General features: G+C 68.8%; 97 protein-coding genes, 3 tRNA genes and 1 pseudogene (2 of these 101 cut by a window edge). 67 read left to right on the forward strand and 34 right to left on the reverse strand.

Annotated features, from left to right (window positions below; genetic code table 11):
* Positions 1-2,732: the 3' portion of a carboxypeptidase-like regulatory domain-containing protein gene (locus JYJ93_RS35250; protein WP_206798912.1), read on the forward strand. The gene continues 508 nt to the left of window position 1, outside the view; 2,732 of the gene's 3,240 nt are visible here — the last part of the coding sequence; its start codon lies off the left edge, out of view; the stop codon is at positions 2,730-2,732.
* A gap of 3 nt (positions 2,733-2,735) precedes the next feature.
* On the forward strand, positions 2,736-5,720 hold the full coding sequence (locus JYJ93_RS35255) for a carboxypeptidase-like regulatory domain-containing protein (protein ID WP_206798914.1): 2,985 nt from the start codon (positions 2,736-2,738) through the stop codon (positions 5,718-5,720).
* Between the two features lie 62 nt (positions 5,721-5,782).
* On the opposite strand, the gene JYJ93_RS35260 is transcribed toward JYJ93_RS35255, so the two are convergent.
* The 6 genes from JYJ93_RS35260 to JYJ93_RS35285 all read right to left on the reverse strand — a co-directional run bounded on the left by JYJ93_RS35260 (position 5,783) and on the right by JYJ93_RS35285 (position 18,891).
* The gene (locus JYJ93_RS35260; protein WP_206798916.1) at positions 5,783-7,609 is read right to left on the reverse strand and encodes a hypothetical protein; all 1,827 of its coding nucleotides are present in this window, start codon (positions 7,607-7,609) and stop codon (positions 5,783-5,785) included.
* An 18-nt stretch (positions 7,610-7,627) separates the two neighbouring features.
* Complete coding sequence (locus JYJ93_RS35265; protein WP_206798924.1) at positions 7,628-11,848, reverse strand: M4 family metallopeptidase; 4,221 nt, start codon at positions 11,846-11,848, stop codon at positions 7,628-7,630.
* A 236-nt stretch (positions 11,849-12,084) separates the two neighbouring features.
* Complete coding sequence (locus JYJ93_RS35270) at positions 12,085-13,254, reverse strand: lytic polysaccharide monooxygenase (protein ID WP_206798925.1); 1,170 nt, start codon at positions 13,252-13,254, stop codon at positions 12,085-12,087.
* A 62-nt stretch (positions 13,255-13,316) separates the two neighbouring features.
* The gene (locus JYJ93_RS35275; RefSeq protein WP_206798928.1) at positions 13,317-14,744 is read right to left on the reverse strand and encodes a DUF1552 domain-containing protein; all 1,428 of its coding nucleotides are present in this window, start codon (positions 14,742-14,744) and stop codon (positions 13,317-13,319) included.
* Positions 14,741-16,384, reverse strand: coding sequence for a DUF1592 domain-containing protein (locus tag JYJ93_RS35280; protein ID WP_242544048.1), 1,644 nt, complete (start codon positions 16,382-16,384; stop codon positions 14,741-14,743). The genes JYJ93_RS35275 and JYJ93_RS35280 overlap by 4 nt, the downstream gene beginning before the upstream one ends.
* A gap of 170 nt (positions 16,385-16,554) precedes the next feature.
* Complete coding sequence (locus tag JYJ93_RS35285; protein ID WP_206798934.1) at positions 16,555-18,891, reverse strand: UvrD-helicase domain-containing protein; 2,337 nt, start codon at positions 18,889-18,891, stop codon at positions 16,555-16,557.
* 129 nt (positions 18,892-19,020) lie between these two features.
* Between JYJ93_RS35285 and JYJ93_RS35290 the strand changes: the two genes are divergently transcribed.
* The 4 genes from JYJ93_RS35290 (at position 19,021) to JYJ93_RS35305 (ending at position 22,240) form a co-directional block, all read left to right on the forward strand.
* Positions 19,021-19,491, forward strand: coding sequence for a PaaI family thioesterase (locus JYJ93_RS35290; RefSeq protein WP_206798935.1), 471 nt, complete (start codon positions 19,021-19,023; stop codon positions 19,489-19,491).
* Positions 19,492-19,647: 156 nt separating this feature from the next.
* On the forward strand, positions 19,648-20,259 hold the full coding sequence (locus tag JYJ93_RS35295) for a sigma-70 family RNA polymerase sigma factor (protein ID WP_206798937.1): 612 nt from the start codon (positions 19,648-19,650) through the stop codon (positions 20,257-20,259).
* Complete coding sequence (locus JYJ93_RS35300; RefSeq protein WP_242544049.1) at positions 20,256-20,801, forward strand: zf-HC2 domain-containing protein; 546 nt, start codon at positions 20,256-20,258, stop codon at positions 20,799-20,801. The genes JYJ93_RS35295 and JYJ93_RS35300 overlap by 4 nt, the downstream gene beginning before the upstream one ends.
* Positions 20,802-20,812: 11 nt before the next feature.
* Positions 20,813-22,240, forward strand: coding sequence for an AraC family transcriptional regulator (locus JYJ93_RS35305; RefSeq protein ID WP_206798939.1), 1,428 nt, complete (start codon positions 20,813-20,815; stop codon positions 22,238-22,240).
* Between the two features lie 56 nt (positions 22,241-22,296).
* Here the strand turns inward: JYJ93_RS35305 and JYJ93_RS35310 are convergent, their stop codons facing one another.
* Positions 22,297-23,487 (reverse strand): zf-HC2 domain-containing protein, encoded by a 1,191-nt coding sequence (locus tag JYJ93_RS35310; RefSeq protein ID WP_206798941.1) that lies wholly within the window; start codon positions 23,485-23,487, stop codon positions 22,297-22,299.
* 46 nt (positions 23,488-23,533) lie between these two features.
* The gene (locus tag JYJ93_RS35315; RefSeq protein ID WP_206798943.1) at positions 23,534-24,205 is read right to left on the reverse strand and encodes an RNA polymerase sigma factor; all 672 of its coding nucleotides are present in this window, start codon (positions 24,203-24,205) and stop codon (positions 23,534-23,536) included.
* Between the two features lie 486 nt (positions 24,206-24,691).
* Between JYJ93_RS35315 and JYJ93_RS35320 the strand changes: the two genes are divergently transcribed.
* The 3 genes from JYJ93_RS35320 (at position 24,692) to JYJ93_RS35330 (ending at position 28,032) form a co-directional block, all read left to right on the forward strand.
* A complete protein-coding gene (locus JYJ93_RS35320) occupies positions 24,692-26,452 on the forward strand; it encodes a VWA domain-containing protein (RefSeq protein WP_206798944.1) in 1,761 nt (586 codons plus the stop codon).
* A gap of 16 nt (positions 26,453-26,468) precedes the next feature.
* Entirely contained in the window at positions 26,469-27,539 is a 1,071-nt protein-coding gene (locus JYJ93_RS35325) for a hypothetical protein (protein WP_206798945.1), read from the forward strand.
* A 64-nt stretch (positions 27,540-27,603) separates the two neighbouring features.
* Positions 27,604-28,032 (forward strand): hypothetical protein, encoded by a 429-nt coding sequence (locus JYJ93_RS35330; protein ID WP_206798950.1) that lies wholly within the window; start codon positions 27,604-27,606, stop codon positions 28,030-28,032.
* 10 nt (positions 28,033-28,042) lie between these two features.
* On the opposite strand, the gene JYJ93_RS35335 is transcribed toward JYJ93_RS35330, so the two are convergent.
* From JYJ93_RS35335 to nfi, 6 genes are all read right to left on the reverse strand, one after another.
* Positions 28,043-29,212: a metallophosphoesterase gene (locus JYJ93_RS35335; protein ID WP_206798952.1), complete on the reverse strand. Its 1,170-nt coding sequence runs from the start codon at positions 29,210-29,212 to the stop codon at positions 28,043-28,045.
* 12 nt (positions 29,213-29,224) lie between these two features.
* Positions 29,225-29,482: an acyl-CoA-binding protein gene (locus JYJ93_RS35340; protein WP_206798954.1), complete on the reverse strand. Its 258-nt coding sequence runs from the start codon at positions 29,480-29,482 to the stop codon at positions 29,225-29,227.
* A 45-nt stretch (positions 29,483-29,527) separates the two neighbouring features.
* Positions 29,528-30,043, reverse strand: a complete 516-nt coding sequence (locus JYJ93_RS35345) for a DUF2267 domain-containing protein (RefSeq protein WP_206798955.1) — start codon at positions 30,041-30,043, stop codon at positions 29,528-29,530.
* Between the two features lie 102 nt (positions 30,044-30,145).
* Entirely contained in the window at positions 30,146-32,494 is a 2,349-nt protein-coding gene (locus JYJ93_RS35350) for a GMC family oxidoreductase N-terminal domain-containing protein (protein WP_206798957.1), read from the reverse strand.
* 267 nt (positions 32,495-32,761) lie between these two features.
* The gene (locus JYJ93_RS35355; protein WP_206798959.1) at positions 32,762-32,977 is read right to left on the reverse strand and encodes a DUF2905 domain-containing protein; all 216 of its coding nucleotides are present in this window, start codon (positions 32,975-32,977) and stop codon (positions 32,762-32,764) included.
* On the reverse strand, positions 32,974-33,690 hold the full coding sequence (gene nfi, locus JYJ93_RS35360; protein ID WP_206798961.1) for a deoxyribonuclease V: 717 nt from the start codon (positions 33,688-33,690) through the stop codon (positions 32,974-32,976). Before nfi ends, JYJ93_RS35355 begins: the two co-directional genes overlap by 4 nt.
* A 162-nt stretch (positions 33,691-33,852) precedes the next feature.
* On the opposite strand from nfi, the gene JYJ93_RS35365 reads away from it, so the two are divergent.
* Together JYJ93_RS35365 and JYJ93_RS35370 are read left to right on the forward strand one after the other, a co-directional pair.
* Complete coding sequence (locus tag JYJ93_RS35365; protein ID WP_206798963.1) at positions 33,853-34,101, forward strand: hypothetical protein; 249 nt, start codon at positions 33,853-33,855, stop codon at positions 34,099-34,101.
* A gap of 11 nt (positions 34,102-34,112) precedes the next feature.
* Complete coding sequence (locus JYJ93_RS35370; RefSeq protein WP_206798971.1) at positions 34,113-34,697, forward strand: ThiF family adenylyltransferase; 585 nt, start codon at positions 34,113-34,115, stop codon at positions 34,695-34,697.
* A 10-nt stretch (positions 34,698-34,707) separates the two neighbouring features.
* Here JYJ93_RS35370 and JYJ93_RS35375 read toward each other — a convergent pair whose 3' ends face one another.
* Positions 34,708-35,859, reverse strand: coding sequence for a hypothetical protein (locus tag JYJ93_RS35375; protein ID WP_206798972.1), 1,152 nt, complete (start codon positions 35,857-35,859; stop codon positions 34,708-34,710).
* 64 nt (positions 35,860-35,923) lie between these two features.
* A complete protein-coding gene (locus JYJ93_RS35380; protein ID WP_206798973.1) occupies positions 35,924-37,015 on the reverse strand; it encodes a hypothetical protein in 1,092 nt (363 codons plus the stop codon).
* A gap of 366 nt (positions 37,016-37,381) precedes the next feature.
* Here JYJ93_RS35380 and JYJ93_RS35385 point away from each other — a divergent pair.
* From JYJ93_RS35385 to JYJ93_RS35400, 4 genes are all read left to right on the forward strand, one after another.
* Positions 37,382-37,457 (forward strand) — tRNA-Pro (locus JYJ93_RS35385).
* Positions 37,458-37,484: 27 nt separating this feature from the next.
* Positions 37,485-37,559: transfer RNA gene (locus tag JYJ93_RS35390), tRNA-Leu, on the forward strand.
* 408 nt (positions 37,560-37,967) lie between these two features.
* On the forward strand, positions 37,968-38,978 hold the full coding sequence (locus JYJ93_RS35395) for a peptidoglycan recognition family protein (RefSeq protein ID WP_206798974.1): 1,011 nt from the start codon (positions 37,968-37,970) through the stop codon (positions 38,976-38,978).
* 9 nt (positions 38,979-38,987) lie between these two features.
* Entirely contained in the window at positions 38,988-39,659 is a 672-nt protein-coding gene (locus JYJ93_RS35400; protein ID WP_206798975.1) for a hypothetical protein, read from the forward strand.
* A 56-nt stretch (positions 39,660-39,715) separates the two neighbouring features.
* Here JYJ93_RS35400 and JYJ93_RS35405 read toward each other — a convergent pair whose 3' ends face one another.
* The 7 genes from JYJ93_RS35405 to JYJ93_RS35435 all read right to left on the reverse strand — a co-directional run bounded on the left by JYJ93_RS35405 (position 39,716) and on the right by JYJ93_RS35435 (position 45,723).
* Complete coding sequence (locus tag JYJ93_RS35405) at positions 39,716-40,072, reverse strand: hypothetical protein (RefSeq protein WP_206798976.1); 357 nt, start codon at positions 40,070-40,072, stop codon at positions 39,716-39,718.
* A gap of 170 nt (positions 40,073-40,242) precedes the next feature.
* Positions 40,243-40,926, reverse strand: coding sequence for an SdpI family protein (locus JYJ93_RS35410; protein ID WP_206798977.1), 684 nt, complete (start codon positions 40,924-40,926; stop codon positions 40,243-40,245).
* The gene (locus tag JYJ93_RS35415) at positions 40,923-41,213 is read right to left on the reverse strand and encodes an autorepressor SdpR family transcription factor (protein ID WP_277989492.1); all 291 of its coding nucleotides are present in this window, start codon (positions 41,211-41,213) and stop codon (positions 40,923-40,925) included. Before JYJ93_RS35415 ends, JYJ93_RS35410 begins: the two co-directional genes overlap by 4 nt.
* A 109-nt stretch (positions 41,214-41,322) precedes the next feature.
* Positions 41,323-42,531, reverse strand: a complete 1,209-nt coding sequence (locus JYJ93_RS35420) for an RICIN domain-containing protein (protein WP_206798979.1) — start codon at positions 42,529-42,531, stop codon at positions 41,323-41,325.
* A gap of 75 nt (positions 42,532-42,606) precedes the next feature.
* Entirely contained in the window at positions 42,607-43,443 is an 837-nt protein-coding gene (locus JYJ93_RS35425) for a lipase family protein (RefSeq protein ID WP_206798981.1), read from the reverse strand.
* Between the two features lie 83 nt (positions 43,444-43,526).
* A complete protein-coding gene (locus JYJ93_RS35430; protein WP_206798983.1) occupies positions 43,527-44,555 on the reverse strand; it encodes a hypothetical protein in 1,029 nt (342 codons plus the stop codon).
* A gap of 76 nt (positions 44,556-44,631) precedes the next feature.
* Entirely contained in the window at positions 44,632-45,723 is a 1,092-nt protein-coding gene (locus JYJ93_RS35435) for a vWA domain-containing protein (RefSeq protein WP_206798985.1), read from the reverse strand.
* A 188-nt stretch (positions 45,724-45,911) separates the two neighbouring features.
* Here JYJ93_RS35435 and JYJ93_RS35440 point away from each other — a divergent pair, with 188 nt between their 5' ends.
* From JYJ93_RS35440 to JYJ93_RS35485, 10 genes are all read left to right on the forward strand, one after another.
* Positions 45,912-47,150: a styrene monooxygenase/indole monooxygenase family protein gene (locus JYJ93_RS35440; protein ID WP_206798987.1), complete on the forward strand. Its 1,239-nt coding sequence runs from the start codon at positions 45,912-45,914 to the stop codon at positions 47,148-47,150.
* Positions 47,151-47,240: 90 nt separating this feature from the next.
* Entirely contained in the window at positions 47,241-49,238 is a 1,998-nt protein-coding gene (locus JYJ93_RS35445; RefSeq protein WP_206798988.1) for an AHH domain-containing protein, read from the forward strand.
* On the forward strand, positions 49,235-49,885 hold the full coding sequence (locus tag JYJ93_RS35450) for a hypothetical protein (protein ID WP_206798989.1): 651 nt from the start codon (positions 49,235-49,237) through the stop codon (positions 49,883-49,885). The genes JYJ93_RS35445 and JYJ93_RS35450 overlap by 4 nt, the downstream gene beginning before the upstream one ends.
* A 76-nt stretch (positions 49,886-49,961) precedes the next feature.
* Positions 49,962-50,378 (forward strand): hypothetical protein, encoded by a 417-nt coding sequence (locus JYJ93_RS35455; RefSeq protein ID WP_206798990.1) that lies wholly within the window; start codon positions 49,962-49,964, stop codon positions 50,376-50,378.
* Positions 50,375-51,154 (forward strand): hypothetical protein, encoded by a 780-nt coding sequence (locus JYJ93_RS35460; RefSeq protein ID WP_206798993.1) that lies wholly within the window; start codon positions 50,375-50,377, stop codon positions 51,152-51,154. Before JYJ93_RS35455 ends, JYJ93_RS35460 begins: the two co-directional genes overlap by 4 nt.
* Positions 51,155-51,222: 68 nt before the next feature.
* Positions 51,223-51,852: a hypothetical protein gene (locus JYJ93_RS35465; RefSeq protein ID WP_206798994.1), complete on the forward strand. Its 630-nt coding sequence runs from the start codon at positions 51,223-51,225 to the stop codon at positions 51,850-51,852.
* A 58-nt stretch (positions 51,853-51,910) separates the two neighbouring features.
* A complete protein-coding gene (locus tag JYJ93_RS35470) occupies positions 51,911-52,537 on the forward strand; it encodes an HAD family hydrolase (RefSeq protein ID WP_206798996.1) in 627 nt (208 codons plus the stop codon).
* Positions 52,538-52,754: 217 nt separating this feature from the next.
* A tRNA-Met gene (locus JYJ93_RS35475) sits at positions 52,755-52,829 on the forward strand.
* Between the two features lie 212 nt (positions 52,830-53,041).
* Positions 53,042-53,293, forward strand: a complete 252-nt coding sequence (locus tag JYJ93_RS35480; protein ID WP_242544051.1) for an SH3 domain-containing protein — start codon at positions 53,042-53,044, stop codon at positions 53,291-53,293.
* 18 nt (positions 53,294-53,311) lie between these two features.
* Positions 53,312-53,791: a hypothetical protein gene (locus JYJ93_RS35485; protein WP_242544052.1), complete on the forward strand. Its 480-nt coding sequence runs from the start codon at positions 53,312-53,314 to the stop codon at positions 53,789-53,791.
* A 34-nt stretch (positions 53,792-53,825) separates the two neighbouring features.
* Here JYJ93_RS35485 and JYJ93_RS35490 read toward each other — a convergent pair whose 3' ends face one another.
* Positions 53,826-54,227, reverse strand: a complete 402-nt coding sequence (locus JYJ93_RS35490; protein ID WP_206798997.1) for a hypothetical protein — start codon at positions 54,225-54,227, stop codon at positions 53,826-53,828.
* 45 nt (positions 54,228-54,272) lie between these two features.
* Positions 54,273-55,712 carry a DUF2079 domain-containing protein gene (locus tag JYJ93_RS35495; protein ID WP_206798998.1) on the reverse strand — a complete coding sequence of 480 codons (1,440 nt, stop codon included), beginning with the start codon at positions 55,710-55,712 and terminating at the stop codon, positions 54,273-54,275.
* A 121-nt stretch (positions 55,713-55,833) separates the two neighbouring features.
* Between JYJ93_RS35495 and JYJ93_RS35500 the strand changes: the two genes are divergently transcribed.
* The 3 genes from JYJ93_RS35500 (at position 55,834) to JYJ93_RS35510 (ending at position 57,738) form a co-directional block, all read left to right on the forward strand.
* Positions 55,834-56,493, forward strand: a complete 660-nt coding sequence (locus JYJ93_RS35500) for a MarR family winged helix-turn-helix transcriptional regulator (protein WP_206798999.1) — start codon at positions 55,834-55,836, stop codon at positions 56,491-56,493.
* A 94-nt stretch (positions 56,494-56,587) separates the two neighbouring features.
* Complete coding sequence (locus JYJ93_RS35505) at positions 56,588-57,175, forward strand: protoglobin domain-containing protein (protein WP_206799000.1); 588 nt, start codon at positions 56,588-56,590, stop codon at positions 57,173-57,175.
* On the forward strand, positions 57,175-57,738 hold the full coding sequence (locus JYJ93_RS35510; RefSeq protein ID WP_206799001.1) for a redoxin family protein: 564 nt from the start codon (positions 57,175-57,177) through the stop codon (positions 57,736-57,738). Before JYJ93_RS35505 ends, JYJ93_RS35510 begins: the two co-directional genes overlap by 1 nt.
* A 26-nt stretch (positions 57,739-57,764) precedes the next feature.
* Here the strand turns inward: JYJ93_RS35510 and rnhA are convergent, their stop codons facing one another.
* The gene (rnhA, locus tag JYJ93_RS35515; protein ID WP_206799003.1) at positions 57,765-58,232 is read right to left on the reverse strand and encodes a ribonuclease HI; all 468 of its coding nucleotides are present in this window, start codon (positions 58,230-58,232) and stop codon (positions 57,765-57,767) included.
* A gap of 101 nt (positions 58,233-58,333) precedes the next feature.
* On the opposite strand from rnhA, the gene JYJ93_RS35520 reads away from it, so the two are divergent.
* The 8 genes from JYJ93_RS35520 to JYJ93_RS35555 all read left to right on the forward strand — a co-directional run bounded on the left by JYJ93_RS35520 (position 58,334) and on the right by JYJ93_RS35555 (position 67,935).
* Positions 58,334-59,233: an aspartyl/asparaginyl beta-hydroxylase domain-containing protein gene (locus JYJ93_RS35520; RefSeq protein WP_206799004.1), complete on the forward strand. Its 900-nt coding sequence runs from the start codon at positions 58,334-58,336 to the stop codon at positions 59,231-59,233.
* Between the two features lie 113 nt (positions 59,234-59,346).
* A complete protein-coding gene (locus tag JYJ93_RS35525; RefSeq protein ID WP_206799005.1) occupies positions 59,347-60,018 on the forward strand; it encodes a DUF72 domain-containing protein in 672 nt (223 codons plus the stop codon).
* A 134-nt stretch (positions 60,019-60,152) separates the two neighbouring features.
* Positions 60,153-61,208: a Gfo/Idh/MocA family oxidoreductase gene (locus tag JYJ93_RS35530; protein WP_269013022.1), complete on the forward strand. Its 1,056-nt coding sequence runs from the start codon at positions 60,153-60,155 to the stop codon at positions 61,206-61,208.
* Positions 61,209-61,360: 152 nt separating this feature from the next.
* Entirely contained in the window at positions 61,361-62,197 is an 837-nt protein-coding gene (locus tag JYJ93_RS35535; RefSeq protein WP_206799007.1) for a hypothetical protein, read from the forward strand.
* A 100-nt stretch (positions 62,198-62,297) separates the two neighbouring features.
* A complete protein-coding gene (locus tag JYJ93_RS35540; protein WP_206799008.1) occupies positions 62,298-62,693 on the forward strand; it encodes a DoxX family protein in 396 nt (131 codons plus the stop codon).
* Between the two features lie 169 nt (positions 62,694-62,862).
* Complete coding sequence (locus tag JYJ93_RS35545; RefSeq protein WP_206799009.1) at positions 62,863-63,804, forward strand: DUF808 domain-containing protein; 942 nt, start codon at positions 62,863-62,865, stop codon at positions 63,802-63,804.
* A 131-nt stretch (positions 63,805-63,935) separates the two neighbouring features.
* Complete coding sequence (locus JYJ93_RS35550; RefSeq protein ID WP_206799013.1) at positions 63,936-66,005, forward strand: PQQ-dependent sugar dehydrogenase; 2,070 nt, start codon at positions 63,936-63,938, stop codon at positions 66,003-66,005.
* Positions 66,006-66,210: 205 nt separating this feature from the next.
* Positions 66,211-67,935 (forward strand): DUF4394 domain-containing protein, encoded by a 1,725-nt coding sequence (locus JYJ93_RS35555; RefSeq protein ID WP_242544053.1) that lies wholly within the window; start codon positions 66,211-66,213, stop codon positions 67,933-67,935.
* Positions 67,936-68,016: 81 nt separating this feature from the next.
* Here the strand turns inward: JYJ93_RS35555 and ppk2 are convergent, their stop codons facing one another.
* Positions 68,017-68,790 (reverse strand): polyphosphate kinase 2, encoded by a 774-nt coding sequence (gene ppk2 / locus JYJ93_RS35560; RefSeq protein WP_242544054.1) that lies wholly within the window; start codon positions 68,788-68,790, stop codon positions 68,017-68,019.
* Positions 68,791-69,029: 239 nt separating this feature from the next.
* On the opposite strand from ppk2, the gene JYJ93_RS35565 reads away from it, so the two are divergent.
* The 16 genes from JYJ93_RS35565 to JYJ93_RS35640 all read left to right on the forward strand — a co-directional run bounded on the left by JYJ93_RS35565 (position 69,030) and on the right by JYJ93_RS35640 (position 87,141).
* Positions 69,030-70,646 (forward strand): efflux transporter outer membrane subunit, encoded by a 1,617-nt coding sequence (locus tag JYJ93_RS35565; protein ID WP_206799019.1) that lies wholly within the window; start codon positions 69,030-69,032, stop codon positions 70,644-70,646.
* A gap of 10 nt (positions 70,647-70,656) precedes the next feature.
* Positions 70,657-71,667, forward strand: a complete 1,011-nt coding sequence (locus tag JYJ93_RS35570; RefSeq protein ID WP_206799024.1) for an HlyD family efflux transporter periplasmic adaptor subunit — start codon at positions 70,657-70,659, stop codon at positions 71,665-71,667.
* Between the two features lie 25 nt (positions 71,668-71,692).
* Positions 71,693-74,491, forward strand: coding sequence for a ribosome-associated ATPase/putative transporter RbbA (gene rbbA / locus JYJ93_RS35575; protein ID WP_242544055.1), 2,799 nt, complete (start codon positions 71,693-71,695; stop codon positions 74,489-74,491).
* A 2-nt stretch (positions 74,492-74,493) separates the two neighbouring features.
* On the forward strand, positions 74,494-75,618 hold the full coding sequence (locus tag JYJ93_RS35580) for an ABC transporter permease (protein ID WP_206799025.1): 1,125 nt from the start codon (positions 74,494-74,496) through the stop codon (positions 75,616-75,618).
* Positions 75,619-75,679: 61 nt separating this feature from the next.
* A complete protein-coding gene (locus tag JYJ93_RS35585; RefSeq protein WP_206799029.1) occupies positions 75,680-76,453 on the forward strand; it encodes a hypothetical protein in 774 nt (257 codons plus the stop codon).
* Between the two features lie 114 nt (positions 76,454-76,567).
* Entirely contained in the window at positions 76,568-78,022 is a 1,455-nt protein-coding gene (locus JYJ93_RS35590; protein ID WP_206799031.1) for an ELWxxDGT repeat protein, read from the forward strand.
* Between the two features lie 30 nt (positions 78,023-78,052).
* On the forward strand, positions 78,053-78,967 hold the full coding sequence (locus JYJ93_RS35595; RefSeq protein WP_206799033.1) for a class I SAM-dependent methyltransferase: 915 nt from the start codon (positions 78,053-78,055) through the stop codon (positions 78,965-78,967).
* A complete protein-coding gene (locus tag JYJ93_RS35600; protein ID WP_206799034.1) occupies positions 78,964-79,488 on the forward strand; it encodes a hypothetical protein in 525 nt (174 codons plus the stop codon). The genes JYJ93_RS35595 and JYJ93_RS35600 overlap by 4 nt, the downstream gene beginning before the upstream one ends.
* 95 nt (positions 79,489-79,583) lie before the next feature.
* Entirely contained in the window at positions 79,584-80,378 is a 795-nt protein-coding gene (locus tag JYJ93_RS35605; protein WP_206799036.1) for a hypothetical protein, read from the forward strand.
* 163 nt (positions 80,379-80,541) lie between these two features.
* Positions 80,542-80,763 (forward strand): hypothetical protein, encoded by a 222-nt coding sequence (locus JYJ93_RS35610; protein WP_206799038.1) that lies wholly within the window; start codon positions 80,542-80,544, stop codon positions 80,761-80,763.
* A gap of 45 nt (positions 80,764-80,808) precedes the next feature.
* Entirely contained in the window at positions 80,809-81,030 is a 222-nt protein-coding gene (locus tag JYJ93_RS35615; RefSeq protein ID WP_206799039.1) for a hypothetical protein, read from the forward strand.
* 57 nt (positions 81,031-81,087) lie between these two features.
* Positions 81,088-81,306, forward strand: coding sequence for a hypothetical protein (locus tag JYJ93_RS35620; protein ID WP_206799040.1), 219 nt, complete (start codon positions 81,088-81,090; stop codon positions 81,304-81,306).
* 51 nt (positions 81,307-81,357) lie between these two features.
* Positions 81,358-84,342 (forward strand): DUF1611 domain-containing protein, encoded by a 2,985-nt coding sequence (locus tag JYJ93_RS35625; RefSeq protein WP_206799041.1) that lies wholly within the window; start codon positions 81,358-81,360, stop codon positions 84,340-84,342.
* Positions 84,343-84,359: 17 nt separating this feature from the next.
* Positions 84,360-86,144, forward strand: a complete 1,785-nt coding sequence (locus tag JYJ93_RS35630; RefSeq protein ID WP_206799043.1) for an ATP-binding cassette domain-containing protein — start codon at positions 84,360-84,362, stop codon at positions 86,142-86,144.
* Between the two features lie 26 nt (positions 86,145-86,170).
* The gene (locus JYJ93_RS35635) at positions 86,171-86,446 is read left to right on the forward strand and encodes a hypothetical protein (RefSeq protein ID WP_206799044.1); all 276 of its coding nucleotides are present in this window, start codon (positions 86,171-86,173) and stop codon (positions 86,444-86,446) included.
* A complete protein-coding gene (locus JYJ93_RS35640) occupies positions 86,443-87,141 on the forward strand; it encodes a S8/S53 family peptidase (protein WP_206799045.1) in 699 nt (232 codons plus the stop codon). The genes JYJ93_RS35635 and JYJ93_RS35640 overlap by 4 nt, the downstream gene beginning before the upstream one ends.
* Before the next feature lie 6 nt (positions 87,142-87,147).
* Here JYJ93_RS35640 and JYJ93_RS35645 read toward each other — a convergent pair whose 3' ends face one another.
* The gene (locus tag JYJ93_RS35645; RefSeq protein WP_206799046.1) at positions 87,148-89,748 is read right to left on the reverse strand and encodes a carboxypeptidase regulatory-like domain-containing protein; all 2,601 of its coding nucleotides are present in this window, start codon (positions 89,746-89,748) and stop codon (positions 87,148-87,150) included.
* A 190-nt stretch (positions 89,749-89,938) separates the two neighbouring features.
* Between JYJ93_RS35645 and JYJ93_RS35650 the strand changes: the two genes are divergently transcribed.
* From JYJ93_RS35650 to JYJ93_RS35665, 4 genes are all read left to right on the forward strand, one after another.
* Positions 89,939-92,107 (forward strand): molybdopterin cofactor-binding domain-containing protein, encoded by a 2,169-nt coding sequence (locus JYJ93_RS35650; protein ID WP_206799048.1) that lies wholly within the window; start codon positions 89,939-89,941, stop codon positions 92,105-92,107.
* A gap of 2 nt (positions 92,108-92,109) precedes the next feature.
* On the forward strand, positions 92,110-92,595 hold the full coding sequence (locus JYJ93_RS35655; protein ID WP_206799049.1) for a (2Fe-2S)-binding protein: 486 nt from the start codon (positions 92,110-92,112) through the stop codon (positions 92,593-92,595).
* 120 nt (positions 92,596-92,715) lie between these two features.
* Positions 92,716-93,093 carry a hypothetical protein gene (locus JYJ93_RS35660; protein ID WP_206799050.1) on the forward strand — a complete coding sequence of 126 codons (378 nt, stop codon included), beginning with the start codon at positions 92,716-92,718 and terminating at the stop codon, positions 93,091-93,093.
* 24 nt (positions 93,094-93,117) lie between these two features.
* Complete coding sequence (locus JYJ93_RS35665) at positions 93,118-94,365, forward strand: hypothetical protein (RefSeq protein WP_206799051.1); 1,248 nt, start codon at positions 93,118-93,120, stop codon at positions 94,363-94,365.
* A gap of 12 nt (positions 94,366-94,377) precedes the next feature.
* Here JYJ93_RS35665 and JYJ93_RS35670 read toward each other — a convergent pair whose 3' ends face one another.
* Both JYJ93_RS35670 and JYJ93_RS35675 read right to left on the reverse strand, forming a co-directional pair.
* Positions 94,378-96,633: a hypothetical protein gene (locus JYJ93_RS35670; RefSeq protein WP_206799052.1), complete on the reverse strand. Its 2,256-nt coding sequence runs from the start codon at positions 96,631-96,633 to the stop codon at positions 94,378-94,380.
* Positions 96,630-97,349, reverse strand: a complete 720-nt coding sequence (locus tag JYJ93_RS35675; protein ID WP_242544056.1) for a DUF3142 domain-containing protein — start codon at positions 97,347-97,349, stop codon at positions 96,630-96,632. The genes JYJ93_RS35670 and JYJ93_RS35675 overlap by 4 nt, the downstream gene beginning before the upstream one ends.
* 294 nt (positions 97,350-97,643) lie before the next feature.
* Here JYJ93_RS35675 and JYJ93_RS35680 point away from each other — a divergent pair, with 294 nt between their 5' ends.
* Both JYJ93_RS35680 and JYJ93_RS35685 read left to right on the forward strand, forming a co-directional pair.
* A complete protein-coding gene (locus JYJ93_RS35680) occupies positions 97,644-100,958 on the forward strand; it encodes an Hsp70 family protein (RefSeq protein ID WP_206799053.1) in 3,315 nt (1,104 codons plus the stop codon).
* Between the two features lie 5 nt (positions 100,959-100,963).
* On the forward strand, positions 100,964-102,727 hold the full coding sequence (locus JYJ93_RS35685; RefSeq protein ID WP_206799054.1) for a nuclease domain-containing protein: 1,764 nt from the start codon (positions 100,964-100,966) through the stop codon (positions 102,725-102,727).
* 159 nt (positions 102,728-102,886) lie between these two features.
* On the opposite strand, the gene JYJ93_RS35690 is transcribed toward JYJ93_RS35685, so the two are convergent.
* Entirely contained in the window at positions 102,887-103,531 is a 645-nt protein-coding gene (locus tag JYJ93_RS35690) for a TetR/AcrR family transcriptional regulator (protein WP_206799055.1), read from the reverse strand.
* 95 nt (positions 103,532-103,626) lie between these two features.
* Between JYJ93_RS35690 and JYJ93_RS35695 the strand changes: the two genes are divergently transcribed.
* The 7 genes and pseudogenes from JYJ93_RS35695 (at position 103,627) to queD (ending at position 107,208) form a co-directional block, all read left to right on the forward strand.
* The gene (locus tag JYJ93_RS35695) at positions 103,627-104,442 is read left to right on the forward strand and encodes an alpha/beta hydrolase (RefSeq protein ID WP_206799056.1); all 816 of its coding nucleotides are present in this window, start codon (positions 103,627-103,629) and stop codon (positions 104,440-104,442) included.
* Positions 104,443-104,494: 52 nt separating this feature from the next.
* Positions 104,495-104,803, forward strand: a pseudogene (locus tag JYJ93_RS40390) (PHB depolymerase family esterase); the annotation flags it as partial.
* Between the two features lie 83 nt (positions 104,804-104,886).
* Positions 104,887-105,228 (forward strand): hypothetical protein, encoded by a 342-nt coding sequence (locus JYJ93_RS40395; protein ID WP_242544967.1) that lies wholly within the window; start codon positions 104,887-104,889, stop codon positions 105,226-105,228.
* Positions 105,229-105,347: 119 nt separating this feature from the next.
* Positions 105,348-105,935 carry a hypothetical protein gene (locus tag JYJ93_RS35705; RefSeq protein ID WP_206799058.1) on the forward strand — a complete coding sequence of 196 codons (588 nt, stop codon included), beginning with the start codon at positions 105,348-105,350 and terminating at the stop codon, positions 105,933-105,935.
* A gap of 94 nt (positions 105,936-106,029) precedes the next feature.
* Positions 106,030-106,347 (forward strand): metalloregulator ArsR/SmtB family transcription factor, encoded by a 318-nt coding sequence (locus JYJ93_RS35710; protein WP_120566657.1) that lies wholly within the window; start codon positions 106,030-106,032, stop codon positions 106,345-106,347.
* Positions 106,344-106,748, forward strand: coding sequence for an SRPBCC domain-containing protein (locus JYJ93_RS35715; protein WP_206799059.1), 405 nt, complete (start codon positions 106,344-106,346; stop codon positions 106,746-106,748). Before JYJ93_RS35710 ends, JYJ93_RS35715 begins: the two co-directional genes overlap by 4 nt.
* A 61-nt stretch (positions 106,749-106,809) precedes the next feature.
* Positions 106,810-107,208: a 6-carboxytetrahydropterin synthase QueD gene (gene queD, locus JYJ93_RS35720; RefSeq protein WP_206799061.1), complete on the forward strand. Its 399-nt coding sequence runs from the start codon at positions 106,810-106,812 to the stop codon at positions 107,206-107,208.
* 3 nt (positions 107,209-107,211) lie between these two features.
* On the opposite strand, the gene JYJ93_RS35725 is transcribed toward queD, so the two are convergent.
* From JYJ93_RS35725 to JYJ93_RS35735, 3 genes are read right to left on the reverse strand one after another with little or no spacing between them, the layout of a single operon-like run.
* Positions 107,212-107,913, reverse strand: a complete 702-nt coding sequence (locus JYJ93_RS35725; RefSeq protein ID WP_206799063.1) for an SDR family oxidoreductase — start codon at positions 107,911-107,913, stop codon at positions 107,212-107,214.
* On the reverse strand, positions 107,906-108,406 hold the full coding sequence (locus JYJ93_RS35730; RefSeq protein ID WP_206799065.1) for a 6-carboxytetrahydropterin synthase: 501 nt from the start codon (positions 108,404-108,406) through the stop codon (positions 107,906-107,908). The genes JYJ93_RS35725 and JYJ93_RS35730 overlap by 8 nt, the downstream gene beginning before the upstream one ends.
* Before the next feature lie 39 nt (positions 108,407-108,445).
* A complete protein-coding gene (locus JYJ93_RS35735) occupies positions 108,446-110,062 on the reverse strand; it encodes an NADP-dependent glyceraldehyde-3-phosphate dehydrogenase (protein WP_206799067.1) in 1,617 nt (538 codons plus the stop codon).
* 185 nt (positions 110,063-110,247) lie between these two features.
* Between JYJ93_RS35735 and JYJ93_RS35740 the strand changes: the two genes are divergently transcribed.
* Together JYJ93_RS35740 and JYJ93_RS35745 are read left to right on the forward strand one after the other, a co-directional pair.
* Complete coding sequence (locus JYJ93_RS35740; RefSeq protein WP_242544882.1) at positions 110,248-112,338, forward strand: von Willebrand factor type A domain-containing protein; 2,091 nt, start codon at positions 110,248-110,250, stop codon at positions 112,336-112,338.
* Between the two features lie 11 nt (positions 112,339-112,349).
* Positions 112,350-113,669, forward strand: the 5' portion of a protein-coding gene (locus JYJ93_RS35745; protein WP_206799069.1) for a HAMP domain-containing sensor histidine kinase. 525 nt of this gene lie beyond the right edge of the window; 1,320 of the gene's 1,845 nt are visible here — the first part of the coding sequence; it begins with the start codon at positions 112,350-112,352; its stop codon lies beyond the right edge, outside the window.

A 113,669-nucleotide genomic window follows, 5' to 3' on the forward strand; every position in this document is an offset into this window, starting at 1 on the left:
TGACAACGGACCAGCAGGACGTGGTCCTCGTGCTCGAAGAGGGGTCCTTCTTCGAAGGCGTCGTCCTGGACGGGCCAACGGGAACCGAGCCCATCGCGGGTGCCCGCGTCACCGTCTTCTCCCACGAACACACGCGCTTCTTCCCCGCGACCAGCGGCGCGAATGGGCGCTACCGCATCGGGCCCGTGCCTCCGGCCGACTACGGCATCCTCGTCACGGCCTCCGGCCGCGGCCCCGACCTGCGCATGAACGCGGATCCGCTGGAGGAGGACACCTTCATCCTCGACCGCCCCGCGAAGTACGCGGGCACGGTCGTGACGGAGCAGGGAGCGCCCGCAACCGGCGTCTCCGTCCTGCTGGACACGCCTGGCGCCGCGCCCGAGTCGCGCACGGCCCTCACGGACGCGCAGGGTCGCTTCTCCTTCCCCTCCTTCGAGGACCTGCCCGGCCAGCTCTTCGCGGAGACGGCGGCGCATGACGGTCTGGCCCACCTCAGGACAGCGCCCCGCGAGGACATCGTCCTCACGCTCGGGCCCGGCATGGTCCTCCAGGGCACCGTCAGCGATGAGCGCGGAAGGCCGATTCCCGGCGCTCGGGTCATGGCGGATCTCCACGATGCGAACACACCGTCCCCGCGCGGGCAGACCGTCACGGATGCACGCGGCCACTACCGGCTGGGCCCGCTCTTCCGGCTGCCGCATTTCGTGGCGGTTCGCGCCGCGCACTACGTCGACGTGGAGCCAGAGCACCAGGAACTCGGCGACGTCCAGGAGACGCTCGACTTCATGCTGCCGAGCGCCGTCTCCGTGGAGGGCGTCGTGGTGGATGAGGCAGGCCAACCGCTCGCGGGCCGCGAAGTCCGGCTCCATCCCGAGCCGGAGTCGGATCCCGACCAGGACGTCGTCCTGGACCACACGCCAACGGACGAAGCCGGACGCTTCGTCCTGGACGCGGCGGAGGCGGGCACCGTGTGGCTGGACGTCGACGACGCGGCCTTCGTTCCTCAGCGCTTCGCCGTGGAGCTTCCGTCACGGGACACGCGGCTGGTGCTGCGCCGGGGCGTCAGCGTCTCCGTCAGCGTCCTGAGCGCATTGGGCGTACCGGTCCGTAACGCCCAGGTGAAGCTGTGGAAGCGCGACGCGCGTGGCGAATCCGACCATGGCGGGGTCACCAACGCGCACGGACACCTCACGCTCCAGGGCGTGGCCCCCGGAGCCTACGTGGCGGAGGCGACGGTCAAGGAACGGGCCGTGGACGTGCAGGCCTCCCAACCGCTGGAGGTCCAGGCGGGAGCGGCGGCGTCCGCCACGCTGCGGCTGGAGGAAGGCCGGACCTTGAGAGGCGTCGTCGTGAGCCCCCGGGGCCTTCCGCTGCCCGGGGTCGCCGTCCGCGCGGAGCTCCTGGACGCGGATCGGCCCCGCTACCGCGGCGAGCCCTCCCACATGGGCGTGCCCCCCGATGGCGTCCGCACGGATGCCGAAGGCCGCTTCACCCTGCGCTCGCTGAGCGCGGCCCGCTACGTGCTCAACGTGAGACATCCGGGGCACGTCATCGACACCGCCCTGTCCCAGGGCACCACGCCTGGCGAGGACAAGACGGTGGTGGTGCGAGGCGACACGGAACAGGTCCGGCTGGTGCTGCGACGCATTCCACACGTGCGGGGCCAGGTCGTGGCGGAAGCCGGCACGACGCTGGAGGGGTTCGAGGTGAACGGAACCCGGTACACGAAGCCGGACGGCCGCTTCGACCAACCCCTGTACGAAGCCACCGGCCCGCAGCGGTTCGTGGTGCGCGCCAGGGGCTTCGCCACGGTGGATCGCACCGTCACGCCGGACGGGGAGAACGACGTGGACGTGGGCACGCTCACGCTGACGCGAGGGCGGACGGTGCGGGTGCGCCTGCGCGACGCCGCGACGGGCGAGCCCTTCAACGGACGCGTGCGCGGTGACTCCGGGCAATGGGCGACCATCGCCACCGGCTATCGGATCCATGGAGAAGGCGTCGCGGACGGACCGCCCTACCTGCCCGCCACCGGGGTGGTGCCACACACAGACGGCTCGTTGCTGCTGGAGCACCTGCCCACCACCGCGTTCACGCTCGAAGTGGACACCCAGCTCCATCTGCCGACGCGAGTGACGGTGGGCGAAGCGGAAGACAGCCTCACGCTCTCACTCGACTCCGGTGCGCGCGTGACGAGCCACATCCGAGACGCGCGAGGACAACCCGTCGCGGCCCGGCTCACCTTCACGCGCTCGGACGGCCTGACGCTTCAACGCCATCCCAGCGCCGGAGACTTCACCGTCCGGACCCTTCCTCCAGGGCTCTACACGGTGAATGCCTGGATGGAGGAGGGGCCTCGCGACACCGTCTTCCCTGCCCGCACCGTGCGGATTCCGCCCAGCGGCGACGTCACCCTCACCTTCGACGCCCTGGGCACTGGAGCCACCGTCACGCTGCGGCTGCCGGAAGACGTCGGCACGGCGTTCCTGCTGCCCGGCCAGCCACCCGCGCCCGACAGCGCCGGGGCCTTCGAACACCTGAGCCTCCAGCAACACCCCGGCGAGGAATGGACCCGCACGTCCGTCACGTTCCGCCGCGTCCCCTCGGGCCACTACACCGTCATCGCGGCCAACCGGGACAAGGACCGCATCCATCGCGAGGAACTGGACGTGCCCGCTGAAGGCACGCTGTCCCGCGACGTGAAGCCGGTGTGGAGGCCTCTGGCGCGCTGACGCATGACGCAGGGTCCCGCTATCCTGCGGCGCATGGGCAATGGCGCACCTGGGGGACTCAAGCCTTGGCTGGGCGGAGGTGCGCTGGTTCTCATCGCGCTCCTCGCCTTCCTCTCGAGGAACACCGAGGCGCCTTCGTCCGCGAAGGACACGCCCGTGCCCACGGCGGCGTCCGCGCAGAAGCCGGCGGTCCGGGCGACACGGATGACCACGGCACCGCGACCCGCGGGCACCGCGCGCATCACGGGCCGCGTGCTGGGAACCTCCGGCCCGGCCGCGGGGGTTCGTGTCTCCGCCTCCCGCGTGGAGCCGGGGGTCACGCTGTCGGAGCGCCCGTGCCCCTCCCCCACCGGCCAGGCCGACCTCAAGAGCGGCGCGTGCAGCTTCGACGCCGAGCGCATGCAGTGGGAGTCCGTGGAGGCCCGTGACGGTGAAGCCCCTGTGTTCGCGGAGGCGGCCACGGACGCGGAGGGCCGCTTCGTGCTGGAGGGATTGCCCGAGGGTCCCGTCACGCTCTGGGCCCTGGGCGACACGGGCGCGGTGTCGCAGGGGGGCGTGGCGGTGGGCTCGAACGACGTGACGCTGACGCTGGAGCAGGGCATCCTCTTCGAGGGGACCGTCACGGACACGGACCGCAAGACGCCCATCCAGGATGCGCGGGTGACGATTGTCTCCCGCTGGCACACGCGGTTCTTCGACGCGGTCACCGACGCCGAGGGCCGCTTCATCGTGGGGCCCCTCCCCCAAGGTGACTACGCCGCCTTCGCCACCGCGGTGGACCGGTCCCCGTGGTTCCAGCCGAAGCTCGACGGGTACACGGACATGTCGACCGTGGTACTCGCGCGCGCTCTCTCGCTGACGGGACAGGTCCTCTCCTCGGAGGGCGCACCGGTGCCGGGCATCCTTGTGCACCTTGAAGGTGACACCGCGACGGCATCCACCCAGCGCACCACGACTGACGGCGAGGGACGCTTCCGCTTCACCGCGCCCGCCGTCCTCCATCAGCTCACCGCGGAGTCCGGAGGCGCGTTCGCCACGCTGGATGTGACACCGCCCCTGGAGCACGTGGAGCTGCGGCTCCAACCCGGCGTGTTCGTCACGGGCACGGTGCGCGACGACGCAGGCCACCCCATCCCGAACGCACGCGTGGAGACCTACCGCGAGGACGGTGGCCCTCTCGCCGCCGAGGCGACCACCGTGACGGACGCAGGGGGCCGCTACCAGTTGGGCCCCACGCGGCCCGGGCCGCATACCTTCCGGATCCTCGCGCCCCATCACCTGGACGTGGAGGAGCATGCGCAGAAGCTCCAGCAGGGCATGGCGCCCCTGGACTTCACGCTCCGGCGCGCGCAGAGCGTGGAGGGCCGCGTCGTCGACACGTCAGGCGCTCCAGTCGAGGGCATCCTCCTGTCGCTTTCGGGCAACTTCGGCGACGGCGACGACATCGACGCAGGTGGCGCCCGGCGCTCGGATGCGACCGGGCACTTCGTCCTGGACGTGAAGCGCGCGGGGACGGGTGAGCTGTCCGTGGAGGATCCGTCCTTCCAGCGTCAAACCCTCGCGGTGCGCATCCCCTCGCGGGACGTCGTCGTGGTGCTGGACCGGGGCGCCTCCGTGTCCGGCACCGTCACCGATCCACAAGGGCTGCCGCTGCGGGGAGCCACCGTGACGCTGGGGACGGAGGCGCGGGAGGACGCGCCATACGAAGAGCCGCGTCAGACCTTGACGGACGAACAGGGGCGCTTCCATCTGCAAGGGATTGCCCCGGGCACGTACCTCCTGGAGGCCGTTGTCCAGGGAGACCTGATGGACGCCTCCGTGTCGCAATCCATCACGTTCCAGGCGCGTGAACACCGGGACGTGTCCCTGCGCATGGAAGCGGGCCGTGAGCGCTCCGGCATCGCGGTGGATGGGACGGGCCAGCCGCTCGCGGACGTGGTGATCACCGCGAGCAGCTCCGGCGATGCGGTGTGGCAATACCACCGGAGTGAAGATGAGGGTCCTGTTGGCTTCCGCACGGGCCCGGACGGACGCTTCACGTTGCGAGGACTCGTGGCCTCCCGCTACGCCGTGTGGGCCGACCTGCCGGGCTACACCTTCCGCCCTGGGCGCTCGCAGGGGGGAGAGCCCCGCGCGGATCGCGGCGGCCTCTGGGTGGACTCCAGCGAGGCGCCCCTCCAACTCGTGCTGGAGCGAAACGGGCGCCTCCGAGGCCGCGTCGTGGCACCGGGAGGCCAGGCCGTCACCTCGTTCCAGGTGAAGGGCGCGGACCTCCACGACTCCGCCCAGCCCGCCGAGTGGCCGGACGGGGCGTTCGACCTTCCCTTCGGCATGGCGGGCCCGGCGACCCTGACCGTGGAAGCAGATGGCTTCATGCCGCTGGAGCGCGCCGTGACGCTGACGGAAGGCGTGGACCTGGACCTGGGCGTGCTGACGCTCGACCCTGGCTGGACGCTGCGGCTCGCGGTCCACGACGCGGAGACCGGCGAAGCCCTGTCCCAGTTGGAGTCCTTCCGGGCGACCCTCACCCAGCCAGGGGACTCCGACATCGCCCGCGCGATGTCACGTCCCCGGAACGTCCCCCTTCGCGACGGCGTCTACACCCTGTCGCGGCTGCCGCCCCCGCCTTTCACCCTGGAGCTCCGGAGCCGGAACACGCGTCCCTTCGAACTGGAGGTGACAGCCCGCGTGGACACGCTCACCGTGGCCCTGGACCGCGCCGCGACGGTGCGGCTCCTGGCCCGGGACACGAACGGCGTGCCCCTGCCCGCGCTCGTCTCGCTGAAGGAGCTGGGCGCCCATCCCATGCCCCGCTACCGGGACTTCGCCCCGGGGGGCACCCTCGTCCTCCGAGGCGTCGAACCCGGCGAGTACCTGCTGGATGCACGCGCGGCCGACCCGGACGAAGGGCCCCGCTTCACGCCCCGGAAGGTGCTGATTCCGCCCCGGGGCGAGGTGACCTTCACCGTGGAGGCCACCCCGCCGTGAAGCAATGAAAACGGCGGCCTCCCCTGGGGAAGGCCGCCGCTCTCACTGCTTCGGGCTCCGGACTACTGAGCGGTGGTGATGGTGCCCACCGCCACGTCGACGGTCTGCAGCGAGCCGGAAGCCGGCAGCGCGTGCGCCTTGAGGACGGTCAGCGGCACCACGGAGCCGGCCGGCGTCTCGGCGGTGGCCTTCACGGTCAGCGCCACGGACAGCAGCGCGCCGTTGTACGCGTGCGCCGGAGCGCCCTTCTGGTACACGCCCACGCTCAGCGTGCCGCCCTTCACGGCGGACTTGAGCAACCGGGGCGCGGCGCCGAGGTCGTAGCCACCATTGGCCACGTACTCGGAGCCGTCCACGGTGGACCAGGACGCGGTGGCCGCATCCAGCCCCAGCGTCAGGTCCGCGCCACGGCCAGACTGGCCCGTGGGGCCCATCAGGTCCAGCACCAGCGTGTTGCCCGAGGACAGGCTGGCATTGCGAACCAGGCGCCAGCCCGTCCCCGCGGGGTCCACGTACTTCACCGTGCCGGCGACGGGCACGGTGATGACGGCGGAGTCCTTCTGAGACGGATTCGCCACGCTGGTGGCCGTCACGGTGTACGTGCCCGGCTTGTTCGGCGCGGTGTAGACACCGGCGCTGGTGACGCTGCCGTTGGCCGAACCGCCCTCCACGGCCCAGTTCACCGCGACCACGGAGCTGCCCGTGACCTCGGCCGAGAGGTTGACGGAGCCCCCCTGGTCCACGGTGGCCGTCTTCGGAGAGACCGTCACCGTCACCGCCGGAAGGACGACGCCGCTCACGGAGAGGGTGGCCGAGTCGGACTTCGTCGGATCCGCCACGCTGGTGGCCGTCACAGTGAACGTGCCATCGCGGCGCGGCGCGCGGTACACGCCCGTGCTGCTCACGGTGCCGTTTTCGTCACCGCCCACCACGGACCACTGCACCGCCAGGTTGTTGGTACCGGTGACCTGCGCGGACAGGGTGAATGCGGCATCCTGCGCCACCGTGCCCGTCTTCGGAGAGACGGACACCACCACCTCCGCGACGACGACCGGCTCCACCGTGATGGAGGCGGAGGCCTTCTTCGCCGGATCCGCCACGCTGGTGGCCGTCACGGTGAACGTGCCCGTCTTCTTGGGCGCGCGGTACACGCCCGTGCTGCTGACGTAGCCGTTCGCGTCGCCGCCCTCCACGGCCCACTGCACCGCCAGGTTGTTGGTGCCGGTGACATTGGCCGTCAGCTGGACGGTGCCATCCCAGGTGGTGTTGCCCGACGAGGGGCTCACCGTCACCTTCACCTCCGCGACGACGACGGGCTCCACCGTGATGGTGGCGGAGGCCTTCTTCGTCGGGTCCGCCACGCTGGTGGCCGTCACGGTGAACGTGCCCGCCTTGTTCGGCGCCGTGTACCGGCCCGTGCTGCTGACGGTGCCGTTCTCGTCACCGCCCTCCACGGACCACTGCACGGCGGTGATGGAGGAACCGGAGACCTCGGCCGTGAGGTCGGTGACCGTCCCCTGCCCGATGGTCACCGACTCCGGCGTCACCTTCACGATGACCGTCGGAGTCTCGCCGACCTCGGCGGGCTCCACCTTGACGGTGGCCGTGTCCTTCTTAGAGGTGTCCACCGCGTTGGTGGCCACCACGGTGTACGTGCCGGCCTCGTCCGGCGCGGTGTAGGTGCCCGAGCTGCTGATGGTGCCATGGGAGTCGCCTCCCTCCACCGACCAGAGCACGCGCGCCTGCTTCGCGTCCTTCACCGAGGCGCTGAAGGTCGTCTTCTCACCCGCCTTCACCGTGACGGTCTTCGGAGTCACCGTCACCGGCCCCGAGTCGGGGTCGGTGCAGGCCGCCAGCGCTCCAATCAGGAGCGGAACAATGAGCTTCATCCACGTTTTCATGGGGGATTACCGTCCGAACTGGCTGACGAAGAGGGTGATGTCGCTGTCGTTCACAGAGCCGGCGCCGTCGAGGTTCGTCACCTCGGAGCCGTTGGTGCCGTAGTCCTGCGCGAGCAGGCCCATGTCCTCTCCGTCCACGACGTTGTCGCCATTGATGTCGCCCGTGAAGACCTGAACGGTCGCCACGGCCTTCGCCGTCGGGACCACGACGCTCGCCGCAGACACGTGGCACAGGCCACGGGCCACCGGCGCGGTGTAGACGCCGTCCGCGCCAACGGTGCCGCAGACGCGGCCCTCCGCCACGGACCAGGTCACCTCCGTGTTCACCACGTTCGCCACGTTCGCCTGCAGGGCGACGGAGCTCCCCACCGGCACCACGTGCAGCGCCTCCGCGAGCTCCACCGTGACGGGCAGGAGCGTGAAGGGGGTGGTCGCCTTGGAAGAGTTGCCGTAGGCGTCGTACGCCACCGCCTCGAGGATGTGCTCCCCCGGCGCCAGCGGAATCGGGAACAGCGGCAGCGTGTACGGCGCGGACGAGACCCGGCCCTTCAGGGCGCCGTCCACGTAGAACTCCACGTACGCGACGCCCGTGTCATCGGTGGCCTCGGCCCGCATCGCGTAGGTCTCGAACAGGCCCTCCACGCTGGCGGTGATGTGCGGCGCGCCCTGGTCCTGGATGGTGGAGTTGTGCACCTCGAAGGTCACCACGCGCTCCGTCGTGTTGCCCGCCTTGTCCGTGGCCACCGCCTTGAACTGGTGCGGGCCGTTGGACAGGCTCTTCGTGTCGAACGCCTTCGCGTAGACGCCCTGGACGTCCGTGAACGTGCTCACCGGAGCGTCGTCCACCAGGAACGCGAGCGTGGACGTCCAGACGTTGTCGCTCACGGAGGCCTTGAGCTGCACCGTCCCGTAGCTGCCCTCGACCGCCGCGGAGAGCACGGGGCTCTCCAGGTCCGCCTGGGTGGACGTGACCAGGGTGACGTCATCCACGAAGAACTGGGTGACTCCGCCCGTCACCTGCGGGGCCTCCGTCTGGTCCGCGTCGAAGAACAACTGCACCGTCTGGCCCTTGTACGCGGTCAGGTCGAAGCGGTGCAGGCGGTACTCCCTGTTCGTGTCATCCAGGTTGGAGAGCGTCTTCAGCGTCGCCAGCTCGGTGCCGGCGGAGTCCCGCAGCTTCGCGCTGATGGTGTGGTGGACCGTGGCGTCGGTGAACGCACCGTTGTAGAGGCGCATCCAGAAGCTGTAGATGGCCGAGGTCGCGGTCGCCGGGATGGCCACGGACTGACGGACCGAGTGCCGCGCCGGACCCGCGTTCGTATAGAAGACGTACATGCGGCTGCCGGTGTGCGCGAAGGACGCGCTGCTGAGGATGCCCGTCGAGCCCGACTGCGTCGTCGCGCTCGTCCAGCTCGTGGAGGTCTCGAAGCTGGGGTTGAGCACGCGCTGGGTGGACGTGGTGTCCACGTAGAACGCCACCGCGGGAGAGTCCCCCACGTTGCCGTCCACGTCCGTGGCCCGGGCGACGAGCGTGTGCGCGCCGGCCGTCAGCGTGGAGAGGTTGACGACCCGGGTGAACGACTTGACCGAGCTGCCCAGGGACACGCCGTCGACGAAGAACTCCACCGTGTTGACGAAGCCGTTGTCGGACACCTCCGCGGAGTAGCCCACGCGCGTGCCGGAGAAGACCACGCTGGCCTTCACCTGGGGCGCCTCGGCGTCCGCCGCGCGGATGACGCGCAGCGAGAAGTCATCCACCTGGAAGTTGGTGGCGAGCGAGGCGTTCTCGCTGCCCTCCAGGAAGATTCGCACCGTCTGGCCCGCGTAGGCCGTCAGGTCCACGCTCTGCTGCACATAGCCCAGCGTCGCATCCAGGTTGGACCACGTCGCCACCGTCCCCAGCACCGTGCCCGAGGTGTCGCGCACCTGCAGCGTCAGCGTGTCGCGCACGGCGGTGGTCGTCGTCTCGGAGGTGGTGATGTTGAGGAAGAAGGTCAGCGCGGCCCGGGTGACGCCAGCGGGAAGGGTGACGTCCTGCCACAGCCGGTCGACGTGCGTCGTGCCATAGCCGTTGAGCCATGCGAAGCCCTGGCCGTTGCGCGGGCCGGAGGAGACCGGGAAGTTGATGTTCGACGGGTCATCCGTCCAGCCCAGCGTGTCCTGCTCGAAGCCCGGGTTGACCAGGAGCTGCTCGAAGCTGTTGGAGACGGTGAAGCTCACCGGAGCGGACGCGGCGGAGTTGCCGGCCGCGTCGAAGGCGACCGCCACCAGCGCGTGCGTGCCGTTGGTCAGCGAGGTGGACACCAGCGGGAACTGGAACGGCTGGGCGAAGACGTTCCCCACCAGGGCGCCGTCCACGTAGAACTCCACGCGGGTCACGCCGACGTTGTCCTCGGCCTGCGCCTTCAGCAGCAGCTCGGACGCGCCGCCGGAGACGCTCGCGGCGACGGTGGGGGCCATGCGGTCGTCGTACGTCCCGGCGGTGTAGCCCACGTTGATGGCCGCGAAGGCGTTCTGCACCGCGCGGTACTCGTTGGACTGGGAGCCGAAGAGGTCCGCCGCGGCCTGGAGGCTGCTGGTGCGGGCCGACAGGTAGTTGGACGACGGGAACAGGTAGACGGTGAGCGCGCGGTACCAGATGGCCGCCGCCTTGTCGTTGCCGATGCCCCTCATGCCCGCGGGCAGGTAGGTGCTGGAGTAGTCGGTGCTGACCGCCAGCGGCTGCACGCCCTGGGACAGGAAGAAGAAGGCGCGGTTCATCGGGCCGCTGCTGTAGTGCACGTCGATGTTGGCGAGGCCGGGGAACCAGGCGTCCACGCTCACGCCGTCCAGCGACGGGCGGTACATGATGCGCAGCGGGAACGCGCTGAGCTGCTCGCCCATGAGCCAGTTGCCGCCGGTGTCACCAATGGTGCTGCCGCGGCCGTTGGCCACCCAGAACTCCGTCAGGGCGCCGAAGATGTCCGAGCTGGCCTCGTTGAGGCCGCCGGACTCGCCCTCGTAGATGAGGCCGGCCGAGTGCGAGGTGACGCCGTGGGACATCTCGTGGCCCGTCACGTCGAGCACGCCCAGGGACCTGAAGCCGCCAGCGGCCGGGAACGAGCCGTCGCCGTAGCTCATGCAGAAGCAGCCGTCGCTCCAGAAGGCGTTGTTGTAGAGGTTGCTGGCGTGCACCCGGTTGTAGGTGGGCGAGCCGACGCCGTCGATGCCGTCCCGGCCGAGGACCTTCTTGTAGAAGTCCCAGGTCGCCAGCAGGCCGAAGTGCGCGTCGACGGCGGCCGTCTGCCCGTTGGTGCTCAGGGTGTTGTTGGCGCCGACGATGTAGTTCTGCCCGTCGCCCCAGACGTTGTCGGCGTCCGTGTAGAGGGTCAGCGTGGGGATGACGCCGTTCTGCACGGCGGCGTGGTTGACGTCGTAGGTCCGGATGCCCTCGCCGCCGGCGCGCGTGACGTCGCGCAGCTCGAAGAGGCCCTGGGCGTTCTGGAAGACGTCCAGCGTGACGTCACCGCTGTACTGCGAGTGCCCGAGGCCCTTCGCGGCGGTCGTCTGGAGCGAGTTCCACTGACTCAGCACCTCGCCCGAGTTCGCGTCGACGATGAAGTCCGTGTGCTTGACGCCGTCCTTCGCGTTCTCCAGCTCGGTGTGCACGTGGTACGCGAGCCGGTAGGCGACGACCTGCGTGTCGAAGTCCGCCGCGTTCTGCTCCGCGAGCGGCTTGCCGGGGTAGCGGTTCACGAGCCGCGTCTGGGGGTAGACGATGAGCTTGCTGCTCGGCGTGACGGCGTACTCGCCCTGGGGCGCCAGTTCCTGGGTGGCCTTCGTCACCGCGGACTTCGCGTCCAGCGTGGGCGCCACGTCCAGGCGGATGTTCTTGCGCAGGCCGTCCGTGGTGATGCGGAGGTCCCCCGCGGACACCCCCTGGTGGGTGATGGCCACGGCGCCCCACACGGGGACGCCCTGGTAGGTCTGTTCAAAGCGCGCGTGCGTCTGTCCAAAGGAGTCCGTGCTGGAGCTGGACAGTTGGAAGTCGTCCCGCGAACCCAGCCCGAGCTTGAGGCTTTGCGCCTTGAGGCCTGCCAGGGATTGCGCCACCCGCGCTGGCTCCCGGACCTGGAGCTGCATCAGCGTGGATGGGGCAACAGGGGTGAGCTTCTCAGCCGCGAGGGATGAACTCGCCGACACGAGGCCGGCGAGGAGCAGAGGCCACTGAGGCCACGGCTTGGGCATGGAATTGACTCCACTGCATTCAGGGGAACTCCCGCCGGCAGCACCCATGGGGGCGTGCTGCCGCCGGAAGGATCACGCTCATGGCGGAGGGTCTGAAAAGACTCAGACCTTTACCCCCGGGCTTTCCATGTTCAGCGTAATTGTCCACCAGTATACAGCGTCCAGATCCCAAGGAAATGGGGGGGACCCCTGATGCCGTGAAGCGGCCACGGCAAACACCGCGAGTTACGCCGAATTCACCGTGAGACCTGGTTGGCGCGCTCCCACGCGTCCTGCCACGCGATGCCCGTGCCCGGCGCGTAGTACGACGCCACGCCCTTGCACCAGCCGGAGTACGGGAAGGGCTTGCAGCGGTAGACGAGCCCGTCCGTGCCCTCCACCAGGGTGCCCGCCGTGTAGCTGTCGATGCCCGCCGGGTACTTGTACTGCGCCGTCCCGCCGCCGGTGGACGGCTTCTCGATGTCCACCTGGAACGAGTAGCCCGTCTCCTTCGCGTACACGCGGTTACCCAGCGCGTCCTGCACCGGCGTCACGGTGCCCGTCGTCTGGAGCACACCCACCCGCACGCGGCTGGAGCCCGCGTTCACCTGCTGCGCCAGCCGGTACATCCAGGTGGCCGCGGGCGTGGCCGCATCCAGCGTCAGCGGATACGACTCGGCGTCACGGCCCGCGCTGTCGAAGAGGCGGAACGTCACCTTGCTGGATTTGGGTAGGTCCTCGCGCGCCTGCACCTGGCCCAATTCCTTCCAAGACGCCGGCGGGGGCGGCGTGTTGCTGAACTTCACGTCGGTGCAGGCGTAGAAGGCCTCCGGGCTGTCCGCGCGCTGCCAGATGGCGTAGATGACGTGCGCCCCCGTCCGGCTCGCCGGGAACGGGCAGTTGAGCCGGTAGCGGTTGTTCACCGCGGACACGTTGGTGACGTTGCAGAACGGCGTCGACTCCAGGTCCGACCACTTCAGGGGCAGCGCCGGGTTGTAGCCCTCCTTCGTCACGAAGAGCTGGAAGTAGCCCGTGGCGTGCACCGCGGTGGCGTGGAAGACGAACTCGAAGCGGCCGTTGCTGTCCGGGGTGATGAGCGTGGACGGCCAGTCCGTGCGCGCCAGGTCCAACCCCTTGTGACTCTCATTGGCGGCGCTGCACAGCTTGCCGTCCGGGATGATCTCGCGGTGACGCCCGTTGGCGGCGCCCTGCCGGACGCCGTTCCAGTCATACAGCGCCTGCGTCCCACCGGCCTGCACCGCGGCCTGGCACGCGGCGGACCTGGGGCTCTCCGGCCCTTCCTTGAAACATCCATAGACGCGGCTCAACGGCACTTCCATGGAGCCGTGTGCCGCCGCCGGACCGGCGGACAGCAGGGAGACAAAAGCGAGCGACGCGGTGAAGGCCTTGCGGATTGCTGGGAACATCCCTTCCTCCTCTGTTCGAAAACAAAGGAGGAAAGGCGCGGGCAAATCGGGTCAACGGCCGCTCAGGCCAGCAGCTCCGTCAGCAGGCCCTTGGGCAGCGAGGGGTCACCGAAGTCGTCCAGCGGCCCGCCGGCCGCGTTCTTCAGGCCCACCGCGGCGCCAATCGTGTTGAGCATCTTGTTGAGGTTGGGGCTGGTGTTGCCGCCCGCCGCCGTCACCGCGACGCCCTGCTTGAGGTAGCCGTTGCAGCTGCCCGCCAGGATGAACGGGATGTGGCGCGCCGAGTGCGCCGGCCCGTTGCCCAGGTCGTTGAACCAGACGGACACGCCCTGGTCGACCAGCTTCTTGCCGTCCGGCAGGGTGTACGCCGCCAGCTGATCCAACAGGTAGTTGAAGGTCTGCGCGAACTGCGCGTCCACGCGCGAGTGCAGCACGTCCGACCCGGCGATGATGCCGCCCGAAGCGTCGTGCGAGGACCGGCGGTGGGAGATGTAGTGGAAGTTCTCCATCAACTGCCCCGTCGTGGGGTCGCGGTAGCGCGTGGCGCTGTCGTTGCCGTTGCCCACCTGGATGGCCACCGAGCGCGTGGTGCCGCATGCCACCGCCAGCACCGCGATGTCCATGTGCAGCCGCACCGTGGCCAGCACCTCGTCGCCGTCCGTGCTGTTGTAGCCGGGCGCCTGCTGCTGGAGCCGCAGCTCCTCGTCCGCGCGGGCGCGGCAGCTGAGCGCCACTTCCAGGTCGCGCACGTTGGACAGGTGCAGGTCCAGGCGCTGCCGGTCCGTGCTGCTCAGCTCCGGCCGCGACTGGAGCGCCTTCAGCTGACCGGACACCAGGTCGTTGAGGCTCTTCTGGCGCACCAGCAGCTGCTCGCGCGCCTCCGGAGAGAGGCCGCCGGGGCCGCCCACCATGGTCTGGTAGGCCACCCACGGGTCGTGCAGCGCGGCCCGGCGCGAGGCGCTGCCCCGGTGGGAGATGCAGGGGCCGCCCAGCCACCCGCCGGCCTGCCCCGCGTAGAGGTAGAGCGAGTCGCGCTTCTGCGGGTTCAGCTCGCGGCCGATGCGGTGGTCCAGCGACTCGCCGGACGCCTCGGAGTCGCCGCCCGCGCCCTCCACGGCGGGGCCGCGCGCGGTGAGGCACTGCAGCGCCCCACGGGCGTGGCCGTCCCCGTAGTTGTAGTCCTTCATGTTGACGTTGCGCACCACCAGCAGGCGCGCGCGGTGGTCCGCCAGCTCCACCAGCGACTTGCCCGCGAGCGTCGTGGTGGAGAGGTTGCCCAGGGGCTCCGGCCAGAAGCGCTCCGGCTCGTTGCCCAGCTCGGAGGTGCTCTGCGCGGCGGCCACCCCATCCGCCTGGCGCAGGAAGATGGCGAAGGGCAGCGCGTTCGCATCCGCCGCCTGGGCCTTGCGGGGCATCAGCCCCTCCAGCACCGGCAGCCCCAGCATGACGCCACCCAGGCCCTGCAACACGCGTCGACGGCTCAGTTTCACGGCAGCTCCTCCGGGTGGCGCGTCACGAAGCCCACGCCCGTCACGACCTCGACGACCAGGTCCACGATGGGCAGCTGACCGGACTGCGACAGCTTGCCCAGCCGCGCCACCAGCGCGTCGTCCTCCGCCACCGCGGGGCGTCCGCTCAGGAACTCAATCCAGTGGCGCGCGTAGCACTCATGCACCGCCTGCGTGGTCGCGAGCGCGTCCGCCAGGTCCAGCGCGTCCTTCACCGACACCTTCTGTCCGCCAATGCCCGGCGTCGACGAGGCATCCACCGGGTGCCCGTTGTCCGTCGTGCGGTAGCCGCCCACGGCGTCGAAGTTCTCGAAGGGGAAGCCCAGCGGGTTGATGAGCGTCGCGTGGCAGGACGCGCACACCGTGCCGGGCGCCTCCGTGTGCGACGTCACCACCTCGCGGTTGGTGCGGCCGTTGGGCGCGGGCAGCGCGGGGATGTTGGCCGGCGGCGCGCCAATCTTCTGGCACAGCAGGTGCTCCGACAGGAACACGCCGCGGTGGATGGGGTCCGGGTCGATGGAGGTCGCGTGCGACGCGAGGAAGCCCACCTGCGTGAGCACGCCCCGGCGCTGCGCCCCATCCAGCGACACCGGCACGAAGTCCGCGGTGAAGTTGCCGGTGAGGCCGTAGATGCGCGCCAGCTCGTCGTTGACGAAGGTGTCGCGCGACGTGAGCAGGTCCGCGAAGCGCCCCTTGCGCCCGAAGACGACGTCCTGGACGAAGAGCGTGTTCTCCTTCGCCGCGGACTCCGCCAGCTTCGTCGTGACGTTGGGGAAGCGCGTGGTGTTGGGCCGGATGCTCGCGTAGCGGGGCACGTCGAAGACGGCCTGGTGGTAGGCGTCCACCACGCCGCGCGCCCGGGGGTCCGCCATCATCCGGCGCGCCTCGGCGGCCACGCCCTCGCGCTTCGCGAGCAGGCCCTCGCGAGCAGCGGCGAACAGCGCGTCGTCCGGCATGGAGTTCCAGAGCGCGTAGCTCAAGCGGGACGCCACCTCGAACGCGTCCAGCGGCACCTTGCCGTCCGCCGCCTGCGTGCTGCGCTCCACGCGGTAGAGGAACAGGGGCGACTGGAGGAAGCCCTCCAGCACCAGCCGCAGGCCGCCCTGGAACGCGGCCATCGTCGGGTACGCCTTGGGGCCCTCGCGGTACAGCTTGAGGTACGACTCCACCTCGTCCGCGGTCAGCGGGCGGCGCAGGGCGCGCAGGCCGAAGGACTCCACGAACGCCTTCGCGCGCGCTTCGTCCGTGGTGCTCCCCGCCGGCAGCAGCCTGCCCAGCTTCGTCGCGTCCGTGGCCACCTGCCCGGCCAGGTCCGCCGCCGCGCGCTGGTAGGCGCCCCACAGCGCCTCGTCCACCGACAGCGCGCGGGCGTCGTTGTCGAAGAGGAAGCCGCTCTGGGACGGGTCCGCGCGGAACGACTGCGCCAGCGCCGTGGGCGCCGCGTCCAGCTTGAGCAGGTCCTTCACGGTGCTCAGCCACTGCGCGTGCGTCAGCCGGGCGACGCGAGCCGAACGAGCCGGCTGCTCGACACCGGCAGGGGGGTTGTTCGTCCCGCCAGGGCCAGGATTGCGCGGATTCGCCGCGTCAGAAATCTGGCCTTCGCAGGCAGTCAGGAAACTCAAGGTTCCCGCGAGCAGCGCGGAAGTCCACCGTCGTTGACGTAGCGCCATGGGGGGAAGCGCCTCCGTTCGTTGGAGGTCATCCCACTGGGGATACGTCAGGAAGTCAATCCGTACACCGGCCGGTCAGGCAGCGCTTCACACGAATACTGGAAACCGCCGCCGGGACCGGATCAGCCGGGAATAAGGAAGCGCGCGATGACGCGCTTGAGGCCCACGTTGCCGCCGAACTCCACGGTGACCTTGGCGTTGGGGCCAGACCCTTCCGCGGCGACGATTCGGCCGGAGCCGAACTGTTCGTGGCGCACGCGCATGCCGCGCACGTCTCCGCCCACGCCGTCCATGTCGGACGAGGCCTGCGAATAGCTGCGGTCCACGCGCGGGCCCGTCTCGTCGTCGTCCCAGTTGCGGCGGCGCTGCGGCATGGCGGCGGCGCGCGGCGGGGGCGGCAGGTCGTTCTCCTTGAAGCCGAACAACGCCTGCGGCACGTCCGCGAGGAAGCGGCTGGGCGGGTTGTACTTGAGCTCGCCGAAGAGGGAGCGGCACTGCGCCAGGCTCACGAAGAGCCGCTTGCGCGCGCGGGTGAAGCCCACGTAGCAGAGCCGGCGTTCCTCGGCCATCTCCTCGCCGCCGTCCGGGTCGTCGCTCTTGAGCGCGCGCGAGTGCGGGAAGACGCCCTCCTCCAGGCCGGTGAGGAACACGGCGTCGAACTCCAGGCCCTTGGCCGCGTGCAGCGTCATCAGCGCCACGCGGCCCTCGCTGACCTCCGCGTCCGCTTCGCCCACCAGGCTGATCTGCTCCAGGAAGGCCTGCAGCGGCGGGATGTCCGCGGTGAGCGGCGCGGAGTCCACGCCCTCGGGCGCCTCCTCCTCGCGATCCTCGGCCGCCTGCGCGGAGGCCACCATGTCGGACGCGCGCTTCAGGTCGAACTCCTGCGCCGCGCCCAGGAGCTCCTTCAGGTTCTCCGCCCGGGTGAGCGCCTCGTCGCTGCCCTCCGCGACGAGCGTCTCCACGAGCTTCGTCTCCTTGAGCATCTGGTCCACCGCGCCCGCCGCGTCCTTCGCCGTGAGGGAGAAGGCGTGCAGCGACTGGAGCAACTGGTGGAAGCCGCCCAGCCGCTTCTGCGCGGTGGCGTTGAGGCTGGGGATGCGGTGGCGCTCGCCCAGGGCCTCGAAGAGGCTCAGGCCCTGCTCGTTCGCGAAGTCCGTCAGCCGCTCCTCGGTGGTGTCACCGATGCCGCGCGCCGGCACGTTGAGCACGCGCAGCAGGTCCGCGTCCGAGCGCGGGTTCACCATCAGCCGCAGGTACGCGGACGCGTCGCGCACCTCCGCGCGGTCGTAGAAGCTGCGTCCGCTCACCAGCGTGTACGGCACGCGCGCCAGGCGCAGCGCCTCTTCCAGCACGCGGCTCTGCGCGTTGGTCCGGTAGAACACCGCCATGCTGGAGAACTTGATGAAGCCCTCGCGCTGGACGGCCAGGATGCGCCGGGCCACCTCCTGCGCCTCCGCGCGCTCGTCGCGGTGCAGGAGCAGCTCCAGGTTCTCCCCCTTGGGCCGCTCGCTCCAGAGCTTCTTCGCCATGCGGCGCGGGTTCTTGGAGATGACCTCGTGCGCGGCGGTGAGGATGTTCTGGTCGGAGCGGTAGTTCTGCTCCAGCTTCACCACCTTCGCGCCCGGGTACTGCTTGGGGAACTGGAGGATGTTGTCCACGTCCGCGCCGCGCCAGCGGTAGATGGACTGGTCGTCGTCGCCCACCACCACCAGGTTCGCGGACGGCGGCGGCGCGAGCTGGCGCAGCAGCGCGTACTGCACGGGGTTGGTGTCCTGGAACTCGTCCACCAGCACGTGCGTGAAGCGCGTGCGGTAGCGCTCCAGCACGTCCGGCCGGTCGCGGAACAACTTCACGAGCAGGAGCAGCAGGTCCCCGAAGTCCACCGCGTTCGCCGCGCGCAGGAGCTTCTGGTAGCCGGCGTACACGCGCTTGATGACCTGCCCGCGCATGTCCTCCGCCTCCACGCGCATGTCCTCCGGCAGCCGCGCGGCGTTCTTCTCCTGGTCGATGCGGTGCAAAATCTCCCGGGGAGCGATTGCGAAATCCACGTTGATGTCGCGCAGGGCGCGCTTCACCAGGTTGAGCTGGTCGCCGTCGTCGTAGATGACGAAGGACCGCGTCAGGCCCGCGGCCTCCGCCTCGCGGCGGAGAATCATGGCCGCGGACGAGTGGAACGTGCTCACCACCAGGTCGTTGGCCTGCGCGCCCAGCAATTGGCTGAGGCGCTCGCGCATCTCGCGCGCGGCCTTGTTGGTGAAGGTGACGGCCAGGATGCGCCACGGGAAGACGCGGCGCACCTTCACCAGGTGGGCCACACGGCGGGTGATGACGCGCGTCTTGCCGCTGCCGGCGCCTGACAGCACGAGCAGGGGGCCGTCGCCGTGGAGCACGGCTTCCGCCTGGGGCGGATTGAGGTCTTCGAGGAGGGCGGTTTCGTGGGCGTTCACGGAGGGTTCCACCAGGGGGAAGAACCCCGTCTTCTAACGTCTTTCGCGCGAGGGTGCCGGGTCTTCCGCCAGGCCTGTCGCCCGCCGGGCCGTCCGCCCTCGGGACGGGCAGGAGCGTGCGATATAAAAGGCCCACCTCCCATGTCCGACACCCCGTCCCGCCCCACCCAGGCCCAGCTCGACCGCTACGCGGAGCTGTTCACCCAGAGCCTCACCCTGCGCCACTTCGGCGCCCGGATGTCCTTCCCCGAAGGACGCAAGGTGGTGGTGGAGCTCCCGGAGGTGCAGCCGCACCACCGGGGCGGCCTGGGCGGCTCCGCCGTCAACGGCGGCGTGCTCTCCGCCCTCTTCGACATCGCCATCGGCTGCACGCCCGCGCTCCGGGACACCACCCGCCGCTGCGCCACCGTCCAGCTGTCCATGAGCTTCGAGCGCCCCGTCACCGGAGACCGCTTCCACGTGGAGGCCGTCATCGACAACGGCGGGGCGTCCACCGTCTTCGCCTCCGCGAAAATCATCGATGCCGAGGGCCGGGTGTGCGCCCGCTGCCAGGGCGTCGTGCGCGTCTCCGCCCAGCCGTGGGCCTCCGGCGAGAGCCCCGCCACCAACTGACATTCCCCCACCCCGGCCCCCCCCTTGCCCATTTCCGTCGATATGTCCGGCCAGGAGGCGCGTTTCCCGGGAAGCCCGGGGCAAGAACGGCCTCCGGGGGACGAGCGCGGCTCGCAACGGGAAGACGGCATGGATGCAGCCGTACAAGGCTTGGGGATGACGACCCTCCAGTCGCGGCAGGACACAGAGAGGGCCGCGCGGCCGGCGGCGCCGGACGAGGAGGCCTTGTCCCGGCGCGCGCTCTCCGGGGAGCGGGCCGCGTGGGACACGCTCATCGCCCGGCACCAGCGCCGGGTGGTGGTGTCGCTGCTCGCGCGGGGCATCCGGGTGGACCGGGCCCAGGAATTGACGCAGGAGACGTGGGCGCGCCTCATCCAGCAGCAGCAGCGGGGACTGCTCACGGAATTGCGGCTGCCGGCGCTCGCGCTCGCGCAGGCGGCGTTCCTCGCGGCGGATGACGCCCGGCGCGCGCGGCGCGAGTCGGTGGACGGCACGGTGGACGACCTGCCGGAGCGCCAGCAGCCGGTGGACCCCGCGCAGTCCGCGGAGAAGCGCCTGGTGTCGGAGGAGCAGCTCGCCCGGGCCCGGGACGCGCTGGAGCAGGTGTCTCCGGGCGCGCGCAACGTCTTCCTCCTGGCCTGTGACGGCCAGGGGCTTCCCCATGCCGAGGTCGCCTCCCGCGTCGGGCTGTCCGTCCAGCGCGTGCGACAGATTTTGTGCGAGGTCCGCAAGAAGCTGCGCACCGCGCTCGAAGAGGAACAACCATGAGCCTGCCCACGCCCCACCTCACCCGCGACCGCACGGAGCAGTACCTGCTGGGCGCGCTGCCGCCCGAAGCCTGCGCGCAGCTGGAGGCCCACACGCTCACGTGCGAGCCGTGCGCGAGGCTGCTCCAGGAGGAGGCCCTGCTGGAGGAGCAGCTGTACGAAGTCGCCGCCGCCACGCCGCGCGACCCGGTCGTGGTGCGCCCCGCGCGCTGGCACCGCCCGGCCGCCGTCGCCGCGGCGCTGGTCGCGGTGGCGGCCTCCGTGTTCCTGCTGCTGCGGCCCGGAGGGGAAGCGGTCTCCCCGTCCGTGACGCCCGTGGAGGCGCCGGTCGTCGCGGCGCGGGACACGCAAGTGGAGGAAGAGGCGCCCCGGGACATCGTGGTCGCGTGCCCGGACCTGGCCACGCAGGAGCACTGCCTCAGGTCCGCGAGCGCGCGCGGGCTGCTCGTGTATCACCCCGGTGGACAGGGCGAGGTCCCCCGCTACGACGCGTCCAGCGGGCTGAACGTGGTGGCGCTGAACTCGCGGCCGGCCGCCCTGTGAGGACATCCGTGATGGCGTTCCGAACCCGCATCCCCAGCCTGCTCTTCGCGCTCTGGGCGCCCCTCGCGGCGGCCCGGACACCGCCCGTCGCGACGGCGCTCACGTCCACCGTGACGACCGCGTCCGAGACGGCGCCGAAGGCGAGCCAGACACCCTCGGCCGCGACGGCCATGCCCGGAGCCTCCGCGCCAAAGCAGGGCCCGGCGACCTCCACCACCGCTCCCGCGTCAGGGTCCGGCGCGGAGGTGGCTTCCGTCACGACCGCCGCGTCCACACCGCGGCCGGACGCGGCGGCTCCGGGCGCCTCCGGAGGCATGCCCGCCGCGCCGGACGCCACGCGGACGAAGCTGCCGCAGGGCTGGTACGTCACGGAGAGCGCGCCCCAGCACTACGAGGCGGGCGTGGACGAGTCCTCCCCGTGCGAGGGCACGCGCAGCGCCTACCTGCGCTCGCGCACGCAGGCCACGGACAGCTTCGGCACCTTCATGCAGGCCTTCAGCGCGCAGGACTTCCGGGGCAAGCGCCTGCGCTTCTCCGCGAGCGTGCGCCACCAGGACGTGAAGGGCTGGGCGGGGCTGTGGATGCGCGTGGAGGGCGCGGACCCCAAACAACCGCTCGCCTTCGACAACATGCAGTCACGCGCGCTGGTGGGCACCCACGGCTGCAAGCGCTACGACGTGGTGCTGGACGTTCCGAAGGAGGCCACCACCATCATGGCGGGCCTCATCATGAGCGGCGCCGGCAAGGCGTGGCTCGGCGGCGTGCGCTTCGAGGCGGTGGACACGTCGGTGAAGACGACGGACCTGCTCACCAGCCCGCAGCCCCTGCCCTCCGGTCCCCAGGGCCTGGAGGAGATTCCCGCCTCATCCCCCGTCTGGAGCGGCGGCGAGCGGCTGGGCCGCGTGGGCTCCTACTGGTTCGACGCCCTGACCGTGCAGACGGAGAACCCGCTCAAGAAGGGCAAGGGTCAGCAGTGGCAGGGCACCGTGGGCGACGAGCTCTTCGAGCACGGCATCGAGGTGAACGGCACCTACCGCAACTACCCGCTGCGGGTGCGGGTGCACGCGGGCGGACCCACCACCCGCATCCAGGGCACCTGGGGCACCGGCCCCGTGGACATCCGCCTCAGCCCGGACGTCCTGTACATGCGCTGGGGCGTCTTCGAGCGGAAGCTGCTGCGCGACCGGGAGGCCGACGCGGAGCAGGGCTGCAACGTCTACCGCCAGATGGAGGGCGTGCACGAGATGGACCGCATCGACGTGTGCGGCGTCGCGCTCGCCACCCGGCCGCCGCTCACGCAGTTGGTGGTGTCCTTCCTCGCCAACACCTTCCGCCGCGACCCGTCGCCCTTCACGCCGCCGGTGCCGGCCCCTCCGGTGCGCTCCTGGCAGCCGGACAACTCCGCCGGAAGCAACCGCCCCGCCACGAAGGCCCGCTAAAAGGCAGGGTGGCTGCGGGAAGGAAGGGCCCTTGCCCCTCCTTCCCCTCGGGACGCCTAGAACGCGAAGTCGCGCTCCAGCGTCTCCTGGCCTGCCTGCACCGTGAGGTGGGCCGCGTGCGCGCCGGTGGCCAGCGCCGTGGATAGGTCGAAGGACAGCCCCTCCGGCCCCTGCGTCGGCTTGAGCGACGGACGCCCGGGCGACAGGAACACGGCGGCCGTCACGGCGCGCGTGCCCAGGGGCTGCACCAGCAGCCGCACCCGCTGACGCTCGCGCACCAGCACCACGCGGAAGTCGCGCCGCTCCTCCAGCACCTCGCGGTGCTCCGGCAGGCGGGCCGCGCTGGGGCGCCGGGCCACGTCCGCGCGGGAGTCACGCGCCGAGCGCGAGACCTGCGCGCCCTCCTCTTCCAACTCCAGCGCCTCGTCGATGGCGGCGTCGCCCTCGTCCAGCGCCAGCACGGCCTGGGCGCACTCGCCGCAGCTGGCCGTGTGGGCCTCCACGCGCTCGCGCTCCTCGCGGCTCATCTCGCCGGAGTCCAGCCGCCACAGCTCGTCGTCGGTGAGGTGGCGGCGCGGGGGGGTGTCCACCACCGCCGTGTCCGCGCGGTCCGCGCGGCAGCTGGCACAGTCCTTCAGGTGCTCCGGGTCCTTCATGGGGCGGCCCGTCCAGGACGCCACCAGGTCATCACAGCCAGCCCGCGCGGAGAACCACCAGGCGCCGGGGCGCTCCACGGGGTCCAGCAGGTCGCGCTCGGCGCGGCGCTCGGTGTTGAGCGGGATGAACCAGCGCGCCCGGGAGCGCAGCGCGGAGTCCAGGTGGCCCAGCGCCCCGAGAAAGCGCTCGCGAGCAGCGGCCGCGTCCCCGTCCAGCGGGCCCTTCAACATCTCCCAGGTGACGAGCGCGCGGGCGGCGGAGGCGGCCCGATCCCGGGCGGCCAGTCCTTCCAGCGCGGACGCGCGCCACAGCTCCGCTTCCTCACCCTCCTCGCCCAGCGCCACCTCCATCGACTCCTCGGCGGCACGCAGGAGCAACGGCTGGAGCGCCTGCGGTTTCTGCTGGGCAAGCCAGGCTTCCACTCCGGGGCGGTCCAGGCCCTTCAAGGCCTCTTCCACCCCGTCGGTGCCGAGCCGGTCCGAGCGCCGCAGCACATCCCCCACCACCTCCAACAGCTCCCCCACCGCGAGGGGGCCCGCGCCCAGGCGCGCGTACCGGGCCTGGTAGCGGGACAGCGCGTCGCCCTTCATCGCGACATCCCGGGCGAGGCGGAAGCCATCAGACTCCCGCGAGGCGTCACGACGGCTCCTCCGGCAGTCCGTCCCGCTGCAACTCCAGCAGGTACAGGCGCAGGTATGCCTGGGCGCGGCTGACGCGCTTGTACGAGTTCACCACGCTGATGTTCAAACGGCGTGCGCATTCCTCGTGATCCTCCACGTCCTCGTGGTGATACAGCTCCCATGCGGATGCCTCCTTTGGATGCTCCTGCTGGAGCCTGGCGTAGGCGGCCCAGTACAACTCCTGCGCCTCGGCGCGCTCCTCGCGACGCCGTGCGCCCTCCACCGCCCGGGCCACCTCGGACGGGGTCTCTTCCATGACGTCGTCGGGCGACACCGGCGCGGGCGCCAGTTCCTCCCGGTGCCGCCGGTAGAAGTCGATGGCGACGTGCTTGACGATGCGCAGGAAGAACGTCTTGGGAGACGCGCTCCTGCCCGGCATCTGCTCGGACACGCCCCGGAACTGATCCAGGCCCCGGTCGAGGAACTTCCCCACCGCGTCCTGGAAGAGCTCGTCGGCGTCCGCCGGAGAGCCCCGTCCGTAGCTGCCCTGAATCCTGCCGATGACGTAACGGGCCGGGCGCGCCCATCGCGCGCACAAGGCCCCCAACGGAGTCCCGACGGCCTCGCCCGAGGCGCGCCGCCGGGTCACCTCCGCGAACAATTCCTCATCCGTGAGCTGCTCGTACACCGGAAGACCCTGGAGGCTGTCCCGGGAGGTCCTCGTCCCGGGAGGTTGGGTTACGGGGATGTGGCGCGGCAAATTAACACGTTGCATCCGCGAACAGCCTCCGACTGGTTACAGGGCCCTGGACGCCCGCGCCCAGCATTTCCTGACGCGCTTTCTTCAAGGGCCGCGCATGACGCGGTGGGTCTTCTCCAAAGAGGGGCGCGCCGGCCCGTAAGGCCCCGGAAAAAGGCCCTGAATTGGCGCCGTCAGGATTGCGGCCGGCCTGGCGTCCAGGGGCGCATCGCTTTCGAGCGCCCGGCCGAAGAGGCCCTACACGCCGTGGTTCGACTCCACCCCTCCGCTCGCAAGGCGGGGGGCCCGCCGGCGGTCCGGCACTGAACTCTGGATTCAGCCTTCCGGCTTCCTCACTCGGGCGCTCACTTTTTCCCTCCCCACTCCAGGCAGCCCTCCCGGGCATGCCTCTGTCCCGAAAGGGGGACGACCGCCATGACCGCTCGCACCCAGACGACCCTTCCGGAGACGCAGCGAGGACCCGCCGAGCGGCTGCTCGACGTGATGCTCGGTGGCTCCGCCCACCTGTGGCACCACCGGCCCGGCCTGGACGTGAACGGCACCTGGGTGGCCGCCGCCAACGCGGACGCCAAGGCGCGTGCTCACGGCCGCAAGGTGGCGCCGGGCCTGTTCGTGCCCGCCGCGGTGAAGCTGTACGGCCAGTTGCTGGAGCTCTACCGCCTCAACCCGATGCTGATGGCGCACTTCGCGTCGTACGCGCTGACGCAGACGGACTGGCGCGACCTGAAGGTAGCCACCTGCGCGCTGATGCTGGTGCAGGAGCACGCGGGCCAGCCCGTGCGTGACGGCCAGGGCACCATCGCCTTCCACGACGACGACTACCGCGCCATTGGCGAGGCCATGGTGCTGCACTACGTGCGCCGCTCCACGCGGATGCTCACGCCCAAGGCCGTGCTGCGCGTGGCGGAGCTGCTGGAGACGCCGGAGATCGCGCGCCTCAACCGCGCCGCGGGCTTCGGAGACCCGGCGTCGCGCAAGCCGCCGCTGGGCCGCTGGAAGCGCGTGGCCCAGAAGTGGCTGGCCGCGCGCGAGGCGAACCTGCCCATGCTCCAGGGCCTGGTGAAGGCGGGCTACAAGGAGACGCTGAAGAAGCTGGCGCGCAAGGCCGGCTACAAGCCCCAGTCGCAGGGCTTCTTCGAGGTGCTCGGCTGGAAGCAGAAGCAGGCGGACGGCGGCCACCGGCAGGTGGGGTTGCAGGGGCTCACGCTGGTGAAGCGCGAGCGCTTCGACGGCCTCTCCGAGGCGGAGATCTGCGAGTGGATTGAACTGGAGCGGCTCTCCTACAAGGAGGTCGTGGGCCGGCTGCCGAAGGACGTGGGCCTCACGCCCGCCATCCTGGCCACGCTGCTGCCGTCGTTGTCGGACCGCGACCTGCGGCTGATGACGCCCACGCTGGAGGAGCTGGGCCTGTTGCAGGAGCCGTCCGTGAAGGCGCGCTGGGAGCGGGCGGTGGCGAGCGCCACGGATCAACGCTCGCTGAACATCGCGAAGAACGTCCGGAGCGAGCACGTGCGCCGCAAGCTGGAGGAGGCGAGCGACAACGCGGTGAAGAAGGCGGTGGCGGAGGCGACGGCGGAGACGGACGTGCGGGTGATGTTCCTCATCGACAAGTCGGGGTCCATGGAGGGCGCCATCGAGCAGTCCAAGGAGGCGCTGTCGCGCATCCTCGCGGGCTTCCCGATGGACAAGCTGCACGTGGCGGCGTTCGACACCATGGGCACGGTGCTCCAGCCCAAGGCGGCGAACCGCACGGCGGTGCAGCACATGCTGTCCGGACTGAAGGCGTCCGGCGGCACGGTGCACGCGGCCGGCGTCCACGCGCTGCACCGCTCCGGGGTGCGCATCCCGGCGGAGGCGAAGCTGGTGGTGATGGTGGTGGGTGACGAGGCGGGCGAGGCAGGCGACCAGTTCGCCCGGGCCTTCCACGCGTGTGGCTACAGCGTGGCGGCCATGGCGCTGCTGGTGAGCGTGGCGGGGGCGCGCGGCAACACGGTGCGCTCGGGGGCGAAGCAGCTGGGCGTGCCCTTCAGTGAAGTGAGCGTGGGGCAGTTCGCGGACCCCTACCAGGTGCCGCGCGTGCTCCAGGCGCTGATGGACGCTCCGCGCGAGGCGGGGGCCAGCCAGTCCGGCTGGGTGGACCGGGTGATGAGCACGCCGCTGTTGAAGGTGGCGTGAAGAAGGAGGCAGGGGCGTGGACTACCGGAAGCTGCTCGGGAAGGTGGAGTCGGCGGTGCTGCCGTATTTCGGCGGCGGGACCGTGGACGCGCCTTCACGCCGCCTGCGCGTCACCTGGCCCGTCGCCCCGGGCTGGTGGCGTTTCGAGGTGAAGGGCCGCGAGGCCACCGCTCGAGAGCCGGCGTCTCCGGAAGGCATGGAGGCGCTGCCGCGCGTGCGGGGCCATGTCTGGGGGGCGCGGCTGGTGCGCGAGGGCGCGGTGGCGGAGCCGCTGGCGCTGATGCCGGAGGAGGAGCCGCCGCGCCTGTCGCCGGTGACGGCGCGCCGGTGGCATGACGGCACGCTGCTCTTCGAGGGCGTGGAGTTCGAGGGCGAAGCGGAGGAGACGGCGCGCCGCGCGCTGGAGGACGACCGTCCCCTGGGGGACGCGCGAGGCGTGAGTGCATCACTGCGCGCGGCGTTCGGCTTCGCGGTGCTGGAGACGGTGTCGCGAGGCACGGGCATTCCGTTCGCCCCCGCGGAGGCCCGCGCGCGGGTGCTCGACGTGGCGCGCGAGGGACGCGTGGAGGCGGAGCGCTGCCTGCGCCTGCTGGCGGAGGAGCGCGCGCGCTTCATCCGGATGCAGGCGGAGCAGGAGGCCCGTCACGAAGCGGTGGCCCGTGCGCGGGTGCATGAGCCCGGCACGCCGGAGGTCTGGCGGGACGCGGACGGCCGCGAAATCGGGTGGGCATTGCCAGGGCGTGAGCGCGAACGCGGGGAAACCCTTCAGGGAGAAGCGGCCCGTACGCGGATGCGCCCGGAACGCTGGCGCTCGGAGTCGGACATCGGCACGCGGGTGGAGCGCGCGCTGGACAAGGCCGGCGCGCGGCTGCTGGGCCACCGCCGGCTGGAGGACGGCCTGCTCGAGGTCGTCTACACGTTCATGGGTGAGCGCTTCGTCACGGTGGTGGATGCCGCGACGCTGCGCGTGCGCGACGCGGGCGTGTGCCTGGCGGGCGCGGATAGCAGGGTCACGCTGGAGAGCCTGCCGTCGGTGCTCAAGGAAGCCATCGACACGGACGCGCTGGTCATCACCCGGCACGCCTGAAACCCGCGTGTCCGACCGGGCCCGTCCCCCGCGTCGGTACGGGCCATTCGGGAGGAAGAACTTCATGTCGACGACGCGCGAGGTGTGCCTGCTCATCGGGCCAGAGGACCAGGTGTTGTGGGGCGATTCCTTCGACGACCCCCTGGCGCTGCCGGACTCCCGCCCCCGGTGGGAAGCCATCTGGAGCCTGCGGGACACGCTGGTGGAGATCACCCACAGCCACCCGGAGGGCCCGCTGGGCTTCTCCCAGGAGGACGAAACGACCATGGCCGCGCTCGAAGCCGCGCTGGGCCGGCCGCTGAGATTCTCCGTGGTGGCCCCCGACGGCATGGTGGTCCGCATCGGCGGCGAGGACGTGCTGGTGCGCGACGAGCCCGCGTGGGCCGCGCCACTGCGCATCGCCTCGGGGCTCCTGTATGGGCGGCCCCGTCCCGGGCCCACCATCCTCCAGGAGGACGGCCTGCTCCTGGAGCGGGCCCACCGCAAACCGTGAGTCGCTGCTTTCAGCCCGGCAGCAGGATGATGCGGGCAATCTCCGGCGGCGCGGCGACGCGCATGGGCGGCCCCACGAAGCCGCACCCGCGGCTGACGTAGAGGTGCGAGCCGCCCAGCTGGCTCAGGCCCGCGTTCTGCTCGCCCCAGATGAGCTGGCCCAGCACGTTGCCCGGGAACATCTGCCCGCCGTGCGTGTGCCCTGAAATCTGGAGCCCCACGCCGCGCTGGGCCACCACGTCGAAGTTGGAGGGCTGGTGCGCCAGCAGCACCGACGCGCGGTCCGGCCTCAAGCCCTTCAGCGCCGCGTCCAGGTCATACCCGGCCTCACCGAAGCGGCTCGCGCTCCAGTCGTCCACGCCGATGAGGTCGAAGGACGCGCCCGCGTCCCCAATGGACACGGCGCGGTTGCGCAGCACGGTGATGCCCAACCCGCGGACGAACTCCGTCCACGCCTCCACGCCGGAGTAGTAGTCGTGGTTGCCGGTGACGAAGTACGCGCCGTGCCGGGCCTTGAGCGCGCCGAACCCGCCCACGTAGCGCCCCAGCTCCGGCACCGTGCCGTCCACCAGGTCGCCCGTCACCGCGATGAGGTCCGGCTTGAGCGCGTTGGCGCGCGCCACCAGCTCATCCACGAAGCGGCGCTGCAACACCCCGCCAATGTGGATGTCGGTGAGCTGCACCAGCGTGAAGCCCTCCAGCGCCTTGGGCAGCCCGGGCAGCCGCACCGGGATGTCGCGCACGTCCGGAGGATGGAACGCGCGCCAGGTGCCAAAGGTGCTCACCGCCGCGCCCGCCACGGTGGCCCCCGTCGCGAGCCCCCGGGCGAGGAAGGCCCGGCGCTCGGGCGACGGCGGCTCCGGAGGCTTGCGCACCCGGGTGAGCGCGCCCCGAACCACGTCCAGCCCCAGGGTGAACATGAGCAGGTAGAGCACCAGCCCCATCCACACCAGCAGGGCGATGCCCGTCCACCACGCCACGTCGGAGGAGAACATCCCTCCGACCATCCGGGCGCCCAGGGAGCCCACCAGCCCCCCGGCGAAGAGCCCCATCCCCGCGCGGCGAAGCCCCCTGTTCGGCGTCACGTCGCGAACCAGCCGGCGGTACAGGTAGACGTGCGCCAGCGCGAGCAGCGCGGTGACTGGCACGAGGAACAACGCCATCCGGAGCCATGGGGGCATGAGGGGCCGTGTCTACCCGCGCAGGAGCTTGTCCACGAGCGCCACGTACTGCTGCTTCGCGGCGTCCTTCGCCAGCCCCTTACGGCCGGCCCACGCGTCGTACTTCGCGCGCCCCTTGATATCGAGCATGCCGGGGCGCTTGCCCTGCACGTCCCCTTCCGTGCCCTGCTTGTAGAGCGAGTACAGCTCCAGCAGCGCGTCGTTCGAGGGAGCCTTGGACAGCGTCTTCACCCGGCTCTGTGCGGCGCTGAAGTCATCATCGAGGGCCATGCGCGGTCTCCGGCAAGCGTGTGCCGGAGACCTTAACAGCCGGCCTCACATCGTCGGCAGCCAAAGGTGGCGGATGTCCTCGGGCAGCTGGGCGCTCACGTCCTCCGCCTCACCTTCGCTGATTTGGTGACGGACGGCGTCCATCACGGCGCGCACCACGGGCTCCACGGCGTCCGGATTCAGGGCCAGGTCCTCGCCCACCAGCTTCAGCAGCTCGTCGCGGCCGAACTTCGATGGGCGGGGGTCGGCGTCGTGGCGCTCGCAGCGGTGCAGCAGCTCCGTGAGCCTGCGCGGCAGCTGCGCCTCCAGGTCCGAGGACTCCTCCGCCTGGATGCGTTGCTCCAGGCCGCAGAGCACGGAGACGGCCGCCTGCTGGGCGACGCTTGGAGACATGCCTCCCCGGTCGCAGAGGTGGTCGATGAAGCGGGCATACGTCTGACTGGCCCGCATCGCACTGCGTCGCGCACGCCGCTCCTCGATGGACAGCTCGCGCCGCTCCTCCGCATGCTCCTCTTCCTGGGGTGCGCCGGAGCGGCGCTGCGGATCACGGTCTTCAGCCATGGGGGTCCTCCCTGTCGGTCCCGGTGGGTAACAGGGTGCCCATGCCCGCCCCGGAGGGCACGTCATCGCGGACTGTTGGACTGTCCGCCGGTTGCCTGACTGCTATGCGGCCACGCGCCGGACGTACGTGTCCCAGAGGGCGCCGAAGAAGAAGCCGCCGAAGCGGGCCAGGGCCTCCGCCCGCTGCTTGCCGTCCCGGGCGTTGAGCACACGCAGGGTGGTGAGCTGGCGCGCGAACTCCTCCGCCGTCAGCCGCAGGAAGCCCCGGCCCATGCACGGCGCCTCCGGGCCGTCGCCCCGGTGCAGGGACACGAACAGCGTCGTGGTGTCCTTCCACAGGTCCAGGCCCGGGTCGTCGTAGAGGTCCTTGTAGCCCTCCAGGTAGTACGCCTCGCCGGCCTCGCTGAGCAGGTGCAGCAGGTACTCCATCCGCTGGCCGCCCGGCCGGGCGTGCTCGCGGGTCATCAGGCGCAGCTCGCCGCGCGTCACCACCAGCGGGCGGGACGACAGCACCGGCGCCGTCACCGTGCCCATCAACTTCAAGGGGTGGCGCTCGTCGCGCAGCGTCGCGTCCAGGTCCTCGGCCGTCACGGTGAGCACGAAGCGCAGGGGCGTGGCGTCGTCGCGCTCCGGGTCGCCGGCCTCCAGGTGCGGGGCCTTCACGTCACCGGACAGGAAGCCGTGCATCGTCTCCGTGAAGCGCACGCCCACGGGCCCGGGGGCCTGGGGCGCCGAGGCCTCCGGCAGCGGCGCGTAGTCGATGGTCCACCCGTATCGCCGGGCCATCAGGACGCAGGCGCGCTCGGCGACGGCGGAGATGGTGAGCAGCGGGTTGATGCCCAGCGAGCGCGGCACCACGGAGCCGTCGGACACGTACAGCCCTTCGTGCACCGCGTGGCCGGACCTGCCGGAGAAGACGCGCCCCTCGTGGTCCACCACGCCGTCCTCCGCCCGTTCGGCCATGACACAGCCGCCCAGCGGGTGCGTGCACAGGAGCTCCTTGCCAAAGGCCTCGGACCAGAGCGGGTAGCGCACGAAGGTGCCGCCCAGCGCGGCGGTGGCGCGGCGCAGGCGCTCCTCGATGCGGGTGAGCTGCGGGTCGCGGCCGGCGTCCGGCCAGTGCAGGCGCACGCGGTCGTGCTCCAGCCGCAGCTCGCCCTTGCCCTCGTCGTGCGACATCACCATCAGCGTCTGCGTGTGCTCCACCGCGCCGTGGTCCGGACCGCGCACGAAGCTGTCCGCCTGGCGCAGCCGCTCCTGGACCCAGTCCAGGATGCCCTCGTCGGTGTCCTCGCCCACCAGCGCCGCGGCCCCCGCGAGCGCCGCGGGCATCAGCGACGCGAGCGCGCCGGGGATGGCGCCCTCCTCGATGATCATCCCCTCGTCCAGGCGGGCGGTGTCGCGCTGGTCGATGACGCCCGCGATGCAGGGCCCCACCGGGTCGCGCGTCTCGTGGTCCTGCTCGCCATGGCCCACGCCGTGGACGGGCATGTCCAGGTTGTAGCCGAAGGCCAGCACGTCGCCGTTGCTGCTGAAGCGGTGGCCCAGCTTCGAGGACACGGACAGGCCGAGCTCGCGCGAGCGCAGCAGGATCTCGGCCGTGCCCATGGTGCCGGCCGCCAGGACGACACGGTCCGCGGTGAGCCAGGCGTCGGGCGCGTCGAAGCGCTCGCGGCCGGTGTTGAGCGGGCGGTAGTAGACGCGCCACTTCGCGCCGTCCGGCACCACCGCGCGCACCGACACCTCGGTGAAGATGCGGGCCCCGTGCGCGTGCGCGTCCGGCAGGTAGTTCATCAGCACGGTGTTCTTCGCGCCGGTGTTGCAGCCCGTGGCGCAGTCACCGCACAGCGAGCACCCCGGCTGCCGCACACCCGCGGCGTTGACGCCCGCCTCGAACGTCACCGCCACCGGAGGCCGCGTCAGCCGTCCGCCCAGCTTCTCCGCGGAGATGCCGAACGTCTTGAGCTTCTGCAGCGGCGGGTGGTCCTCCGGGTACGGCAGGGGCCGCAGCATCAGCTCCGCTTGCGTGAAGCCGTCCTCCAGGAGGCCATGCACGTCGGCGCGCAGGGCCTGGGGCCAGCGCGGGTCCTCGAACACGCGAGGGTCGGGCCGCATCGTCACGCCGGCGTTGATGAGCGACGTGCCGCCCAGGCCGCAGCCGTCGATGACGGACACGTCGCCGTTGCGGTGGACCTCGATGAGGCCGGTGGGGCTGCCCACGTCCAGGTCGCCCTGGCCCGGGGCGCAGTGGAGCTGGAACTCGGCCACCGCCTGCGCGGGCGTGCGAGGCATCTCCCCCGGGTGCATCTCCCGGCCGCGCTCCAGCACGCACACCTGCTGCCCCGCGCGCGACAGCCGGCTGGCGGTGATGCCTCCGCCATAGCCCGACCCCACGACGACCACGGAGTAGTGGGATGCCAGCTCACTCAACGGGGATGACAGCCTGCGCATGCTCACCTCGGGCGGCCTGACCGCCGCCATTTCTCGGATGCTGCTTTTATTCCCCACCGGTGACATCCGGGACGGGGGCCGCATGCTGCGCGGTCCAACAGCGCGGATCCACTCCCCGTCCGTCCCCATGCCCTCCGCCTGTCCTTGAGGACAGGGGCCCTTCCGCCCGCCAGGGCAGCAGACAGCCAACCCTTGAGGTCATGCCTGTCGGACAGACGCGAAGGGCGCGCATCCTTGAGGCGAAATCCGCCGGAGCGCCTCAGGGACCTAGAAGAAGCGGCGCACCACCCAGGCGCCCAGGCTCAGCAGCACGGAGATGAGGAGCATGGACGCCAGCGGCGCGTAGATGCGCGTGTTCCCGCTCTCCACGCGGATGTCCCCGGGCAGCCGGCCGAACCAGGAGAAGGCCCCGGCCCACACCAGCAGGCCCACGACGGCGAGCCCCAGGCCCGCCACCACCAGCATCAACCCCTCGGATTTCATCCGGGACTCCCCTCCTCCAGCTCCGCGGCCTCACCGCCCGCGCGGCGGAAGGCGTTCACCAGGCGGTGCGCGTGGCGCGTCGTCTCCGGCTCACGGTAGCGGGGGCTGGCCTTCAACACCCACTCCACGGCGGTGTCCAGGTCCATGCGGTGGCCAGGGGAGACAAACACGGGGCTGACGCCGGTGCGGGTGCGGACCGCCATGCCCACCACCTCGCCCTTGTGGGTGATGGGGGACGTGGCGCCCCGCCGCTCCGCGAGCTTCCCGGGCGTGCCCACCAGCAGCGACTTGGCGCAGCCGATGGAAGGGATGTCGAACAGCAGCCCTCCATGGCAGGCGATGCCCAATCGTCGCGGGTGCGCGGTGCCCTGGCCATCGAAGATGAGCACGTCCGGGCGGACCGTGAGCCGCTCCCAGACGGCGGCCAGCACCGGCAGCTCGCGGAAGGAGAGCAGGCCGGGGACGTACGGGAACGTCAGCGTCGCCGTGGCCACGGCGCGGGCCACCGGCTGGAGCGTCCGTGCGTCGAGCACCACCATGCCGCCATAGCCCGTGTCATTGCCCTTCTCCGTGGAGATGTCCGCGCCCGCCAGGCGGGTGATGCGCAGGCCTGGAGGCGGTTCCAGGATGAGCTGCTCACGCAAGCGCTTCTGCACCGCCACGGCCTCCGTGGGCGTGACGTTCCAGGGGTGCGGTGCTCGTGGTGACTCCATGCGTCTCCTCCCGTGAGCCCAACACTGTGCATCCTCCGGTGGGAAGGTGACGGCCGCTCCCCTTCCTCGCGTCCAGGAGGCGACGGACAGGGCCCGGGTTGTCAGGAAGCACCGGGGGGCGTCGTCCCGGGCCAGGGTTCTCTTCCCTGGAGGCACGCAGCCATGGCGACGCTCAACATCACCTACGACGGACACTCGGCGGACGTGCCGGTGGAGCTGGAGCGGCACATCAGCGACGCGGACGTGCGCCGCATCGCGGTGGAGTTGGTGCGCTCGGGCGGAGTGCCGGGCCTGCACCGCTTCCATCTGGGGGACGAGGCCTTCCAGCACTACGTCGTGGACCGCTTCCGGGGCGCGCACGGCGAGGAGCGCATCTACCTGCGTCCGAAGGTGCCCTTCGGGGCGTGCTGAGGGCGGCCACCATGCGCATCGTCTTCTGTGGCGTGGGGGCCATCGGGTCCGCGGCGGCGCTGCTGTGCCGCAACCTGGACGCGACGCGGGTGTTCATCGACTTCGACCGCGTGGAGTCGAAGAACCTGCTGTCACAGGCCTACGTGAAGCCGTCCGTCGGCAAGAACAAGGCGGAGGCGCTGAAGCTCCAGTTGCACAACCTGCACGGTGTGAAGGCGGAAGCCTTTGGCGTGCGCCTCACGCGCGACAACGTGGAGGCGCTGTGCAAGGGGGCGGACCTGCTGGTGGACGCCTTCGACAACCAGGACAGCCGCCAGTTGCTCAGCGACCACGCCCGGAAGACGGGCACGCCGCTGGTGCACGGAGCCGTATCCGCGGACGGCACGTTCGGCCTGGTGCGCTGGGATGAACGCTTCACGCCCGACGCCGAGGACACCCAGGGCCAGGCCACCTGCGAGGGCGGCGAGCACCTGCCCCTCCTGGGCCTGCTGGCCGCGACGCTCGCGAGGGCGGTGCAGGACTTCCTAAAGCACGGCGTGAAGCGGGACGCGTTCGTGAGCCTGAACGCCGTCACCCCGGTCGCGGGTCAGGGCTGAGCCGCCACGGTCAGCCCGCCCGCGCCAGGGCCTCGCGCTCCTGGTCGAAGCGCACGAGCGCCTGGATGATGTCCTCCTTGGAGTCCGTGAGGAGCAGGTGCCGCGCGTACTCCTGTCCCCGGGCCAGGTGCTCCAGCAGCGGGTACACGGGCCGCGTCTGCGTCCAGAACTCGCGCCCCAGGAAGAGCATGGGGCTGATGACGCCCACGGTGTTGTAGTGGTTCTGGCAGGCGTCCTGGAAGATCTCCTGCACGGTGCCCGCGCTGCCGGGTGAATAGACGACGCCACCTCGGGCGATGGTGAGCAGGCCCTCCTCGCGCACGCTGTTGGCGAAGTACTTCGCGATGCGCGTGGCGAAGGGGTTGGGCGGCTCGTGGCCATAGAGCCAGGTGGGGATGCCCAGGCTGTCGCCCATCGCCTTCGCGTCGAGCAGGGGCCACATGGCGCGCACCTCGAAGGCACGCGCGAGCCAGTCCCGGTCCTTGTAGGACGGAGCCCGCGCCAGCACCGCGAGCGCCGCGTCCAGGTCCTCATCCGGCCGCGCCGCGAACCACGCGCCCAGGTGCGTGGCCTCCATGGCGCCCGGGCCGCCACCGCTCACCAGGAAGAAGCCCAGGCGCGCCAGCGAACGGGCCAGCTCCGCCACGGAGCGGTAGGCCTCCTGGCCCCGCAGCATGGAGTGGCCTCCCATGATGGCCACCACCCGGCGGGGCTTGCCCTGGTCGAGAAGCGCCTCCTCCAGCGCGTCGCTGATGGCGTGGTCGTGAAGCCGCTGCGCCAGGGTCTCCAGGATGGAGGGAGGGTGGGCCCCACCGCGCGAGTTCCAGTGCGCGTAGATGCGCGCATCCAGCGTGTCCGCGTAGGTGTCCGGGCGGGTCGGATCGAAGCCCGCGTACAGCTCCTCCGGCGTGTAGAGGCTGCCGCGGTACGGGCAGTACGGCAGCCCGGAGAACGGCGGGAACACCATGGCGCCCCGCGCGAGGACCTGCTGCAGGGTCGCGGGCTCCAGGACACAGCCCAGGAAGACGGTGCCGGTGAGGTCCGCCTTCAACAGCGCGTCGCTCCACGCGCGCAGGTCCAGCCCCTGGAGGATGACGTTGGCGAGGCCGCGGCCTTCGCGAAGGTGCTGCTCGAATGCGGCCAGGGTCTCGAGTTCCGTCATCCGCGCGATCCTACACGCGGGTGAGTGGTTCGCGGGCCGCCCCCTGGCCGCTGAGAGCGGCTTCTCAGTTGGTGGGGCAGCTGCCGCCCGAACAGTAGAAGCAGGAGCTGGTGCAGTTGCCGCCCGTGCACAGCGAGATGTCGGAGCCATGGCAGGTGGGCGACGACACATCTTGCAGGGTGTACTCCGTCTGGATGTCTCCGCAGGCAATCACCCGGTCGTCGGTGCCGCCATTGGCTTCCACAGACATGCTGTTGCTCAAATACGTGTCACCGCTCGCGGTCTTGCCCTTCTTCCACGAGCCATAGGCGACGAAGTTGGCGGCATTCGCGGGGACGATGGAGGATCCCATCCGGTAGTGGAGCATGCCGTTGACCGGCACCTGGACGGTCACGGTGCTCGATCCACCGCGCTGACGGTTGAAGGTGACGGGCCCGTTGCCACTGCAGTTGGCGACGGCGAAGTGGGCCGAGTGCCCCGGGTGGTTGAAGTTGACGCCATTCCACCAATCGGTCGTGCGGAGCCGGACCACCGTGGCCGTTCCCTTGACGATGTCGCAGGAACGGAGCTTGGGCTCACACGTGGCGCGATCCTGGATCCCCAGGGAGAAGTCACACCCGCTGGTGCAGTACGTATCGCTCGGGTGGGCGGTGCTGATGACCTCCTGGTTCGGGTCACCACACGTGGCATCGCCATACTCGGAGGCGACCCACGCCCGGAAGGACGCCGAGCACCCCGCGGTCAGGGACTGGCCGCCGGAATCGAAGCCAGTGGGCAGCGCCGCGAGCGCATCCGCGTTCTCCCGCTGGAGCTGCTCGCGCGCGGAGAAGTCCACCGCGAAGAGCGACTGGCGCGCGAGCGCCTCGGGGAGTTCCTGATGCGGCGGGGCCAGGGCGAGGAACACCTCCGCCGGAGTGTGCTTCTTGAGGAAGAGGGGGGCCACGAGAGGGCGCTGCGGATAGGTGGCCATGACGGCGATGTCCACCACGCCATCCTCGTTCTCGAGCCAGAGCACGTGATTGTCACGGGCGCCGGAGACCCGGGCGATTTCACGCGGGCCGGAGGTAGCGGGCGGCGCCGCGTGGACGGGGGTGGCCCCCAGCAACCAGGCGACACTGGTGACAGCAAGGGCGAAGGGGGTCGACGACAGCTTCACGGGGGAGGCTCCAGGAAAAGGCGGCGGAAAATGCACCGCTGCCCTTGAACGGAAGTCCCCGCGTTTTCCCCTCACCTTGCGCCGACCCGTCAGGAACGAATTCAGCGCTCCGTCATTACTCCCCAGAAAGGAGGGATGCCCCATGCAGAACCCCAATGAGCTCAACCCGCAGCGCCCCGCCACGAAGGTGACCTCTCTGGAGAACCTGGAGCTGGCCACCGCATCCTTCCGTGGCAGTGCGCCCGGGACCTGACGCTCGCACCCGCCCCCGGTGACCCCGGGACGGCGTGACGAGGGCCGGGTTCCCGAAGGGGGACCCGGCCCTTGTCGTGTCCGGGTCTTTCTTCAAATGGTTTCTCCAAGCATCGGGATGTAGCTCAGCCTGGTTGAGAGCGTGCGCCTCGGGCGCGCAAGGTCGCTGGTTCGAATCCAGTCATCCCGACTTCAAATCCAATCAAAGACACACCCCGCCGGGGTAGCCCAACTTGGTAGAGGCGCCGCGCTCAGAACGCGGAGGTTGCGGGTTCGAATCCCGCCTTCGGCACATCATCAGGCCCGGCAATCCCAACGGATTGCTGGGCCTTTTCTCATTCCGTTAGCAGCATGTGCGCAATGGCGGACAACTGCGCGTCTTGCTTGGGGTTTCCCACCACCCAGGTCGCGGCTTCGTCTCCCGCCCCCTGGCACGCACTCAGTGACCCTCGTGCTATTTTCTGCCCTCGCCGCGCACTGACTGTCACCGCCGCTTGGGTCGTGACCATTGCTCCAGGGGAGCACCATGCCTCAGGAATCAAGCAAGTCCTTGTCGACCCCAGCCCCTCCCCAGCGCCAGCTTCGTTGGATCGGCAGGATCCGTCCCTCTAGCGCACGGATTCACAAGAGGCCGCATAGGAATCCCCAAGGTCAAATTCACGATGTCGTCATCGACCTACCCAAGGGCACCCGCGTAACAGTGATTGGCAAGGACGGAGCGAACCTGCATGTCCAGGCCGTGCTGGGTGGTAAAGCCTACGACGGATATATCTCGCAGGAGTTGGTCGAGCATGTTTCGCCCAGTGTTCCTGGATTCGAAGAGGCCCTGGCCACCAAGGATTGGCCAGTGGCAGCGCGGCACCTCAGCACTCTTCAAAAAACCGAGATGCTTGATTTATTGAAGTCACGCAGCGCGAGTGAACTCGCGCACCTCACCCTGGGCGCGCTTTCCTCCAAACCGAGCCCCTATCAACGTGTCACCGACGCCATCGCACGCTTGAACTTTGCCGCCTCAATGGCGGGCACACAGCTGTGGTCCGCGCAGAGTGCCCTCGAATCAGAGCAGGCAAAGTTCCAGGTGAAAGTGACTTCTCGTGAAGCCTGGCGAGCCCTTCCACCGGACAAAAGCAAGGGTTGGGACGAATATCCCTCAAACACCCGCCTGCCGCTCACCCGTATTATCGTCCACCATACCGCTGACCCCCTGGGGCAGACCGTCAAGGAACTGGAGAACAAAGAGCGAAAAGCGGGCTATGCGGATATGCCCTATCACTTTGTCATCACCAAGAACGGTGAGATTTACGAGGGCCGCAGGATCAATATCGTGGGCGCCCATGCAGGAGAGTTCAAGAACAACAAAGACATCGCCAAGGATCCTGACCATGGAGCCATTGGCATTGTTCTGACTGGCGACTTCGAGAGCAGGATGGAGAATGGATGGTCGCCAGACAAACCCACGCAGGCACAACTCGCCAGCCTGCAGCTACTCCTCAATCATCTTGCATGGAAGTACAACATCCCCCCTGAATCCATCTTGAAGCATTCTGAGGTCAAGCGGGATGGCAAGCCGAAGGTCTGCCCGGGTGAACACCTGAGCCCTCATGTAGATCTTGGCAAGACAGTTGTGCGTCAGGCATTGAAAAGACTGAAGGCCGCCGAAGAAGCCTTCCAGGCCGCCGAGCAGCGTGCATCGACGCTCAAGCTCAAATAGGATGATGGGATGGATACGGGCGACACCCATACCGCGCTAAGGCGCATGGAGGCCGAGCAACAACGGCTCCGCCGGCAGGTTCGCGGGCTGAGCATCTTGCTGATCAGTTCACTTGCCCTGCTGCTGGCGGGTGAGTGGCTCCGGTGGAAAAGTTCGTCGGGCGCACATGGCGAAAAGCCAAGCGAACTCCGGGTGTCGCGTCTGATCATCCAGGATGAGCAAGGGCGGGTACGGGGGGAGTTGGGGCTCATGCCAGGTGCGCAAGAACCCTCTTTGGTGTTCTATCATCCGCAAGGGCAACGCTGGGCCTCACTCGCCGTGGCAACCCCACCCGGCGCGCCACCTGCGCACCAGAGCGCGTCCCTCACGCTCCACGATGAATCAGGCAAGGCTCGGATTTTGCTGGGGGCTTCTGGCCGAGACAATGGCCTGGTCCTCTACGAATCCGAGGGGCATCCAGGACTTGCCTTGTATCTTGATACAGACTCCCAGGGCTTGGTCATCAGAGGGAGCGACGCACCGCGGATACAACTCAGGTACACAGAACACGATGACGCCCGTCTCTCTGAACTCATCTTCCGAGATGCGCAGAGGACGCAGGCTGCTCTTCAGGGAGGAAGCGGGGGAGGAGCCTTGAACATCTACCGCCCCGATGGCGAAAGCGCGTTCCGGACGCCCTGACACTTCACGCTCGAATCCCGCCTCCGGCACATCATCCGGCGCGATGCCCAGCGTGCTCACCACCTGATCGCCATCCCGCGCCGCGAACGTGAACCGGCCCTGCCCGCCGCCAATGTTCGCCTGTAGATGACGCCATTCCTGTCGCCTGGCAGGTCTGTCTCCAGCACCTGGCCCTGGGAATCCATCACCGTGGTCGCGCAGTAGTAGGGGCTGCTGGAGCCGCTTTCGTCCCTGGGAATGGAGATCCGCCAGGCGTCCACGTCGTCGGGGGTCTCCAGTAAACCCTCGAAGGTGTACTCCGCGTCCGCCGTCCAGAAGAAGTCAGCCTGCTTCGTCTCATTGGAGGTCAGGGCCTCACCCCTGGGCTCCAGCGACGTCGCGTCGAGCAACTGGACCCGGAACCCCGACAGCATGGTGGCCGTGCAGACGAACCGGTAGAGCTGCCCGGCTCGTACGGCGAACTCGAAGCGGACGCCCTCAGGACTTCACTTACAGACTTGAATGCATGGTCCGCGCTGCCCCATGGACCACACCATCTCATCTCATGTCTGGCGTCGCGACGGGGGTTTCCACGCAGGAAATCTCACGCGGAGCGATGCGAACCCGCATCGTCCATGGGTTCGTGCCTGTCCCCTTCGATGCGACGATAGAGGAAGTACGAGTAGAGCACGGGAGTCACCGCCGCCACGGCGACAGCCGCGAGCACGGGGACCGGACCACCGCCCAGAAGCCCCGACACGAGGACGATGAGTCCCGCGAGGACGAAGAGCCTGCCTCCCAGGCGATGCGTGCGCAGCCAGACCTCGTCGCTCGCGAGCGTCCAGGGCGTCCGGATTCCACAGAAGAAGTTCTTCGTGAACTTCCCCATGTAATTCCCCAGGACCATCAGGACCAGGCCCGCGCCCGCGGGCACCACGCGCGCCATCGGCACGGACACGCCGAGGCCCGCGAGCAGGACCAGGGCGTTGAGCAGGAACAGGAACGCGACCAGCACCGCCTGGATGCCCTCGAAGACGTTCTGGAATCGCTCCACGCGGTAGCCCCTGGGCGAAATCCGCGGCACGGCCACCAGGGCTAGGTACACGGCAGCCATCACCAGCGGCAGGACGAAGGGCCCCCAGGGCTTGGGCGTATACCCGTCCACCACGCCCTCGGCGTTCCAATGCGTGGGAATCGACTCCGGCAAGTGGCCGTAGAGCATGAAGGCCATCGCGAACGCCACCGCGACGAATCCCAGACTCAACCCATTGGCTCGGCGGATCCTCATGACTGCTCTCCCTTCCCCTTTTCGACCTTGAAGAGGTCGAGCAGGACTGCCGCTACGTCCTCGAACACGGTCGTATTGAGGGAGTAGACAATTTGCTGCCCGCGCCGCTCACAGCGCACCAGGTCCGCGGCTTTGAGCACGTTGAAGTGATGCGACAGCGACCCCTTGGTGATGTCGAACGCCTCCGCGAGCTCTCCCGCTGACTTCGAGCCGCCCTGCAGGAGTTTGAGCACCCTGCGCCGGGTCGGGTCGGAAATGGCCTTGAAGACCTCCTGCGTTCGCATCATGACCTTTTGATATTTTGAATAACCTCAAAATAACGACCCGCCCGGCCAAGTCAAGGGGGATGCCGGACGTCCCCGATGGCGCCGACACGAACCTCCCGCCGCTCCTGGCTCAGGGCACGGCGACCGGGGTCAGCTTCCACAGCTGCCCGGAGTCATTGCAGCCGGTCTTGGCGAGGATGGGGATGTTGTTGGCCCTGCTGTCATTGACGACGTCCAGAGACAGCCCGTCGCCCTGCGCCTGGGTCGTCAGCCGGTAGATGCCGTTGGGCTCCGGATTCAGCTTCCATCGCTGCTCCGGAACCGCCGCCGATTTGACGAGCAGGGGGCGGTTGCCGCCGGCGTTGGCCAGGGACAGGGTGCTCCCACGCCATACGGTCGTCAGCCGGTAGTAGCCGTTGGCCTCCGGAGTCAGCTTCCACATCTGCCCGTCGGTCTCGCGCGTCCTGGCGAGGATGGGCACGTTATTGGCCTCGCCGTCATAGAGAATGTCCAGCGACATGCCTTCGCCCTGCCACAGGGTCGTCAACCGGTAGTGGCAGCGGGTATCGGGGCCGGAGGACACCGGCGGCGGGGCGGGAGTCGTGGGCGGGGCGGGGGTCGTGGGAGGGGGCACCTGCCACACCTGCTGGAGCAGCGCGAGCATCCCCGGGTCGTGCCTGCCCAGCTCTTCACGCGTGAAGGGGTAGAAGTCGTTGCGCCCGAAGAACGCCTCTGAACTCTCCGCGAAGTACTCCCCCACGTCGGTCATGGCATAGGCAGGCTCGAACACGCTGGGCCGCTCGGGACTCTTCCAGCGCTCCACGCACTCGTAGCTCTTGCTTGCCATCGCGCGCGCATAGAGGGCCGCGAGGCCGGCGTGGTCCCAGCCGAGCACCTGGTCATGGTAGGCGTGGCTGAGTTCGTGGAGCATCAACAAGGGCATCCGCTTGATTTCCTGTTCAAGGATGAAGACGCTCGTGAGCTCGATGCTCTTCAGCATCGCCAGGTTGCGGCCATTCCGGCGCATCCAGTCTTCGGAGACATGGTACGTCGCCCTCTGCCCATCGTTGGGATAGGGCGGCGACAGCCACAGCGTCACCTTGCGGAGCTGAGCCACGGGGCCCGCGGGGACGAGCCGGACGACCTCCTTGAGCTGCGCCGCCAGGAGCACCAGGGCCTTGTCCGTCGCGGGCTTGTTCTCCGCCGTCAGCAGGCGCTCATCGATGCGAACCGGCCAGCCCTCCAGGGTCTGGGTCTGGTAGGTGGGAGCAGGGCTGGCCGCGGAGGCGACGCAAGCGATTGCCAGGGTGGCCAGGAGGAGCCATTTGAGAGAGGGCATGTCTCATCCTATACCCAGCGTGGCGGATGACGACGACCCTCCGTATTGGCAATGAATGCACTGTGGCGCTCGGCGCTATTTCGTCGCCACCCGGTGGCCCTGCGGCTGGTCCACCGGGGGCCGCGGCATGGCCTTCACGGACGCCTGCGCATTCGCCACGGCGTCCGCGGTGGGCGCCACGCTGGTGTCCTGGAGCGGGTTGTCGTGGCTGTCCGTGTAGACGCCATCCGGGAAGTACCCCTCGTAGATTTGAGGCGTGGCGGGCAGCGCCTGGGTGAGCACGGTGAGGTAGTTGTCCATCTCGTGCCGGATGGTCGCCTCCTGCGTGCTGGTGTCGCCCAGCTTGTTGTAGAAGAGCACGTCGAACTCCACACCCACCTGCGTGTAGTTGGGCGCCATCCACGACGGCGGCAGGGTGGGCACCACGTCGTACTGGTTGACCACGCGCACCGTCGCCGGACGCGTGACGTACTGGGCGTAGGCCGTCCCCCACGAATCCGCGAGCCCCGCCTTCGGCGCCGCGAACGTGACGGTCGTCACGCTCAGCGACGGCTGGCTCACCGCCAGGTCCAACGCCAGGAGCTCCGCCAGCCCCCCGCCCAGGCTGTGGCCCGTCACGTAAAGCGTCTGGATGTTGTTCGCCTTCAGCCACGCGAACACCTGCGCCTGCATCGACCGCGGCACGGAGCTGCTCGTACCGGTGTAGATGCCCCAGAACCCGCTGTGCACCTGCGGCACCGGCGACAGGGAGGTCCCGGAGTACGGCGCGAAGGACGTGGTGGCGTATTGCTCGTCCGCGCTCGTGTCCGCGGACGTCACGGTCCCGCGCAGCGCCAGCATCGCCGTGGTCGAATCCGCGTCGGAGGTGAACCACAGGCCGAATGCCTCCGCGACGCCGCCCTTCTGCGGCACCCACGCCGTCAGGATGAAAAAAGGCGTGACGGCGAGGAGCCGTCACACCTTTCTCACGTCGTCACGGCCGTGCCGCCACCGCGCTACTCGATGGCGGCGACCTTGTCGTCCTTGCCGAACTTCACGCGCACCTTGGCCGTCTTCGACTTCCAGTAGGTCCAGGTGCTGGAGTTGAACGACGGCGTCTCATGCGCGGGCGGCGGTCCCCACGCCATGCGCACGGCCTCGCGGCTCATGCCGGGCTCCACCTCCGACGCGGAGACCTTCTTGCGGTCCTCCGGCGACAGCGCCTCCAGCTTCGCGGCCTGGTCCTCCGGCGCGAACGAGGCCTGGAACAGCTTCCAGGTCTCCGAACCCGAGCGCGAGTCGTTGGTGAACTCGAGCTCCGCGCCGGTCTCCACGACCTTGAACTTCACGGAGGACGAGCCCTTGTCCAGCACCTCCACCCGCGCGTTGAACGGGATGATGGGCCCCTTGAGGTAGTTCACCCAGGACACGGTGCCGTCCTCGAAGTGGAAGTTCGCGGTCGCGAAGTAGTTCTTCTCCACCACGGGGGCGGGGGCGGGAGCGGCCACGGGCTCGTTGCTCAGCCGCACGACCTTGCCATCCGGGCCAAAGTCGACCTCGAACGTGGAGAACTTGGAAGCCCAGTACGTCCAGCGATTACCCTGGAGCGACGGCGTGCGGTGCGGCGGCGGCGGACCGGCCGTCAGGAGCACGGCCTCGCGCGACATGCCCCGGGCCAGCTCTCCGGCGCGGACCTGCTTCTGGTCCTCGGGCGACAGCGCGGCGATGCGCGAGGCCGGGTCCTGCTCGGCGAAGAAGCCGGCGAACAGCACGTTGATGGGCTTGCCCAGGCTCCGGTGCGTCACGAACCGGAACTCGGCGCCGGAGTCGATGACCTTGCAGCGGACCTCGTCGTTGTCCCGCTCGAGGACCGCGACCTTCGCCCCCACGGGGATGGTCACGCCCTTGCCGCGGTAGTTCACCGCGGAGAGCTGGTTCTTGTTGAGCAGGAAATTGCCCTGGGCGAACAGCACCTCGGCCTGGGCAGTCATGGCCGTCAGCAACCCCAGCGCGAACACGGCGCTGAGGACATTCTTTCGATACACGCGAAAACCCCCTCGAGTAGGCAACGGCGTGCTTGTAGTGGTGTCGCACGCACGGCCGCAAGGGGGTCACGCAGGCTCAGGCCGCGGCGCGAGCGCCGTCCCAGTCCTCCACCTCGTAGAGGAACTTCGTGCCGCCCTTGAGCTTGCGGTTGGCGGACGTGCTCTGGACGAAGACGACGTACTTCTCCAGGCTCGCGGGGCGGATGCGCACCGTCTCCCCCGGCGGCAGGCCGAGCATCTCCCGCGCGCGCTCGCCGCTGTAGAGGTCGCCGGACTTGCGGTCCATCAGCACCACCTCCTTGCGGCCCTGGATGGTCTCCGTCTTGGTGAACTCGTAGAAGCCCCGGCCCGTCTTGAAGCCCAGGCCGTTCTCCGTCACGAACTCCTTGATGGCGCTGTCCGCCTCCACCTCCAGCACCTGGAAGCGGCCCGGCGGCACCGCGCGCAGGTCCGTCTCACCGAAGAGCGTGGACGCGGCCCGCTTGAGCATCGTGTTGAACATCGCGTTCAGGCCGCGGTTCATGCGGCCCTCGCGGGACACCTCCGCTTCATATGCCTGGAGTTGCGCGTCCGAGGACTGCTTGTAGCAGACGGCCAGCAGCATGTCGGTGACGTGAGAGAACTGATCCAGGCTCAGGTGGAAGCCGCCCGACTTCTCCGCCAGCTCCTTGTAGAACGACGTCGCGTGACGGCGGTTCAGCGCCTGGACGCCATACACAGGCACGCCCTTCTCCCCCAGCGCGGCCACTTCCTTGCGCCAGTCCAGCTTCTTGGGGTTGTGCTGGGGCGAGTGCGGCACGTCATCGCCAATGAGCACGAACGCCTTCGTGTAGCCCTCCGTCCAGGACAGGCTCCGGGCCTCGTGCAGCACCAGTTCGTAGCACTCCGGCGCGTCTCCGCCGCCCGTCTGTTCCACCTTCTCCACGAAGCGGGTGATGGCCTTCGCGTCGTCCGTGAGATCCAACGCCTTGGTCACGTAGGTGGACTTCGCGTCACAGTAATCACCGTGCGCGATGATGCCGATGCGGATGCCCGGGATCTCCTTCGTCAGCCGGGCCACGGCGGCCCCCAGCTTCTTTCGCACCTGCGCGAGACACGGATACATGCTGCCCGTGGTGTCAAAGCTGAAGACGACCTCGACGCGGTTATCAATCACAGACTTCGCCATGACCTATTTCCCCCTCGTGCGTTTCTCGCTGCGACAGGGAGAACAGTACTCGCGGGGTCTGACACGGAACGGGGCTTCCGGGCGTCGGTTTCCGGGCGTCCTCGTACCGCCGTGCGTTGCCAGGAAGGCGCCCTCGTTTCGTAGTGTCCTGGCAGGGCGTGACGCCCGGACACCACCCAGGGGGGACCATGAGGAACATCGGCATCATCGGAGCGGGCCAGGCGGGTCTGCAGCTCGGCTTCGGTCTGTTGGAGAAGGGCTACACGGTCACCGTCTATTCGGACCGCACGCCCGAGCAGCTCTTCAACGCCCGGCTCGCCGCGACCACCTACCTCTTCGGCCGCGCCTACCAGTACGAGCAGGAGCTGGGGCTCGACTTCTGGAAGGGCCCGGGGGAGTACGCCCGGGGTGGGGACCTGGACGTCTGCCCGGCCCCGGGGCAGCGGGCGCTCCGCGTCCAGGGACGCATCCAGAATCCGGGCAAGGCCCTGGACCTGCGGGCGAAGTACTCCCGCTGGCTCGCGGAGTTCGAGCGGCGCGGCGGCTTCGTGGTGGTGCGGGACGTGGACGTGGACGCGCTGGAGGTGCTCGCGGCCGGGCATGACCTGGTGGTCGTGACGACGGGCCGCAACAGCTTCACCCGGCTGTTCGAACGGGACGCCGAGCGCAGCGTCCATACGCAGCCGCAGCGGAACCTCACGGCAATGATTGTCACCGGCATGAAGCCGCTGAACGAGACGCCCTACCCCGCGCTCAAGTTCATCCTGGCGGCGGGCCATGGCGAATACTTCGCCATGCCGTACTTCGACCGCATCCGGGGCCCGCTGAACTGCCTCCTGCTGGAGGCCATCCCCGGCCAGGGGTTGGACCGCTTCGGCGGCGTGAGCACCGCGCGGGAGGCGATGGAGCGGATGAAGCAGGTGCTGCGGGACTTCTCGCCGTGGGTGGCGGAGCGGCTGGAGGGCGCCAGCATCGTGGACGAGTCCTCCTGGCTCACCGGCGCGTTCACGCCCACGGTGCGCAAGCCGGTGGGGCGGCTGCCCTCGGGACGCGCGGTGATGGGGATGGGGGATGTCGTCATGCTCAACGACCCCATCGCGGGCCAGGGGCTCAACAGCGCGTCGAAGCAGGCGCACGCGATGACGCAGGCCATCCTCGCGCACGGCGACCAGCCCTTCACGCCGGACTGGATGGAGCAGACCTTCGAGCACTTCTGGCGGACGGAGGGCCAGTTCATCACCGCGTTCACCAACATGCTGCTCCAGCCGCCACCGCAGCACGTGCTGCGCTACCTGGGAGCCGCGTCGGCGGTGTCACCCCTGGCCGACACGTTCTTCGACAACTTCGGAGAGCCGCAGCGCTTCTGGCCCTGGATTGTCAGTCCTGAAGAGACCGAGGCCCGCATCCAGCAGGCGTCCGCCGCGTAGCGGCTGTAAGTCCTTGTCATTCCCACCCGGCCGGTCCTTCACTCCCGGTCCGGGTGGCTGAATCCTCTCAGCCTTCATTCGGGAGGGGACATGACGATTCAGCTCGGGTTCATCGACCACGGGGATGGCGCGAACCTGCGGACGCTCCCCGCGGAGATGAAGGGCTCAGCCTGCCTGACTCCGGCGCCCCTGCCTCCGGGAACGCGAGTGAGCGTCATCCGGGACCATGCCCAGGCGCCCGGCTGGTCCTATGTCTCCACCGTGGTGGGGGGATACCTGCTGCAAGGCTTCATACAGACGTTGCGCATCACGACCCAGCTGCCGGAGCCCGCCGCGACGCTCTATCTGGTGCGTCCGGGGGACCGCCTGGAGCCCATCGCCGCGCGCATCTACCGGCAGGCCATCCAGCCGGGGCGGGACCTGCGCTTCTACGAGAATGTCATTCATCACGTGAACGTGAAGAGTGGCCGAAAGGGGGTTCAGAGCGTCGACGGTGACGTCCGGCTGGTCGCGGGCGAGCGCATCTGGCTGGTGAGCATCGCCTTCGCCAACCAGCTCCAGGGAGTCGTGTCGAGCGGCTCCATCACCCACGAGGCGATGGTCCAGGCGCGCAAGGCCGCCCGGCACCTGGAGGACGTCCTCGCGTCCGTGAGGCAGGCGGACCGGTACTTCGGAGAGGTCACCGGCCAGTATGGCAAGGCCATCCTGGACAACTGGCTGGAGATCTCCGCGATGGTGGTGGGCTTCATCGCCGCGGAGGCGCTGTCCACCTTCCTGGCGGCGACGCCCACCGGCGTGGGGCAGCTGGCGGCGGCGCTCATCCAGTTGGGCCTGGCGGCGTTCGGAGCCCATGGACTCATCGAGGCCGGAGGGGAGGCCCTGAAGCACGCGCAGCTGTGGCTCATCCAGGCGTGGGAGGCAAATGGCTCACAGGAGAAGTTGAAGGAGGCCAGCAAGTCCTTCCTCCGGATGCTGGTGAGCATCGCGATGGCGGCGCTGGCGCTGTTGGGCGTGAAGACCAACGCGGGACGTGGGCTCAAGCTGATGACGTCCGTGAGAATCACCCCGCCCCGCATCTACATGATGGCGGCTGCGGGCCCCAGCGGTGCCTACGCGGGCGTGCCTGTCTTCCAGCCGGGCTCCATCACCGCCGCTCCATCCATTCCACTTCCCTTCAATCCCTGGGGCTCCGGCGCGCCGTTGCTGTCAAAGGCTGTCAAAGAGGGCGGATCCTCCACGCCGGAGCCCGAGCCCCCCCTGACCGAGCGCACGCTCAGCGACGCCGAGTTGGAGAAGCTGCTGGAGAAGCTCCCCAACTGGGACAAGCTCAAGGACTTCGTCGGACGCCGCATCCCGCAGGAAGGAACGCCTGAGTTCAACGCGTTCAAGAAAGAGCTCCAGGCCGCTGGCTACCGTCTGGAGAAGTTGAGCAGCGGTTCCCAGCCCTACCGGCTGCGCCGTCCGGACGGGAAGGCCCTGGGTGACGAGTATGGGGCGCTCACGGTGACCGATGACGGGCTGGTGGTGCTCAAGGTCGGCAAGGGCACACCCCGCCTGAGCGTCTTCACTCGCTACCGGAAGAACTACCTGGACTGGGTGGAGAAGACCCAGGGTCCGGCGGCGCGTGCGGCGGCGGAGGTCCGGCTCTCCGCCGGTCATCCCATGCACCACCTCATCCCCGACGGGGTCGCCCAGAGCCACCCGCTGATACGAATGGCCATGGAGCGGCTCAAGGGCTACACGATTGACCGTGGGTCGAACATCCTCGACATGCACTCCGGGCTCAACGTGGAGGGCCAGCTCATCCACTCGGGAAGCCACCCCTTCTACAGCAACTTCGTGAACGCCAGGCTCGATCGCGCATTGAGTAAGCTGCGCATGAAGGGACCGGCCTCCAGTTGGACGCCGCAGGTGATTGAGGAAGCCATCCTCAAGGTCGAGAACGAGCTTCGTCAGGCCATCGAATCCGGGAGCTTGAAGGAGCCGGCCATCAAGGTGATCCAGGAGCAGCGCGGCGGTAAGGTGCTCACGGGGAGGAAGCTGGCCTTGCTGGAGCTGCGCTCCCATGGGGAGTCACACACCACATGATGTATGCACTGTCGACGGACGTCTCCCATGCCAAGGAGAATGCGGATATCTACGACGCCCATCTCATCGAGTTCGACGGTTTCGAGGACGTGACGTTCTTCGACCCCGACATCGGCGATCAGCCCCAGCAGGGCATGCCCGGGGTCATTGAGTACTACGGCAACCTGGAGTGGATCGCCGGGCGCGACCACCTGTGCACCACGTCCATGGGGTGGTTGCTGCTCTCCCGGCGCATGGTGCGCGTGCTCGAATCGGTGGGACCGTTCCGCCACCGACTCATCCCCACGGTCATCTACGCGGAACGCATCAAGCACCTCGTGTACAGCGGATACCCCCGAAGGCGGACCTGGCATTCGGTGACGGACCCTGCGCTAAAGAACGAGGACTTCGTCATCCTCCAATTGCTGGAGCGGACCCACTGCCTCGACCGGGAGCGCACCCTCGTGAAGGGCGTGCCCTTCCACCAGTGCGGAGAAGAACTGCTGGGCTATGACGATGCCGAGCCGCTCGTGCTCCACCCTCCACCCGGAGGCTTCCCGCCCGTGTTCTTCGTCCCCGAGCTGGCCTTCTACTGCTACACCGAGGAAGCGCGGCAGGCGTGTGAGGAGGCGGGACTGAAGGGGCTGTGGTGGCACCCCCAGCCTTGAGCCCGGACGCGCCCGGGGCCGACTTGGGGCGCGGGCCCGTCCCCCTTTAGGATGACGTTCCCATGGGGGACGCAACATGAGTGGTGAGGGCTCGAAGCCCGTCGCGGCGGTGCTGGTGGGGCTGACGAACTTCCGGCTGGGCCGCATCCTGCTGTGGACCACGACGGTGTTCCTGGGACTGCTGGCGCTCGTGCCGGGCCCTGACAGCGGGACGCTGTGGCGCATCGCAGCCATTCCGGGCGTGCTCGCGCTGATTGGGACGGGCACCGCGTGGTGGAAGGAACGCCAGAGTTCCCGGTCCGGCCCCATCCCGTGGCTGCTGCCCCGGCTGGCCGTGGGGGCCGTGCTCCTCGGCGCCGCCGCGCTCCTGATGTGGTGGCGGCGTCGGCGCGAATTGAGGGACAGCACGCCTGTATCGCCGCCCTCCGCGGAACAGGTGGACCAGTGGACCACCGCCGAGCTGCGTGTTGCATCCGTGGAGCGCGCGTCATGAGCCACGCGGCCTTGAAGCAACGGGACGCGGCGCCGCTCGAAGCGCCTCCGCGTGAGTCCATGGGAGGCATGGCCCGCTCGGGCTTGCGGAGCCTCCTCGCCATGGTGCCCGCCCTGCTGGGCTCCGGCGTGGCGGGTGCGCTGAAGGGCTTCTTCCTCTTCGGGTGCTTTGGTCTGGTGCTGGCGGGCGTCTTCGTGCTCGCGCCGCGTTGGACGGGCGCGGCCCCGACGCCCTCCTGGCTGAACTCCCTGAGCTTCGTGCTCACGCCCCTGCCCCTGGCTCTGGCCGGAGGCTACGTCTGGATGCTCCACGGGGTCAGCGCACGGCTCGCGAGCGAGGTCCGCGCGCGCGGGTTGATGGGCTATGCGTACGCCATCCTCAAGCCCGCGACGCTGCAGGTCGCCCGGCGGTTACGCGGGGCCGGCACGCCCAGCCGCGCGGAGCTCACCCGGGCCATCGAGGAGTCGGTGGCGGAGCGCATGCGCGACCCCGAGGAGGCGCGTGAGTCCGCGGCCTCCCGCGCCGGATGGCTGGAGGGCTTCCTCATGGACCAGTCGCGCCGGGTGCTGGGGCTCATCGCCCTGCGCGCGGTGCTGACGTCGCCAGACGTGCCTTCCGCGGTGCGGGAGCTGGAGATGCTGGCCATCGACCGGTTGGAGGGCGTGCTGGAGGAGACCCTGGAGGACCTGTTCTTCCTCCAGATGGTGCTCACGCTCGGCGTGGGCGTCCTGGTCGCCGCGCTGCCCACGTTCCTGCTCCTCTTCCTGTCCCGCTGAGCGGAGACCCTCCGGCCTCTGCTAGCCTCCTGCCGTCCCACCAGGGTGGGACAGGAGGCGACGCCGGGATGGACTCACTGGACGCGCGCATGGAGCGGCTGGAAGGCCGGCTCCGACGGTGGCAGGGCCTCACCCTCGCGGCCTTCGTGCTGGCCGGGGCGGGACTGGGAACCGCGGCACTGCGTGATGAAGCGCCGCGGTCGCAGGCAGGAGAGCTGGTCGCGTCGCGGCTGGTGCTCAAGGACGCCACGGGGCGCACACGGGCCAGCTTTGATGCCAACCGACATGGCGGCGCGGCGCTGGTGTTGAACGACAGCGAAGGCCGGCCCCGGGCGCTGCTGGGCGTGGGCGAGGACGACTCGCCCCGCCTGCGCTTCTCCACGGCGGAAGGCGAGTCGCTGGCGGAGCTGATGGTGTTCTCGGACGAGGCGCCGCGCCTGACGCTGTCCAAGTCCGGAGGCGCGGAGCTGTTCTCCGTGGGGCTCCAGGTGGACGGTTCGTCGAGGCTGGAGCTGGCGGACGTGACGGGCCGGCCCCGCGCCATCCTGGGCGCGGATGAGGAGGGCTCACCCGGCCTGCTCCTGGTGGACCGCCGTGGACAACCGCGTGTGGAGCTGCGCGTGGGCAGCTCGGATGAGGCCAGCCTCGTGCTGGAAGGCCGCAACGGACAGGTGTTCCGAGCGCCCGGCGTGCAGTGACGCCGCGTCGTCATTTTCGGAAGCCATCCGGCGTCGTCACCGGGCGGGGGATCCACCGGTGACGGCGCCCACGGACAGCATCCTGTTGATCCTGGACCTGGATGAGACCCTGGTCCACGCAAGCGAGAAGCCCCTGGCCCGGGAGGCGGACTTCCAGGCCTTGAACTACTTCGTCCACGTGCGTCCGCACCTGGAGCCCTTCCTGCGGGAGTGCGCCACCCGATTCCGGCTGGCCATCTGGTCGGCGGGGGCCGACAAGTACGTGGCGGAGCTCGTGAAGCGGATCATCCCGCCGGAACTCGAGTTGGACTTCGTCTGGGGGCGGAGCCGGTGCACGTATGGGCTCGACCGGGCCAGCGTCCAGCGGGACGGGTTCCTCGATCCGGAGGTGCATTACGGCTGGGTCAAGAAGCTGCGCAAGTTGAAGCGGCGGGGCTACCGGCTGGAGCGCGTCCTGATTGTCGATGACACGCCCGCCAAGTGCATCCACAACCACGGCAACGCCATCTACGTCCGCGAATACGAGGGCGAGGCGCACGACACGGAGTTGCTCGACCTGGGCCGGTATCTGAAGACGCTCGCGGACGTGGACAACGTCCGGTGCATCGAAAAACGGGGCTGGCGGAAGCAACTCTGTCAGGACGGAGGGTCCGCTGCGTCCCTGCTCCCCGCGAAAGGAGTGTGATGCCCATGACGAAGAGCGACAAGCCGAGCCCCACCGACATGGAGCCCACTCCCGACAGCATGGACCTGGCCATCGCCTCGTTCCACGGCTGTCCGCCCGGCACCTGACCCACGCCGCCACCCGGTAACCCCGGGACGCGCATGGACTGAGGCCGGGCTCCCGAGGGGGGACCCGGCCTCCGTCATGTCCGGGTCCTCCCTCGAGGACTCCAACCCAACGGGATGTAGCTCAGCTGGTTGAGAGCGTGCGCCTCATACGCGCGAGGTCACTGGTTCGAATCCAGTCATCCCGACTTCACCTCCAAGACAGCTCGTGCCGGAATGACCCAACCTGGCAGATGCGCCGCGCTCAAAAACACGCGGGCCTCGGGTTCGAATCCCACTACTTCCCAGAAGGGCTTCCGAGATGCCAGGTAAGCCGTTTCTCTCGGATCGACTGGTGGCGCTCACACCCACGCATACGTCCAGCCCGCGCCCCCGGGCGATATCGGGATCGTCTCTTGGGATGGAACGCCTGCGCTCCATCCCGATGATGGGGAACAACATCATCGGAAGACTGGCCTTCAACGCACACGTCCAGGTGGTGAGCCGCATCCCTGGCGGATGGCTGCATGTGTCTACCCGCGACGGCCGCAAGGGCTATGTCGCCACCGAGCACATCTGGTCCTCCCCCGAGCACCCACTCCCTGGGAGGCGTATCCTCTACAAATACGGTGAAAGCCCCAGCGTGGTTGACGCCAGGACCTGGGTAGACTGAGACAACACGAGGACCCGCTTGTTCATCCACATCTTCTGCCAGGCGGACAAACCGCTTCGCTCTCGAGAAATCGCCGACTTCATCGAGGAGGGAGCCTACTTTGACAATCCGCCGAAACTCACCGTGTCTCCTCCATCCTCGCAAGCTGGCGACACGCCGTGGACGGAATTGAAGATCGAGCACCAGGCGCGCAAGCGCCCTGTCCTCCTCCGTCGCGAGGACAACGCGAAGGAATTCGCGGAAGACAAGCAGGAAGCCATTGAGGCGCTCCAGCACGCGGCCCTGGCCAAGAAGCACGCGGCGTTGATTTCACGGCTCGAGGACACCCGGCAACTCATCGTGTTTGAGATAGACTCCAAAGGCGCGACTGAAGATTGCTGGGAGATGGTCGACAATCTGGAGGGCTGGATCGCGCGCGAGTGGAAGGGCCTCATCTACGTCGCGGGCGAGGGCTTCTACGATGCCGATCTGAAATCCCTGTGCAAGCTGACGGGCTGAGCCGTCAGGCCCGACGTCCAGTGAACGCGGTGGATTACTCGAGCTGGAGGCCGCAGTCGCTGCAGGCGCCAGCCACCAGCGAGGCGGCCGTTCCGCAGGCCGGGCAGGGAGGCTCTCCCTCTTCCTCGGTGGCGTCTGACGGGGCGGCGGACACGAGGCGGGGAGTCGTCCCCTCTGGCACCAGCCCCTCGCGGCGCACCGACTCCAGCCATCCCTGCTGGAGCAGGGCGGCCACCCGGGGCCCATCCTCGGGCCGCACCAGCACCTGGAACTTCGGAGAGCAGCCGACCTTGCCGCATGCCTCACGGTGGACGAGGGCGGGGACGTCCGCGTCCAGGAAGCCGTCCACCATCCTCCGGGCATCCACGAGTGACAACTCCGCGCACGGCACCAGCTCCGCGTCGGCCAGGGTTCTCTGCACTTCGTCTGGGGTCATGACGGCCGGGATTGGACCTCGGATGTGCCCCCTCCGTCCACCGCGTCACGAACCGCAGCCGCGCGCATCCTTCCGCACGAAGACGCGGACCGGGCCCGGGTCCGCCACTTCCTCGAACCGGGCATCCCCCTGGAGCCTGTCGAGCAACGCCTCACGTGAGTCCGCGCCCAGGAGGAGCGTGTCCACGCGCGGGGGAACAAGCACGACCTGCGCCCGCTCGTAGTGGTGCAGGAGGAAACGGTCGTAGCCGTTGGGCACGAAGACGATGGAGCGGAAGTCCGTGGCCACCGCGCGCCAGGAGGCACACGTCTGGACCTGACGCTCGAAGGCCTGGCGGAAGTCGCCATCCACCGGGGGCATGGGGCGCAGCGGCGGTGACCCGATGGTCCGGTCGAAGCGCGCAACCTGGAGCATCGCGAGCACGGCGAGCAGCAGCGCCGGAACCATCGCGGCTCGACCGGGAATCTTCCCGCGCGCGAGCAGGCCCTTCCACACCTCCGCGAGCCTCCCGAAGCCGGCCGCCGCGCACACGCCCAGCCCGGGCAGCAGGAAGGCGGAGTTGTAGAACCAGAGGAGGCGCTTGTCCGGCGCATCCGCCATGAAGAAGAAGGTGCCCGGAATCGTGCTCACCAGCGTCGCCGCGGGAGAGAGCAGTTGGATCCACCCGAAGCTGCGCTGGAAGACCACCAGCCCGCTGGTGGCCACGTCGTGCACCACCCGTCCAGGGTCTCCCAGCGCGGTGAAGGCGACCTGCCCCCACGTGTTGCCATAGTGCGACCAGAACCGCGTGCCCGAAGGCGTCCCGAGCGCCGGCAGCACCACCGCGACACAGAGCGCGAGATAGCCCAGCGCCAGCGCGGACACCCCGAGCGCCCTGCGCGTGAGCACCTCACGCGGCGGACGCGCCACCGCCGGCAGCAGCAGCAACGCCGCCGACTGGAAGGCGAGGAACAAGCCTCCATCCGGCCGCACGCCCAAAGCGAGCAGCGCCGCGGGCACGACCCACCGCATCCGCGCCCCCCGCAGGAGCATCACGAGCACCGCCGTGGAGCCCAGTTGGAATAACACCTCGAAGTGCGCGGAGAGCGCGACCGTCTTCACGAACGGATTGAGCGCCAGGTACAGCGTGAAGGCGACGGAGACCCACGGCCTCCAGGCGGCGGGGAGCAGCTCCCGCTCCTCGACCATGCGTTCGAAGAACCAGACCTGGAGCGCGACCGCTGCGTACAGCGCAACCAACCCCAACACGATGAAGAGGAACTGCGAATCACTCAGTAGGAACAGCGGCGTGAGCAGCAGCAGCGTCGGGGTGAAGTGGACCGTGAGGTGGTTGAGGTCCATGTCCGTCACCCAGAAGGGCCGGCCCCGGTGCACCGCGTTCGAGAACAGGTCGTTCAGGAGCCCGAGGTCATGGAACGCGAACACCCCTCCCCGGAAGGCGCTCCAGACGCAGACCACGGTGTAGACGAACAAGGCTCCGAGCACGAGGTGCCAGGCCCGGAACCGGCGGGTGAACGCGATGGGATGCAAAGCGGGGGGACTCTGCCACACGGACGCGCCGCCCGGTCGTCTTGACAACTTAGGAGTCCTAACTTAGATCAAGTGCATGACTGGGAAGCGACCGGGATACTTCGACGAGAACAGCGACCCCATCTCCGCGCGCATCGCGACAGGGCTCCACAAGATCGGGCTCGCGATGAAGCAGCAGTCCTGGCAGCAGGCCAATGGCGCGGGCCTGTCCGCGACGCAGGGGCAGATCCTCGCCACGCTGGTCTCGAGCGGCCCGCTCACCGGCAAGGAGTTGAGTGAGCGCCTCGGCGTGACGCTTCCCACCATCAGCGATTCGGTCCGCGTCCTCGTCGAGAAGGCGCTCGTCACCCGATCCGCGGACCCGAGGCATCCGCGCGCCAGCCTCCTGACCCCCACGGCCACGGGCGCGTCACTCGGAGCCCGCGCGCGCTCGTGGCCGGAGTTCATGGCGGACGCGGTCGCGGACCTCTCCCCGGATGAGCAGCGCGCGTTCTTCGCCGGCATCGTCAAGATGATCCGGATGCTTCAGGAGCAGGGGCTCGTCCCGGTCACCGGCATGTGCGTGACCTGCACTCACTTCCGCCCGAACGTGCGCCCGGGCGCGGCTCCGCATCACTGCGCCTTCGTGGACGCGCCCCTGTCGAGCGAGCAACTGCGCATCGACTGCCCGGAACACGAGCTCGCGGCGGAGTCCGCGCGGCGCGAGGTCTGGGAGCAGTTCATGCGTCGCGGCTGACGTCCCCGCGCCTCGGACACGAAGCAACACGGCATCCGCGGCCCTTCCGGCCGACGGCAACGGCGGAGCTCCGCTCCCTGAAGGACAAGACACAATGGACAACATCCCCGGCTACACCCATGGCACCGCGTCCGTTTCGCGCTCGCCGGTCTCCCTCAACGACTTCGAACAGATGAAGGCCAGCGTCCTGTTCGGCGAAGAGGACGTGAAGGCCCTCCGCATGTCTCACGACATCGTGAAGGGACGGGTCGAGGCCATCCTCGACGTCTGGTATGGGTTTGTCGGGAGTCAGCCGCACCTGCTCGCGTCGTTCAGCGGGAAGACGGACGGCAAGCCCCTGGGGGACTACCTCACCTCCGTCCGCAAGCGCTTCGGCCAGTGGATCCTCGATACGTCGAGCGCCCGGTACGACCAGGCCTGGCTCGACTACCAGCATGAGATTGGTTTGCGTCACCACCGGGCCCGGAAGAACAAGACCGACGGCGCCCCGTCCATGGACCTGGTGCCCTTCCGGAACCTGTTCGCGCTCATCTTCCCGGTGACCTTCACCCTGCGCCCCTTCCTGGCCGAGCAGGGCCACTCCGCGGAGGACGTCGAGAAGATGTATGCGGCGTGGGTGAAGTCCTGCCTGTTGCAGGTGACGCTCTGGGCCCACCCCTACGTCAAGGACGGGGACTTCTGATGACACCGCGTCCTGCCCCAGCCTGGCGGACCACCGACTGGCTCAACACGCCAGAGCCGCTCACGCTCGAGAAGCTCCGCGGCAAGGTCATCCTCCTCCACGCCTTCCAGATGCTCTGCCCGGGCTGCGTCGCCCGGGGCATTCCGCAGGCACAGCGCGTCGCGGAGCTCTTCGCGGGCGCGCCGCTCGTCGTGGTCGGACTGCACACGGTCTTCGAGCACCACGAGGCCATGAAGCTCGAGTCCCTCCGGGCGTTCCTCCACGAGTACCGGGTGAAGTTCCCAGTGGGCGTGGACGCACCGGGTGAACGCGGCGACCCCATCCCACGGACCATGAGCGCGTACGCCATGCGGGGAACGCCGACGACGGTCCTCATCGACGCGCAGGGGCGTCTTCGCCGGCAGGTCTTCGGCATGCACGACGACCTGCTGCTGGGCGCCGAGCTCCAGACGCTGCTGCTCGAAGCCCAGGCAGGTCCCGTGTCCGGCGTGCAGCGGCCCGCGGTCCAGGGGGCCGCCGCGGCTTGTGACGACACGGGCTGCGCCGTGCCCACGCCGGACTGACCGCCGCGACCAGATCCCGCGCCGGACTACCGTCCGAGCCGGGCCGCCAGTTCGAGCCGGGCCGCCACGGCCAGTGCATCCGCGCGGTTGTTCTCCACGTCATCCGCGTGGCCCCGCACCCAGTGCCAGGTCACCTGATGGACGCGGACCGCCTCCAGCAGCTCGCGCCACAGGTCCGCGTTGGACACGGGCTTCTTGCCTGACGTGCGCCAGCCATTGCCCTGCCACGTGTCCAGCCACTTCTCCGCGAAGGCGTTGCACACGTACTTCGAGTCGGTGAACACCTGGACGCGGCACGGCATCTTCAAGGCCTTCAGCGCGACGAGCGCCCCGGTCAACTCCATCCGGTTGTTGGTGGAGTCCGCCTCCGCGCCCTGGAGCTCCTTGCGGTAATCCTTGCGCTCGGGGGCGATGAGGATGGCCCCCCAGCCTCCCAGGCCGGGGTTCGGTGAACAGGCGCCGTCACAGTAGATGTGGACCAGGGGGAGCGACATCGCGCGCACCCTACTCCATCCCCGAAGACACCGGACCCGCCCTGGACGCTGCCTTCGCCGCCGGGCTATGGCTTGCGCCTCCCCACCGGAGGCACCGCACCATGGTCGCGCAGACATCGCCCCAGGAAATCACCGCGCAGGTGCGCCAGCGCATCATCGACCTGGCCCGGCAGGGCGGCTACCTCGACGCGGTCCTGGGCGCGGGGCCGGAGCTGGACCGGCTGAAGCACTACCTGCGCATGCTCATGGGCCAGGTGCCCGCGCCTCCCGTCAGGCCCGAGCAGTCCCCCACCATCTTCCCGCCGTTCCCCGGCCTGGATGAGCACCCGTGGCGCGACCCGCCGCCCCCGGCCGCGAAGGCGCTGGAGGGGTGTCTGGCCGCGGTGACGCGCGACCTGGAGCGGCTGGAGCACGCGGACCTGCTGCACTACGACTCCGGCATCGTCGGCACGGGCCACTGGTCCGTGCACCCCATCTACTTCGGCGGCGAGCGCACCGACCGCCTCTTCTGGCCCCAGCTCGCCATGGAGGAGACGGCCGCCGCGGTGCGGTCGCTGGACGGCGAGTGCACCGACTTCCCACTGGCGGACGTGCTGTTCTCCTCGCACGCGCCCGGCACCACGCTGACGCCGCATTGCTCGTGGGATGGCTTCCGGATGCGGCTGCATCTGGGGCTCAAGGTGCCAGAGGGCTGCGGCATCCGCGTGGGCGCGGAAGCGCGGCACTGGCAGCCGGGCCGCGTGCTCACGTTCCACGACTCCTTCGAGCACGAGACCTGGAACCGGGGCACCGAGCGCCGCGTGGTGCTCATCGCCGACTGCTGGCATCCCGGCCTCACCCTGCCCGAGCGCGAGGCCCTGCTCGGCCTCACGCGCAAGTTCGAGGTCCGCGCGATGCTCGCCCAGCTGCGCGTGCCGGAAAGCATGTCCGAGCCCCTCCTCGTCCGCTTCGCGGAGCAGGAACGCACGGATGCCCGGGTGCGGCACTTCTGGCGCGGGTGAGACTGAGCAGCGCGCCGGTCCGTGCCTAGCTTCTCCGGGTGCGACACGGACCTTCGAACCCCTCTCACGAGCGCTGCCGGGTCGGCTGTGCCGGCTGGAGCCTGTCGAGCGCGGTGGGTGACCACTTCCCCACGACGGGGACCCACCTGGAGCGCTACGCGCGCGTCCTTCCCGCGGTGGAGATCAACTCCTCCTTCTACCGGCCGCACCGGCCCGGCACCTACGCCCGCTGGCGCGACAGCGTTCCAGAGACGTTCCGCTTCGCGGTGAAGGTCCCCAAGGCCATCACCCATGAGCTGCGCTTGCACGACGCAGGCGAGCCGCTCGAGCGTTTCCTGGGCGAGGCGGGCCACCTGGAAGGCAAACTGGGATGCCTGTTGGTGCAGCTGCCGCCCAGTCTTCAGCACGAGCCTGAGACGGCCCGCGCGTTCTTCCAGTCCCTGCGGGAGCGGACCTCGGTGGACGTCGTGTGCGAGCCCAGGCACCGGACCTGGTTCACGGACGAGGCCCGGCGGGTTCTGGACGATGCACGCATCCGTTACGTGAGGGCGGATCCGCCCGCGGTGAGCGCGCCCCAACCTCCCGACACGGAGGTCGTCTACTACCGGCTGCACGGCTCGCCGAAGATGTATTACTCCGAATATTCCCAGGCGTTCCTGGACGCGCTGGCCGTGGAGATTGCCGGCCACGAACAGGCCGGCCGCCGGGTGTGGTGCATCTTCGACAACACGGCGGAAGGCGCGGCCCTGCCGAACGCACTGTCATTGCTGCACCGCGATGCATGACGCCCGGAATGACCCCATCACCGTACGGATGACGCGTGCGCCCGTTTCGCTGGACGGCGTGTCCGTGGGGGATGCCTTTGGGAAGTCCCTGCGCCGGCGGGTGTGACGAGCGGCCAGCGATTAGAGTCGGGCCCGTGAGCGCCTTCCCCACCACCCTCCCCCACGTCGACCCCATCCCCCTGCGCGGAGGGCCCGTGCTGCGCTGGGGCGTGCTCGCTCCGGGGCGGATCGCCGGGGGCTTCGTCTGGGCCCTGCACCGGCACACCGACCAGCGCGTCCACGCCGTGGCCTCGCGCGACCCGGAGCGCGCCCGGCGCTTCTCCGCGCAGTATGGCGTCCCACGCGTGCACGTGTCCTACGAGCAGCTCGTCGCGGACCCCGACGTCGACATCGTCTACGTCGCGTCTCCCCACAGCGAACACAAGCGGCAGGCCCTGCTCGCCATCGCCGCCGGCAAGCACGTCCTCGTGGAGAAGCCGCTCGCGCTCGACGCCGCCGAGGCCCGCGAAATCGCCCGGGCCGCTCGCGCCGCGGGGGTCTTCGCCATGGAGGCCCTGTGGTCGCGCTTCCTCCCGCAGACCCTGCTCATCGAACGGCTGCTCCAGGATGGCGTGCTCGGCGACGTCCGGCTCGTCATGGCTGACTTTGGAGGCTGCTTCGACTTCGACCCCGAAGGCCGCGTCTTCAACGCCGCGCTCGGCGGCGGCGCGCTGCTGGACATCGGTATCTATCCCATCTGGCTCGCGCACCTCGTGCTCGGCCCGCCGCAGCACGTACACGCCACGGGCTCGCTCACCGAGACCGGCGTGGACGGGCAGGCGGCCCTGGTCCTCACGTACCCCACGGGCGCGCAGGCGCTGCTGCACACCACCCTCTTCGCGGAGACGCCCCAGGAGGCCGTCATCGCGGGGACGCACGCGCGCCTCCAGATGGACTCGCGCTTCTTCACCCCCAGCGGCTTCACGCTGAAGGCCGCCAGGTCGGACCAGCGGCTGCGCTGGACCGACCCGTCCGGCATCCACGGCAGCGAGGGCCTCGCCTGGCAGGCGGCCGCGGTCGCGCGGCACATCGCCGAGGGACACACCGAGTCTCCCCTGCACCCGCTCGAGCGCAGCATCGCCTTGCTCGACACCATCGACGCGGCGCGAAACCAACTGCGCGTCAATCATGCCGGGCTGCGTCGGAAATAACCGCAAACGCCACAAAACCCGCATTCCTGTAGCCAGAACTGTCACAGCCTTCGCACGGCAATCATTGCCATCCGAGCGCCCGTCTTGCTTGGGCGCCCTGGTCTGTCCATTGCAGACATCTGGCCTCCGCTGTCCACCCCAAGGAGGAATGGATGTCAATGACGCGCGCAGGCATGTTCATGGGCCGGCTGCTGGCGGCCACATGGATGGGAGTATTCGCGGGCTGCCAGGGAGAGCCCACGCAGGAGGAGTCCGTTGCCGCATCCCAATCACAGGAGGTCATGGCGGCCCCGAGGAACTGTGTCCAGCGCTTCGAGGGCATCAGCCACTGTGGCACGGGCAGCGCGGCGCTGAAGTCCACTGACGATGGCCTGGTGGTCACCGGCTTGCACAACCTGGAGCAGGACGGCGTCGTCGGCGTCATGGGCCGCGCCGAGAGCTGGCGGCAGAAGTCCATCGTGGACTTCGGCGCGAGCGATGAGGGCATCCGGTTCTACGGCCGCAACGAGGACCAGGTCATCAGCACGCTGGCGCTGGCCCCGGACCCGAGCAACCCCGATGGCGGCATGCGGATGCTGCCCACGTTCACCGGAAGCCCGGGCGGCTCCTCCTACGCCATCAACGTGCGCAACCAGGGCGAGATGGTGGCCATGATGCTCCCGCACCGCTGGTGGGAGTGGTCCTCCGTGCAGATCTGGGCGTACATGGACCGCATGCGCCACCCGGACCTGTACTTCGGCGTGGAGGGCTTCGGCGTGACCACGGGCGTGGGCCGCGTGGGGGCCTGCATCTGGCGCGTGCGCTTCCAGGAAGGCGCCTTCACGGTGACCCTGGAGGACGGCCGCCAGGTGGCGGGCGATGAAATCGAGTTCGTGGAGCAGCTCGATGACGGCGCCTATCCCTACAGCGCCTTCACGCACATCGGGATGACGGGCGCGGTGGACTCGCTCACCATCGTGGAAGAGACCGTGGTCCAGAGCAGCAAGTGAGCCTCCCGGGCCCGTGAGCAGCGTGGACACGGGCCCGCCGTTATGGTTCACGGCGCGTGCCGGGCCCCTCCATCCCCCGGCACACGCCTTGGAGAACACCATGGGATTCCTGCGGCCCCACGCTGAACGCCTCTACGCCCTGCTCCGCATCGCCGCGGGGTTGATGTTCATGCTGCACGGAATGCAGAAGGTCTTCGGCATGTTCGGCGGGATGCCCGCCGGAGCGCCGCCGTTCATCGTCTACGGCGCCGGAGGCATCGAGTTCCTGGGCGGGCTGCTCGTGGCGCTCGGGCTGTTCGCCGGCCCGGCGGCGTTCATCTCCAGCGGCACCATGGCGGTCGCCTTCTTCATGGGGCACGTCATCCCCAACGGGGGCAACCTCAACCCCATGCTGAACAAGGGCGAGCTCGCGGCGCTCTACTGCTTCGTCTTCTTCTACATCGCCGCACACGGCTCCGGCATCTGGAGCGTGGACGCCGCGCGCCGGGGCCGCTGATGAAGCGCGCCCAGGACACGGGCGAGCCCATCCACACCGAAGACGGGAACGTCGACTTCGCGCGCCGCCCCGGAGGGTGACCCGCCGACGCTGGAGCACGGCTCCTCCAGCTGTGCTAATTCGCGCTCCAGCAGGGTGACGTCCCCACCCCCCAGCCCGGAAGACATCCATGGCAGGCAGCAGCCTGATTGCGCTCATCGACGACATCGCCACCATCCTGGATGACGTCTCCATCCTGACGAAGGTGGCGGCGAAGAAGACCGCGGGAGTGCTGGGAGACGACCTGGCGCTCAACGCGCAGCAGGTGACGGGCGTGAACGCGGACCGCGAGCTGCCCGTGGTGTGGGCGGTGGCGAAGGGCTCGCTGGTCAACAAGGCCATCCTGGTGCCGGCGGCGCTCGCCATCAGCGCGCTGGCGCCCTGGTTGGTGACCCCGCTCCTGATGGTGGGCGGCGCCTTCCTCTGCTTCGAGGGCGCGGAGAAGCTGGCGCACAAGTTCCTGCACGGCAAGGAAGAGGACGAGGCGCACCACGCCGAGCTGCGCAAGACGCTGGACGACCCGAACGTCGACCGGGTGGCCCTGGAGAAGGACAAGATCAAGGGCGCGGTGCGCACGGACTTCATCCTCTCCGCGGAGATCATCGCCATCACGTTGGGCACCGTGGCGACGGCGGACTTCGCCACCCGCGTCACGGTCATGGTGGGCATCGCCCTCATCATGACGGTGGGCGTGTACGGGCTGGTGGCGGGCATCGTGAAGCTGGACGACGCGGGCCTGTACCTCAGCCGCAAGAGCGGTGGCTTCGCGCAGGGCCTGGGCCGGGGCATCCTCCGCGCGGCGCCGTGGCTGATGAAGTTCCTCTCCGTGGCGGGCACGGCGGCCATGTTCCTGGTGGGCGGCGGCATCCTCGTGCACGGCTTCTCCGGCCTGCACCACGCGGAGGAGTCCATCACCGCGTGGGCCGGGCGCGTCCCGGGCGTGGGCAGCGTCCTGGGCGGGCTCACCCCCATGCTGATCAACGCCGCGGTGGGCCTGGGCGCTGGCGCCCTGCTGGTGGCGCTCTTCACCCTGGGCCAGAAGCTGTTCAAGAAGCGCGACGCCAAGGCGTAGCGCGGGCGGGAAGCAACTTGAGCCCGGGGACCTGTTGATAGCCGCTCAACATCGCCCGGCGCGCTCCAGAGAGTTCACTTGAGGCGCTTCCTGGATTCCGTGAAAGAGACGGAATGCCAAGGAGCGTCTCCATGAATGTGCGTTACCTGTTGGCCGGAGTCCTGGTCACCGTCACTGCTTGCGAAGGGAAGCCGGAGAACGACCCCGAGCTCCAGACACAGACCGCCGCGGTGGTCGCCGGCTCACGGCTCATCAGCGTGCAGTCCGGCCGCTGTCTCGATGTGGCGCAGAACAGTCAGACGCCGGGGCAGGAGCTCCACATCTATGACTGCCACAGCCAGGACAACCAGCGGTTCCTCTTCACGCCGGAAGGCGAGCTGCGCGCGTTCGGTGGCTCGTGGTGCGTCCAGCCGGAGACCGCCAACTCCGGGGCGCGGGCCGTCATCGCCGCCTGCAATGGGACGGCGAACCAGCGGTGGGTCCGCAACACCAGCGGCGCGGTGATCCACACGGCGACCTCGCTGTGCCTCGACGTGTCCGGCCAGGCCACCACCAACAGCTCGAAGGTCATCGTCTGGACCTGCAACGCGCAGACGAACCAGCAGTGGTCATTTCCGGCCGACACCCAGGCGCCCACCGTGCCCAGCGGGCTCGCGCTGTCCAACGTGACGTGCAACTCGGCCACGCTGTCGTGGTCGCCGTCCGCGGACAATCAGGGCGTCGCCTTCTACGACGTCTACCATGACGGCCAGTTGATGAAGTCCGTCTCCGGCGCCTCGGTGTCCACCGGGCTGACCCTGGTCCCCGGCGTGACCTGGGGCCTGTATGTGAATGCGCGGGACGCGGTGGGCAATGTCTCCCAGGGCAGCGCCACGCTCTCCATCACCGTGCCGCAATGCCAGGCGGACACCCAGGCGCCCAGCGTCCCCACCGGCGTCACCGCCACCGCGTCCGGAACCAGCGTGACGGTGAACTGGACCGCGTCCACCGACAACGTGGGCGTGAGCGCGTATGACGTGTTCCGGGGCGGCGTGAAGATTGGCACGGTGGCCGGCGCTCCTCCGGGGACGGCCTTCGTCGACAGCGGCCTGTCCGCGAACACGGCCTACACCTACGCCGTGCTCGCCCGCGACGCCCAGGGCAACGCGTCCGCCCAGAGCGCCTCCGTGACGGTCACCACGGGCCAGGCCTGCGCGAACGCCGTGTGCTCCGTCATCCAGGTCGCCACCGACACGGACATCCCGTGGGGCCTGGTGAACCTGCCGGACGGCACGGTGCTCTACGGCCGCCGCGACGCTCAGAACATCATCCGCCTGGACCCGGCGACGGGTCAGAAGACGTCCGTGGGCACCGTCCCCAACGTGCAGAGCACCGACGGCGAGGGCGGCCTGATGGGGCTGGCGCTCTCCCCCACCTTCTCCACCGACCGCTGGCTGTACGTGATGCACACCTCCCCCACCGACAACCGCATCGTGCGGCTGCGGTATGAGAACGGCGCCCTCGACACCGCGTCGCTCCAGGTGCTGCTCCAGGGCATCGGCCGCAACAAGTTCCACAACGGCGGTCGCCTGCGCTTCGGCCCGGACGGGAAGCTCTACGCGTCCACCGGGGATGCCCAGAACGGCGCCTACGCGCAGGACATCAACAACCTGGCCGGCAAGGTGCTACGCCTCAACGCGGACGGCACCGTCCCGTCCGACAACCCCTTCGGCAACTACGTGTGGAGCTACGGCCACCGCAACCCGCAGGGGCTGGCCTTCGACTCGCAGGGTCGCCTGTGGGAGCAGGAGTTCGGCAACTCCGTGATGGATGAGACCAACCTCATCCAGAAGGGCGGCAACTACGGCTGGCCCAACTGCGAGGGCACGGTGTCCCAGGGCGGCTCGGGCTGCGCGACGGCCGGATACATCGCGCCGAAGCAGACCTACTCCACGGCGGACGGTTCGTGCTCCGGCATCGCGGTGGTGCGCGACGTCCTCTACGTGGCCTGCGCCCGCGGCACGCGCCTCTACCGGGAGGTCATCAGCGGCACCAGCCTGACCAACGTGCAGCAGTTCTTCGTCGGCACCTACGGCCGGCTGCGCACCGTGGAGCCCACCCCGGACGGCAACCTCTGGCTGACCACCACCAACCAGGGTGACAAGGACAGCATCCCCAACAACAGCAACGAGCGCATCTTCCGCGTCGTGCTGGGACAGTAGCCAGGCGAAGCTCCCGTCGTCGTTGGCGGCCCCGAGCGCTCCCGGGGCCGCCGTTGGCGCAGGTCCAGGCGGGTCCCCATGAGCCCGAGATTCAAGAATGAAACAATTCATTGAATCGACGCGAGCTTGAATCCAGTTCCAAGCCCCCCGCGTAAGGCACTGGGAACACCGATCCAGTGAAACTACCGGGGAGACCATGTCGCTCATGCGAAATCCGAACCGAATCATCGCCGCGCTCGCCACCGCGCTCATGCTCACGGCCTGCGGAGATGATGACGACGATGTCCCCCCCACTCCCCGGCCAGACTCAGGCGTGGACGCGGGCACCGGCACGGATGCAGGCACGAGCACGGATGCCGGCACCGACGCGGGCATGGAGATGGATGCCGGGACGGATGGCGGCTCCAATCCGGTCATGGTGGGTGACGTCGTCGCCCTGACGACCTCGAACAAGCTCGTGTCCTTCAATCGGGCGACCCCTGGCACGCTGGTGGGCTCCGTCGACGTGACGGGCCTGAACGCGGACGAGTCGCTCCTGGGCATCGATTACCGCCCGGCGGACTCGCGGCTCTATGGCCTCACCAGCGCGGGGCGCATCGTCACCCTGGCGCCGGACACCGGTGTCGCCACCGTGAAGGCCACGCTGGCCGCCATGGCGGGAGACGACAACCCGTTCACCGCGCTGATGGGCACCGACTTCGCCGTGGACTTCAACCCGGTGGCGGACCGCCTGCGCGTGGTGAGCGACACGGGACAGAACCTGCGCATCAACGTGGACACCGGCGCCACCATCACCGATGGAACCATCAACGGCGGCACGGGCGCGCAGGTGACGGGCGCGGCCTATACCAACTCCTTCCCGGAGACGGTCAGCACCCGCCTCTTCGTGTTGGATACGGCGACAGACACCGTCTACCTCCAGGACCCGCCGAACAACGGCACGCTCACCGCTCCCGTGCCCCTGGGCGTGGACGCCTCCGGGGTGAATGGCTACGACATCGACGCCTGCACCAACGTGGGCTACGCCGCGCTGACGGTGGGCGGCACGCAGCGGCTGTACCGCATCGCCCCGGAGAAGGCGGCGGGGGCGGCCACGGAGCTCGCGGTCATCGGAACGACGGAGCCCCTCAAGGGACTGGCCCTGAAGCAGGACGCGGCCCCCTCGCTCTACGGCCTCACCACGGACGGCCGGCTCGTCCGGGCCGCGCTCTCCGCGCCCAATACGCTGACGGCGACGGTGGCCCTGACGGGCGTGCCCGCGGGCGAGACGCTCCTCGGCATCGACGCGCGTCCGGCGGACCGGAAGCTATATGCCCTCTCCTCCGCCGGGAAGCTCTACACGGTGGAGCCCCAGACGGGTGCGGTCACCGCGAAGTCCACGCTGGCGGCGGATCCCGCTGACGCGACGGCGCCCTTCACCGGCCTGATGGGGACGCACTTCGTCATCGACTTCAACCCGGTGGCGGACCGCCTGCGCGTGGTGAGCGACACGGGGCAGAACCTGCGCATCAACGTGGACACTGGCGCCACCACCACGGACGGAGACATCAACCGCGCACCGGCCGCGACCGTCTTCGGCGCCGCGTACACGAACAGCGTGGCGGGGGCCACCGCGACGACGCTGTATGACCTGGAGCGCAACAGCCACGTGCTGGCCCGGCAAGACCCGCCGAACAACGGCACGCTGGTCAACGTGGGCGCCCTGGGCGTGACGTTCGTCGGCGCGGCGGGCTTCGACATCGCGGGGGGTGACAATGGCTTGCCGCTGGTGGCGGGGCGCACGGCGGCCAGCGGTCCCCATGTCCTGTACCAGGTGAATCTGCTGACCGGCGCGGCCACGTTCTTCCCGCGGACCGCGACCACCGCGGACATGGCCTCCGTGGGTGGCGCCTCTGGCCCCGAGCTGATGGACATCGCCCTCGTCTATTGACCCAACACGCGTCGTGCTGGGGCTGTAGCGGGCGTCCAGCACACCGCCGCGCCGTGACGGGGGCTCACCTCGTCACGGCGCTCAGTACAGCTCGGGGATGAAGTTGCGCCCCTTGAGCGAAGCGGCGTCGTCGTACTGGCCGTGTTTGGAGCGGGGCGGCAGCTTCACCTTCGCGCGCTTCACCTTCTCGTAGGGAATCTTCTCCAGCAGGAAGCGGATGCAGTTGAGCCGCGCCTTCTTCTTGTTGTCGGAGCGCAGGATGTGCCAGGGCGCGAAGGGGGTGTCCGTCGCGGCCAGCATCTGGTCCCTGGCCCTGGAGTAGTCGTACCAGCGCTTCCAGGACTTGATGTCCATGGGGCTCAGCTTCCACTGCCGCAAGGGGTCGTCGATGCGCGCCGCGAACCGCCGCGCCTGCTCCTCCCTGCCCACCTCCAGCCAGATCTTCAGCAGGAGGATTCCGCTGTCGACCATGTATTGCTCGAAGACGGGGCAGCCCATCAGGAAGCGCTCGTGCTCCTCCGGCGTGCAGAAGCCCATCACGGGCTCGACGCCGGCCCGGTTGTACCAACTGCGGTCGAAGATCACGATCTCGCCGCCGGCCGGGAAATGCGGCACATACCGCTGCAGGTACATCTGGGATTTCTCCCGGCTCGAAGGCGCCGGGAGGGCCACCACGCGGAACACGCGGGGGCTCACCCGCTCCGTGATGGCGCGAATCGTTCCACCCTTCCCCGCCGCGTCCCTGCCTTCGAACACCACGATGACACGCATCCGCGTGTGCTTGACCCACTCCTGAAGCTGGCAGAGCTGGGACTGGAGCTTGCGGAGCTCCTGGGTGTAGGCCTTTCGCTTCAAGGGCCCTTTGTGGGTGTCCTGTGCCATGGGCATAGGGTTGTGCGGCCCCCCGGCACGCGCAATGCGTGCCATCGGGCAGGGCTCTCCCGGGTGCGGCGGATGACAGCCATTCCCCCCCCGGGTCCGTATCTGGCATGGGCCGGTGGACATCGGGGATTGCCCCCGGGGGCATCCGCGCGGCTCGTACTCCCGCGCGCATCCCCCCGTGCGGAACCTCCCCGCCCATCAAGGTGTCGCGGATGCGGGGGACGGCCAACGCCATGCAGGGGATGAAGCTGGGATTCACATCCTTCGTGGGCACCGTGCCGCTGCTCGGCGTCCTCGCCGCCCTCTCCGGATGCGCGGTCGGCCCCGACTTCAAGAAGCCCGAGGCCGCGGTCGCGAAGGAGTGGCGCACCCAGGGCGATCCGCGCCTGTCGACACAGGACGCGGTCGACACCCAATGGTGGAAGTCCTTTGGCGATCCCTCGCTGGACCGGCTCGTCGAGCTCGCCGCCAGGCAGAACCTGCCGCTTCAGATTTCAGGGCTGCGCATCGTCGAGGCACGCGCCCAGTTGGCCATCCTCACCGGCCGGCAGTATCCGCAGGCCCAGGCCCTCGTCGGCAGCGCCGCCGCGGTGGGGCGCAGCGAGAACTCCGCCGCGGCCAATCCCGTCAACTTGCAGAACCTGGGCTCCATCGACCGCCACTTCCTGGAGTACCAGCTGGGCTTCGACGCGCTGTGGGAGGTGGACTTCTGGGGCAAGTACCGGCGGGGCGTGGAGTCGGGGACCGCGGGCCTGCTCGCGTCGGTGGCGGACTACCAGTCCTCGCTCGTGTCGCTCACCGCGGAGGTCGCGCGAACCTATGTCCTGGTCCGCACCTACGAGGTGCTCATCGAGCAGGCGCGGGAGAACGTGCGCATCCAGGAGGAGGGCTACCGCATCGCCGAGTCGCGCTTCAGCAACGGCGTCACCTCCGAGCTGGATGTAATGCAGGCCTCGACCCTGCTGGAGAGCACCCGGGCCACCATCCCCCAACTGGAAGCCGGGCTGGAGCAGGCTCGCAACGCCATGAGCACGCTCCTGGGCCAGCCCACGGGCGAGGTGGAGGCGCTGCTCGCGGGCCCCAAGCGGATTCCCGTGGCGCCCGCGACGGTGGCCGTGGGCATGCCGGCGGAGATCCTCCGGCGGCGCCCGGATGTCCGCAGCGCGGAGCTGTACGCGGCCGCTCAGTGCGCCCGGATTGGCATCGCGGAGGCGGAGCTCTATCCAAGCTTCTCCCTCTTCGGGACGATTGGACTCCAGGCGAGCACCAGCGCCGCGGCCTCCGGCAACCTCTTCTCCCTGGGCAGCCTCTTCTATTCAGTGGGTCCCCGGATCGTCTTTCCCTTCCTCAACTACGGCCGCCTGAAGAACGGGGTGCGGGTCGAGGACGTGCGGTTCCAGCAATTGCTCGTCAACTACCGCAACACGGTGCTCAAGGCGGCCCAGGAGGTGGCGGACGCGCTGACAGGCTTCATCCACGCCCAGCAGGCCATGGCCTTCCAAGAGGCCGCGGTGAAGGCCGCGCAGCGTTCGGTGGAACTGGCGGTGGTGCAGTACCGCGAAGGCGCCGTGGACTACCAGCGCGTGCTGGACGCGCAACGGTCTCTCCTGGAGCAGCAGAACAACCTGGCCCAGACGAGCTCCTCCATCGCCACGAACCTGGTCGCCCTCTACAAGGCATTGGGCGGAGGCTGGGAGGTCCGCCGCGACCAGCCCATCGTGCCGGAGCCGATGCAGGCGGAGATGGAACAGCGGACCCACTGGGGCGACATGCTGTCCAAGCCGCGGAAGCAAGAAACCAAGACGGTCTCTCAACCCGTCAAGCCATAGAGATTCCGCCATGCCCAAGAACGCGAAAGGGAAATACAAGTGGATCATCGGGCTGGTCGCCATCGCGATCGCCGCGTTCATCGGCTTCAAGTACTGGAAGGGGAAGAAGTCCGCGCTGCCGGAGGGAATCGTCTCGGGCAACGGCCGCATCGAGTCGAAGCTGGCGGATGTCTCCGCGAAGGAGCCCCTGCGGGTGCGGGAGGTGCTCGTCAACGAAGGCGACCTCGTGAAGCCAGGGCAGGTGCTGGTGCGCCTGGACACCACCACGCTGGAGTCCAGCCTGGCGGAGGCCAACGCGAACCTCGCGGCCACGCAGGAGAAGCTGGCGGTGGCCGAGGCGGGCATCGTCAAACAGAAGAGTGAAATCGAGCTCGCCACCATCGAGGCCGAGCGCGCCCGGAGGCTGGTGGCGCAAGGCGCCGGCTCGCAGCGGGACGTGGACGTCCGGACGAGCCAGTTGGAGACCAACCGGGCCGGGCTGGCGGAGGCTGAGGCCACGCTGAAGACCTCGCGGGAGGAGATTGAAGTCGCGCGAGCCAACGCGGCGACCATCCAGACGCGCATCAACGACGCGACGCTCAGGTCCCCGGTGACGGGCCGGGTCCTCTACCGGCTCGCGGAGCCCGGCGAGGTGCTGTCGCCCGGCGGCCCCGCGCTCACGCTCGTGAACCTGGAGGACGTCTTCATGGAGATCTTCCTGCCGGCGAGCGAGGCCGCCCGCGTGAAGATTGGCTCCGAGGCGCGCCTCACCGTCGACTTCGAGCCTGACCGCTCCATTCCCGGCTACGTGTCCTTCGTGTCACCGGAGGCGCAGTTCACGCCCAAGCAGGTGGAGACGAAGAGCGAGCGGGAGAAGCTGGTGTTCCGCCTGAAGCTCCAGGTCCCCCGGGAGCTGGCCAGCCGCTACGTGGAGCGCATCAAGACCGGCATCCGCGGGGTCGGCTACGTCAAGGTGGACCCGTCCGCCACGTGGCCCTCCCGGCTGCAGAACGTCGTCACCGCGGAATCCGAACCCCACTAGCCCGGCGGCAAGGGAAGGCCCAGCCATGGTCTCATCCGTGTCTCCAGGGGCGCCCGCCGGCTCCACCCGCCGGCTCGTGGTCTCCATCCAGGACGTGACCCACCGCTACGGCAAGGCCGTGGCGCTGGACGGCCTCTCGCTCGACGTCCCCAGCGGCATCCGGGTGGGCATCGTGGGGCCTGACGGCGTGGGCAAGTCCACGCTGATGGCCCTGGTCGCGGGCGCCAAGAAGATGCAGCAGGGGCGCGTGATGGTCCTGGACGGGGACATCGCGGACGCGCGGCACCGGCGCGACGTGGGGCCGCGCGTCGCGTACATGCCCCAGGGCCTGGGCAAGAACCTCTATCTGGAGCTCAGCGTCTACGACAACGTGGACTTCATGGCCCGGCTCTTCGGGCTGTCCCCCGAGGAGCGCAAGGTGCGCGTCCCGGAGCTGCTCGCGGCCACCGGCCTGGGCAAATTCGCGGAGCGCCCCGCCGGCAAGCTCTCCGGCGGCATGAAGCAGAAGGTGGGGCTGTGCGGCGCGCTGGTGCACGACCCGGACCTGCTCATCCTCGACGAGCCCACCACCGGCGTGGATCCGCTCTCCCGGCGGCAGTTCTGGACCCTCATCGACGAGATCCGCGCCGGGCGCCCGGGCATGAGCGTCATCATCTCCACGGCGTACATGGACGAGGCCCAGCAGTGGGACTGGATCGTCGCCATGGACGCGGGGCGCGTGCTGGCGACGGGGTCTCCCGCGGAGCTGATGGCGCGCACGGGGACCCAGGACCTGGAGAAGTGCTTCATCGCGCTGCTGCCCGAGGAGAAGCGCCGGGGCCACAAGGAGATCACCATCCCGCCCCGCGCGCCGGGCAAGGCGGAGCTGGCCATCGAGGCGCACGGGCTGACCCGCCGCTTCGGGACCTTCACCGCCGTCGACCACGTCACCCTGTCCATCGAGCGGGGTGAAATCTTCGGCTTCCTGGGCTCCAACGGCTGCGGCAAGTCCACGACCATGAAGATGCTGACCGGCCTGCTGCCTCCCACGGAGGGCACGGCGAAGCTCTTCGGCAGCTCCGTGGACGCCGGCAGCATGGAGGTGCGCAAGAACCTGGGCTACATGACGCAGGCGTTCTCGCTCTACGGCGAGCTGAGCGTCCGGCAGAACCTGCTCCTGCACGCCCGGCTCTACCACCTGCCTCCGGACAAGGCGAAGGCGCGCATCGACGAGCTGGTCGAGCGGTTCGGGCTTGGCGCGCACCTGGACGCGCTGGCCGGAGACCTGCCCATGGGCCTGCGCCAGCGGCTCTCCCTGGCCGTCGCCGTGCTGCACGGGCCGCAGATCCTCATCCTGGACGAGCCCACGTCGGGCGTGGACCCGGTCGCCCGGGACAGCTTCTGGGAGCTGCTCATCGACCTGTCGCGCAAGCAGGGCGTCACCATCTTCGTGACGACGCACTTCATGAACGAGGGGATGCGCTGCGACCGCATCTCCCTCATGAACGCGGGCAAGGTGCTGGCGGCGGACAGCCCCCAGAAGCTCATCGAGTCCCGGAACGCGGACAGCCTGGAGACGGCCTTCATCGGCTACATGGAAGACGCCATCGCCGAGAAGGCCCGCGCCGAGGACAAGGACACGCCCCCCGCCCCCGCGCCCGAAGCCGCCCCACCCCAGGCTCCGGCCGCGCCCCGGACGGACCGGGCCGGCCTCCGTCTGCGGGTGGGCCGGCTGCTCGCGTATGCCTCCAACGAGACCCAACAAATCCTCCGCGACAAAGTGCGGCTGGCGTTCGCCTTCATCGGTTCCGCGGTGTTGATGCTCGTCTTCGGCTTCGGCATCACGACCGACGTGGAGAACATCCGCTATGCCGCGCTGGACCTCGACCAGTCGCCCGAGAGCCGCGCGTACCTGGAGCAGTTCAGCGCGGCGAAGCCCTACTTCGCCCCGACGCCGCCCGCCCAGTCCTCGGATGAAGCGCTCCGCAGGCTCCAGTCAGACGATGTCTCGGTGGTGCTGGAGCTTCCGCCCCGCTTCGGCCTGGACCTCCGCCGGGGCTCCGGCCCGGAGGTGCTGGCGCAGGTGGACGGAGCCATGACCTTCCGTGGCGACACCGTCGAGCAGTACGTGCAGGGGGTGCACAACCGGATGCTCCGGGATCCCGCGAGCGGCTTCCACTCCGCCAGCGCGCGGAAGGACACGGCCAACATCGAGGAGCGCTACCTCTACAACCCCACCTTCGAGAGCATCTACTCCATCGTGCCGAGTGTCCCGGCGCTGCTGCTGCTGCTCATCCCCGCCATCCTCATGACGGTCAGCATCGTGCGTGAGAAGGAGCTGGGGTCCATCATCAACTTCTACGTCACGCCCACGGGACGGCTGGAGTACCTGCTCGGGAAGCAACTGCCCTACGTGGCCATCGGCATGGCCAACTTCTTCATCCTGACCGCGCTGTCGCTGGTCGTCTTCGGCGTCCCCATCAAGGGCAGCTTCCTGACGTTGGTGGTCTGCGCGCTGTTCTACGTCATGGCGACGACAGGCATTGGGATGGTGACGTCCACCTTCACCGGCAGCCAGGTGGCGGCCGTCTTCGTCACGGCCATCCTGACCATCGTGCCGACCATCCAGTTCTCTGGCCTGCTACAGCCGGTCTCCACGCTCCAGGGGGGCGCCAAGGTCGTCGGCTCCATCTGGCCGGCCACCTATTACATGCACGCCAGCCTGGGCGCCTTCACCAAGGGATTGGGCGCGGGCCTCATCCTCAGGGACGTCGCCTTCATGGCCGTGTGCGTCCCGCTCCTTCTGGCCATCAGCGTCCTGGGCCTGAGAAAGCAGGAGAAATAGCGGTGAACTCACTGCTGAACATCCTGTGGCTCGGGCTCAAGGAGATCCGCAGCCTACTCAGCGACGCGGTGCTGATCGTGTTCGTCGTCTATGCCTTCACCCTGGCCATCTACGTCCAGGCCACGGGGACCTCCAGCGAGGTGAACAACGCCTCCATCGCCTTCGTCGACGAGGACGGGTCCGCGTTGTCCAAGGAGCTGCTCAACGCGTTCTATCCGCCCCGCTTCAAGTCACCGGAGGTCATCATCGCGGATGACATCCAGCCGGACATGGACCGGGGCCGGTTCATGTTCGTCGTGGTGATTCCGCCCCGCTTCGAGCACGACCTGCGCGCGGGGCGCAACCCGGACGTCCAGGTGAACATCGACGCGACCGCCATGCAGCAGGCGGGCATCGGCTCCGGCTACATCAAGAACATCCTCAACGACCGCATCGCATCCTTCCTCAAGCGCACGGAGGAGACGGGGCCCAGGCCCGTCAACCTGGTGGTCCGCAAGCTCTTCAACCCCAACGGGGTGTCGTCCTGGTTCAAGAGCGTGGTGGCCATCATCAATCAAATCACCCTGCTGACGGTCGTCCTCACGGGCGCGGCGGTCATCCGCGAGCGCGAGCACGGAACGCTGGAGCACCTGCTCGTGATGCCGCTGACCTCGTTCGAGATCGCCATGGCGAAGGTCTGGGCCAACAGCCTGGTCATCCTCGTCGCGACCGGGGCGTCGCTGTTGCTGGTCGTGCACATGGTGTTGAAGGTGCCGTTCGCCGGCTCGGTGGTGCTGTGGTTCGTGGGCGTCGTGCTCTACCTGTTCTTCGCCACGGCGCTCGGCATCTTCCTGGGGACCATCTCCCGCTCCATGGCGCAGTTCGCGCTGCTCATCATCCTGGTGGTCCTGGTGCTGATGCTGCTGTCGGGCGGGAGCACGCCCGTGGAGAGCCAGCCGAAGTGGCTGCAATCCCTCACGTACCTGCTGCCGGCCCGGCACTTCGTCAGCTTCTCGCAGGTCATCATCTACCGCGGCGGAGGGCTGTGGGCCGTCTGGCGCCAGTTCCTGATGGTGAGCGCGGTGGGCGTGGGGTTCTTCGTCTACAGCCTGGCGCTGTTCCGCAAGTCCATCGCGGTGAGCAAGTAGGGCCCGGGGGCGCGGGACCGGCGCGTGGGCCACGACGGGGAGAGGCGCTATCCTCCGGGCGATGAGACTGCTCCCCCGGCTCCACCTCTTCGAGTTCCTCGACCAGTCGTGGCTGCCCACGGCCCTGCGCCGTGGCGAGGTCGACTACCTGCACGTCGTGCTCGACAAGACGCGCCCCTACGACACCGTGGCCCCCCAGTTGGCGGATCTGCTGCGGATGTCCGGCACGAACCGCGTCATCGACCTGTGCTCGGGGACGGGAGGCCCCTGGCGCACGCTGCTGCCGGCGCTGCGCCGCGTGCACGGGGAGGCGGAGGTGGTGCTCACCGACCTGCACCCCACCCCGGCGCTGGAGCTGCCCGAGGGCGCGCGGTACCACGACACTCCCGTCGACGTCATGCGCGTTCCGGAGGAGCTCACGGGGCTGCGCACCCTGTTCGAGGGACTCCACCACTTCCGCCCGAAGCAGGCGAAGGCCCTCCTCGCGGACGCCGCCACGCGCGGCCTGCCCATCGCGGCCTTCGAGCTCACGCAGCGCTCGCTGCTGTACGTCCTCTTCCAACTGCTGCTCATCATCCCCCTGGTCTGGGGCTTCACCCCGCTCATCCGCCCACGCTCCGGATGGCGGTTTGTCTTCACCTACCTCATTCCCATCATCCCCCTGCTCATCCTCTGGGATGGCGTGGTGTCGTCGCTGCGGACCTACACGCCGGAGGACCTGGATGAGCTGACCGAGGGGCTCGACGCCCACGGCTACCGCTGGCACAGCGGCGTTCACAAGGCGAATGGAATGACCATCACCTACCTCATCGGACTGCCTCGCCGTCAGCCGTGAGGACGAAGGGGCCCCCCGCCCCGGTCTCGCGACACTCCCACCTCCTTGGGGTCCCCCTTGGAAGGCAAAGCCGCGCACCCCACCGTCCGCGCTTCGTGGACCGGAGGCGTGGACATGCATGCAAGGAATTGGGGTGCACTGCTGTGGTTGGGGCTGGCAGGGGTGGTGGCCTGTGGGGGATCGCCGGAGGCGGTGGAGGACGGCCCCCGCGAGGTGACCGCCCAGGCCTGTCCGCCTGGCGTGGCTGCGCGGGTGGCGGACATCACGCCCGCGGGCTCCTCGGGCTTCATGGGAGAGCTCACGAACGTCCAGGGCACGCTCTTCTTCGTCACCTCGGGCTTCGACACCGGTTCGGTCCTGTGGCGCAGCGACGGCACGGAGGCGGGAACCGTCCAGGTGAAGGTGTTCCCGGGGCCGCCCGGCGTCTATCAGCCCCAGAACCTGGTCGCGGTGGGCAACACGCTCTTCTTCCAAGCCCGCACGGATACCACCGGCATGGAGCTGTGGAGCAGCAACGGCACGGCGGCCGGGACCCGCCTGGTCAAGGACATCACGCCCGGCGCGGAGGGCTCCGTGATGACCAACGCCACGGAGCTCAATGGCCGCCTGGTGTTCTTCCGCTGGGTGCCGGTGCCGGGTGACGGGGCCCGGCCGGAGCTGTGGCGGTCCGACGGGACGGCGGCCGGCACGCTGCGGGTGAAGGACTTCGGCGGACTCACGAACCTGGGCTACTACACACTGAAGGCCGGCAACGCGCTGCTCTTCATCTTCTCCGAGGACACGGGCACCACGCTGTGGCGCACCGACGGCACGTCGGCCGGGACGACCTCCGTCAAGCGGCTGGACGCGGGGAACACCTACCTCTCGGGGGTGAGCAACCCGGGTGAGCCGCCGTTGTTCATCCTGGAGGACGGCCCCAACTCCGAGGTGTGGAAGACGAATGGCACCGCCGCGGGGACCGTCCGCCTGGAAGCCTTTGGCAGGCGCGTGCACCTGCTGGGGACGCTGGGCACGCATGTCTATCTGGCGTCCGTGGACAACCCGGTGACGAAGCGGCTGCGCATCGACCGGCTCTCCCTGAGCGGCGGTGGCAAGACGGGCATCACCACCCTGCCCAACCCCTACGGTGCCGAGGAGTTCGCGTATCCCGCCGTGCGGTCGACCGTGGTCTCCGGCGGCGACATCTACTTCTACGTGAGCATTGGAAGCGACGCCCCCGTGTCCAGGGCCGTCTCGCTGTGGGCGACGAATGGAACGGCCTCGGGGACCCGCCAGCTCTTCGACACCGACAATGTGGAGTACGGGTACCGCTACCCGCTGTTCGCCACCGGCACGGGCCAGGTCCTGTTCGGTGGCACACCGGACTCCCTGGGGCCCGTCTTCCCCTACTTCACCCGGGGCTCTCTGGCGACGCAGGGGCGGCTGGCGGACATCCACTTCCCGGGCTCGTTCACCCGCGTGGGCCACCGCATCTTCTTCACCGCCCTCGATGCCGCCGAGGAAGGCCAGCTGTGGTCCGTGCCGGCCACCTTCAGCTGCCCGCCGGGCCTGGCCGGAGCAAGGGAGTAGATTGAGGTACACTCCAGCGCACCCGCTGGAATGCCCTCCGACCTGCTGGAAATCTCAGACCTCATCGTCGACTACGACGTCGCGACGCTCCAGCCCCGGCCGGTGTCGCGCGACGCCGTCGTGGCGCGGTTGATGACGAACGGGCAGCGGGCCGCCGCGCGGTTCGTGCAGCGGCTCCCCGCGTCCAATGACACGCTCGACTTCGAGGCCTGCGACCTGGCCCTGCTGCGCTCCCACATCGAGCTGCAGCGGCTGAGCGAGGAGTTCCTCCAGGCGGACCGCCTCCGCTGCGTGCTGCTGCCCCTGTTGCAGGCGCTGCGTGAGTCCGGGGTGAAGCCTCCGCTGCGCATCGTCGATGTCGGCTGCGGGCTCGGCTACGCCGTCCGCTCGCTCGCGGCGCACGGGCGGCTGGGGCGCGATGTTGAAATCATCGGCTGTGACATGAACGTGACGCTGATTGAAAACGCCCGGCGGCTCGCGGAGGAGGAATCCCTCTCATGCGAGCTCCGGGTCGCGAACGCGTTCCAGTTGGAGCAGCCCGGACACATCTTCATCTCCACGGGCGTCCTGCATCACTTTCGCGGCGACGACCTGCACGCGTTCTTCGCCGGCCAGCGGCAGGGGCACGCGTTCGTGCACTATGACATCCAGAACTCGGTGCTCTCGCCCTGGGGTTCTTGGATGTTCCACCAGGCCCGCATGCGGGAGCCGCTCGCGCGCCACGATGGCGTGGTCTCCGCGCGGCGCGCCCATCCCACGCGGACGCTGCTGTCGGCGGCCCGGTCCGCCACGGAGTTCACCTGCGCGTCCCTGGATGGAGCCCGGAACCTCCTGGGCGTCATGCTCCGGCCCATGACCGCCACGCTGGGAACGCGCGCGGCGCTGTGGGAGCCGCTCCAGCGCCACCTGGGCCCGCTGCGCCCGCGGCTGGGCCACACTTCATGAACGCCGTCCTTCCGGTGCTGCTCGCGCTGCTGGCCGTCACCGACGCCGCGTTCTGCGGCTTCCGGGTGGCCGCGGGCCGGGACGCCCGCATCTTCAAGGCCGACTTCTACCGGGCCGCCATCCGCCGGGGGATGGGGCGAGGGCTCTTCACGACCGCGCTGGTGGGTGCCGCCATCGCCGGGGCCTGCCTGTTCTCACCGGGCCTGTTCCCCCAATTGCTCGTCTGCGCGCGGGCGATGCTCTGGGTGCTGCTGCCCTACGCGACCCTGACGCTGGTGGGCATGGGCATCTGGGCCGCCGCGGAGGCCGACGTGCGGACGCTGGCGAGCGTGGTGGTCCTGGGGCCGTTCACGCTGATCCGCCCGTGGGCCATCGCCGCGGCGGCGGTCGTCGGCGCGTGGAAGGCGCCGGGGCTCACCGCCGCGCTCGTCACCGTCGCGGCGTGCGGCGTCCAGCTCGCGCTCGAACCCTGGCTGAATGCCGGCATGCGGCCCCGGATGCCCCTCGTTCGCAACGGGTAGGACTCCACCTGGAGACCTTCACGGTACGTGCCATTCCGCTCCCAACTCCAACCCGTTACATTCACACTCACGCCTGACGGTGGAGGGGGAATCGAATGAATTGGCCGTTCGTGCTGGGCAACATCGCAGTGTGTGCCGTGGCGGGAGGCCTCGCGGGCTTCCTGGGCCACAAGTTGAAAGTGGGAAAGATTGTCACGGTGGGGTTCGTCACGGTGGCGACGGTGGCCTCTGCCTTCGGCTGGCGGGCGTACCAGATGCGCCCCGTGGACTACGACACCACGGTGGCGGAGATCCTCGCGAACGACTCCGACGAAGGGCTGGATCGCTACCTGCGGCACTGGGCCCGGTCCATCCAGGGCCACCCTGAGATCCGCCAGTGGTACGACGCCACACCGACCTTCAAGAGCGACGAGCGGGAATACCACTCCAAGCTGATAACGCAGGCCGGACTGCGCCGGCTCTCCGACCCGCTCCTGGTGCAGCGAATCGAAGCCCTCTCGAAGATGGTGGAGAGCGCCGAGGAGACGGATTGCGCTGCGTTCGGCCGTGGCGACATCACGGAGGCAGGGATGAACCGGACCCTCAGCAAGCTGGATGAGGAGACCCTCCAGCGGTTCGGCACTGTCGTGGCCGAAGCCATGGCCGCAGAGCTGCGACGGTCTCCCGAGCCCCGCAGGTCTGTGACGGCCGACGTGGCACAGTCCTTCGCCGAGGTCAGCTTCCGCATCGGCTCGCAGCAGACCCTGCGCCTGCGCACCAACCTGCTGCGGATGAATGAGCTTCCCGACGATGAAGCTTGCTGGACAACCCGGACCCTCTACACACAGGCCGCGACCCTCCGGGGCCGCAACCAGGACGCCCTGGTCCTGGCGCTCGTCACCGAAGAATGAACCGGCCGGGCGACAGGGCTTCTGTGACACCCGTGAAACAGGAAATCGCGAGCGTTTCCTGACAGTTCCAGGCCCCCCCGCACTCCCTGGCTTGCCCGCTCCTCCGTCCCTTCCTAGGATTCAGGGCTCCGCTGATCCCCCCTCAACACCTGGAGTCCTCACCATGCGGTACACCCGTAAGAACATCTCCGAGCTGCTTGGCACCGTGCAGGGCAACCCCGACGTGGTGGGCTTCTGGACGTCCACCATCGGCGGCTACACGTACAACATCACCCCGTCCGCGGGCGGCAACATCCTCCAGGACATCTACAACCCGAATCACCGGATGTGCGAGGACGGCGGCCAGACCGTGTTCGAGGACGCGGCGCAGATCGGCTGCTACTAGCACCCTGCTTCGCGGTCCTTCCACGCCACACCCGGAGCACTCCCAATGCGTTACACGCGCAAGAACGTCAGTGAGCTGTTGAACGCGGTGCAGGGCAGCCCGGATGTCCAGGGCTTCGGCACCTCCACCTTCGCCGGCTCCACCTGGAACCTGGTGCCTTCCTTCGGCGGCGGCGCTGTCTGGCAGAACTCCTGGACCTACCAGTGGACCTGCGAGGACGGCGGCTCCGTCACCGCCGAGGACCGCTCCACGTTCGGCTGCTACTAGCCCCGCGGCCCGCGCCTTCCTTCTTCCGCCGTTCCACCCGCCACACGGAGGTCCCCGATGCGATTCACGCGCAAGGATGTCTCGGAGTTGCTGGAGCAGGTCACCGGAGGTCCGGACGTCCTGGGCTTCGCCACGTCGAACTTCTCCAGCACCACGTACACGCTCGTCGCCTCGGGACCGGGAACGGTCTGGCAGGACCTCTACAACTCGGCCCACCGGCTGTGTTCCGAGGACGGCGCGACGTCTCCCTCCGAGGACTGCGGCGGCGGCGCCTAGCCCCGCGGTCCGCTGTGCCTCCCCCGCTTCCCCCCGTCTCGCGGTCCCCTCATGAACACGCGCCTCACCCTGATCCTCAACACCCACATGCCGCAGGTGTTGGGCGAGGGGCCCCTCTTCGATGAGCCGGAGAACTGGCTCTTCGAAGCGCTGACGGAGACGTACATCCCGCTGTTCCGGATGCTGGAGCGCTGGGATGCCCGGCGCTTCGCCGGCACGCTGGTGATGTCCTTCACCCCGTGCCTCTTCGAACAGCTCGTCGCCTGCGAGGAGCGCTACACGGGCTACCTCCAGTTGCTCAAGCGCATCGCCACGCGCGAACTGGAGCGCACGTCGCGGTTGGACCTCTACAACCGCTACGAGAAGTATCCCCAGGCCCTGTCGGACGAGTCGCTCGCGCGGGTGCACCGCACCGCGGGCATGTACCTGCGGCGCGTGGAGGACAGCCTCGCGTTCCTCCAGCAGCACAGCCTGCGGGACGTGTTCGCCAATCTGGGGCGCCATCGGCCGTCCAACGTGCAGCTGTGGACCTCCACGCCGCAGCACAACTTCCTTCCCTTCTTCCAGCCCGCCGTCGCGGACCGGCTGGTGGCGCGGGGCGTGGAGGCCTTCCAGGACACCTTCGGCGGCGAGCCGGACGGCCTCTGGCTGCCCGAGTGCGCCTTCCAGCCGGGGCTGGAGCGCGTGCTCACGCGCCATGGCATCCGCCGCACCGCGCTCAGCCTGACAGGCATTGGCGCGTCCCAGGCCCAGGACCCCAGCGGCGTGTTCCGCCACGAGGACCTGGAGGTGCTCGTCCACGACTACCGAATCGGGCTGCACCTGTGGAAGTCACCCGAGTCCACGTTCCCCGCGCACCCGGTGTACCGCGAGTTCTTCCGGGACGTGGGCTTCGACCTGCGGCCCGAGTACTTCGAGGAGCTGGGCGTGCCCGTGCCCGCGAACAAGCGGGGGCACGTGTGGACGGGCCTCAAGTACCAGGCGGTGACGGGCCAGAAGGTCGACCTGGGCCAGAAGGCGCTCTACGACGTGGAGGCCGCCCGCGCGCAGGTGAAGCACCACGTGCGCGAGTTCTGGGAGCTGTTGGACTCGCGCCGCTCGCTCGTGCAGGACGGGCAGACGTTCGTGCTCGCGTTCGACACGGAGCTGTTCGGCCACTGGTGGCACGAAGGCATCGAGTGGCTGGAGGGCGTCATGCAGCCCGCCGCGCCCGTCGAAGTCCAGGCCGCCCCGCCGCCGCCCGAGCCGCCGTCGCTGCCCCGGCTCTACTATTCGACGTGGGGGCGCGACTTCTACAGCGAGCACTGGCTGACGCCGGGCAACGCGTGGATGTACGCGCTCATCAAGCTGGTGGAGGCGCAGCTGCCGGAGCCGGTGGACGCGGAGACGCGCGAGACGTGGCGCCGCTTCGAGGTCTTCAGCGGCAGCGACCTGCTGTTCATGATTCCGGACCCGACACAGCGGGACCGGGCGCGCTCCCTGTTCCTCGCGCGCTACGCGGACGTCGTGTCGCGGCTGAAGGACTTCTCCTCGGAGCTGCTCACGTCCTTCCCGGTGGACCCCTTCAAGTGCGTGCTCATCCAGGTGAGCAAGGCCGGCGGGCAGGAGCAGCCGCCGTTCCTGCTGCGCCGGCTGTCGCTGGAGGGCGTGAACACCGGGGCGCGCCGGGAGCTGACGCTGGACGCGGAGGTGCTGGAGGTCGAGGGGCTGCGCGTCGCGTTCCAGTACTTCCTCTTGCACCCGCAGGGCCGCTACGCGCTGCGCGTGGAGGGCTCCGAGCGCGAGCACGTCTTCCAGATGCCGGACTACGGCGTTCCGCTGCTCATCGCGCCGGACACGCGCACCTATCCCAAGTACGACCCGGAGGTGCTGTACCAGAAGCTGGGTGAAATCTGGGAGGGCGACCAGCGGCTGCCCCTGAAGATGAACCCCACGCTGCGCAGCCGTCACATGTACACGCGCGCGCAGGTGATGGAGGTGCTCGCGGGCAAGCGGACCGCCGTCTTCAAGTACAACAAGGAAGGCTACGCGCTCCTGCGCTTCCGCGACCGCAGCCCCGCCCCGGCGTGCGTCGTCTTCGACGACGCGGTGACGCTCAGCGACGCGGGCACGTACATCCAGGCGGGTGAGCTGTCCGTGCCGGTGGTGAACGACCCGGCGGCCATCGCGAGTCATGACTTCGACGCGGTCGTGTTCACCTGCTCGCTCAACTTCGAGTCCGAGGTCCCGCACGTCCGCGCGCTCCTGGAGGTGGCCACGCGCAGGCGGCTGCCGGTGGTGTCGCTGTACGACGACATCCTCTATTACGACCTCTTCGACGGGCTGGAGCCGGACCCGGAGCTCTTCTTCCGCGTGGCGGTGCCGGAGCAGGACGCGCTCGCGAAGCCGGCCCTGGCGGACTACGGCCCGCGCAACCTGCTGGGCGTCTTCGGCACGGACACGGTGCAGGGCAAGTTCACCACGCAGGTCTACCTGCGCGAAGCGCTGGCGAAGCACGTGCGCGTGCGCCACCACGCCACGGAGCCCACGGGCATCCTGCTGGGCTCGGACACGGGCTACTCGCGCGTGCTGCGCGTGGAGGGCCCGCAGCGGCTGGCGTTCGAGCGGCGGCTCATGACGGAGCTGGCGAAGGACTGCGACCTGGTCATCACCGGCGGACAGAACGGCCTGCTCTACGTGCCGCAGGGCCAGGACCGCCGGGCCAACGCCTCCACGCACATCTACGAGACGTTCCTGCCGCGCCTGGTGGTGCTCACCGTGGCGGTGGACACGAAGCCCGAGGACGTCATCGCGACGCGCGAGTACGTGGAGTCGCTGGCCCGCGAGCACGGCGTGCCCTGCACGGTGGTGGGCCTGGCGATGATGGGCGGGCGCAAGCTGCTGGGCAGCCGCTGGACGGAGACGTGGTTCCTGGGCGTCCGGGACGAGGTCCTGGAGGAGGCGCGGCGGAAGATGGAGCAGCACACCGGCCTGCGCGTCCACGCCATCCCGGAGGAAGTGGACGCGCTGGCGCGGAGCGTGCTCACGCACCTGTGATGGAAGCGGGCGGCGCGATGCGGACAGAAGGGGCCCCCGGGCTGCGGCAGTCGGCGCGCTATCTCGCCGCGCTGCTGCGGCTCTTGCGTCCGGCGTGGGGCTCGCTCGTGAGGAGCGCGATGCTGGGCCCGGTCATCGCCGGGCTCCTGCTCATCCCGCCCTTCCTCACGCGGCTGTTGTTCGACCACGTGTCGTCCCCGCGGGACCTGGGGCTGTTGCACGTGCTGGTGCTGAGCATCCTCGCCGCGTCGGTGGCGGCGGCGCTCGCGGAGTCGCTGTTCGGCTACTACTCCTCGTACCTCACGGTGAAGCTGGAGAGCTCCGCCGCGCTCTATCTCTTCAACCACCTGCAGCACCTGCCGGACCGCTTCTTCTCCCGGCGCCAGGTGGGGGAGCTCACCAGCCGCTTCGACGACGCGAAGGCGGGCATGGCGCTGGTGCTGGGGCTCATCCGGCTGGTCTTCTCGCAGCTCACCTTCCTGGTCGTCATCCCCTTCACCCTGGCGTCACTGCACTGGGAGCTGGCGCTCGCGGCCGTGGCCACGCTGCCCTTCGTGGTGGCGGTGCCGCTGCTCATCGGCCGCGCCATGGGGCTCGCGTGGCAGGAGGTGATGGGCGTGCACGGCGCCCTCCAGGCGCTCCAGGTGGAGACGCTGCGGCAGAGCCGCACCACGAAGGTGCTGGCGCTGGAGCCGTTCATCTACCAGCGCGCCGCGGGGCTCATGCAGTCCGTGCTGCGGGCGCACCTCAAGGCCCATGGCGTGGAGGGGCTGCTGCGGCTGTTCGAGCGCGCGGTGGAGGCCGCGCAGACGGCGCTGTTCACCTGGCTGGGCTGGCGGCTCATCCTCCAGGGGAAGCTGACGCTGGGCGGCTTCGTGGCCTTCGTGGCGTATGCCGCGTACCTGCGCGGGCCGGTCATCGAGGTCATCGGCTTCGTCACCGGCCTGCAGCAGCGCGGGGTCCACCTGCGCCGCTTCTTCGAGTACCTGCACGAGACGCCGGAGCAGGACCCGGCCCGCTCGCTGACGCCGCCGGCTCCGGTGACGCAGCGGCTCTCCGGCGCGGTGGAGCTGGAGGACGTGTCCTTCGGCTACCTGCCCGGTCAGGACGTGCTGCGCGAGGTGAGCGCGCGCATCCGGCCCGGCGCGGTGGTGACCATCGTCGGCTCCAGCGGCTCCGGGAAGACGACGCTCGCGCGGATGCTGACGCGGCTGGAGGAGCCGGGCCGGGGGCGCGTGCTGTTCGACGGGCGGGACGCGCGGACGCTGGAGCTGTCCGACCTGCGCCGGCAGCTCGCGGTGGTGTGGCAGGACGTGGAGCTGTACCACGGCACCGTGCGCGACAACCTCACCCTGGGGCTCTCCGCCGTGAGCGACGAGGACCTGCGGCAGGCCGTGCGGCTGTGCGCGCTGGAGCCCGTCCTGGACGCGCTGCCACAGGGCTTCGACACGCCGGTGGCCGAGGCGGGCGCGAGCCTCTCCGGCGGCCAGCGGCAGCGGCTGGCGCTGGCCCGGGCGGTGCTGCGCGACGCGCCCGTGCTGCTCTTGGACGAAGCCACCTCGCAGCTCGACGTGGAGACGGAGTCCGCCATCGTGCGGGCGCTGCTCGCGCGGGCCAGGGAGCGCGGCCAGACGGTGCTGTTCATCACGCACCGGCTGGCCAACGTGCTCCTGGCCGACGAGGTGTGGATGCTCGCGGGGGGCCAGTTGGTGGGCCAGGGGCCGCACGCGGAGCTGCTCGGGCGCTGCGCGCCGTACCAGCGGCTGTTCCGCGCGGGCATGGGCGAGGCGGACGCCGCATGACGCGGCGGAAAGAAAGGGTCCCGGTCATGGCGAAGGAGCTCCCGCTCCCCACCGCGCCGCTGCCAATCCTGGAGGACCCGGAGCACGCCGGCCTCTTCGTCGTGCGGCGCATCGGCACCCTCACGTTGCTGCTCGTACTGGTGCTGGGCGCGGGGATGGTGCTCGCGGGTTCGCTCGTGCACCTGACCGTGTCCGCTCCGGACGCCGTCCCGCCCCGCACGGAGTCCGTGTCGCTGGGCACCTATGTGTTCCGGCAGTTGAGGCTCTGGAGCCCAACGCGGCCGGGAGGCGCCTCGCCGTGAAGAAGGTGGGCATCATCGACAGCGGCGTGGAGGTGGCCTTCCTGCGCGAGCACGGGGTGCACCTGGCCGGGGCGGCGTCCTTCTCGCTCGACCTGGACGCGCAGGTGCTGGAGGCGCGCGCCTACGAGCGGGCGGAGCTGGAGGCGTGGCGGGATGGCACCGGCACGCTGGACCTGGAGGACACGCACGGGCACGGCACGGCCGTCCTGAGCATCCTCCACGACCAGGTCCGCCCGTGGCCGGACGTGGAGGTCTACGTCGCCCGCGTCCTCGACGGGAACAGCCGCGGACACTCGCTGTGCCTCGTGGAGGCGATGGGGTGGATGCTGGAGGAGGTGGGCGTGGACGTGCTCAACCTGAGCCTGGGCACACCCCACCGCGCGCTGGAGGCCTCCATGCGGGAGCTCACCGACCGCGCGGCGGCACGGGGCGCCCTCATCGCCTCCTCCGCGGGCGCGATGCACACCCTGCCCGCGCAGCTGGAGTCCGTGGTGTCCGTGGGCGACACCGCCCTCCTGGAGCACGTGGGCGCGGACGTGAAGGTGGACCACGTCGTGAAGGAGCGGGAAGTGAAGCTCTACATGGGAGGCCACTGGAGGCAGGTGCCCATGACGACCAGCTTCGCCTGCGCGGTGGCGGTGGCGGAGGTGCTGCGCGACGGCGTGCCCCCGGGCTGGCGGCGCACGCGGGGCTGACGCGCCTCACGGCGTGGGCTGGGCCACCTCCATGGACACGTCGCCCAGGTCCAGCACGTCACCATCCTTCATCTTCAACGGCCGGCGCAGACGTCCCCGCGAAGGGCCGCCCAGGATGAGGAGGACGCGCTCGCCCGCGCGCACCCCGCCGACGGAGAAGCGGCCCTCCGAGTTGGAGACGTGCTCCAGCAAGGGCTGCTCCCCTTCGATGAAGACGAACGCGCCGGAGACGGGCGTCTTCGTGGCCGCGTCCACCACCCGGCCCCGCACGGTGCCAGAGGCCTCCAGGGGGATTTCGACTTCGAGCACCGCGCCCGTGGTGGGAGCGATCGTGGTCTCGCCGATGGAGCCGTCCACCGTGCGCGCCGTCAGCTTCACGGGGTCGGGCGGGACGTCGCGCAGCTCGAAGCGGTCGCCGGAGAACTCGAAGGGGCCTTCGCCCTTGGGGAGGTAGCCCTTCTGGAGCTGGAGCGAGAGGGTGAAGCCGCGAACAGGCTCGCCCTTGCGCACCACGCGGCCACGCAGGAAGGCCGAGGGCCTCAGCCGCACCACCACCTCCTTTTCGAGGCTGACGGGCACGGGCTCGCTCGAGCGTCCTCCATTGCGTGCGACCAGCAGCACGCGGTTCGGGATGTCGAACCCTGGTCTGAAGGAAATGACGAAGCGCCCCTCCGCATCCGTGGGCGTCATCGACAGGGGGGCACCCGCTCCCTCCGCGGCCGTGAGGGTAATGAAGGCGTGGGGCGACGGCGAGCCATCCGGCTCCAGGACGGCCCCCCGGAACGCGCGATCCTCGGGCGGTTCCTCCCAGATGAACTCGACCCGGGCTGTCCGTCCCGCCTCCACGCGCACCTGCTCCCGCTTGCTCTGGGCGAAACGGCCGCGCGCTGAGACCGTGACCGAGTAGGCACCGGCGGGAAGGTTCATCTGGAACGCCCCGTCCGCGCCCACCGCGGTGGTGCCGAGGGTCATCCCCGTGGCCCCGGGCTGCGCGTCCGCGATGGCCGTCACCTCCAGCGGCCCGTTCGCGAGGGTTCCACGGGCCGCGCGCACCCGGCCTTCGAGGGTCCCCGCGCCATCCAGGGTGAAGTCCGCCCGCGCCGTGCGGTTCTCCTCCACGGAGACGGTCTGGCGGATGCCCGCCGTGGAGCCCTCATGGCTCGCGGAGAGGGACAGGGTGCCCGTGGCGAGCCCCTCGATCCGGTAGCGGCCGTCCGCGTCCGTGCGGGCATCGACGGAGGTCAACTCCACTCCGCGGCTCCAGCCGTTGATGCCGGAGATGCGGGCCGCGGCCACCGGCGCTCCATTGCGGTCGCGCACCTGGCCCTCCACCGCGCCGGTGCCCGAGAGCTGGATCTCCACGGGAAAGTGTTCCCCCTGGGTGACCGTCAGGCCCCGGCGCATGACGGGCGAGTAGCCCGAGGCCGTGACCTTCGCGTCGTAGCCGCCGGGGGCGAGCCCCCGCACGACGAAGTGCCCCTCCGCGTCCGACAGGGTGACGCCGGGGTCTCCGTCCCCACCGGAGAGGCTGACCTCGACGCGCGCTCCCTCCACGGGCTTGCCCGAAGGCGCCTCCACGACGCGGCCCTCCAGCACCGCGCCCGGTCCCAGTTGGATGCGCACGTCGCGCACGGTGCTGCCCGCGACGCAGAGGACCGGCAGGTCGAGCGCGCCGGACTCCTCTCCGCGCCGCGCGGACAGCAGATGGGAGCCGGGCTCCACCTCCACGGAGAAGCCGCCCTGCGCGCCCGTCGTCACGACCTGAGAGGGGCTGCCGCCGACCTGGACCTCTGCGTCCGCGGCTGGCAGGCCCTTCGAGTCCACGACGAAGCCCTCGATGACGCTCGCCAGCCGGAGCGCCAGCGTCAGCGGGCCCTCCGTGGGGATGCTCACGCGGCTCAGCACCACGCGCGCGTAGCCGGGCGCGCGGGCCTCCAGCACGTAGGTGCCCGGGGCGAGGCCATCGACGCGGAAGTTCCCGCGCTCGTCGCTCGTCGCATAGACACGCTCGTCGTCGGGAGCATCCGGGCGTTGCCAGGACTCCATGTCACGGGCGTGCGCCGTGAGGACGACCTCCACGAGCGGAAGCGGTTCATTCGTTCCGCGCACCACCGTGCGGCCCGTGAGGGATTGCGCGGGCTCCAGGGAGATCCGCAGCGCGGTGCGCGACTCGCCAAGCGGGCGGGACACGCCGTGCAGCAGCGGGGCCCGGCCCGGAGCGCGCACCGCCACCAGGTAGCGCCCGGGTCCGGAGGCAAGCCGGACGTGTCCTCGCGGATCCGTGACCCCAGAGCCCATCAGAACCCAGGTGGACGCCCGCGCGCCCCGTGCGTAGAGACGCACGGTGGTGCCGGGTGAAGGCTTCCCGTCCGCGAGCACCTCCACGTCCAGGATGCCATCCGCTTCATTCGGGGACCGCGACGCCGGAAGCGCTTCTTCAGGGTCCAGGCGCTCCGGTGTGAGCACGGGGTTCGTGGGACGCTTCCGCGGCTGCGTGGTTTCCGCGTGGCCCTCCGGCACGCCGGGGCCACCAGAGCGCAGCGACAGGAACAGCACGAGGCCGCACGCGACCAGGACCGCCACTCCACCGATGAGCCACCTGCGCATGACGTCCGTCCTCGCCCCCGCCTCCATGGGAGCACCGGCCGCCAGTATCCCCCGAAGCATCGCGCGCGTCCCGCCCCAGGCTCCAGGTCCCAGGTCGTGTCCCGGATGCTTCCGCGCGCCAGGTGACAGGTGCCGCACAGGGCTTGCCAGGTCGTTGGGACCGCCCTTGGCCGCGTGAGAGACTTTGCCCATGGCTGACCTGCCGCCCACGGACACAGCGCTCCCGGCTCCTCCTGAAGGACTCGACCGCCGCAAGTTCCTCACGTGGCTGGTGGCTTCGCCCACGTTGATGATCGCGGCCCGGCTCGCGCTCGACGTTCCCTCCGCCGAGGCTTCGGAGCCTTCGACAGCCCCGGAGGAGACGCCGCTCAACCTCTACGTCGCCATCAGGACGGACGGACGCGTCGTCGCCACCCTGCCCCGCACGGAGATGGGCCAGGGCATCACCACCGCCGTGGCCATGCTCGTCGCGGAGGAACTCGACACGGGCCTCGACGTCGTGGACGTGCACACCGCCGACGCGGATCCGCGCTGGCTCATCCAGCTCACCGGCCTGTCCTCGACGATGCGCTACCTGGCCGGTCCGCTCCGCGCCGCCGCCGCGGATGCCCGGGCGCGGCTGGTCACCGCCGCCGCGCACCGCTGGCGGGTGCTGGCCCTCACGCTCACCACCGCGCGGGGAGAAGTGCGCCATCCCGACGGACGCAGGCTCGGCTACGGCGAGCTGGCGGAGGACGCCACGCGCGTGCTGCTGCCGGAGGTCTCTCCGCTGCCGAAGTCTCCGAGCAAGTACACCGTGGTCGGACAGCCCACGGGCCGCGTCGACGCCCGGGACATCGTCACCGGCGCGGCGCGCTTCACCCTGGACCTGGACATCCCGGACGCCGTGCCCACGGTGGTGGCGCGGCCTCCCACGCTGCTCGGCAAGGTCCAGTCCTTCAATGCCTCCACGGCCCGGGCCCTGCCTGGCGTGGTCGGCGTGGTGCAGATTCCCTCAGGCATCGCGGTGGCGGCGCGGACGTACTCGCAGGCCTTCGCCGCTCGCGACGCCTTGCAGGTCACCTGGGCCGCCGGCCCGGCCAGCCACCTCTCCGACGCCGACATCCGGACGCGGCTGCGTGACGCCATCGGGCCCCGGCCGCTGCCTCCGCTCTTCACGACCCGGGTCGTGGAGGGACGCTTCGACTTCCCGTACCTCGCGCACGCGCCCATGGAGACGCAGAGCTGCGTGGCGCGTGTGACGGCGGACACGGCGGAGATCTGGTCCGGCGTCCAGGATCCGAAGTTCGCGCGGAGCCAGGTCGCCGCGGCGCTCGGATGGGCGCTCACTCCGCAGCGGGTCACCGTGCATCCCATCCGCGCCGGAGGAGGCTTTGGCCGGCGCTTCTTCACCGAGGCCGCCGTGGAGGCCGCGCTCATCTCGCGCGCGCTCGGGCATCCGGTGAAGCTGATGTGGAGCCGCAACGACGAGATGCGCCACGGGCACTACCGGCCCGCCAGCCATCACCGCATCCTCGCCTCGCTGGGTCCCGGCGGTTCCATCCTCGGCTGGCAGCACCGCGCCGCCATCCCCACCGTGGAGTTCCCCCACGGCTTCGGAGACCTGCTCACCTCCCTGGTCGGACAGGTCCTGCCGGACGTCACCAGCGCGGTGTTCTTCGCGCTGACGCAGCACGTCCCCTACCAGTTCGGCTGGGTGGCGCAGGAGCTGGCCGAGGTGCCGCTCCCCATTCCCACCGCGTCCTTCCGCTCCGTCTTCACCAGCCAGGTGGGCGTGGCCAACGAAATCTTCGTCGACCAGTTGGCCCGCGAGCTCCAGCGCGACCCGGTGGAGCTGCGGCGCTCCCGCCTCACGTCCCGCAGGCTCAAGGCCGTGCTGGAGCGGGTGGTGCAAGAAGGCGCCTGGGGCCGCGCGCTGCCTCCCGGTGTCGCGCAGGGTGTCGCCGTGCTGGAGGAGTGGGACAGCACCATCGCCCACCTCGTCGAAGTGGACGTCACGTCCGGGACGCCGCGCGTGCTGCGCGTGGTCATCGCCGCGGACGTGGGGCTGCCCATCAACCCGAAGGGCATCGAGGCCCAGCTCCAGGGCGCCGCGATGGACGCGATGTCCACCACGTTGAGCGCCGGGCTCCACATCGACGCGGGCGCCGTGCGCGAGGGCAGCTTCGCGGACTACCGGTGGCTGCGGATGAAGCACGCCCCCGCCTCCATCCAGGTGCACCTCGTGCGCTCCGACGACCGCGTGGGCGGCGTGGGAGAGCTGGGCTACCCCAGCGCGGCGGCGGCCCTGGCCAACGCCATTGCCCGGGCGACGGGCACCATGCCCACGCGCTTTCCCATCCTCGACGAGGGAGTCTGACCATGCCGGCCCATTCCTTCCTCCTCAACGGTCAGCCGGTGTCGGTGGACTCGCCCGCGGACCTGCCCCTGTTGTGGGTGCTCCGCGACATGCTGGGCGTCACCGGCCCCAAGTACGGCTGCGGCGTGGGCGTCTGCGGCGCGTGCACCAGCCACCTGGACGGTGAAGCCTTCCGGCCCTGCCTCCACCCCGTGGGCGACATCGCGGGCCGCGAGGTGAAGACCATCGAAGGCCTGGCGGACGCATCCGGCCTGCATCCCGTGCAGGAGGCGTGGATCGCCGAGGACGTGGCCCAGTGCGGCTTCTGCCAGCCGGGGCAGATCATGGCCGCGGTCGCGCTCTTGCGAAGGAATCCCCAGCCGACCGACGCGGACATCGACGCGGCCATGAGCGACAACGTCTGCCGCTGCGGCACTTACGTCCGCATCCGCGCCGCCATCCACCGCGCGGCGCTGCTGCTGCGCAACGGCGCGGGCCCCCGCCGCTGAAACAAGGCTGGCCGCTCGACTCCCGGTCGGGCAGACGGGCATGCTGCGCGTCGCCAAGTCCCCTTCTCGTGGACTGTTATGGCGGAAGTCGGGCCGGTCCCACACCGAAAGGACAGGAACATGGCGCAGCACGGACAGCGTGTCGGTCTCTTCATGGCGCTCACGATGGCGGCGGCCCTGCTGGGCGCTCCCGCGCACGCGGAGGACGCGGCGAAGAAGCCCAAGCCCTCCACTTCCGCGAAGGCGGATGGCGGGGTCGAAGGCAAGGACGCGGGCACGGCCGCCACGCCGGAGAAGGACGGCAGCGCGTCCCAGGGCGCCGGCCGCTGCACGGGCAAGGCGAACTTCTGTGGCGTCTTCTCCCAGACGTACTGCAGCAGCCAGCCTGGATGTGCCTACATGTTCGGGTCCAATATGTGCGGCGGCGTGGCCATCGCGTGCGAGAAGGCCACCAACGAAGCGTTCTGCAAGAAGATCAAGGGCTGCTCCTGGAAGTAGCCCGCTCGCACCGCCGGGGACGCCATGCCGAAGCGCGAATTCGACGAGGGCATCGACACCGCGACGCTCCCCCGCGTCTCCATCCTGTTCATCCCGTTCGACGCGGCGAAGAAGTTCTACAAGGCCAACACGACCAAGGGCGTGAAGGGGCTGAGCGCGACGCTGGATGACACGGGGGCGCGGGTGGACGGGGCGAACCTCGCGAACGCGCTCGTCCCCAGCATGGCCTCCAGCGCGTTCCTTCAGGGGCCGGACATCGCGGCGAAGCTCGCGGACATCGTGGAGCAGGAGTGCGACCTCATCCGCAACATGCATGTCCGCGATGAGGATTACGGCGACAACCTCCAGTCATGGCTGGAGAGCAACGGTCCCCAGGCGGCGGACACGTCCCAGTGGAGCGACCGGCGCAAGAAGCGCATCGAGCGCAACCTGCGCGGCTACAAGCACTACCCCGTCTTCATCTTCCTGTCGGAGAACCCCACGGGCTCGCCCTTCCCGGACCGCATCGACGTCCCCGGCCTGGGCATGTCCTACGTGCGCAAGCACCTGATTGACGACGCGACGGTGAAGGGCATCAAGCACGTCAACGAGATCGCCCTCTACCTGCGCGAGGACATCGACGGGCAGTTGGACAACGTGAAGGAGGACGGCTTCTACCTGGAGGCCACCACGCTCACGCGCAAGACGGCGTCCATCCAGACGAAGCTGAAGTCCAAGGACGAGTACATCCTCAAGGTGACGCTCGGGAACCGGTATGGCCATTCGGTGACGGTGGCCGGAGTGCACCTGCGCGCGTCGCTGACCGGCTCCAATCCGCACGAGCGGCAGGTGGAGCGCAATGCCTTGCAGACCCTCTGCAAGTCCGAGGGCATCCAGGTGATGGTGGGGGACTTCAACATGGACCTCCAGGAGACGGCCCAGGGCAGCCGGGGCGTCTTCTTCGACGGCCGGCCGGAGACGCAGCCCACGTACATGCTGGCCCACAAGAGCACGGAGGCCATCCCGCTCTTCCAGCAGCAGTATTCGAACTCCGCCGGCAACGCGCACTACATGGGCTACTACCAGGCGGACACGGAGCACCTGGAGCTGGTGGGGCCCGGCATGTACGGCCTGATGGGCGCCAGCGGCTCCCGGCACCTCAAGTCCGAGGGCAAGTACTACTCGGACCATCCCTCCATCTACCTGGAGGTGAAGTCCACGCGCCTGACCGACGAGGCGCGCGACAAGATCTTCCGGCGGAAGATCTTCCGCATCGTGAAGCCCAAGCAGTAGGGCCCGCTCGCGTCAGTACACGTAGGGCGTGTTGCGCGCCCACTCCGTCTTGCCGTACTGCTTGTGGAGGTACGCGAAGGCCTTCTTCGCCTCCGGGGTGTTCTGGCCGCAGCCGCGCTTGCTGGAGCGGACCGCGCGGAACAGCGCGATGGGTGAGCGCGGGTCGCGCGGGTGCGCCTTCGCCCAGTCCAACGCCACGCGGGAGAAGAAGGCCACGGAGGAGCCCGCCTCGTTGAGGGCCCTCCACTCCGCGGCGGCGTCCGCCCGCTCCTCCGGGCTCGCGAACGGGAGCGGCGTCTTCAGCGGATCCTCCAGGTTCTTCGTCCCCGGCACGCACCAGCCGTTGCGGGTCCAGCTCCTGTCCTCGGTGAGGTCCAGCGTCGGGGAGACGTTGGCCAGACGGTCCCGGGCGGGCTGCACCCTCGCGGAGACGACCGGCAGCCCCATGACCAGCAGCCGCGCGTCGAACAGGCGCTCCTCCGCCGTGGGCCGCCCCACGATGGCCAGCAGCTCCGCGCGAGCCTTGGGCTCTGTCTCCGCGAGCGTGGCCGCCTGGGCCTTGAGCATCGCGTCGTCCCCCACCACCGCGGCACGGGCGAACACGGCCCATGACAGCTGCCGGCGCAGTTCGGGGGTCAGCGTGGGAAGCGCGGCCCACTCGCGCAGCCGGCGCGTGGGGACATGGGACTCCAGGAAGAGGGCACGCGAGGCGCTGAGTCCCATGGGCTCGGGAGAGGGCGCCGGGTCATTCGCGTTCAGGGGAGCCAGGACGAGCTCCTCCACCAGGAACTGGGCCGCGTTGCGCAGGGCCTCGTCCCAGCTGTTCGCCAGATGCAGGCGCTCCTCGCGCAGGGCGTTGTCCGCGGAGGCCAGGTCGCGCACCTGCTCCGGGGGAATGGCGTCCAGCCGCGCCCGGGCCTCCGCCAGCTGTCCCCGCTCCCGCAGCAGTTGCACGGAGCGCCACGCGAGCGTCATGCCCGCGGGCGCATCCACCGGCACCTTCTCCGCGTCCGCGAGCAGCGTGGGCACGTCTGGCGAGTCCGCGCGGGCTGACAGCAGCGCGAGCACGAGCCAGGGCTGATGCGCGCTCTTCTTCCAGCGGGCCACGGCGGTCGCGTAGGCCTTCGCGGGCCATGGCGCCTCCGGGTCACCGGGCTCCTCCGGGGCGGGGGCGGCCATGAGCCCGAGCCACTCGGAGAGCTCCGCCGCGCGAGGCTTCAACCCCGGGCAGGCGTTGCCCTCCGCGCCGGCCCCCAGCGAGATGCTGGCCAGCTCCGACTCCAGCCCGGAGCCCGTGCCCTTCTCCAGCACCCGCGAGAACAGTTCGCACCGCCAGGTGTCGCGCGACAGGCGCAGACGCACGAGCGACAGCAGCCGCCGCGCGGGCCCATGCACCTCGCGCAGCTTCGGATCCGCGAGCACCTTCTGGATGGCCTCTTCCGCCCGCCGGAAGCGCCCCAGCACGGCGGGGTCCACCTCCCGCGGGCCCTCTTCGTACGGGGGGATCCCGAACAGCGCCTCGCGAACGCGGGTGCGGGCCACGAGGTACGCGCCGAGGACCCGGTAGGGAGAATCCGCGCTGCTGGCGATGCGCTGGAAGGCCTCCGCCGCCTCGTCGAACTTCCCGCAGTACAGGTGCATGGCCGCAGCCTGGTAATCGCGCTCGGCCTGTCGGCGCGCCTTCTCCTTGGGCGTCAGCGACTCCTCGATGCCCGGCGCCGGGTCGGCCAGGGTGCAGCCCTTGCTGAAGACGGCGTCCTGGTTGCCCAACCACTCCTTCAGCAGGGCCGGCCGCTGCTTCCACTCCTTCGCGAGCGCGCGGGCCGTGGCCGCAGCATGCAGGAAGGCATCCCCGTGGATATAGGCGTCGTTGGAGGCGTACACCATCTGGTTGACGTCCACCGGAGGCAGGTCCTTGAAGGGCGCGACCTCCTGACGGACGGCGGCCCATTGGTCGCGGGCCCAGCTCGCGTCGGGCCCATAGCGGGACTCCGCGTCCGTCCACCCCGCCACCAGGTGCTTCTGCTCCTCCGGCGTGGTGGGGATGCCCATCATCGAGCGAAAGGCGAAGGCGAGGTACGGCGGGTCGAAGGTGCGGCGGAGGATGCCCAGGCGTCCGGCGGCGAAAGGGCCGAAGGGCCGGTCGGGATTGTCGACAACAAAGAAGCGGGGCTCGGGCCCGAAGTCGGGACCACACGCGTCGGCGACGAAGGGGGGGAGCAGCACCGCGAGGCCCACGAGCCCCAGGACTGTTCTTGCGTTCTTCATGGTCGGGTCTCCGCCACGGCACGAGCGAACGCATCGGGCGTCCACGGCCGGGGGTTGAAGAGATAGAGGGTCGAAACGCCAGGGGGCACGGGCTGCCACTCGTCCATGGCCAGGCCCATGCTGCCCACGCACGGAGGGGGCAGGCCGCGCGCGAACCGGGCACGCCACACCGGCGCGTCCGGGCCCATGCGAAAGAGCTGCGGCACCACTTCATCCACGGGCGCGCGGGCAATCCAGCTGCCGGGCACACACCACGACGCGAGCCCCGTGATGGACAGCGGCATCCCCGGAGGCAGGCGCGCGCGCAGCCGCTGGAGCAGGTCGACGTAGGCGTCGTATTCCGATGCACGCGCATCGAAGTCCAGTTGCAGCGCCGTCACGTCAGGGCGGCGGCTCACGAGCGCATCCAGGCTCGCGGCCAGCGACTCCAGACGCTCCGGACCGAAGCGCGCCAACGAGCTTCCCGGAAGCATCTGCAACCGCACGGTGGCCTTCAACGCGGTGCCCGGCGGAACCCGGAGCGGCTGCCTGCGAGGCACCACGTGGACGTCTTCGTCCGTGAGGTCCATCGTCGCGAGCAGGAAGGCGACGTCCACCGCGCGGCCTTCCAGGAAGCCCAGGTCCTCCGGCCGCTCCCAGGCCCAGAGGACCAGGCGCGGCGGCGGAGACACCGGCGGCGTCGGGGCCACGGACAGCGGCAGGCACAGCAGCGTCATGACGGCAGTGGCCCACGGGCCGCGCCGTGGGCCGGGTGCCGCGTGCGCTTGGGACTGTTCGGGGAGCATCGCGGCCAGGAAGCCACGGCCGGGCACCCTGCCCGGCCGGCATGGCGACATTTAGCAACCCGTGAGCCACCCAGTCATGCCCCCGGTGATGCAAGAGCAAGGCTCTGCGTGAGCCGTCCATCGCAGTCTTGGGTGGATATCCACCCAGGTGTGCCTGTCATGTACCTATCCGACAAATCCTCAAGAGGCGCTATGCTCGCGCCAACAAACAGTTGGGGGCTTTGATTGAAGTGTCTGGAACTGCTTTCCCGTCAGCCACATATTCCATCACGGCTTGCCGTCCGGAAGGTCGGACTTTCCCTGGAGTTCTCACTTCTCAGCCAAGACACTCCTGCCGAAGGAGCGTTGGTCGGCAATTTCAAGCCAAGGCTGATTGAGCCAGACGAAGAGTTCTGGATTTCTCTTCCGAGGGCTGATGGCAAGTTCGAGCAGGTTCCCCTCACAGGACGGCAGTGCTGTGAAGCATTCATGATGGAGATCTCCAAGCTTCTCAAAAAGGGCGGGAGGAAAATCGGCCAAGATACAATGTTACGATTTTCAGAGCCGCCCTTCCCCAAAGCAGAAGAGCGCAAGGCCTACCAGGATTCTGTCCGTGCTGCCGCCAAGGAAGCAGGCCTCGGCAGCGCTATTAGCTTCTTCCGGGAACCTGACGCCGTCTTCGAATACTTTCGGCTTCTCCAGCAAAAGATTCCGCCCCAGGGAAACTCACTCAATGTCCTAGTGTTGGACTTCGGCGGCGGGACCTGCAACGTCAGTGTTGTTTCTACCACACGGCAAGGCGGACTCTGGAAGCGATACATCGCAGCCCCAGTGGCTGCGGAAGCATCCAAAGCCGGTGGCCTCTACATTGATCAGCAGTTGCTTACCCAAGCGCTTCTGGGAGCCGGACTCAAGCATCTTTATGCAACAGCCTCACATACAGAAGAGCGTAAGGCCTATGAAGCATGGGTCGAGCGCCACAGTTCCGAGGCAGAAGCACTTAAGCGCAGGGTGAGCGAGACAGGGGAGAAGCACAAACTCAAGATTAAGCTTGACGGAAAACTCGCCGATCTTGCGGGAGGAACGCAAGAACTCGTCATCGAGCTTGACGAGAATCGCTTAAAAGCAATCGTCGACAAGCATTGGAGCGAAAGAGGAATCCGCGATGCAATGGATCGAGTCCTCACAAAACTCCGCACGAAACTATCCAAAACAGCCAAGCGCAAGGACATCTCGGAGGAGCATGACCCAAGAACCCTCATCACGCATGTCCTTATTGCAGGTGGCTCCTCTCGTCTGCCCGGCTTTATCGACCATGTGAAGCAGTATTTCGCCCCCTCACATCCAGAGTTCATCCGGGTTGGAAAGGACTATCCGTATGTGGTGGCCGTTGGAACAGGGCTCAACCATCTGGCCCTCAATCGCGCCTTGGTCGATAACAGAGCAACCGCCCAACCTCCACCGCAAGGCACAGCAGAACTCACCGATTCGGAACCCCTCCGCTCAACAGACTCGACCTTCATTGGTGCGTTCCAGGACGACCTGTGCCTGTCCTGGCACCCAAACCATGGAGACATGGAACCTCAACTCCTAGTCGACAGCCAAACAAGCCCATTGGAGCTTCTTGAAAAGCCCATCACCCGGGACATCAAGTTGCCGGTTAACGGAGGCAAAGGCTTCCGCCATGTCCGGGACCATCGCCATGGGTACCAAGTGGCCTTCCGTAACGATCCAGAAGCGAGAGGTAGCTTGAGCGGTCAGCGACTCAATGTCACCGACCACAGCCTCCAGTTTCCGACCGATGCAAAGAAGAAATCAGCCCACATGCAGATCCACATGCAGGGGGATCCTGGCCACTCTCTGGAAATGATCCTTCAAGTGTTCTCGCCGCAGGACGGCAAGTACACCAGCGAGCGGCGAATCCCCTTTCTCTCGAAGGATGCGCCCCCCAAGGCGGCCACGCCCCCTCACCCTCAGGGGCCAACACAGGCCGCCAAGGGTACATCCAGGCCCGAAAGCCGCATGTCAGCCCCTCAGGGCATGCTGTCGACCAAGGCACTCGATGTCCTTTGCATCGACTTTGGCACGACCAACACCACCCTCATAGATTTGGTGGAGGCCTCGGACATTACTCAGGAACAGTTCATGGATACGAGTCCTCCCGAGCCACAGACACAACTCCCGTTGGAGAGACTGGACGCGGACTCCGCGCACGTTCCCATCAAGCCTTCGCACTCTCAAGTCTCGAGCCCCAACCCATCATCGTCGCAGTCCCTTGCGCCCCCTCAATCGGCGGAAGCAACCTTTGCGGCCCCATCTCCCGAAGGCATGCTCGCGAACGAGTCCTCGGCTCCAAGCACACCGAACAGGACTCAGGTCAATCTCGATCCCACATCCATATTGACACCGTCTCAGCCCAAGCCCGGCGAGCCCACAACCAAGCTCAATACCGCGCCCAAGGCATATGAGCGACCAGGCAAACCTTTCATTGGAAGCGAACTAGACTTCCTTCAACACCTGGACGGGACCTGCCGCGAAGCTGGCTTCGAATTCCCACGAGAACTGCTAGAAGCCACATACTTGTCAATGAAGGTACGTCCCTTCGTTGTACTTGCTGGCCCATCAGGCGTGGGCAAATCCGCACTAGCGCAACTTATGTTCGAAGCCTTTGGCGGCTCATTGGATGGTCAAGATGCCCTTCGCTTAGCGGTGGAGGCAAATTGGACTGACAGTCGCTTCCTCTTTGGCCGAAGAGACGCGCAAGGTTTCCATCCCACCAGATTCTACCGACTACTACAGAATGCCCCGTCGGACCGACTCTTCCACGTCCTCTTAGACGAGATGAATCTGGCCCATGTGGAGTATTACTTCGCGCAACTTCTTTCCGCCATGGAAAGCGATGGTCAGCTCTGGATCCACGAAGACGATAGGGGCGGAGTTCCGCTCCAACTCCCGATGGGCAACAATCTGCCTCTACTTCGCATCTACGGCACAATCAATGTAGATGAGAGCACACAGATCCTCAGCGACAAGGTTGTAGACCGTGTAAACGTTATTGAAGTGGAAGCACAAGCGCCCAGCCCACATGTCTCCTCTGTTCGCAAACGCGCGCGTCGCATTCCACGATTTCACATCACACTCGAGAAACTCCGCGAATGGCAAGAAGCAGATGACCTCCTAGCGGTGCCCATTGAACTCCGCGAGATTTGGGAAGTCATGGCCCGGCGAGAACCCATTCCTTCCGGCACTGCCAATGAACAATCCGACAGCCTGCGGCAGACGCGGATGTGTATCCCCATCGGCCATCGCATCATCCAAGACATTACTCTTTTCGTACATTACGCCGAACGGCTAAAGGGCACCATCGGACGCAAGGATGCAATCGACCTTCAAATCCTGCAACGAATCCTCCCTAAAATCCGGGGCGACGTGCGCCTAAACGAAATGCTAAAGGAACTTGCCCACCTACTAAATAAACACCAACTCCACCGTTCAACCAAGCGCCTGCAGCGAATGCTCGATCAGCTTGAGTTCGAGCAATTCGCCAGCTTCTGGACCTAACAAACATGAGCGAACTGTTCCTCCAAGTAAAGAAGGACAGTGATGCACTCTGGACACCGCTCAGGCCCGGCATCAAGACATTCGAGGTACCCGAAAACGAAGGAATCCAACTTCAGTTCGTCGGCCACAATGCGCACCTACTAAAAGATCAGGACATAGAATGCACAGGCGAACTCCAACAAATTGATGCAGGCAGAGCCCATTTCATCTGGCGGCCATTCGAACATGCAGGAAAAGTCGCATATGGCTGGCTACATCTTCGCGTCTCAATTCCGGGCTCAAGCCAATCAACTCAAGACTTCTTCGTCTGCATTGTTCCGAGTCGATTAAATCGAGAACAGTGGGCACATCTATTCGAAGACGTGCGCCGGGTAGCAGATGCGCTTGTCAATGACTGGCTGAGCCCTGAAAACCCCCACGTGGGCGGACTCGCGCAGCGCTCACGCAAATTCTCACCTGCCACCGCAATGGCTCAAATGGAAGAAGAATGGAAGGATTTCAGTGCAAGCCTTGGCCGAATCACTCGGTCACCGCGTTCCGAATTCCGACCTTCTCCTCCCCAGACCCCCCAACTAGATACCGAGGACTTGCCAAACCCGATCCGAAGCGCAAACATCTACGAAAACCAAATGGTCGCCCTGACGACCGAACGACTGACCGCTACGCTCAATCACATCCGCCGACGAGCAGAAGCGACAATGAGGAGTGCGAACGAAATTCGAGAGCGCTACAAGGACGTCCCTGTTTTCAGTTCTCGAAACGCGAATCAGCCTCACCCAGCTGTTCAGGAGGCCCAGCGGCTTCACGAAAACAGTCAACGTATGGCCGACACTGCTCGCGAGCGTGCTCTTTTTCTTCAGCGCACTCGACGAAAACTGCCAGGCATTCCCCGGGATCTGGCATCGAGAGGCCGTGTTCCCCACATCACGCCCAGCATTCGCCAACACCCCGATTATATACGGGTCGCCCGCTGGCATCGAGCGTTTGGACATCAACAGTTAGCATTCTCTAGCCAGGAACTACTTAGCGCACTTGGCACCCGCCGAGCATCTACGCTGTACGAATACTGGTGTATCCTCGCATTGGTCTCCGCCTTGCGCGAACTCAGATACACCCCCAGTTTCAAGCAATTATCAGAACTCGTCCGCGAGGACTTCGTAGAGCTCGAACTCTGGAGAAACCGTCCCTTTACATTCACCAGAGACGGAGAATCCCTCACGTTCTGGTATGAGCGACCAGCACATTCTCATCCAAAATACCTCAAGGTCCCGAAGGCGAATGCTTGGAAGAGGGAAATCCCAGGACACGCCCCAGATACACCTCCTGGGCTTTATTCCCGCCAGGGCCCTAGAGAACCTGACTTCTGGTTCGAGCTACGACGAGGAAATCGACTTGCCGTAGCTGTCGGGGATGCCATTTTTTCCGAAGGTGTTGACACCATTGCCGACAAACCAGCGGAAGACATTCGAAAGAAGATGGGCAAAGTGTCAGAGTACGCCCAAGACCTCGTACTAATCGATTCCGGCAAGGCCTGTTTTCCTAGCCCGCATGGAGTAGTTGTTTACTGCGGGCACTTTGAGAGCCTTGACCTCATCGAGGAGATAAACTCCGCCGGACACATTCTGCTGCCCTTGCGACCATTAACCACTGCTCCACAGGACAGCCCACAATCTGCACTTCCTCTTGACACTCGTAGCATCAGAACTCTCGATGCGTTTCTCCGAGACTTGCGAGCTTCGATGGAGTCCCCCAAAGAAGATTCGGAGTGAGCAATCCCTGCCAAGCCAGGGAGCGACGCATCTATGACATCCATTGCGGAGGCCATTGGTTAGCGAAAAAGCAGAACATTCGAAGGCTTTCTCGCGACACATGGGCCGCAGGCCATCGTTAGCTCCAGCCAGCCAAGAGGGAGTGAACATCCTAATCCGTCACTTCCCCGCCTTGGCCCCCAGCATCCGCAGCGCCAGCTCCGCGTGCAGATCCGCCAGCGCGTCCACGTCGAGCGCGGGCGTGGGCTCGAACCAGTAGGGCAGCCGCAGCCCCATGGCGGAGATGGCCGCGGCGACGACGCCCGCGTGCGGCACGGAGAACACGCCCTGGGCGCGCCCCCGCTCGATGACCGCCATCAGCAGCGCCGCCGACTGCTCCCGCAGCGCCAGGGACGGCGCCGCCAGCTCCGGCGGCAGCGCGTGGATTTCGTCGTTCACCACCACGGCCAGCTGCGGATGCATCGCGTGCAGTCGCGTGTGCGCCCGGACCAGGGCCCGGAGCTGCTCCACCGGCTTCGCCCCCGCGCCGAGCAGCGCCGTGCGCAGGCCCTCGTGGTGCGCCTCGTGCCCCAGCCGCACCAGCTCCGCCAGCACGTGCTCCTTGGAGGGGAAGTGCGCGTAGAGCGCGCTGGGCCGCAGCTCCAGCTCCTTGGCCAGGTCCCGGATGGACGCGTCGTGGAAGCCCCGGCTCGCGAAGAGCTGGAGCGCCGTCTCCAGGATGCGGCGGCGCGTGCCGTCAGCCGACGCCGAGTCCGGGAGCACCGCCTTGCGCGCGCGAAGACGGGATGGAGAGGAAGACACCATGGGGTCACCTTGAAAAACGAACGGTCGTTCAGTTACGGTTCCACCGATGCTGGAAGCGTAGTTCATCCCCTCTCTGAACGGTCGTTCACAAGCCGATGCCCACGTTCACCCTTCCCGACGGCGTCACCCTGCACTTCCAGGAGTCCGGCGAGGGAGCGCCCATCCTGCTCCTCCACGGGCTGGGTTCGTCCGGCAGCGACTGGGACGCGGTGGTGCCCCGGCTGTCCGCGCATCACCGGGTGCTGGTGCCGGACGCGAGGGGCCACGGCCAGAGCGACAAGCCGGCGGGCGCGTACGGCGTGGCCCTCTTCGCCAGGGACATCGCCGCGCTGTGTGACGGGCTGGGGCTGACGCAGGTGCACGTCATGGGCCTGTCCATGGGCGGGATGATGGGCTTCCAGTTGGCGGTGGACCGGCCGGACCTGGTGCGCAGCCTGACCGTGGTCAACAGCGGGCCGGACATGGTGGCGCGCACGTTCCGCCGCAAGCTGGAGTTCGCGGCGCGCCTCTGGGTGCTGCGCCTGCTGGGTCCCAAGGGGCTGGCGAAGCGCGTGGCCCCGAAGCTGTTCCCCAAGCCGGAGCAGGAGGCCCTGCGCCAACGGGCCATCGAATCCCTGGGCGCCAACGCGCGTGACGTGTACCTGCGCGCGACGCGGGGGCTCATTGGCTGGAGCGTCCAGGACCGGCTGAAGGACATCACCTGCCCCGTGCTCGTGCTGCACTCCGAGCGGGACTACACGCCGCTGTCCACGAAGCAGGCCTACGCGGGCCAGTTCAAGGACGCCTGGCTCCAAGTGCTGACGGATTCCGGGCACGCCGCGCCCGTGGATCAACCCGGACAGGTCGCCGCCGCCGTGGAGAGGTTCCTCCGGGAAGTCGAGTCACCCGGACGCATGGCGCGTCCTGGCTGAAGCAGGAGGCAGACACATGTCGGTGACTCGAAAGGTCCAGGCCGTGGCTCGCATGGCGGTGGCGGTGTGCGCGCTGTTCTCGGTGCTGGGCGCCACGCCGGCCCACGCGGGCGAGTGGGTCCACGGCGTCTATTCCAACAGCTGGGGCACCCGGAGCTACCAACTCTGGGGCCCCACCGGCTACCAGCCCGGCGAGCCGCTCCCGCTCGTCGTGGGACTGCATGGCTGTCTTCAGAACCCGGACCAGTTCGCGGGCCTGACGCGGCTGAACGCGAAGGCGGACGCGGAGAGGTTCCTGGTGCTCTATCCCAACCAGGCCCTGTATGCGAATGGCACCCAGTGCTGGAACTTCATGTTCTCCTCCAACCAGGAGCGAGGCATTGGCGAGCCGTCGCTCATCGTCGGCATGGTGGACTGGGTGAAGGGCCACTACGGAAGGTGCCGGTGCTCGTGGTCCACGGCACGGCGGATGACGTCGTCAATCCCATCAATGGACAGCAGGCCGCGCGCCAGTTCCTGCAGACGAATGACTACGGCGATGACGGCGCCAACAACAACAGCGTGTCCAACACCCCGGCCCGGACGACGTCCGCTGTTTCAGCCGGAGGCCGCAAGTACACCGCGAGGGATTACGTCTCCAACGGCGTGCTCCTGGTGCAGCACATTGAAATCCAGGGCATGGGTCACGCATGGCCCGGCGGTGACGGCGCCTTCCCGTTCGCGGACCCAGCGGGTCCCGACGGAACCACCATCCTGTGGGACTTCTTCAAACAGCACTCCCGCTGAAGGGCGCGGGCCGTCCGACAGCTCCCGGACTACCCGGGAAGACGTGGACAGTTCCTCCACCGCCATGTTGAGCTTGGGTCAAAGGCAGCCATCGCCCGCACACCCGAGCCACCGGCCCCATGTCCTTCTTCGAAGTGCTCTCACCGGTTCCCCAGAAGATGGACATGGGGGGAGACCTCCCGCTGCGCTTCCACACGCGTCCGCTGGTGGGCCAGGTCGTGTGGCCCCTGCTCACGCTGGTGCTGTTCGTGGTGATTCCCATCGCCTACGCGCTGGACCAGGGCCTGTCCCTGGCCCGGCTGCGTGAGGAGTGGATGCTGCCCCTGGTGGTGGTGCTGGGCGGCTTCGTGTCCGTGACGTTCATCCTGCGGTGTGTCCGCACCCGGCTGGAGGTGGTGGTGACGGCCACGGAGGTGTCGCTGCGCGGCGGCGGGGCCCTGAGCGCCTTCACCTGGAACGAGCCCCTGGACCACTACGTCGGCCTGGACTGCGAGCGGCGCCACCACCCGGACTGGATTGGCGCGCAGGACGAGTACGGCATCGCGCTGACGCACCGGAAGGACCCCGAGCGCAACGTCGTCCTGCACTGGGGCCGCGACTCCCGGCGCTTCGAGGACCGGCTCGCGCGCTACGCCCAGCTCCTCCGGCTCCCCGTCCGCCGGGAACAGCGCGCCCCCCTCGCGCAGCCGCTCGCCGCCCGCAGGTAGCCCCTTCACGCGAAGCCACGGACGCCCGGCGACGCGTCGGGATTCTCCGACGCCTCTTGACGCGTCGGATATTTCCGACGTATCAATCCGGGCCATGTCCGAACCGGATGTCTTTTCGGCGCTCTCCAACCCGGTGCGCCGGGAAATCCTGTTGCAGCTGCGCAAGGGGCCGCGCGCGGTGAATGACCTGGCGAGCGGCTTCAACCTGGGGCGGCCCGCCGTCTCCGAACACCTCCAGGTCCTGCGCAAGGCGCGGCTCGTCCGCGAGGAGCCGCGCGGCCGGGAGCGCTACTACCACCTGGATCCACGTCCCCTGTCGGAGGTGGACGACTGGCTCAAGGCCTTCACGCACTACTGGAAGCAGCGGCTCGCCGCGCTCGAGGACGTGCTCGACGAGGAGTCACGCAAATGAATCCCCCCGCCGTCATCCAACTGGACCACGTGTATGCCCATCCGCCCTCCGCCGTGTGGAAGGCATTGACGACCCCGGAGCTCCACGCGAAGTGGTGGGCCGCGGGCGACGTGCGCCCCGTCGTGGGCCACCGATTCACGCTCGACATGGGCGCCTGGGGCCAGCAGCCCTGTGAGGTGGTCGCGGTGGAGCCGGAGCGGCTGCTCCAGTACCGCTTCGCCACCGGCACGCTCGACACCACCCTCACCTGGAGGCTGGTGCCAGAGGGCACGGGGACGCGGCTCACGCTCGTCCACGAAGGCTTCAACCTGGACTCGCCCATGGGACGCCGCGCCTTCGAGGGGATGAAGCCGGGCTGGCCGGGGCTGCTCGCACGTCTGGGAACCGCACTCGGCGTCTGAGTGCCCGCCCCCTGAGACGAGCCGTGGACGCACGGGGGGAACGCGGATACAAGGCCGCCGAATGGAGGCCGTCCCCGTGAACAAGCCCACCCTCGTCACTGAAATCTCGAAGGAGTTCACCTTCGAGGCCGCGCACCGCCTGCCCAACGTTCCGGAAGGGCACAAGTGCTCGCGGGTGCACGGTCACAGCTACCGCATCGAAATCACCCTCCGCGGCCCCGTGCATCCGCGGTTCGGATGGATCGTGGACTTCGCGGAGCTGAACGCCGCCTGGCAGCCGCTCCACGCCCAGTTGGACCACCGCCTGCTCAACGACGTCCCCGGCCTGGAGAACCCCACGAGCGAGCTGCTGGCCGCGTGGCTCTTCGAGCGCGTGAACGTGCCCGGCACCACCGTCGCGCGCATCCGCGTGGCGGAGACGTGCACGTCCTCGTGCACCGTCTACGCGCAGGAAGGCTGAAGCTCAGCGCTCCACCTGGCCCAGGTTGGCGTGGATGACCGCGCCATTCAGGACCGGGGTGGTGGCGCAGAGGTAGAGCACGCCGGCGATCTCCTCCGGCGTGATGAGCCGCCCGAAGGTCGTCATCCCCGCCACGCTCGCCCGGACGGCGGGGTCCGTGCCCATGTGCTCGCGGAGCATCTCCGTGTCCGTGAAGCCCGGGCAGACGCAGGCGGTGTGGACCTGGGTCCCCGCCAGGTCCTGGCAGGTGGCCCGCATCATCCCGATGAGCGCGTGCTTGGTCGTCACGTAGGACGCCACGCCCTTCACGGCCTTCTCCCCCAGCGTGGATGACACGTAGAGCAGGGACGAGCCGTCCGTGAGCAGCGGCCTCGCCAGGCGGTTGAGCACCAGCGGGGCCACGACGTTGACCTCCAGCACGCGGCGCAGGTGGTCCGCGTCCATGGTCAGCGCGTCGTCGTGCTCGTAGAGCGCGGCGTTGTGGATGACGGACAGGCGCCCCTGCCCTGCCCCGTCGCGCAGCGCCGCCTCGACCGCGGGCTCCCAGCCCGGCGCGGCCAGGTCCACCGGCACGTTGACGACGCCCGGCACGGTGCAGGGGCTTCGCGACACGTTGATGACGCGCCAGCCCTCCTTACTGAACCGCTCCGCCGCCGCCCGGCCAATGCCCCGGCTGGCGCCGGTGATGAGGACCTGATCAGACATCGCGTTTCCACTCCCAGGAGGCCCACTGGCCAGGGCCGGAGGCGCACTTCACCACCAGCCCCGTGATGTGGTCGCGCGCCATGGCGCTGCCGTCGCCCACCAGTTCCTCGCCGAAGACGCGCGCCAGCTCCTCCAGCGACACGTTGGCCACCGGGAGCACAGTGACGTCGCGAGCGAGGAAGCGCAGCTCCTCGCCGTTGAAGTGCGCCACGTGGTTGCCCTTTTCGTCCCGCTCCAGCCGCAGGTGCTGGGAGTGAGCGGGCAGGAAGAAGGTCTCGTTCCAGGCCTTGCAGCGCTGGATGATGGCCTGCTTGAGCGGACCGTAGTCCGAAAGCAGGCCGTCGTCGGACACCTCCCCCGTCAGCGCGACGTAGACGGAGAAGTTGTGCCCATGCAGGTTCTCGCGGTGCGTGGCGGAGAAGATGGTGAAGTGCCCCGCGGAGAACTTCATCTCTTCCTTGTGCAGCTCGAGGGTCGTGGTGCGCGGCGCCATGGGTTGCCCCAGGGCATACCACCCAGGGCCAAGGCGGGACTAGAAGAGGAAGTCCGTGGTGAGGAAATCCGACTCTCTGCGGGTCAGGATGGATTGGACGAGCGCGGTGTTGTCCGGCGTCGTCTTCGTCGCCACCAGCGTGCGGATGGAGAACACCCGCAGCGCGTCCGCCACGGACAGCGTCCCCTCCGCGGAGTCCTTGCGGCCGTTGAACGGGAACGTGTCCGGCCCCCGCTGGCACTGGCAGTTGAGGTTGATGCGGCCCACCTGGTTGGAGAACGCGTCGATGAACCGCCCGATGCGCGCAGAGTCCTTGCCGAACAGGCTGAGCTGCTGACCGAACGGCGACTCCACCACCAGCCGCACCGCCTCCGCGTCGTCGTCGAAGACCATCACCGGCACCACCGGACCGAACTGCTCCTCCGTGGCCAGCCGCATGTCGCGCGTCACCGGGTACACCACCGTGGGTGAATAGAACGACCGGGACGCCTGCCCGCCCGTCGAGTTCACCACGCGCGCGCCCTTCGACACCGCGTCATCCACCAACCCCTGGAGATAGGTCCCCTTGCCCGGCTCCGGCAGCGGCGTGACGGCGACGCCCGGGTCCCAGGGCATGCCGGGCTTGAGCTTGTCCACGGCGGCGGTGAACTTCGCGAGGAACGCGTCCACGATGTTCCGGTGCACCACCAGCAGCTTGAGCGCCGTGCACCGCTGACCGTTGAAGGACAGCGTGCCGGTGATGCACTCCTTCACCGCGTTATCCAGGTCCGCGTCCTCCAGGATGATGGCCGGGTTCTTCGCGTCCAGGCCCAGCACGGACTTGAGGCGGTGCGGGCGCGGGTGCATGCGCTTCAACTCGCTGGCGCCCTTGTTGGTGCCGATGAAGGCGAACAGGTCCACCTGCCCGCTCTCCATCAGCGCGCCCACGGTCTCCCGGCCCCGGCCGTAGATGATGTTGATGACGCCAGGTGGGAAGCAGTCCCGGAACGCCTCCAGCAGTGGCCTCACCAGCAGCACGCCGAACTTCGCCGGCTTGAACACCACGGTGTTGCCCATCAGGAGCGCGGGGAAGAGCGTGCTGAAGGTTTCGTTCAGCGGGTAGTTGTACGGCCCCATGCACAGGGCCACGCCCATGGGCGCGCGGCGGATCTGCGCCATGATGCCCTGGTCCTGGACGAAGCGCGACGACGTGCGGTCCAGCTCCTTCAGCGCGCGGATGGTCTCCACGATGAGGTCCACCGTGCGGTCGAACTCCTTCTCCGAGTCCGGCTGCGTCTTGCCAATCTCCCACATGAGCAGGTTCACCACGGCGGTGCGCTGGGCGCGCATGGCGGTGAGGAAGCGCTCCACGTGCTCGATGCGCTCCGCGACCTTGAGGGAGGGCCAGACGCCCCGGCCGGAGTCATAGGCCTTCACCGCCGCCGCGAGCGCGTCCAGGGACTCGCGCGAGGTGAGCAGCGGCGTGGCCCCAATCACCTTCTGCTTCAGCCCCTCCGGGGTCCGGACGAACACGGGGCTCGCCACCGGGTTGAGCTCGCCGGCCCAGGTGCGCAGCTCGCCGCCCACCAGGTACTCGCGCTGCTCCAGGTACGCGGGCAGCCGCACGCCGGGGGGAATCTGCTCTTCGGTGGGAAAGAGGGTGTCGAGTGCCGTCATGGACGGCCTTTCTAATCAGACACCCCGCCCCCGGCACGATTTCCCGTCATGATGAAACCATGATGAGGAGACGAGCCCCCCGTGCGGTTCGATGCGGGGCGCATCTGGATGATGGCTCCACCCTGATGCGCGAGAGGTGGTCCATGCTGAAGTCCCTCCTGAGAAGTGCCCTTCCCCTGCTCCTGATGACGTCCGCCGAGCCCGCGCTGGCCCAGCCTGACGCGGGCGCCGTGGGCAAGAGCGTCATCATCGGCACGGTGATTGACACCGAGACCAAGAAGCCCCTGCCGGACGTGGTCGTCACCGCGACCTCACCGAGCCTGGTGGGTGAACAGACGGTCGTCACGGACGCCAACGGGAACTACCGCATCCCCCAGCTCCCCGCGGGCACGTACACCCTGCGGTTCGAGAAGGAGGCGTTCAAGCCATACGTCCGCAATGAGCTCCAACTGCTCCTCAACCGCACCATCCGCGTGAACGTGGAGATGCTCCCCGAGAGCTTCTCGTCGACGATGCCCATCATGGGCTCGCCGCCGACCATCGACGTGGGCTCGTCGAACCATGGCGTCAACGTGGACCAGGAGTTCATCAAGCGCATCGCGGTGGCGCGTCCGGAGAGCAAGGGCGGCGCGACGCGGAGCTTCGAGTCCCTGGCGGCGAGGGCGCCGTCCGGAGACGGCGACCCGAGCAGCAACAACGACCGCGCGCGAGCCCCGTCCTGGGCCCTGCCGCACATGCTCGTCGTCCCGGACGGCACGCCGCAGACGGTGTACCGCGCCCCCCAGGCCTCCGCGGTGCCCACGCCGCAGCCCGCGCCGGAGCGCACCGTCGCGCCGCAGGGCCAGCGCTTCTTCGACATGTACTTCAAGGGCTACGGCGTGAACCCGACCGTGGACACCGAGGAGGAGCGCTTCTCCACCTTCTCCGTGGACACGGACACGGCGTCGTACACGCTGACGCGCGCCTACCTGGAGCGCGGCGCGCTTCCTGACGAGCAGGCCGTGCGAGTGGAGGAGTTCGTCAACACCTTCGACTACGGCTACGCCAACGCCCCGGACGCGCCCTTCAGCGTGAACGTGGAGGGATTCCCCTCCCCCGCGCGCAAGGGCTACCAGGTGGTGCACATTGGCGTGAAGGCGCGCGACGTGAGCCGCGCCGGGCGCAAGCCGGGGCACCTGGTCTTCGTCATCGACGTGTCCGGCTCCATGGCCATGGAGAACCGGCTGGGCCTGGTGAAGCGCTCGCTGCGCCTGCTGGTGGACGCGCTGGATGAGCGCGATTGGGTCTCCATCGTCGTCTACGGCACCACCGCCCATCAGGTGCTCGCGCCCACCAACGCCACGCAGAAGGACACCATCCTGAGCGCCATCGACAGCGTCCAGTCGGAGGGGTCCACCAACGCGCAGGCGGGCATGGAGCTGGGCTACGCGCTGGCCGCGAGCCACATGCTCAAGGGCGGCATCAACCGCGTCATCCTCTGCTCGGACGGCGTGGCGAACAACGGCATCACCGAGGCGGACGGCATCTGGGCGCTCGTGAAGGAGAAGGCGGCGGCGGGCATCACCCTGTCCACCGTGGGCTTCGGCATGGGCAACTACAACGACGTGCTGATGGAGCGGCTGGCCCAGGTGGGTGAAGGCAACTACTCCTATGTGGACAAGCTGGAGGAGGCCCGCCGCATCTTCGTGCAGAACCTCACCGGCACGCTCCAGGTGGTGGCCAAGGACGTGAAGCTCCAGGTGGAGTTCGACCGCAAGACGGTGTCCCGCTACCGCCTCATCGGCTACGAGAACCGGCTGCTCACCCAGCAGCAGTTCAACGACGACCGAGTGGACGCGGGCGAAGTGGGCGCGGGCCACGCCGTCACCGCCCTCTACGAGGTGAAGCTGCGCGACCCGGCCCAGACGAACTTCGGCACGCTGCGCATCCGCTACAAGGCCCCGGAGGGCGGCAGCTCGAAGCTCATCGAGAAGGCCATGCCCGTGACGCTCCTGCGCCCCGCCTATGAGAAGGCCGCGTCCCCCACCCGCCTGTCCTATGTCGCCGCCGCCTTCGCGGAGAAGCTGCGCGGCTCCTACTGGGCGCGCCCGCTCACCTACGACGCGCTGGTGTCGCTGTGGGAGGAGTTGGGTACGCCGCTGAAGGCGCGCGCGGACGTGGTGGAGCTGGGTGAGCTCATCCGGCTGGCGAAGAAGCTGGACCGCCGCGAGGACCGCTTCGAGTCCTTCGCACCGGTGCGCACCATGGACGCCGACCGCGTCCCCACCCTCAAGTAGGGACGGTCCGGATGCCGCGCAGGCTACTGCCCACCCTCGTCGCCCTCGTGCTCGGCCTCGCCGGGCTCGGGGTGGGCCTGGGCTACCTCCACCGCATCTTCGCCGCGGAACGCGAGGATGCACGGGCCTCGCTCCGCTCCCGGCGCGAGGCCCTGGAGCAGTACGCCCGCGCATCGTTGAGCCAGGCGCTGCGCGAGGGCCTGGAGGGCGCGCGCGGCACGCTGGCGGCGGCGAAGGAGGATCCGTTGGTGGCCACGCCGGGGCTGTACCTGCGGGAACAGGGGGAGCAGGTCCTGCCTCGGCTGGCGCTGTTCGACACGGCCGGGGACGCGCCCGCGAAGGACCGCTACGCCAGGCTGCGCGCGGGCACGGAGGTCGCGGACGAGGACGAGGGCCCGTGGAAGGAGCGGCTGGAACGGATGGCGCTGGTGGAGCAGTCGCTGAAGGCGAAGGACCGGAGGGCCACGCAGCTGTCGTTGATGGCGCTGCTCCAGCACCGGGCCCGCTTCGTGCTCGCGTCCACAAGGGACCTGCCCTCGATGCTGGTGGTGCTGGAGGACGTAGCGGCGAGGGGCGACGTGGTGCCAGAGCTGATGCGGGCCCTGGTGCGCGACGGGCTCCTGGACGGCCAGGGCGGTGGACGGCTGGAGGGATTGCAGCGGTTGTTGTTGCTCAAGCGCTCGCGCTTCACGCCGGAGGACTTCGACTTCCTGCGCGGGAAGGTGGTGGCGCTCTCCACGCGCGTGGGCGTGCCGGTGGCGGACTTCGAGGCGCGGGCGCGCGAGCTGGCTTCGACGCCGCTGCCCCTTCCCGAGGACGTGCGGGAGCCATTGCTGGCGCGGTCCGGCTGGTACCTGGAGCCACTCCAGGGGAGCGACGTGCGCGGGCTGGCGCTGGACCTGTCAGGGCTCCTTGCGGGGCTCACCCGCGAGATGCGGGAGCGCGGCCTGCTGAAGGCGGATGGACACGTGACCCTGCCGGGGGATGCGCCGGTGCTGACGCTGGCGTCGCTGCCGGTGGCGGTGGAGTCGTCCGAGTGGGCCCTGGGCGAAGAGGCGCTGGAGCGCCGCTACCGGATCAAGACGCTGATGCTGGCCCTGTGCGCGGTGCTGGCGCTCACCATCGCGGCGCTGGCCTTCGTGGCGCAGCAGCGCAAATACCGTTTCCTCGAATTGAAGAGCGACTTCGTGGCCACGGTGTCGCACGAGCTGCGCACGCCGCTGGCCTCCATCCGGCTGCTCGCGGAGACGCTGGAGTGGCGGGTGGCGGAGGGCGCGGACGCGAAGGACTACCCCGCGCGCATCATCCGCGAGGCGGACGGGCTGGGCTTC

The sequence above is a fragment of the Corallococcus sp. NCSPR001 genome (assembly GCF_017309135.1).
In the GTDB taxonomy this organism is placed as follows: Bacteria; Myxococcota; Myxococcia; order Myxococcales; family Myxococcaceae; genus Corallococcus.

What these genes read in the sequence shown, in the direction of transcription:
- JYJ93_RS35540 (WP_206799008.1), top strand. Translation starts at nt 62,298, where the DNA reads ATGGGATTCCTGCGGCCCCACGCTGAACGCCTCTACGCCCTGCTCCGC.
- JYJ93_RS35685 (WP_206799054.1), top strand. Translation starts at nt 100,964, where the DNA reads ATGAGCGAACTGTTCCTCCAAGTAAAGAAGGACAGTGATGCACTCTGG.
- JYJ93_RS35650 (WP_206799048.1), top strand. Translation starts at nt 89,939, where the DNA reads ATGGCTGACCTGCCGCCCACGGACACAGCGCTCCCGGCTCCTCCTGAA.
- JYJ93_RS35510 (WP_206799001.1), top strand. Translation starts at nt 57,175, where the DNA reads ATGACACCGCGTCCTGCCCCAGCCTGGCGGACCACCGACTGGCTCAAC.
- nfi (WP_206798961.1), bottom strand. Translation starts at nt 33,690, where the DNA reads ATGGAGTCACCACGAGCACCGCACCCCTGGAACGTCACGCCCACGGAG.
- JYJ93_RS35690 (WP_206799055.1), bottom strand. Translation starts at nt 103,531, where the DNA reads ATGGTGTCTTCCTCTCCATCCCGTCTTCGCGCGCGCAAGGCGGTGCTC.
- JYJ93_RS35405 (WP_206798976.1), bottom strand. Translation starts at nt 40,072, where the DNA reads ATGCTGTCGGGGTTCCGGGTCCAGTTGCTCGACGCGACGTCGCTGGAG.
- JYJ93_RS35260 (WP_206798916.1), bottom strand. Translation starts at nt 7,609, where the DNA reads ATGAAGCTCATTGTTCCGCTCCTGATTGGAGCGCTGGCGGCCTGCACC.
- JYJ93_RS35330 (WP_206798950.1), top strand. Translation starts at nt 27,604, where the DNA reads ATGTCGACGACGCGCGAGGTGTGCCTGCTCATCGGGCCAGAGGACCAG.
- JYJ93_RS35350 (WP_206798957.1), bottom strand. Translation starts at nt 32,494, where the DNA reads ATGCGCAGGCTGTCATCCCCGTTGAGTGAGCTGGCATCCCACTACTCC.
- JYJ93_RS35615 (WP_206799039.1), top strand. Translation starts at nt 80,809, where the DNA reads ATGCGTTACACGCGCAAGAACGTCAGTGAGCTGTTGAACGCGGTGCAG.
- JYJ93_RS35670 (WP_206799052.1), bottom strand. Translation starts at nt 96,633, where the DNA reads ATGAAGAACGCAAGAACAGTCCTGGGGCTCGTGGGCCTCGCGGTGCTG.
- JYJ93_RS35490 (WP_206798997.1), bottom strand. Translation starts at nt 54,227, where the DNA reads ATGACCCCAGACGAAGTGCAGAGAACCCTGGCCGACGCGGAGCTGGTG.
- JYJ93_RS35695 (WP_206799056.1), top strand. Translation starts at nt 103,627, where the DNA reads ATGCCCACGTTCACCCTTCCCGACGGCGTCACCCTGCACTTCCAGGAG.
- JYJ93_RS35465 (WP_206798994.1), top strand. Translation starts at nt 51,223, where the DNA reads ATGGACTCACTGGACGCGCGCATGGAGCGGCTGGAAGGCCGGCTCCGA.
- JYJ93_RS35500 (WP_206798999.1), top strand. Translation starts at nt 55,834, where the DNA reads ATGACTGGGAAGCGACCGGGATACTTCGACGAGAACAGCGACCCCATC.
- JYJ93_RS35345 (WP_206798955.1), bottom strand. Translation starts at nt 30,043, where the DNA reads ATGGCTGAAGACCGTGATCCGCAGCGCCGCTCCGGCGCACCCCAGGAA.
- JYJ93_RS35460 (WP_206798993.1), top strand. Translation starts at nt 50,375, where the DNA reads ATGAGCCACGCGGCCTTGAAGCAACGGGACGCGGCGCCGCTCGAAGCG.
- JYJ93_RS35545 (WP_206799009.1), top strand. Translation starts at nt 62,863, where the DNA reads ATGGCAGGCAGCAGCCTGATTGCGCTCATCGACGACATCGCCACCATC.
- JYJ93_RS35355 (WP_206798959.1), bottom strand. Translation starts at nt 32,977, where the DNA reads ATGAAATCCGAGGGGTTGATGCTGGTGGTGGCGGGCCTGGGGCTCGCC.
- JYJ93_RS35565 (WP_206799019.1), top strand. Translation starts at nt 69,030, where the DNA reads ATGCGGGGGACGGCCAACGCCATGCAGGGGATGAAGCTGGGATTCACA.
- JYJ93_RS35625 (WP_206799041.1), top strand. Translation starts at nt 81,358, where the DNA reads ATGAACACGCGCCTCACCCTGATCCTCAACACCCACATGCCGCAGGTG.
- JYJ93_RS35370 (WP_206798971.1), top strand. Translation starts at nt 34,113, where the DNA reads ATGCGCATCGTCTTCTGTGGCGTGGGGGCCATCGGGTCCGCGGCGGCG.
- JYJ93_RS35705 (WP_206799058.1), top strand. Translation starts at nt 105,348, where the DNA reads ATGTCCTTCTTCGAAGTGCTCTCACCGGTTCCCCAGAAGATGGACATG.
- JYJ93_RS35295 (WP_206798937.1), top strand. Translation starts at nt 19,648, where the DNA reads ATGACGACCCTCCAGTCGCGGCAGGACACAGAGAGGGCCGCGCGGCCG.
- JYJ93_RS35635 (WP_206799044.1), top strand. Translation starts at nt 86,171, where the DNA reads ATGGCGAAGGAGCTCCCGCTCCCCACCGCGCCGCTGCCAATCCTGGAG.
- JYJ93_RS35320 (WP_206798944.1), top strand. Translation starts at nt 24,692, where the DNA reads ATGACCGCTCGCACCCAGACGACCCTTCCGGAGACGCAGCGAGGACCC.
- JYJ93_RS35730 (WP_206799065.1), bottom strand. Translation starts at nt 108,406, where the DNA reads ATGGCGCCGCGCACCACGACCCTCGAGCTGCACAAGGAAGAGATGAAG.
- rnhA (WP_206799003.1), bottom strand. Translation starts at nt 58,232, where the DNA reads ATGTCGCTCCCCCTGGTCCACATCTACTGTGACGGCGCCTGTTCACCG.
- JYJ93_RS35400 (WP_206798975.1), top strand. Translation starts at nt 38,988, where the DNA reads ATGGATACGGGCGACACCCATACCGCGCTAAGGCGCATGGAGGCCGAG.
- queD (WP_206799061.1), top strand. Translation starts at nt 106,810, where the DNA reads ATGGAGGCCGTCCCCGTGAACAAGCCCACCCTCGTCACTGAAATCTCG.
- JYJ93_RS35660 (WP_206799050.1), top strand. Translation starts at nt 92,716, where the DNA reads ATGGCGCAGCACGGACAGCGTGTCGGTCTCTTCATGGCGCTCACGATG.
- JYJ93_RS35255 (WP_206798914.1), top strand. Translation starts at nt 2,736, where the DNA reads ATGACGCAGGGTCCCGCTATCCTGCGGCGCATGGGCAATGGCGCACCT.
- JYJ93_RS35440 (WP_206798987.1), top strand. Translation starts at nt 45,912, where the DNA reads ATGAGGAACATCGGCATCATCGGAGCGGGCCAGGCGGGTCTGCAGCTC.
- JYJ93_RS35520 (WP_206799004.1), top strand. Translation starts at nt 58,334, where the DNA reads ATGGTCGCGCAGACATCGCCCCAGGAAATCACCGCGCAGGTGCGCCAG.
- JYJ93_RS35300 (WP_242544049.1), top strand. Translation starts at nt 20,256, where the DNA reads ATGAGCCTGCCCACGCCCCACCTCACCCGCGACCGCACGGAGCAGTAC.
- JYJ93_RS35340 (WP_206798954.1), bottom strand. Translation starts at nt 29,482, where the DNA reads ATGGCCCTCGATGATGACTTCAGCGCCGCACAGAGCCGGGTGAAGACG.
- JYJ93_RS35480 (WP_242544051.1), top strand. Translation starts at nt 53,042, where the DNA reads ATGGAACGCCTGCGCTCCATCCCGATGATGGGGAACAACATCATCGGA.
- JYJ93_RS35595 (WP_206799033.1), top strand. Translation starts at nt 78,053, where the DNA reads ATGCCCTCCGACCTGCTGGAAATCTCAGACCTCATCGTCGACTACGAC.
- JYJ93_RS35725 (WP_206799063.1), bottom strand. Translation starts at nt 107,913, where the DNA reads ATGTCTGATCAGGTCCTCATCACCGGCGCCAGCCGGGGCATTGGCCGG.
- JYJ93_RS35535 (WP_206799007.1), top strand. Translation starts at nt 61,361, where the DNA reads ATGTCAATGACGCGCGCAGGCATGTTCATGGGCCGGCTGCTGGCGGCC.
- JYJ93_RS35675 (WP_242544056.1), bottom strand. Translation starts at nt 97,349, where the DNA reads ATGACGCTGCTGTGCCTGCCGCTGTCCGTGGCCCCGACGCCGCCGGTG.
- JYJ93_RS35335 (WP_206798952.1), bottom strand. Translation starts at nt 29,212, where the DNA reads ATGCCCCCATGGCTCCGGATGGCGTTGTTCCTCGTGCCAGTCACCGCG.
- JYJ93_RS35455 (WP_206798990.1), top strand. Translation starts at nt 49,962, where the DNA reads ATGAGTGGTGAGGGCTCGAAGCCCGTCGCGGCGGTGCTGGTGGGGCTG.
- JYJ93_RS35740 (WP_242544882.1), top strand. Translation starts at nt 110,248, where the DNA reads ATGACGTCCGCCGAGCCCGCGCTGGCCCAGCCTGACGCGGGCGCCGTG.
- JYJ93_RS35555 (WP_242544053.1), top strand. Translation starts at nt 66,211, where the DNA reads ATGCGAAATCCGAACCGAATCATCGCCGCGCTCGCCACCGCGCTCATG.
- JYJ93_RS35570 (WP_206799024.1), top strand. Translation starts at nt 70,657, where the DNA reads ATGCCCAAGAACGCGAAAGGGAAATACAAGTGGATCATCGGGCTGGTC.
- JYJ93_RS35550 (WP_206799013.1), top strand. Translation starts at nt 63,936, where the DNA reads ATGAATGTGCGTTACCTGTTGGCCGGAGTCCTGGTCACCGTCACTGCT.
- JYJ93_RS35645 (WP_206799046.1), bottom strand. Translation starts at nt 89,748, where the DNA reads ATGCGCAGGTGGCTCATCGGTGGAGTGGCGGTCCTGGTCGCGTGCGGC.
- JYJ93_RS35420 (WP_206798979.1), bottom strand. Translation starts at nt 42,531, where the DNA reads ATGCCCTCTCTCAAATGGCTCCTCCTGGCCACCCTGGCAATCGCTTGC.
- JYJ93_RS35435 (WP_206798985.1), bottom strand. Translation starts at nt 45,723, where the DNA reads ATGGCGAAGTCTGTGATTGATAACCGCGTCGAGGTCGTCTTCAGCTTT.
- JYJ93_RS35715 (WP_206799059.1), top strand. Translation starts at nt 106,344, where the DNA reads ATGAATCCCCCCGCCGTCATCCAACTGGACCACGTGTATGCCCATCCG.
- JYJ93_RS35585 (WP_206799029.1), top strand. Translation starts at nt 75,680, where the DNA reads ATGAGACTGCTCCCCCGGCTCCACCTCTTCGAGTTCCTCGACCAGTCG.
- JYJ93_RS35415 (WP_277989492.1), bottom strand. Translation starts at nt 41,213, where the DNA reads ATGATGCGAACGCAGGAGGTCTTCAAGGCCATTTCCGACCCGACCCGG.
- JYJ93_RS35290 (WP_206798935.1), top strand. Translation starts at nt 19,021, where the DNA reads ATGTCCGACACCCCGTCCCGCCCCACCCAGGCCCAGCTCGACCGCTAC.
- JYJ93_RS35665 (WP_206799051.1), top strand. Translation starts at nt 93,118, where the DNA reads ATGCCGAAGCGCGAATTCGACGAGGGCATCGACACCGCGACGCTCCCC.
- JYJ93_RS35605 (WP_206799036.1), top strand. Translation starts at nt 79,584, where the DNA reads ATGAATTGGCCGTTCGTGCTGGGCAACATCGCAGTGTGTGCCGTGGCG.
- JYJ93_RS35445 (WP_206798988.1), top strand. Translation starts at nt 47,241, where the DNA reads ATGACGATTCAGCTCGGGTTCATCGACCACGGGGATGGCGCGAACCTG.
- JYJ93_RS35735 (WP_206799067.1), bottom strand. Translation starts at nt 110,062, where the DNA reads ATGACGGCACTCGACACCCTCTTTCCCACCGAAGAGCAGATTCCCCCC.
- JYJ93_RS35505 (WP_206799000.1), top strand. Translation starts at nt 56,588, where the DNA reads ATGGACAACATCCCCGGCTACACCCATGGCACCGCGTCCGTTTCGCGC.
- JYJ93_RS35655 (WP_206799049.1), top strand. Translation starts at nt 92,110, where the DNA reads ATGCCGGCCCATTCCTTCCTCCTCAACGGTCAGCCGGTGTCGGTGGAC.
- JYJ93_RS35610 (WP_206799038.1), top strand. Translation starts at nt 80,542, where the DNA reads ATGCGGTACACCCGTAAGAACATCTCCGAGCTGCTTGGCACCGTGCAG.
- JYJ93_RS35310 (WP_206798941.1), bottom strand. Translation starts at nt 23,487, where the DNA reads ATGAAGGGCGACGCGCTGTCCCGCTACCAGGCCCGGTACGCGCGCCTG.
- JYJ93_RS35375 (WP_206798972.1), bottom strand. Translation starts at nt 35,859, where the DNA reads ATGACGGAACTCGAGACCCTGGCCGCATTCGAGCAGCACCTTCGCGAA.
- JYJ93_RS35630 (WP_206799043.1), top strand. Translation starts at nt 84,360, where the DNA reads ATGCGGACAGAAGGGGCCCCCGGGCTGCGGCAGTCGGCGCGCTATCTC.
- JYJ93_RS35365 (WP_206798963.1), top strand. Translation starts at nt 33,853, where the DNA reads ATGGCGACGCTCAACATCACCTACGACGGACACTCGGCGGACGTGCCG.
- JYJ93_RS35265 (WP_206798924.1), bottom strand. Translation starts at nt 11,848, where the DNA reads ATGCCCAAGCCGTGGCCTCAGTGGCCTCTGCTCCTCGCCGGCCTCGTG.
- JYJ93_RS35270 (WP_206798925.1), bottom strand. Translation starts at nt 13,254, where the DNA reads ATGTTCCCAGCAATCCGCAAGGCCTTCACCGCGTCGCTCGCTTTTGTC.
- JYJ93_RS35590 (WP_206799031.1), top strand. Translation starts at nt 76,568, where the DNA reads ATGCATGCAAGGAATTGGGGTGCACTGCTGTGGTTGGGGCTGGCAGGG.
- JYJ93_RS35600 (WP_206799034.1), top strand. Translation starts at nt 78,964, where the DNA reads ATGAACGCCGTCCTTCCGGTGCTGCTCGCGCTGCTGGCCGTCACCGAC.
- JYJ93_RS35410 (WP_206798977.1), bottom strand. Translation starts at nt 40,926, where the DNA reads ATGAGGATCCGCCGAGCCAATGGGTTGAGTCTGGGATTCGTCGCGGTG.
- JYJ93_RS35620 (WP_206799040.1), top strand. Translation starts at nt 81,088, where the DNA reads ATGCGATTCACGCGCAAGGATGTCTCGGAGTTGCTGGAGCAGGTCACC.
- rbbA (WP_242544055.1), top strand. Translation starts at nt 71,693, where the DNA reads ATGGTCTCATCCGTGTCTCCAGGGGCGCCCGCCGGCTCCACCCGCCGG.
- JYJ93_RS35305 (WP_206798939.1), top strand. Translation starts at nt 20,813, where the DNA reads ATGGCGTTCCGAACCCGCATCCCCAGCCTGCTCTTCGCGCTCTGGGCG.
- JYJ93_RS35450 (WP_206798989.1), top strand. Translation starts at nt 49,235, where the DNA reads ATGATGTATGCACTGTCGACGGACGTCTCCCATGCCAAGGAGAATGCG.
- JYJ93_RS35710 (WP_120566657.1), top strand. Translation starts at nt 106,030, where the DNA reads ATGTCCGAACCGGATGTCTTTTCGGCGCTCTCCAACCCGGTGCGCCGG.